The organism is Corallococcus sp. RDP092CA, assembly GCF_041903675.1.
Classification (GTDB): Bacteria; Myxococcota; Myxococcia; order Myxococcales; family Myxococcaceae; genus Corallococcus.
Genome location: NZ_JAYESI010000003.1, coordinates 1 through 112,729 on the forward strand (window position 1 = coordinate 1; position 112,729 = coordinate 112,729).

General features: G+C 71.2%; 100 protein-coding genes, 2 tRNA genes and 1 pseudogene (1 of these 103 cut by a window edge). 60 read left to right on the forward strand and 43 right to left on the reverse strand.

What is annotated here, in order from left to right:
• A pseudogene (locus U8525_RS04280) lies at window positions 1-219 on the forward strand (hypothetical protein); the annotation flags it as partial.
• Window positions 220-298: 79 nt separating this feature from the next.
• Entirely contained in the window at window positions 299-649 is a 351-nt protein-coding gene (locus U8525_RS04285) for a hypothetical protein (protein WP_374261515.1), read from the forward strand.
• 13 nt (window positions 650-662) lie between these two features.
• On the opposite strand, the gene U8525_RS04290 is transcribed toward U8525_RS04285, so the two are convergent.
• From U8525_RS04290 to U8525_RS04315, 6 genes are all read right to left on the reverse strand, one after another.
• Window positions 663-1,973: a di-heme oxidoredictase family protein gene (locus U8525_RS04290; RefSeq protein WP_374261517.1), complete on the reverse strand. Its 1,311-nt coding sequence runs from the start codon at window positions 1,971-1,973 to the stop codon at window positions 663-665.
• 44 nt (window positions 1,974-2,017) lie between these two features.
• A complete protein-coding gene (locus tag U8525_RS04295) occupies window positions 2,018-3,097 on the reverse strand; it encodes an imelysin family protein (protein WP_374261519.1) in 1,080 nt (359 codons plus the stop codon).
• A gap of 54 nt (window positions 3,098-3,151) precedes the next feature.
• On the reverse strand, window positions 3,152-4,537 hold the full coding sequence (locus tag U8525_RS04300) for a hypothetical protein (RefSeq protein WP_374261521.1): 1,386 nt from the start codon (window positions 4,535-4,537) through the stop codon (window positions 3,152-3,154).
• Between the two features lie 133 nt (window positions 4,538-4,670).
• Window positions 4,671-5,639 (reverse strand): DUF3108 domain-containing protein, encoded by a 969-nt coding sequence (locus U8525_RS04305; RefSeq protein WP_374261523.1) that lies wholly within the window; start codon window positions 5,637-5,639, stop codon window positions 4,671-4,673.
• 25 nt (window positions 5,640-5,664) lie between these two features.
• On the reverse strand, window positions 5,665-7,350 hold the full coding sequence (locus U8525_RS04310) for a DUF4091 domain-containing protein (protein WP_374261525.1): 1,686 nt from the start codon (window positions 7,348-7,350) through the stop codon (window positions 5,665-5,667).
• Between the two features lie 34 nt (window positions 7,351-7,384).
• The gene (locus U8525_RS04315; RefSeq protein WP_374261527.1) at window positions 7,385-8,191 is read right to left on the reverse strand and encodes a DUF3108 domain-containing protein; all 807 of its coding nucleotides are present in this window, start codon (window positions 8,189-8,191) and stop codon (window positions 7,385-7,387) included.
• Between the two features lie 294 nt (window positions 8,192-8,485).
• Here U8525_RS04315 and U8525_RS04320 point away from each other — a divergent pair, with 294 nt between their 5' ends.
• On the forward strand, window positions 8,486-8,707 hold the full coding sequence (locus U8525_RS04320) for a hypothetical protein (RefSeq protein ID WP_374261529.1): 222 nt from the start codon (window positions 8,486-8,488) through the stop codon (window positions 8,705-8,707).
• 7 nt (window positions 8,708-8,714) lie between these two features.
• Here U8525_RS04320 and U8525_RS04325 read toward each other — a convergent pair whose 3' ends face one another.
• Entirely contained in the window at window positions 8,715-9,383 is a 669-nt protein-coding gene (locus U8525_RS04325; protein ID WP_374261531.1) for a YggS family pyridoxal phosphate-dependent enzyme, read from the reverse strand.
• Window positions 9,380-9,979, reverse strand: a complete 600-nt coding sequence (locus U8525_RS04330) for a nucleoside triphosphate pyrophosphatase (protein WP_374261533.1) — start codon at window positions 9,977-9,979, stop codon at window positions 9,380-9,382. Before U8525_RS04330 ends, U8525_RS04325 begins: the two co-directional genes overlap by 4 nt.
• Before the next feature lie 64 nt (window positions 9,980-10,043).
• Here U8525_RS04330 and U8525_RS04335 point away from each other — a divergent pair, with 64 nt between their 5' ends.
• Complete coding sequence (locus tag U8525_RS04335; RefSeq protein WP_374261535.1) at window positions 10,044-11,144, forward strand: GGDEF domain-containing protein; 1,101 nt, start codon at window positions 10,044-10,046, stop codon at window positions 11,142-11,144.
• On the opposite strand, the gene U8525_RS04340 is transcribed toward U8525_RS04335, so the two are convergent.
• Window positions 11,145-12,725 carry a SurA N-terminal domain-containing protein gene (locus U8525_RS04340; RefSeq protein ID WP_374261537.1) on the reverse strand — a complete coding sequence of 527 codons (1,581 nt, stop codon included), beginning with the start codon at window positions 12,723-12,725 and terminating at the stop codon, window positions 11,145-11,147.
• A gap of 231 nt (window positions 12,726-12,956) precedes the next feature.
• On the opposite strand from U8525_RS04340, the gene mreC reads away from it, so the two are divergent.
• From mreC to U8525_RS04365, 5 genes are read left to right on the forward strand one after another with little or no spacing between them, the layout of a single operon-like run.
• Complete coding sequence (mreC, locus tag U8525_RS04345) at window positions 12,957-13,823, forward strand: rod shape-determining protein MreC (protein ID WP_374261539.1); 867 nt, start codon at window positions 12,957-12,959, stop codon at window positions 13,821-13,823.
• Entirely contained in the window at window positions 13,820-14,320 is a 501-nt protein-coding gene (locus tag U8525_RS04350; RefSeq protein ID WP_374261540.1) for a hypothetical protein, read from the forward strand. The genes mreC and U8525_RS04350 overlap by 4 nt, the downstream gene beginning before the upstream one ends.
• Window positions 14,317-16,377: a penicillin-binding protein 2 gene (gene mrdA, locus U8525_RS04355; protein WP_374261541.1), complete on the forward strand. Its 2,061-nt coding sequence runs from the start codon at window positions 14,317-14,319 to the stop codon at window positions 16,375-16,377. Before U8525_RS04350 ends, mrdA begins: the two co-directional genes overlap by 4 nt.
• Before the next feature lie 7 nt (window positions 16,378-16,384).
• Window positions 16,385-17,512 carry a rod shape-determining protein RodA gene (rodA, locus tag U8525_RS04360; protein WP_374262271.1) on the forward strand — a complete coding sequence of 376 codons (1,128 nt, stop codon included), beginning with the start codon at window positions 16,385-16,387 and terminating at the stop codon, window positions 17,510-17,512.
• A gap of 17 nt (window positions 17,513-17,529) precedes the next feature.
• Entirely contained in the window at window positions 17,530-18,174 is a 645-nt protein-coding gene (locus tag U8525_RS04365) for a PilZ domain-containing protein (RefSeq protein WP_374261543.1), read from the forward strand.
• 18 nt (window positions 18,175-18,192) lie between these two features.
• Here the strand turns inward: U8525_RS04365 and U8525_RS04370 are convergent, their stop codons facing one another.
• A complete protein-coding gene (locus U8525_RS04370) occupies window positions 18,193-18,534 on the reverse strand; it encodes a hypothetical protein (RefSeq protein WP_374261545.1) in 342 nt (113 codons plus the stop codon).
• Between the two features lie 446 nt (window positions 18,535-18,980).
• Window positions 18,981-19,307 carry a thioredoxin gene (trxA, locus tag U8525_RS04375; protein ID WP_374261547.1) on the reverse strand — a complete coding sequence of 109 codons (327 nt, stop codon included), beginning with the start codon at window positions 19,305-19,307 and terminating at the stop codon, window positions 18,981-18,983.
• A gap of 173 nt (window positions 19,308-19,480) precedes the next feature.
• Here trxA and U8525_RS04380 point away from each other — a divergent pair, with 173 nt between their 5' ends.
• The 7 genes from U8525_RS04380 (at window position 19,481) to U8525_RS04410 (ending at window position 27,428) form a co-directional block, all read left to right on the forward strand.
• Complete coding sequence (locus U8525_RS04380) at window positions 19,481-19,846, forward strand: hypothetical protein (protein ID WP_374261549.1); 366 nt, start codon at window positions 19,481-19,483, stop codon at window positions 19,844-19,846.
• Window positions 19,847-19,891: 45 nt separating this feature from the next.
• Window positions 19,892-20,704 carry an inner membrane protein YpjD gene (locus U8525_RS04385; protein WP_374261551.1) on the forward strand — a complete coding sequence of 271 codons (813 nt, stop codon included), beginning with the start codon at window positions 19,892-19,894 and terminating at the stop codon, window positions 20,702-20,704.
• 2 nt (window positions 20,705-20,706) lie between these two features.
• Window positions 20,707-22,044, forward strand: coding sequence for a glutamyl-tRNA reductase (gene hemA / locus U8525_RS04390; RefSeq protein WP_374261553.1), 1,338 nt, complete (start codon window positions 20,707-20,709; stop codon window positions 22,042-22,044).
• A complete protein-coding gene (hemC, locus tag U8525_RS04395; RefSeq protein WP_374261555.1) occupies window positions 22,041-22,982 on the forward strand; it encodes a hydroxymethylbilane synthase in 942 nt (313 codons plus the stop codon). The genes hemA and hemC overlap by 4 nt, the downstream gene beginning before the upstream one ends.
• Window positions 22,983-22,992: 10 nt before the next feature.
• Window positions 22,993-23,754 (forward strand): uroporphyrinogen-III synthase, encoded by a 762-nt coding sequence (locus U8525_RS04400; RefSeq protein ID WP_374261557.1) that lies wholly within the window; start codon window positions 22,993-22,995, stop codon window positions 23,752-23,754.
• A gap of 72 nt (window positions 23,755-23,826) precedes the next feature.
• The gene (locus U8525_RS04405) at window positions 23,827-25,593 is read left to right on the forward strand and encodes an MYXO-CTERM sorting domain-containing protein (RefSeq protein WP_374261559.1); all 1,767 of its coding nucleotides are present in this window, start codon (window positions 23,827-23,829) and stop codon (window positions 25,591-25,593) included.
• Window positions 25,590-27,428, forward strand: coding sequence for a GspE/PulE family protein (locus U8525_RS04410; protein ID WP_374261561.1), 1,839 nt, complete (start codon window positions 25,590-25,592; stop codon window positions 27,426-27,428). The genes U8525_RS04405 and U8525_RS04410 overlap by 4 nt, the downstream gene beginning before the upstream one ends.
• A 102-nt stretch (window positions 27,429-27,530) precedes the next feature.
• Here the strand turns inward: U8525_RS04410 and U8525_RS04415 are convergent, their stop codons facing one another.
• The 3 genes from U8525_RS04415 to U8525_RS04425 all read right to left on the reverse strand — a co-directional run bounded on the left by U8525_RS04415 (window position 27,531) and on the right by U8525_RS04425 (window position 33,534).
• Window positions 27,531-29,063 carry a hypothetical protein gene (locus U8525_RS04415; RefSeq protein ID WP_374261563.1) on the reverse strand — a complete coding sequence of 511 codons (1,533 nt, stop codon included), beginning with the start codon at window positions 29,061-29,063 and terminating at the stop codon, window positions 27,531-27,533.
• A gap of 95 nt (window positions 29,064-29,158) precedes the next feature.
• Window positions 29,159-31,144, reverse strand: a complete 1,986-nt coding sequence (locus U8525_RS04420; protein WP_374261565.1) for a hypothetical protein — start codon at window positions 31,142-31,144, stop codon at window positions 29,159-29,161.
• Window positions 31,144-33,534, reverse strand: coding sequence for a bifunctional UDP-sugar hydrolase/5'-nucleotidase (locus U8525_RS04425; RefSeq protein ID WP_374261567.1), 2,391 nt, complete (start codon window positions 33,532-33,534; stop codon window positions 31,144-31,146). Before U8525_RS04425 ends, U8525_RS04420 begins: the two co-directional genes overlap by 1 nt.
• 130 nt (window positions 33,535-33,664) lie before the next feature.
• Between U8525_RS04425 and U8525_RS04430 the strand changes: the two genes are divergently transcribed.
• The 7 genes from U8525_RS04430 to U8525_RS04460 all read left to right on the forward strand — a co-directional run bounded on the left by U8525_RS04430 (window position 33,665) and on the right by U8525_RS04460 (window position 42,317).
• Window positions 33,665-34,345, forward strand: a complete 681-nt coding sequence (locus tag U8525_RS04430; RefSeq protein WP_374261569.1) for an NUDIX hydrolase — start codon at window positions 33,665-33,667, stop codon at window positions 34,343-34,345.
• 86 nt (window positions 34,346-34,431) lie between these two features.
• Window positions 34,432-35,901, forward strand: coding sequence for an MFS transporter (locus U8525_RS04435; protein ID WP_374261571.1), 1,470 nt, complete (start codon window positions 34,432-34,434; stop codon window positions 35,899-35,901).
• A gap of 100 nt (window positions 35,902-36,001) precedes the next feature.
• On the forward strand, window positions 36,002-37,573 hold the full coding sequence (locus U8525_RS04440; protein ID WP_374261573.1) for a hypothetical protein: 1,572 nt from the start codon (window positions 36,002-36,004) through the stop codon (window positions 37,571-37,573).
• 45 nt (window positions 37,574-37,618) lie between these two features.
• Entirely contained in the window at window positions 37,619-38,386 is a 768-nt protein-coding gene (locus tag U8525_RS04445; RefSeq protein WP_374261575.1) for a hypothetical protein, read from the forward strand.
• 134 nt (window positions 38,387-38,520) lie between these two features.
• Complete coding sequence (pdhA, locus tag U8525_RS04450) at window positions 38,521-39,648, forward strand: pyruvate dehydrogenase (acetyl-transferring) E1 component subunit alpha (RefSeq protein ID WP_374261577.1); 1,128 nt, start codon at window positions 38,521-38,523, stop codon at window positions 39,646-39,648.
• A gap of 53 nt (window positions 39,649-39,701) precedes the next feature.
• On the forward strand, window positions 39,702-40,688 hold the full coding sequence (locus U8525_RS04455; protein WP_223634674.1) for a pyruvate dehydrogenase complex E1 component subunit beta: 987 nt from the start codon (window positions 39,702-39,704) through the stop codon (window positions 40,686-40,688).
• Between the two features lie 6 nt (window positions 40,689-40,694).
• On the forward strand, window positions 40,695-42,317 hold the full coding sequence (locus U8525_RS04460) for a pyruvate dehydrogenase complex dihydrolipoamide acetyltransferase (RefSeq protein ID WP_374261579.1): 1,623 nt from the start codon (window positions 40,695-40,697) through the stop codon (window positions 42,315-42,317).
• 65 nt (window positions 42,318-42,382) lie between these two features.
• Here the strand turns inward: U8525_RS04460 and U8525_RS04465 are convergent, their stop codons facing one another.
• Window positions 42,383-42,589: a hypothetical protein gene (locus tag U8525_RS04465; RefSeq protein WP_374261581.1), complete on the reverse strand. Its 207-nt coding sequence runs from the start codon at window positions 42,587-42,589 to the stop codon at window positions 42,383-42,385.
• 195 nt (window positions 42,590-42,784) lie between these two features.
• Here U8525_RS04465 and U8525_RS04470 point away from each other — a divergent pair, with 195 nt between their 5' ends.
• Window positions 42,785-43,045, forward strand: a complete 261-nt coding sequence (locus U8525_RS04470; RefSeq protein WP_374261583.1) for a DUF2795 domain-containing protein — start codon at window positions 42,785-42,787, stop codon at window positions 43,043-43,045.
• A 135-nt stretch (window positions 43,046-43,180) separates the two neighbouring features.
• A complete protein-coding gene (locus U8525_RS04475; protein ID WP_374261585.1) occupies window positions 43,181-44,338 on the forward strand; it encodes a sensor histidine kinase in 1,158 nt (385 codons plus the stop codon).
• Here the strand turns inward: U8525_RS04475 and U8525_RS04480 are convergent.
• A complete protein-coding gene (locus U8525_RS04480) occupies window positions 44,316-44,888 on the reverse strand; it encodes a hypothetical protein (RefSeq protein WP_374261587.1) in 573 nt (190 codons plus the stop codon). The genes U8525_RS04475 and U8525_RS04480 overlap by 23 nt on opposite strands.
• A 72-nt stretch (window positions 44,889-44,960) precedes the next feature.
• Between U8525_RS04480 and U8525_RS04485 the strand changes: the two genes are divergently transcribed.
• Complete coding sequence (locus U8525_RS04485; protein ID WP_374261589.1) at window positions 44,961-45,929, forward strand: response regulator; 969 nt, start codon at window positions 44,961-44,963, stop codon at window positions 45,927-45,929.
• A gap of 117 nt (window positions 45,930-46,046) precedes the next feature.
• Here the strand turns inward: U8525_RS04485 and U8525_RS04490 are convergent.
• The 4 genes from U8525_RS04490 to gltX all read right to left on the reverse strand — a co-directional run bounded on the left by U8525_RS04490 (window position 46,047) and on the right by gltX (window position 48,243).
• Window positions 46,047-46,118 (reverse strand) — tRNA-Glu (locus U8525_RS04490).
• An 81-nt stretch (window positions 46,119-46,199) separates the two neighbouring features.
• Window positions 46,200-46,270 (reverse strand) — tRNA-Gln (locus U8525_RS04495).
• 64 nt (window positions 46,271-46,334) lie between these two features.
• Entirely contained in the window at window positions 46,335-46,745 is a 411-nt protein-coding gene (locus U8525_RS04500; RefSeq protein WP_374261591.1) for a hypothetical protein, read from the reverse strand.
• 46 nt (window positions 46,746-46,791) lie between these two features.
• Window positions 46,792-48,243 (reverse strand): glutamate--tRNA ligase, encoded by a 1,452-nt coding sequence (gene gltX / locus U8525_RS04505; RefSeq protein ID WP_374261594.1) that lies wholly within the window; start codon window positions 48,241-48,243, stop codon window positions 46,792-46,794.
• 88 nt (window positions 48,244-48,331) lie between these two features.
• On the opposite strand from gltX, the gene U8525_RS04510 reads away from it, so the two are divergent.
• From U8525_RS04510 to U8525_RS04525, 4 genes are read left to right on the forward strand one after another with little or no spacing between them, the layout of a single operon-like run.
• Entirely contained in the window at window positions 48,332-48,913 is a 582-nt protein-coding gene (locus tag U8525_RS04510) for a hypothetical protein (protein WP_374261596.1), read from the forward strand.
• Window positions 48,913-49,809 (forward strand): myxosortase-dependent metalloprotease, MXAN_2677/MXAN_2678 family, encoded by an 897-nt coding sequence (locus tag U8525_RS04515; RefSeq protein WP_374262274.1) that lies wholly within the window; start codon window positions 48,913-48,915, stop codon window positions 49,807-49,809. The genes U8525_RS04510 and U8525_RS04515 overlap by 1 nt, the downstream gene beginning before the upstream one ends.
• Window positions 49,806-50,771: a myxosortase-dependent metalloprotease, MXAN_2677/MXAN_2678 family gene (locus U8525_RS04520; protein ID WP_374261597.1), complete on the forward strand. Its 966-nt coding sequence runs from the start codon at window positions 49,806-49,808 to the stop codon at window positions 50,769-50,771. The genes U8525_RS04515 and U8525_RS04520 overlap by 4 nt, the downstream gene beginning before the upstream one ends.
• A 9-nt stretch (window positions 50,772-50,780) precedes the next feature.
• Window positions 50,781-51,500 (forward strand): HAD family hydrolase, encoded by a 720-nt coding sequence (locus U8525_RS04525; RefSeq protein WP_374261599.1) that lies wholly within the window; start codon window positions 50,781-50,783, stop codon window positions 51,498-51,500.
• Window positions 51,501-51,531: 31 nt separating this feature from the next.
• On the opposite strand, the gene U8525_RS04530 is transcribed toward U8525_RS04525, so the two are convergent.
• Complete coding sequence (locus tag U8525_RS04530; protein ID WP_374261601.1) at window positions 51,532-53,598, reverse strand: TonB family protein; 2,067 nt, start codon at window positions 53,596-53,598, stop codon at window positions 51,532-51,534.
• 248 nt (window positions 53,599-53,846) lie between these two features.
• On the opposite strand from U8525_RS04530, the gene U8525_RS04535 reads away from it, so the two are divergent.
• The 6 genes from U8525_RS04535 to U8525_RS04560 are packed head-to-tail and all read left to right on the forward strand — an operon-like array spanning window position 53,847 to window position 61,070.
• A complete protein-coding gene (locus U8525_RS04535) occupies window positions 53,847-54,410 on the forward strand; it encodes a chemotaxis protein CheW (RefSeq protein ID WP_374261603.1) in 564 nt (187 codons plus the stop codon).
• Complete coding sequence (locus tag U8525_RS04540) at window positions 54,407-55,858, forward strand: CheR family methyltransferase (protein WP_374261605.1); 1,452 nt, start codon at window positions 54,407-54,409, stop codon at window positions 55,856-55,858. Before U8525_RS04535 ends, U8525_RS04540 begins: the two co-directional genes overlap by 4 nt.
• A gap of 39 nt (window positions 55,859-55,897) precedes the next feature.
• The gene (locus tag U8525_RS04545) at window positions 55,898-57,505 is read left to right on the forward strand and encodes a methyl-accepting chemotaxis protein (RefSeq protein WP_374261607.1); all 1,608 of its coding nucleotides are present in this window, start codon (window positions 55,898-55,900) and stop codon (window positions 57,503-57,505) included.
• Window positions 57,502-57,915, forward strand: a complete 414-nt coding sequence (locus U8525_RS04550) for a two-component system response regulator (protein ID WP_014398150.1) — start codon at window positions 57,502-57,504, stop codon at window positions 57,913-57,915. Before U8525_RS04545 ends, U8525_RS04550 begins: the two co-directional genes overlap by 4 nt.
• A 10-nt stretch (window positions 57,916-57,925) precedes the next feature.
• Window positions 57,926-58,507 (forward strand): chemotaxis protein CheW, encoded by a 582-nt coding sequence (locus U8525_RS04555; protein ID WP_374261610.1) that lies wholly within the window; start codon window positions 57,926-57,928, stop codon window positions 58,505-58,507.
• Between the two features lie 16 nt (window positions 58,508-58,523).
• The gene (locus U8525_RS04560) at window positions 58,524-61,070 is read left to right on the forward strand and encodes a response regulator (RefSeq protein ID WP_374261612.1); all 2,547 of its coding nucleotides are present in this window, start codon (window positions 58,524-58,526) and stop codon (window positions 61,068-61,070) included.
• Window positions 61,071-61,197: 127 nt separating this feature from the next.
• Here the strand turns inward: U8525_RS04560 and U8525_RS04565 are convergent, their stop codons facing one another.
• Complete coding sequence (locus U8525_RS04565; protein WP_374261614.1) at window positions 61,198-62,157, reverse strand: histidine kinase dimerization/phospho-acceptor domain-containing protein; 960 nt, start codon at window positions 62,155-62,157, stop codon at window positions 61,198-61,200.
• A 280-nt stretch (window positions 62,158-62,437) separates the two neighbouring features.
• Between U8525_RS04565 and U8525_RS04570 the strand changes: the two genes are divergently transcribed.
• The 3 genes from U8525_RS04570 to U8525_RS04580 all read left to right on the forward strand — a co-directional run bounded on the left by U8525_RS04570 (window position 62,438) and on the right by U8525_RS04580 (window position 67,744).
• Window positions 62,438-64,513: an alginate lyase family protein gene (locus U8525_RS04570; RefSeq protein ID WP_374261617.1), complete on the forward strand. Its 2,076-nt coding sequence runs from the start codon at window positions 62,438-62,440 to the stop codon at window positions 64,511-64,513.
• A 71-nt stretch (window positions 64,514-64,584) separates the two neighbouring features.
• Window positions 64,585-65,904 carry a nucleotide sugar dehydrogenase gene (locus tag U8525_RS04575; RefSeq protein WP_374262277.1) on the forward strand — a complete coding sequence of 440 codons (1,320 nt, stop codon included), beginning with the start codon at window positions 64,585-64,587 and terminating at the stop codon, window positions 65,902-65,904.
• A gap of 154 nt (window positions 65,905-66,058) precedes the next feature.
• The gene (locus U8525_RS04580) at window positions 66,059-67,744 is read left to right on the forward strand and encodes a TldD/PmbA family protein (RefSeq protein WP_374262280.1); all 1,686 of its coding nucleotides are present in this window, start codon (window positions 66,059-66,061) and stop codon (window positions 67,742-67,744) included.
• On the opposite strand, the gene U8525_RS04585 is transcribed toward U8525_RS04580, so the two are convergent.
• The 3 genes from U8525_RS04585 to U8525_RS04595 are packed head-to-tail and all read right to left on the reverse strand — an operon-like array spanning window position 67,741 to window position 72,783.
• A complete protein-coding gene (locus U8525_RS04585) occupies window positions 67,741-70,833 on the reverse strand; it encodes an alpha amylase C-terminal domain-containing protein (RefSeq protein ID WP_374261619.1) in 3,093 nt (1,030 codons plus the stop codon). The genes U8525_RS04580 and U8525_RS04585 overlap by 4 nt on opposite strands.
• Window positions 70,834-70,870: 37 nt before the next feature.
• The gene (locus U8525_RS04590; protein ID WP_374261621.1) at window positions 70,871-71,836 is read right to left on the reverse strand and encodes a hypothetical protein; all 966 of its coding nucleotides are present in this window, start codon (window positions 71,834-71,836) and stop codon (window positions 70,871-70,873) included.
• Window positions 71,837-71,847: 11 nt separating this feature from the next.
• The gene (locus tag U8525_RS04595; RefSeq protein ID WP_374261622.1) at window positions 71,848-72,783 is read right to left on the reverse strand and encodes a metalloenzyme; all 936 of its coding nucleotides are present in this window, start codon (window positions 72,781-72,783) and stop codon (window positions 71,848-71,850) included.
• Window positions 72,784-72,815: 32 nt separating this feature from the next.
• Here U8525_RS04595 and U8525_RS04600 point away from each other — a divergent pair, with 32 nt between their 5' ends.
• Window positions 72,816-73,901: a DUF4388 domain-containing protein gene (locus tag U8525_RS04600; RefSeq protein ID WP_374261624.1), complete on the forward strand. Its 1,086-nt coding sequence runs from the start codon at window positions 72,816-72,818 to the stop codon at window positions 73,899-73,901.
• 45 nt (window positions 73,902-73,946) lie between these two features.
• On the opposite strand, the gene U8525_RS04605 is transcribed toward U8525_RS04600, so the two are convergent.
• From U8525_RS04605 to U8525_RS04630, 6 genes are all read right to left on the reverse strand, one after another.
• A complete protein-coding gene (locus U8525_RS04605) occupies window positions 73,947-75,074 on the reverse strand; it encodes an ADP-ribosylation factor-like protein (RefSeq protein ID WP_374261626.1) in 1,128 nt (375 codons plus the stop codon).
• Window positions 75,071-76,234 (reverse strand): anhydro-N-acetylmuramic acid kinase, encoded by a 1,164-nt coding sequence (locus U8525_RS04610; RefSeq protein ID WP_374261628.1) that lies wholly within the window; start codon window positions 76,232-76,234, stop codon window positions 75,071-75,073. Before U8525_RS04610 ends, U8525_RS04605 begins: the two co-directional genes overlap by 4 nt.
• A 149-nt stretch (window positions 76,235-76,383) precedes the next feature.
• Window positions 76,384-77,319: an N-acetylmuramic acid 6-phosphate etherase gene (gene murQ, locus U8525_RS04615; protein WP_374261630.1), complete on the reverse strand. Its 936-nt coding sequence runs from the start codon at window positions 77,317-77,319 to the stop codon at window positions 76,384-76,386.
• 23 nt (window positions 77,320-77,342) lie between these two features.
• A complete protein-coding gene (gene rpmB, locus U8525_RS04620; protein ID WP_374261632.1) occupies window positions 77,343-77,534 on the reverse strand; it encodes a 50S ribosomal protein L28 in 192 nt (63 codons plus the stop codon).
• A gap of 104 nt (window positions 77,535-77,638) precedes the next feature.
• The gene (locus U8525_RS04625) at window positions 77,639-79,159 is read right to left on the reverse strand and encodes an NAD(P)-binding protein (protein WP_374261634.1); all 1,521 of its coding nucleotides are present in this window, start codon (window positions 79,157-79,159) and stop codon (window positions 77,639-77,641) included.
• 95 nt (window positions 79,160-79,254) lie between these two features.
• Window positions 79,255-79,944 (reverse strand): HAD family hydrolase, encoded by a 690-nt coding sequence (locus U8525_RS04630; RefSeq protein ID WP_374261636.1) that lies wholly within the window; start codon window positions 79,942-79,944, stop codon window positions 79,255-79,257.
• 82 nt (window positions 79,945-80,026) lie between these two features.
• On the opposite strand from U8525_RS04630, the gene U8525_RS04635 reads away from it, so the two are divergent.
• Window positions 80,027-81,094, forward strand: a complete 1,068-nt coding sequence (locus U8525_RS04635) for an enoyl-CoA hydratase/isomerase family protein (RefSeq protein WP_374261638.1) — start codon at window positions 80,027-80,029, stop codon at window positions 81,092-81,094.
• A 91-nt stretch (window positions 81,095-81,185) separates the two neighbouring features.
• On the opposite strand, the gene U8525_RS04640 is transcribed toward U8525_RS04635, so the two are convergent.
• The 3 genes from U8525_RS04640 to purM are packed head-to-tail and all read right to left on the reverse strand — an operon-like array spanning window position 81,186 to window position 83,565.
• Window positions 81,186-81,869, reverse strand: coding sequence for a DUF523 domain-containing protein (locus tag U8525_RS04640; RefSeq protein WP_374261640.1), 684 nt, complete (start codon window positions 81,867-81,869; stop codon window positions 81,186-81,188).
• Complete coding sequence (gene purN, locus U8525_RS04645; RefSeq protein ID WP_374261642.1) at window positions 81,866-82,531, reverse strand: phosphoribosylglycinamide formyltransferase; 666 nt, start codon at window positions 82,529-82,531, stop codon at window positions 81,866-81,868. Before purN ends, U8525_RS04640 begins: the two co-directional genes overlap by 4 nt.
• Window positions 82,528-83,565: a phosphoribosylformylglycinamidine cyclo-ligase gene (gene purM, locus U8525_RS04650; RefSeq protein WP_374261644.1), complete on the reverse strand. Its 1,038-nt coding sequence runs from the start codon at window positions 83,563-83,565 to the stop codon at window positions 82,528-82,530. The genes purN and purM overlap by 4 nt, the downstream gene beginning before the upstream one ends.
• A 152-nt stretch (window positions 83,566-83,717) precedes the next feature.
• Here purM and U8525_RS04655 point away from each other — a divergent pair, with 152 nt between their 5' ends.
• From U8525_RS04655 to U8525_RS04695, 9 genes are all read left to right on the forward strand, one after another.
• Entirely contained in the window at window positions 83,718-84,368 is a 651-nt protein-coding gene (locus U8525_RS04655; protein WP_223634591.1) for a Crp/Fnr family transcriptional regulator, read from the forward strand.
• Window position 84,369: 1 nt separating this feature from the next.
• Window positions 84,370-85,125, forward strand: coding sequence for an MBL fold metallo-hydrolase (locus U8525_RS04660; RefSeq protein ID WP_374261646.1), 756 nt, complete (start codon window positions 84,370-84,372; stop codon window positions 85,123-85,125).
• A gap of 69 nt (window positions 85,126-85,194) precedes the next feature.
• Window positions 85,195-86,046 carry an acetyl-CoA carboxylase, carboxyltransferase subunit beta gene (gene accD, locus U8525_RS04665; RefSeq protein WP_374261648.1) on the forward strand — a complete coding sequence of 284 codons (852 nt, stop codon included), beginning with the start codon at window positions 85,195-85,197 and terminating at the stop codon, window positions 86,044-86,046.
• Between the two features lie 19 nt (window positions 86,047-86,065).
• Complete coding sequence (locus U8525_RS04670; RefSeq protein WP_374261650.1) at window positions 86,066-87,379, forward strand: folylpolyglutamate synthase/dihydrofolate synthase family protein; 1,314 nt, start codon at window positions 86,066-86,068, stop codon at window positions 87,377-87,379.
• A 9-nt stretch (window positions 87,380-87,388) separates the two neighbouring features.
• Window positions 87,389-88,660 (forward strand): alpha/beta hydrolase, encoded by a 1,272-nt coding sequence (locus U8525_RS04675; RefSeq protein WP_374261652.1) that lies wholly within the window; start codon window positions 87,389-87,391, stop codon window positions 88,658-88,660.
• A gap of 98 nt (window positions 88,661-88,758) precedes the next feature.
• Entirely contained in the window at window positions 88,759-90,249 is a 1,491-nt protein-coding gene (locus tag U8525_RS04680) for an AMIN domain-containing protein (RefSeq protein WP_374261654.1), read from the forward strand.
• Between the two features lie 51 nt (window positions 90,250-90,300).
• A complete protein-coding gene (locus U8525_RS04685) occupies window positions 90,301-92,967 on the forward strand; it encodes an LPS-assembly protein LptD (protein ID WP_374261656.1) in 2,667 nt (888 codons plus the stop codon).
• A 65-nt stretch (window positions 92,968-93,032) separates the two neighbouring features.
• Window positions 93,033-93,383, forward strand: coding sequence for a helix-turn-helix domain-containing protein (locus U8525_RS04690; protein ID WP_014398120.1), 351 nt, complete (start codon window positions 93,033-93,035; stop codon window positions 93,381-93,383).
• Between the two features lie 154 nt (window positions 93,384-93,537).
• A complete protein-coding gene (locus tag U8525_RS04695) occupies window positions 93,538-94,305 on the forward strand; it encodes a TetR/AcrR family transcriptional regulator (RefSeq protein WP_374261659.1) in 768 nt (255 codons plus the stop codon).
• 13 nt (window positions 94,306-94,318) lie between these two features.
• Here U8525_RS04695 and U8525_RS04700 read toward each other — a convergent pair whose 3' ends face one another.
• Window positions 94,319-95,386, reverse strand: coding sequence for a M23 family metallopeptidase (locus U8525_RS04700; protein WP_374261661.1), 1,068 nt, complete (start codon window positions 95,384-95,386; stop codon window positions 94,319-94,321).
• A 316-nt stretch (window positions 95,387-95,702) separates the two neighbouring features.
• On the opposite strand from U8525_RS04700, the gene U8525_RS04705 reads away from it, so the two are divergent.
• From U8525_RS04705 to U8525_RS04740, 8 genes are all read left to right on the forward strand, one after another.
• Window positions 95,703-96,218, forward strand: coding sequence for a hypothetical protein (locus tag U8525_RS04705; RefSeq protein WP_374261663.1), 516 nt, complete (start codon window positions 95,703-95,705; stop codon window positions 96,216-96,218).
• 19 nt (window positions 96,219-96,237) lie between these two features.
• Window positions 96,238-97,002, forward strand: coding sequence for an endonuclease/exonuclease/phosphatase family protein (locus tag U8525_RS04710; protein WP_374261665.1), 765 nt, complete (start codon window positions 96,238-96,240; stop codon window positions 97,000-97,002).
• Window positions 97,003-97,171: 169 nt separating this feature from the next.
• Complete coding sequence (locus tag U8525_RS04715; RefSeq protein WP_374261667.1) at window positions 97,172-97,645, forward strand: phage holin family protein; 474 nt, start codon at window positions 97,172-97,174, stop codon at window positions 97,643-97,645.
• A complete protein-coding gene (locus tag U8525_RS04720; RefSeq protein ID WP_223634561.1) occupies window positions 97,635-97,844 on the forward strand; it encodes a DUF3618 domain-containing protein in 210 nt (69 codons plus the stop codon). Before U8525_RS04715 ends, U8525_RS04720 begins: the two co-directional genes overlap by 11 nt.
• 73 nt (window positions 97,845-97,917) lie before the next feature.
• On the forward strand, window positions 97,918-98,112 hold the full coding sequence (locus U8525_RS04725; RefSeq protein ID WP_374261669.1) for a hypothetical protein: 195 nt from the start codon (window positions 97,918-97,920) through the stop codon (window positions 98,110-98,112).
• A 27-nt stretch (window positions 98,113-98,139) separates the two neighbouring features.
• Window positions 98,140-98,517 (forward strand): hypothetical protein, encoded by a 378-nt coding sequence (locus U8525_RS04730; RefSeq protein ID WP_374261671.1) that lies wholly within the window; start codon window positions 98,140-98,142, stop codon window positions 98,515-98,517.
• A gap of 54 nt (window positions 98,518-98,571) precedes the next feature.
• Complete coding sequence (locus tag U8525_RS04735; RefSeq protein ID WP_374261673.1) at window positions 98,572-98,880, forward strand: hypothetical protein; 309 nt, start codon at window positions 98,572-98,574, stop codon at window positions 98,878-98,880.
• A gap of 180 nt (window positions 98,881-99,060) precedes the next feature.
• Window positions 99,061-99,999, forward strand: coding sequence for a hypothetical protein (locus U8525_RS04740; protein ID WP_374261675.1), 939 nt, complete (start codon window positions 99,061-99,063; stop codon window positions 99,997-99,999).
• A 12-nt stretch (window positions 100,000-100,011) separates the two neighbouring features.
• Here the strand turns inward: U8525_RS04740 and U8525_RS04745 are convergent, their stop codons facing one another.
• Window positions 100,012-100,866 carry a hypothetical protein gene (locus U8525_RS04745; RefSeq protein WP_374261677.1) on the reverse strand — a complete coding sequence of 285 codons (855 nt, stop codon included), beginning with the start codon at window positions 100,864-100,866 and terminating at the stop codon, window positions 100,012-100,014.
• Between the two features lie 99 nt (window positions 100,867-100,965).
• On the opposite strand from U8525_RS04745, the gene U8525_RS04750 reads away from it, so the two are divergent.
• Window positions 100,966-103,572, forward strand: coding sequence for a CHASE2 domain-containing protein (locus U8525_RS04750; RefSeq protein ID WP_374261679.1), 2,607 nt, complete (start codon window positions 100,966-100,968; stop codon window positions 103,570-103,572).
• An 8-nt stretch (window positions 103,573-103,580) separates the two neighbouring features.
• Here the strand turns inward: U8525_RS04750 and U8525_RS04755 are convergent, their stop codons facing one another.
• The 7 genes from U8525_RS04755 to U8525_RS04785 form a co-directional block, all read right to left on the reverse strand.
• Window positions 103,581-104,645: an alpha/beta hydrolase family protein gene (locus U8525_RS04755; protein WP_374261681.1), complete on the reverse strand. Its 1,065-nt coding sequence runs from the start codon at window positions 104,643-104,645 to the stop codon at window positions 103,581-103,583.
• A gap of 17 nt (window positions 104,646-104,662) precedes the next feature.
• Entirely contained in the window at window positions 104,663-105,022 is a 360-nt protein-coding gene (locus U8525_RS04760; protein WP_374261683.1) for a ferredoxin, read from the reverse strand.
• 172 nt (window positions 105,023-105,194) lie between these two features.
• Window positions 105,195-105,947, reverse strand: a complete 753-nt coding sequence (locus U8525_RS04765; protein ID WP_374261685.1) for an NADH-quinone oxidoreductase subunit I — start codon at window positions 105,945-105,947, stop codon at window positions 105,195-105,197.
• 27 nt (window positions 105,948-105,974) lie between these two features.
• A complete protein-coding gene (locus U8525_RS04770) occupies window positions 105,975-107,420 on the reverse strand; it encodes an NADH-quinone oxidoreductase subunit H (RefSeq protein WP_374261687.1) in 1,446 nt (481 codons plus the stop codon).
• A gap of 2 nt (window positions 107,421-107,422) precedes the next feature.
• Window positions 107,423-109,303 (reverse strand): 2Fe-2S iron-sulfur cluster-binding protein, encoded by a 1,881-nt coding sequence (locus tag U8525_RS04775; protein WP_374261689.1) that lies wholly within the window; start codon window positions 109,301-109,303, stop codon window positions 107,423-107,425.
• Window positions 109,300-110,559: an NADH dehydrogenase (quinone) subunit D gene (nuoD, locus tag U8525_RS04780; protein WP_374261691.1), complete on the reverse strand. Its 1,260-nt coding sequence runs from the start codon at window positions 110,557-110,559 to the stop codon at window positions 109,300-109,302. The genes U8525_RS04775 and nuoD overlap by 4 nt, the downstream gene beginning before the upstream one ends.
• A 13-nt stretch (window positions 110,560-110,572) precedes the next feature.
• Window positions 110,573-111,091 carry an NADH-quinone oxidoreductase subunit C gene (locus U8525_RS04785; RefSeq protein WP_374262283.1) on the reverse strand — a complete coding sequence of 173 codons (519 nt, stop codon included), beginning with the start codon at window positions 111,089-111,091 and terminating at the stop codon, window positions 110,573-110,575.
• A gap of 422 nt (window positions 111,092-111,513) precedes the next feature.
• On the opposite strand from U8525_RS04785, the gene U8525_RS04790 reads away from it, so the two are divergent.
• Window positions 111,514-112,729: the 5' portion of a sulfatase-like hydrolase/transferase gene (locus U8525_RS04790; RefSeq protein ID WP_374261693.1), read on the forward strand. 971 nt of this gene lie beyond the right edge of the window; 1,216 of the gene's 2,187 nt are visible here — the first part of the coding sequence; its start codon is at window positions 111,514-111,516; its stop codon lies off the right edge, out of view.

The following is a 112,729-nucleotide window of genomic DNA, read 5'->3' on the forward strand; positions in this document are numbered from 1 at the left end:
CTCGCCACGGCGCCGCCGCTGGCGCAGTCCGCGAGCACGCCGGCGCCGCCCATCCTGGGGACGCCCGCGCCGCTCAACACGGGCACGCCCGCGCCGCTCCTGGGGACGCCCGCGCCGCTCAACGCCTCGCCGAGCACCACGCTGCCCGCCACGCCGGCGCCGGCCAACGCCGCGCCCGCCACCGGGGCCCCCGCGGCCCCGGCCGGGCCCGCGCGCTGAGGTGGGGGAGGGCGCTTCGTCCCGGCGGGTGGGGGACGGGAAAATTGACCGGACGCTACGGGCCTGTAGCGTCCCGGGCATGCCCTCTCCCGTCGCAGCCCTCGCCACCCCCGCGATGTTGCGCCGTGCCGACCCCGTTCGCGGGGCGGTGGAGCGCCTGGCCCGGGCGCTGCCCGCTCGCGCGGACGCCAGCGTCCTCCTGGACTTCGTGGAGGACGACCTCCGCGAGGGCCTGGACGCCCTGGGCGACGTGCAGGCCCACTTCCACGACCTGCTCCTGGCCCTCCACCGCGAGACGCTGACGCCGGTGGCCGTGCTGAACGCGGGGGACGATCTGCACGTGCTCCAGCGCCTGGAGGACCTGCACGAGGTGGTGACGCACCTGCGCCGCCGCCTGTCGCAGGCCGCCGGGATGATCCGCCACGGCTGAGGCCCGCGGGCCGCTACAAGGATTGGAGGAAGCGCACCAGCGCGTCCCGGTCGCTGGCGGACAGCTGGCGGAACCCCTCCCGCGCCCGCTCCGCCTCGCCGCCGTGCCACAGCACGGCCTCCTCCAGCGTCCGGGCCCGCCCGTCGTGCAGGTAGCCCGAGTACGGGAGGATCGTCTGCGTCAGCCCCAGGCCCCACAGGGGCGCCGTGCGCCACTCGGCGCCGGTGGCGTCCCCATCCGGCCGCCCGTCCGCCAGGTCCGCGCCCATGTCGTGCAGCAGCAGGTCCGTGTACGGGTGGATGCGCTGGTGCGACAGCTCCGCCACCGGGTGCTCCCCGGTCTCCAGCGTGTCCCGGTGGCACGTCACGCAGCCCAGGTCCTTGAACTTCACCTCGCCGCGCTTCACCGCCGCGTCACCCAGCGCCGTGCGCGCGGGCACCCCGAGCGACTGCGCGTAGAACACCGCCGCATCCAGCGTGGCCACGGGCAGCTCGGCGCTCCCGTCCGGATCCGGGAAGAGGGGATTCGTGATCCCCATGTCGTTGAAGTAGGCCTCCGCGGACTGCTGCCGCAGGTTCGGGCTGTTCGCCTTCCACCCGAAGCGCCCCGGCGCCAGCGCGAGCTTCTGCACGTCCCACACGGTGTTCAGCCGGCCGGAGATGCCGTCGCCGTCCGCGTCCGTGGGGTCCTCCAGCGCCCGCAGCGTGGCGAGGTCCACCGCCTCCAGCAGCCCCAGGCCCACCACCGGCGGAGGCAGGCGCAGCGACGTGAGCATGTTCGCGGGCGGCGAAGAGCCGTCCGGCAGCGTGATGGTGATGCGCGGTGAGCGCAGGCCATAGGCCGTCCCGTCCGCGTACGCGCCCGCGCGCTCCTCCCACGCGAGCGTCACGGTGGCCTCCGGCGACGCGCCGTAGACGGCCTGGTCTTGAATCTGGAGCCCCAGCCCGGGCACGGGCACCGCGCCGTTCGGGTGCTCCGGCGTGCCGTCCGGGAGGCTCACGCGCACCAGCAGCTGTGTGCGCGTCGGTCCGCCGCCCATCACCGGCATGCCCCGGCCGTTGCGCAGGTGACAGCCGTTGCAGGAGGCGTTGTTGTACGCCGGCCCCAGCCCCGGGTTCACCGGGGCGGGGCCGGGCACGAAGACGGCCGCGAAGGCGGCGTCACCTTCACGGTGCAGCGCGATGTGCTCCTCGCTGAGGTTGGGGGCGGCCTGCGCGAACGCCCGCGACGTGCGGTCGTCGATGGTCGCGTCGCCCCCCGCGCGCGGCGGAGCCTCCGGGGCCTCGGCCTGCGTCCCGCCGCAGCCCATGAGCCACAGCAGCATCCCGAGTCCCCATGCCCGTCGCATCGCGTACCCCCGGTCCAGCATCAGGGCAGGATGACAGCCTTCACGTCCACCTGGAAGGTGTCGTGCAGCTTACGGATGGCCGCCTGCGCGCCCTCGATTTCATCCGCGGAGGCCGGGTCCTTGATGGACACCGGGAACGGCTCCGGCACCTTGCCCAGCGCCGCGATGGCCGCCGCGATCTCCGCCTTCACGCGCGTGTCCAGCGCCGCGTCGCGCTCCTTCACCACGTCCGACATGGACAGGCCCTTGGCCGCGGCCTCCGGGCGGTGGCCCAGGTAGACGTTCTCCACGCTGCGCAGGTTGTTGGTGAAGTCCGACAGCGAGTTGAGCGCGAACTGGCTCTCCACCAGGTTCGCGTCCTTCGCGTCGTACGGGTCGGCGATCTTCCCGTTGGCCACCTCGTCCAGGATGGTCAGGATGCCGCCCAGCATCTCCTGCGCGCCCGACTCCACCGTGGGGTACACCGTGTTGCCGGACTCGCCCGCCTTCGCCAGCGTGTCGCGGTACGCCGGCTGGCCGTCCACGCCCGTGGTCCACGAGGACGCCAGGTTGGCGGACACCGTCTTCAGCTCCGCCGTCAGCGCGAGCAGGTACTCGAACTGGCGCGCGTTGAAGTCCTCCGGCTGCTTCGCCTGGCCCTCCCCGAAGAGCAGGTACTCCGTCGTGTGGTAGCCCTTCTGCGTCTCCTGCAGGCCGCTCACGTACTGCTGGGTCAGCGCGTCATTGTTGTTGAGCACCGCGTCCAGGTCCGTGCGGTTCACCGGCCAGCTGTCCAGCGCCGGGTCCCAGCCGTAGCTGTCCACCGGCCCGAAGAGGAACGCCTCGCTCTGCTCCCACGGCACGCGCGCGGCGAACCACGCGTCCTGCGCCGCCTTCAGCGTCGTCGCGCTGGGGGCGTTCTTCAGCGCCTGCGCGGCCGCGTCCAGCTCGATCATGCGCGTGGCGAGCAGGTTGTAGGTGGGCACCACCACCGAGTCCGCGAAGTTCACGACGAGCTGCTGGTCCAGCGAGTCCAGCTGCGTGTCGTCGTCATCGCCGCAGGCGCCCATCAGGAGCGCGCCACCAACCAGCATGGAGAGTTTCAGGGAACGAGAGATCATGGGATGTGATGCGCCTTTCTTGCAACTGCGTTCGAGACAGTCGGGGAGGTCGGGTCAGTAGACGAAGCCCGTCGACAGCCGGAGCGTGTTCTCCGGCCGGAAGGCGGAGCTGCCCATGCGCCGCTGGCCGAAGTCGAGCTTCACGACCACGAGCCCCGCGAGCGTGTAGCTGGTGCCCACGGTGTAGACCGTGCGCTCGAAGCGGGGGTTGTCGAACAGCTCCGCGCGGGGCTTGAACTGCGAATCCATGTAGTCGATGCGGACGTAGGGCTCCAGCCGGTGGTTCCCGTTGAGCCCCAGCCAGGGCGCGATGTCGTAGCCCAGCTCGCCCCAGGCGGAGAGGGCGTTGTCGGACACCGGCGTGCGCAGCACGTTGAGCAGGTTGGACAGACGCGCGTTGCGCGCGGACACCGCCGCGGCGTTGCCCAGGTGGCCGTACATCACCATCGCGTGCGCGCGCCACCGGTTGCGGTTCACCGACAGGTGCGCGTCCGCGATGAACAGCGGCGCGCTCACGTAGCCGCACGGCGCCACCAGGTTGGGGTTCGCGTCGTCACACTGCTTCACGAGGTCCGGCTTGGGCCGGTTGCGCGTGGTGCCGCCGTAGTAGGCGGACACGCCGAAGTTGAAGCCCTCGAAGCGCCGCACGTCCGCGCGCAGCACCGCCGCCAGGTCCGTCGCGCGCACCAGCTCGAAGCGCTGCTGGAGGCCCGTGGCCACCCACGTCTGGGAGCTGAACCCCGTGGAGTCCAGCCCGTTCACCACCTGCCCGGTGAGCCGCACGCCCACGGGGGTGTCCCAGCGCAGCATCATCCCCATGTCGTTCCACGTGTTGGGGATGATGCGCGTCTCCGCCTCGGAGCGGATGGTGCCCAGGTAGGACGTGGGCAGGTAGTCCGAGAAGAGCGTGCCCACCGCGACGTAGAAGCGGCCCACCGACAGCTCCACGTTCCGGCCCAGCTTCTTGGTCAGGTACAGCTCCTCGACCAGCGCCTCGCCGCCCTTCTCCACGTCGGTGTCGAACTCGCCGAACTCCTCGTACTCCAGCTCCATCGCCGCGCCGGCGCCGCCGTGCTCGAACTCCACCTCGAACTCGGCCTCGAGGCCGTACTCCGGCAGCCCCGCCTCCAGCTCCAGCACCAGGCGCGTCGTGTCGAACACGAGCCGCGAGTCCTTCTGCGAGCCGTTCGCCCGGTTCTGGTTCTCGCCGTAGTTGAAGTACGCGAACTGGAGGTCCGCGTAGGCGTTCACGTCCAGGTCGAGCTTCGGCTTGCTGCCTACCGTGATGACGTCGTCCTTCGTGTCCTCCCCGATGCGGGCTTCATCCAGGAAGCGCGGCCGCCGGTAGCGGAACTCGTCGCCGCTCCGCGGGGCCTGCGCGCGGGCCGCGAGGGGCAGCAGGAACAGGGGGACACACAGCAACGTCAGGAGGGGGTTCAATCGTTGGGGACGCATGGAGCGGCGCGCACCCTACGCCCGGCTTTTTGACTTTGCAAACCACTCTCAAATCGTGGGCGATGAAAAACCCGCGCTCCCAGGAGAAGCGCGGGCCTGGGCGGGGCTCAACCCCGCGTCACCACTTGAGATCTTCCTTGCCCTGCGCCTCCATGGTTTTTTCACCTGGGCGCTTCACGCCGGACAGCGTCAGCCGCACCGCGCCCAGGTCGATGGCGCCCACGGCGGCCAGCGGGAGGCGGCGGTCGTCGTCGGTGATCCACACGTGCACCTCGCGCGTCTGCGACGGCCTGTCCAGGCGCACGGCGGTGCCGGCCAGGTGCCAGGCGTCGAACTCGCCCAGGGGCAGCGACACGTGCTCGCGCTCCACCACGGTGGCCGTCATGCGCCACATGCGGCGGATGCCGTACACGTCGAAGCAGACCGGCAGGTCCTTCTTCATGGGCAGCTGGCGGATGAGGTAGATGGCGCCCGCGACGTCCAGGCCGTCCTTGTCGAAGGCGTAGTCGAAGTGGCCCTTGGGGCGGTCCCCAATCTGGTAGTCCACCTTGACGCTCTTGTCCTGCGCGCCGAAGTCCACGTTCACCTTGCGGCGCTGCTCGTTCTCCACGGCCTCCTCGGTGTAGCGCGAGGGGCGCAGCGTCTTGGGGTGCAGGTAGCTGGTGGCGCTGCCGCGCACCCGGCGCACCTTGGAGAAGAGCGTGTTCGTCTGCGCCTCCACCACCACCGGCAGCGCGCCCTTGGCGGGCCGCTGCACGCGCATGGTGAGCCTGCCCGCCTTGGCGCCCATGGCGTCCATGTCGAACTCGAGCAGCTCCCCCGGCTTGAAGGCCAGCGGCGTGCGCAGCGCGGGCAGGCCCTGATCACACGGCTTCACCGTGACGACAGGCTCGTCGGGGGCGGGCGCGGAGGACGCGTCGCCGGTGTTCTCCGAGGACGTCGCGGGGCCCGCGGACTCCGCCGCCGGGAGCTGCGGCGGCCGCAGGAGGTTCCGGCGGCGGGGCTGTGCCTCCTGGGCCTGACCCGGGTTGGCGCCGAGGGCGCTGAAGACGAGGCAGGCCGCGACGAGGGTGCGCATGGGCTTCATTCTGCTTCCTCCCAGGGGGGAGTGACTACGGGGTTCCCCCGGAGGTCCGACGTCCGGAGCGCTGCGCTTGTTCAGCCGACTGACGCTTCACGATGTGCTCGGTCAGCTCCTTGCGCACCGCTTCCCACTCCGCCGGGTCCCGGGAGATCTCGTACCCGGACTTCGCCAGCCGCTTCGCCGCCGTCCTGGCGAAGGCGCCGTCGCCCAGCGACGTGAGCAGGCGCAGGTATTCGTAGTCCTCCAGGCCGTCGCGGATGTGTTTCAGCCGCAGGGACACCACGGGGTGGTGCTGCGTGCCGCCCAGCTTCGCGGGCGTGCCCGGATAGAAGAGGGTGCCGTCGCCGTTGCCGCCGAACTCGAAGAGGTCCGCCCAGACATCCTTCTTCGTGTTGTAGGCGAAGACGGTGTCGAAATAGAGCTCGCCGTCCACGCCGCTCTCGTAGGCCAGCACGCCCATGGCGCGGTTGAGCGGGGCGGGGTGGTCCACCATGTACGAGGCCCAGTCGCTGTACGCCTTGTCCAGCGCCTTGTCCGCGGGCGGGCCGCCCGTGCAGCCGTGGGACATACAGCTCTGGTACCACCACACCTTCGCGCGAGCGGGCAGCCGCGTGCGCGCGGTCGCGGCGTTGGCCACGGTGTGGCACGTCTGTGGCCCCTCGCGCGGGTAGAAGCAGTTGATGATGGGCGTGAGGATGTCCACCGAGCTCTGGAGCGCGGGGTCCAGCGCCGTGGTGACGAGCACGGGGATGGCGCCGCCCGCGTCGCGCACGCGCTTCGACTGCGCCTTCACCAGCGGGAAGTCCGCGGGCTTGGGCTCGTCCTTGGCGTAGAAGAAGAGCTGGGCCTTCCAGCCCTTGTCCTCGAAGTGCTTCTGGAAGGCGCGGTAGTACGCCGTCTTCTCCGCGTCCGTGGCGGCCTTGCGGTTGTCGCGCACGTCGGCCGTCGTGAAGCGCGCGCCGGAGGGCAGCGCGGTGCCGTCCAGGAAGGGCCCCATCTCCGCGTCGTACGCGGTCCAGTCCAGCACCGCGCGGCCGTCCTGGAACCGCACCGGCGGCGGGTCCATGCCCATGCCGTGCGCGCTCACGCGGTGCTCGAGGAGCGCCTTGCCGTACTCGCGCAGGAGCGCCTTCGCCTCCGGCGAGTCCGCCGGGATGCCGTGCCCCTTCGCGATGCTGTAGAGCGAGATGCCGAAGCTGTTGGGCAGGGACGACGTCGCGGGAAGCTCGAAGGGCTGCACCTGCACGGTGAACGGAACGGCCGGCAGCTCCTTCCCGTCCACCGCCGCGCTCAGGCTGCCCGTATAGGTGCCCGGGGCCTGCTTCCGGGGAACGCAGACCTCCACGTAGACGACCGTGGGATGTCTGGGATTGGCCGGCGCCGACAGCGGCACCAGCGCGTCGGGCCACGGGCCCGGCCTGCCCTCGCCGTTGGAGGGCGTCTTCACGTCCAGGTAGGCCTCGCGCCACGCGTCCACGGTGAGCGGCGCGCCGGGGCCCTTGAGGGCCAACGGCTGCATCGTCACGCGCGTCACGCCCTGTGGGAGCACCAGCTGCGTGCCCTCGCACTCGCCGCGGGCCGCGCTGAGGCGGGCCTCCTTCGCCCCCTTCGGCGTCGCGTCCGGCCGCACCTTCACCAGCGGCGACACCACCTGCACGCCACCCGGCGCGGCGGAAAGCGCCGCCGCCACTGCCCATGCCCAACCCACGCCCATGCCCCCTGCCTTCCCCTGGCTGGCGGACGACGCTTCAGTCGCCCGAGTTGTCCGCCCGGGCCACCGTCACCACGCGGCCCGGTTTGTAGTCCGTGAGCTCCGCCACGACGGTGCCCAGCGCGAAGTCCGCCTCGACGCGCACCGGCACGTGGTGCTCGTCCGCGCTGAGGTACGCGACCATGTCGCGCTTGGCGTCCAGCTTGCCCCCGAAGTCGGTCTGCACGCGCAGGCGGAAGACGTCGCGCGCGCCCGCGGGCGTCGTCACCCTCTCGCGGCCCTCCACCGTCGCGCGCAGGGTGAACTGCTTGCTGCCGGTGAACACCGGGTATGAGTACGAGCGGCCCACCACCAGCTCCTGGCCGCGCAGCGCGAACGTCGCGCCCGCCACGTCCAGGGTGCCCGCGGACAGCGCGTGCTCCGTCTCGTGCGGCGGGTCGCTCTCCTTCTGCTTGATGACCTTCGCGCCGGCGCCATCCGCCGTGAGCTGGATGCGCTGGCGGCGGCGCTTGTGGTTCTCCTCCGAGTGCAGGTCGCTGCCCGTCACCCGTCCGGCGCCCGCGTCCCAGTACGTCACGAAGCGGCTCTTGATGGGGTAGACGCCCACCAGGTCGTCGGACTTCGCCGTGGCCACGATGGGCCACACGCGCTGGCCCCACTGCGTCATGGGCGCGCCCACCGTCACCGTCGCCGAGCCGGCCGTCAGCCCCAGGTACTTCACCCGGTACTGGGCCTGCTCCCCCGGGCCGAACGCCGCGCCGGGGGGCTCCTGGGCATGCGCCATCGTGGACCCCAAGAGGCCCACCACCGCCGCCGTGAACCCCCACCTGGACAGACCGCGCATCGGGTGTGCTCCCTTGCTTGCAAGTTAGGTGGCCGGCCCGTCCAAGCCAACCGTGCCGCGAAACCGCCCCCACCACCGGACATTTCCGGGACGGATGGCCGTGAGCCGGCATTCAATGCCGCCCGGCGGCCCTCCGGCCGGGCCTGGAAACGGCCGGCGGGAGACGGAGATGGCGGTCCGCAGGGGTACACGCCCGCGCCGGGCGCTGACAAATGGCGGACAGTCCCGCGCGCCCGCCTGCATGCCCGGCAAGGCACACACCGGGGCGGCCGCCCGGTGCTAGCGTCCAGGCCCATGTCCAACGACTTCGTGTTCGACGACGACGACTTCGCCAAGGAAGGCGGTGCGGGCAGCGGCAGCCGCGAGTTCGACGAGTTCGACTGCCCGGGCTGCAACGCCAACAACCCCGTGGACGAGAAGTTCACCGACGGGGACGAGGTGCGCTGCAACTACTGCGGCTGTGAGTTCAAGGCGCTCGTCAACCAGGAGGGGAAGCTCCGGTTCCGGGAGCTCTGAGCGGGCCTCAGGCGCGCTCGCCGAAGATGGCGGTGCCCACGCGCACGGCGGTGGCCCCTTCCAGGATGGCCTGCTCGAAGTCGTGCGTCGTGCCCATGGACAGGGCCGCCAGCCCGTGCGCCGCCCCCAGCTCGCGCAGCCGGGCGAAGCCCTCGCGCATCCGCGCCACGTCGTCCGTGGGCGGCGGCAGCGCCATCAGCCCCACCACCTGGAGGTGGGGCAGCTCGCGCACCTTCGCCAGGAAGTCCCCCAGCGCGTCCGGGGTGAGCCCGTGCTTGGTGTCCTCGGCGCCCAGGTTGAGCTCCACGTAGCAGGGCAGGGGCGCCGACCCCGCTCGCCGCTTGGAGAGCTCCATGGCCACGTCCAGCCGCTCCAGCGCGTGGAAGGCGTGCGCGACGCGGGCCACGTACTTCACCTTGTTCGTCTGCAGCGCCCCGATGGCGTGCCAGCGCAGGCCGTCCAGGTCCTTGAGCTCCTCGGCCTTGTCGCGCAGCTCCTGGGCGTAGTTCTCCCCGAAGTCGCGCTGCCCCGCGGCGTACGCCTCGCGGATGAGCGCCGCGGGCTTGAGCTTGGACACGGCCACCAGCGTCACCGAGGACTCCGGCCGCCCCGCGCTCGCGCAGGCCCTCGCCACGCGCTCGCGCACCCGCGCCAGGTTGTCCGCCACGCCGCTCATCGCCGGGCCTCCGTCTCCGTCCACGGCAGCGGCAGGCCCACGCGCTGGAGCAGCGCCAGCGTCTCCGCCAGCGGCAGGCCCACCACGTTGGAGGGGCTGCCGTCGATGCCCTGCACCAGGAAGCCGCCCTTGCCCTGGATGGCGTAGGCCCCCGCCTTGTCCAGCGGCTCGCCGGTGTCCGCGTACCAGGCGATCTCCTCCGCGGAGAGCGCGCGGAAGGTCACCTGCGTGCGCACCACCTGGGAGTCCCGGGCGCGGCCGGCCACGGCGATGCCGGTGAAGACCTCGTGCACCCGGCCGGACAGCCGGCCGAGCATCTCCCGCGCCTCCGCCGCGTCCCGGGGCTTGCCCAGGAGCTCCGACCCCAGGGCCACGGTGGTGTCCGCTGCCAGCACCCAGGCGTCCGGGTGTCGGGTGGCCACCGTGCGCGCCTTCTCCTCGGCCAGCCGGAGCACGTACCTGGACGCAATTTCTCCGGCGATTGGCGTTTCATCGATATCCGCGGCCGCCACCGTGAAACGGAGGCCCAGCTGGGCCAATAAATCCTTGCGCCGGGGCGAGGCGGAGGCGAGAACGAAGCGAGCGGTTGGATCCATGGGCGGGTGCGGGAGGTTTCGCGCTCGCGGGCCTTAGCAGACTTGCGCTCCAGAGGGCACCTCGATGAACCCCGCGGACCTCCTGTCGGCCATGAAGCGGACAGTGGAGCATCTGGCCGCCTACAACGAGATGGCCAAGGCGCTGACCTCCACGCTGGAGCTGCGCGAAGTGCTGGCGCTGGTGATGCAGAAGGTCAGCGCGCTGCTCAAGCCGCGCAACTGGTCCCTCATCCTCCAGGACGAGCGCAGCGGAAAGCTCTACTTCGAGATCGCGGTGGGCGAGGGCGCCGAGGCCCTCAAGGCCCTCCAGCTGAGCCCGGGGGAGGGCATCGCCGGGGCCGTGTTCGCCTCCGGCGTCGCGCGGCTCGTCCACGACGTGGCCGGCGACTCCAGCTTCGCGCCCCGCTTCGACCAGGCCTCCGCCTTCCACACGCGCTCGCTGCTCGCCGTGCCGCTGGTGGCGCGCGAGCGGGTGCTGGGCGTCATCGAGCTGGTCAACGGCCCCACCGAGCCTGGCTTCACGCATGACGACCTCACCGCCCTGTCCGCCATCGCGGACTACGCGGCCATCGCCATCGAGAACGCGCGCAACTTCCGCCGCGTGCAGGAGCTCACCATCACCGACGAGCACACCGGCTGCTTCAACGCGCGGCACCTGCGCGCGCAGCTGGAGCAGGAGGTGAAGCGCTCGGCGCGCTTCCGCCACCCGCTGTCGCTGGTGTTCCTGGACCTGGACTACTTCAAGTCCATCAACGACCGGCACGGGCACCTGGTGGGCAGCGCCACGCTCAAGGAGGTGGGGGACCTGCTCATCAGCCTGGGCCGCCACAACCTGGACGCCGTCTTCCGCTACGGCGGCGACGAGTTCGCGGTGATGTTGATTGAGACGGACACGGAGGGCGCGCAGGTCATCGCCCAGCGCATCTGCGAGGCGTTCCGCGGCCAGCGCTTCCTGCGCGAGCAGGGGCTGGACGTGGCGCTCACCGCGAGCGTGGGGGTGGCCTCGTTTCCGAACCACGCCACCACGGCCACGGACCTCATCCGCGCGGCGGACTTCGCCATGTACGCGGCCAAGGGGCGGGGCCGGGACCGCATCGCGGTCGCCGAGGCCCCTTCGGCGGAGGGGGCCCCTCGCGAGGTCCCCTACGCCCGCTCCGGCGGGTGACTACCCCGCGGAGCCCAACACCGAGTCGATGGCCTCGTTGTTGATGTTGACGTTGCCGTTCTTCTTCAGCGACTTGAGGAAGGACTCCGTCAGCTCGATCTGCTTGGCCTGACGGGCCTGGGTGCGCAGCTCCTCCTTGCGCTTGTCGAAGCCCGCGGTGTCCGGCTTCTCGCGCTCCACCACCTGCGCGACGACGTTCGCGTCGCCCACGGTGAAGACCTCGTCCAGCACCGCCGGGCCGCTGGCCTCGAAGGTGGCCTTCACCAGCGCCGGCGCCGGGCCCAGGTGCGGCACGGAGTCACCCTGCGCGGTGAAGCTGTCCGTCTCCACGGCCTCCGGCTTGGTCTCCGCCTCGAAGCGCAGCAGCGCGGGCTGCTGGCCGGCGGGCACCGGGAACTGCTCCTTCAGGGACTTGCCGGCCTTCGCCGCCGCCAGCGCCTTCTCCGCCTCCGCCTTCGCCAGGCCCTTGGCCTGCTCCTGCTTGAAGAGCGTGGTGGCGATCTCGCCCTTCACGTCCTCCAGCTTCTTGGCCTGGGCGTCCTTCTTCTCCTCCACCTTCACCAGGTGCACGCCCAGCGCGGACTCCACCGGCTGCGTCACCTCCCCGGCCTTCAGGGCGAACGCCGCGTCCGCCAGCGCCGGGTCCCACGTGGTGCGCTCCACCCAGCCCAGCTCGCCGCCCTTCGCCTTGGTGGCGGTGTCGTCGCTGGTCTCCTTCGCCAGCGCGGCGAAGTCCTTGCCGCCGTCGAGCTGCTTGCGCAGCTCCTCCGCCCGGGCCTTCGCCTGGGCCTTCTGCTCGGGCGTGGCGTCCGGGGCGACCTTCACGAGGATCTGACGGGCGCGGATCCGCTCCGGCACGTTGTAGACGAAGCTGTTGGCCGAGTAGTAGTCGGCGATCTCCTTCTCGTGAGACTTCTGGAACGCCGCGAGCTGCGCGGCCGTGGGCGCGGGGACCTTGTCCGCGAACATCGTGGGCAGGAAGCGGGCGAACACCAGCTTCGCCTGGTTGCCTTCCTTCTCGTAGCGGGCGCGGACCTCGTCGTCCGACACCACGGCGCCCGTGCGCACCACGTCCAGCATCTTCTGGGCGGCCAGCTGGTGGCGCAGCTCCTGCTCGTACTCCTGCGGCGTGCGGCGGTAGTAGTCGCGCAGCACCTGCTGGTAGCGGGCGAAGTCGAACGCGCCCTCCTTGGAGTGGAAGTCGGTGTTCTCGTGGATGATCTTCCGCAGCTCCTCATCCGACGGCGCGATGCCGTGGCGCTCCGCCGACTGGGCGAGCAGCTCCGCGTTCACCAGCCGGTCGAGCACCTGCTTGTCCAGGCCGAACTGGCGGGCGACCGACTCCGGGATGGGCTGGCCCTGCGAGCGCAGGAAGTTCATCTGCCGCGACCAGGCCATGCTGAAGTCGCGCAGGGGGATCTCCTTGCCATTCACCGTCGCGACCGCGCCGGCGCCGGGCGCCTGGCCGCCGCCGCTCGAGCCGAACCCGTTGCTGCCAGGGCCGAACTGGAGCGTGAACACCACGGCGATGCCGATGATGAACAGGAGGGAGAAGACCTTCCGGGGATTCAAACCGTCCATTGTCGTCACTTCACGGTCGGAAGCGCCCGCGAAGCACCTTGCGGAAGGTCTCGCGGCGCCGTGTTGTTGGTAGCCCGGCCGGTGGGGATGCTTGGGTGTCAACACCCCCTCATCCGGGCCTTGACTGCGTAGGACAACAGACCGGAAAATGCAAGCGATTCAGCCAGCTTAGCCCGACCCTCTCCCCCCTTCCACCCGCGTCTTCCGCCCACCCCGGGAAAGCCCCCGTCCGTGCTGTCTCTCCTCAAGCGGTACCGCCGCTTCCTCCTCGTGGCCGCCCTCCTGTTGTACCCGCTCGGCGCCTTCCTGCTGGGCGGGCGGCGGGGCCGCGACCCGAACTTCGTCGACCGGGGCGTCATCGCGCTCACGGCCCCCGTGCAGCAGGGGCTCACCGCCGGCATCGACGGCGCCGTGGCCGCGGTGCGCAACTACCTGGACCTGCGCGGCGTTCGTCAGGACAATGACGCGCTGCGGCTGGAGAACATGCAGCTGAGGGCGACGGTGCAGGCGCTGGGGGAGACGCGCTCGGAGAACGGGCGGCTGCGGAAGCTCCTGGCGTACGCGGAGGCCGTGCCCGGGCCGGAGATTCCGGCGCGGGTGGTGGGCGTCAACCCGGTGGCGAAGCTGCTGTCGGTGCGGATCAGCAGCGGGGAGAAGGACGGGGTGTTCCGGGGCATGTCGGTGGTCACGCCGGACGGCATCGTCGGGCAGGTCATCCGGTCCACGGGCGGCTACGCGGACGTGGCGCTGGTGACGGACCCGCAGAGCCGGGTGGCGGTGCGGGTGCAGCGCTCCCGGGCGCGGGGCACGGCGGCGGGCGCGGGCAACGGCCCCCTGACGCTGGAGAACATGCTGCGCACGGAGGACGTGGAGGACGGCGACCTCATCATCACCTCCGGCACGGACGGCATCTATCCTCCGGGGCTGGTGGTGGGGCGGGTGACGCAGCTGGAGAAGAAGGAGCACGGCATGTTCCAGGGCGCGGACATCACGCCCGCGGTGGACACCAGCCGGCTGGAGGAGGTCCTGGTGGTGGGCAGTCCGTACAGTGAGATGACCGCCACCGGCGGGGCCGCCGCGGAGGGCACGCAGAAATGAAGTTCCTGGTGACCGTCATCCTGGCGCTGGTGCTCCTCACGCTGGAGTCCGTGTTCGTCCAGCAGGCGGGGCTGGTGCTGGGCCGCGTGGACGTCACGGTGGTGCTGGTGGCCTTCCTCGCGCTCCGGGCGAGCCTCACGGAAGGGGCGTGCTCGGCCTTCGCGGTGGGCTACCTGCTGGACCTGATGAGCGGCCAGCCCACGGGCCTGTTCACCTTCCTCGCGGTGTTCACCTTCCTGGTGGGCCGGCTGGTGGCGTCGTTCGTGGACGTGCGCGGGCCGGTGGCCTTCGCGCTGTTCGCCATGGGCGCGGACCTGGGCCACGGCCTGTTGTCCACGTTCTTCACCTGGCTCACGGTGAAGGACGGCTCCACCGCGCCGCTGCTCTCCGGCATGCCGGTGCAGCTGGCGCTCACGGGCGCGGCGGCGCTGCTCCTCTTCCCCCTGTTCAAGCGGTTCGAGGTGGCGCAGGAGCGCCCGGCGGGGTTGCTCCGTTGACGCCTCCGACCATTGGCAACACCACGCCGGGCCGGGACCTGAAGCGCCGCTTCCTGTGGCTGGGCCTGGCCATGTCGCTGGGCCTGGTGGCGCTGGCCATCCAGCTCTACCGGCTCCAGCTCATCCGCCATGAGGAGTACGCCGCCAAGAGCGTGGCGAACTTCGTGAAGGAGGTGCGCCTGCGCGCCGACCGCGGCGTCATCAAGGACGCGCGCGGCACCATCCTGGTGGACAGCCGCCCCTCCTTCGACGCCTTCGTCACGCCGGCCTTCTGCACGGACTGCTTCGAGCAGGTCATCCCGCGCCTGGCGGAGCTGCTCCAGTGGGACGCGGAGCAGCGCAAGAAGATTGAAGACCTCATCCGCGCCAGCCGCCGCAACGCGCCCTTCCAGCCGGTGCCGGTGCGCGTGGACCTGACCCGGGATGAGTACGACCGGCTCAACGCCCGGCGCGACATCCTGGACGGCGTGGAGGTGGTGCCCGTGCCGCACCGCAACTACCGCGCGGAGACGGTGCTGTCGCACGTGCTGGGCTACATGAACGAGATCACCCAGGAGGAGCTGGAGCGCCTCAACGCGGATGGCGCGAAGTACGCCCTGGGGGACTACATCGGCCGGCGTGGCCTGGAGCGCTACTTCGAGTCCAAGCTGCGCGGTCGGGACGGCGTGCGCAAGGAGGTGGTGAACGCGCGCGGCCAGACGATTGAGGAGCTCAACGTCATGCTGGGGGAGAACGCGGTCATCCCCCCCACGGCCGGCAGCAACGTGGTGCTCTCCATCGACATGCGCCTGCAGGAGGAGGCGGAGCGCGCGTTCCCGGGCGTGACGGGCGCGGTGGTGGCCATCGACGTGAACACCGGCTTCATCAAGGCGCTGGTGTCCCGCCCCGGCTTCGACCCCAACCTGCTCACCGGCCGCGTGACGCCGGCGCAGATGGCCACGCTGGCGCGCGACCCCCTCCACCCGATGATCAACCGCGTGGCCGCGGAGCACTACAGCCCGGGCTCCACCTTCAAGGTGGTCTCGCAGCTTGCCGCCTTCAAGTCCGGCCTGTTCCGGCCGGAGACGGTGGTGAACTGCACCGGCGGCTACCGGCTGGGCGCGCGCGTGTGGCGCTGTCACAAGGAGAGCGGCCACGGGCCCCTGGACGCCAAGGGCGCCATGAAGGCGTCGTGCGACTCATGGTTCTACAAGGTGGCGGACACCATCGGCCTGGACCCCATCGCGGAGATGGGCAAGTCGCTGGGCCTGGGGCGCCCCACCGGCATCGGCGTGGTGGCGGAGGTGCCGGGCATCATGCCGTCCACCGCGTACCACGACAAAGCCTCGCCGGGTGGCTACACCAAGGGCATGGCGCTCAACAGCGCCATGGGGCAGGGCGACGTCAACGTGACGCCGCTGCAACTGGCGCTGGTGTACGCGGCCGTGGCCAACGGCGGGAAGCTCTACAAGCCGCAGCTGGTGCAGCGGCTGGAGAACCTGGATGGCCAGGTGATGGAGGAGTTCAAGCCGGAGGTGGTGTCCAAGGTGGACATCAACCCCACGCACCTGAAGACCATCGTGGAGGGCCTGGAGGCGGTGGCGCAGGAGCCCGGGGGCACCGCGTACCGCGCGAAGCTCAAGTCGGGCCTGCCCCCGGACTTCCTGGTGGCGGCCAAGACAGGCACCGCGCAGGTGACGCGCATCGGCGCGGTGCGCCTGAAGACGCACCAGATGAGCTACTTCGAGCGCGACCACGCCTGGTTCGCCGGCTTCGCGCCCGCGGACAAGCCGGAGCTGGCCGTGATCGTGCTCAACGAGCACGGCGGCCACGGCGGCGTGGACGCGGCGCCCACGGCGCTGGCCGTGATGAAGAAGTACTTCGAGCTGAAGGCGCAGGACGCCACGTCGCCGCCGCCCCGCGCCAACCAGCCCTACACGCCGTCGCTGCCGCCGGCGCCCAGCCTGGATGCGGCGGCGCTCACCCGCGCCGTGGTGCCGCCCCCCAGGGTGAACCTGCCGGGAGAGCCCATCCAGCCGCCCTCGGAGACCGGAGACGACAGTGCAACTGCGGATTGAGCGCCGGATGATGCCCCACGTGCCGTGGGGGCTCATCGTGTGCGTGCTGGGGGTGTGCTTCCTGGGCCTCTGGAACCTGGCGTCCGCCGCCCGGCCCCCCATGGCGCCCGTGTGGACCAGCCAGGCGCTCTACGTGGCCGTGGGCATTGGCGCCGTGCTGATGGTGTGTCTGGTGGACTACCGCTGGATCCAGCGGATGGCCCTCCCCATCTACGTGCTCAACATCCTGTCGCTCTTGGCGCTGCGCGTGGTGGGGCACACCGCCAAGGGCGCGGAGAGCTGGTTCGTCATCGGCCCGTTCCGCCTGCAGCCCGCGGAGTTCATGAAGATTGGCGTCGTGCTGATGCTGGCCAAGGTCTACCACGACGACTTCCAGCCCAATCAGCCGTCCTACGGCCTCGTGCGCCTGTGGAAGCCGGTGCTGGTGGTGATGGTGCCCTTCGTGCTGGTGCTGGTGCAGCCGGACCTGGGCACCGCGCTGATGATCTTCCTGTCCTCCGGCACCGTCATCCTCTTCGGCAAGGTGCGCTGGTACCTGGCCGCCACGCTGGTGGCGGGCCTGCTGGTGGGCGGCCTCATCATCTGGAACGACTACGTCCGGGAGATGCCCGAGCCGCGCACCACCCTGGTGCGCCACTTCCTCAAGAAACATCAGAGCCAGCGCATCTCCGGCTGGTTGGACCCCGAAGCAGACCTGCGCGGCAGCGGCTATCACGCCGCGCAATCCAAGATCGCCGTGGGCTCCGGCGGTCTCACCGGCAAGGGCTGGCGCGAGGGAACCCAGACAGGCCTGCGCTTCCTGCCGGAGCAGCACACGGATTTCATCTTCTCCGTGTGGGCCGAGGAGCACGGCTTCTTCTCCTGTCTCCTGTTGCTCCTGTTCTACGGCGGCATCTTCATTCTCGGGCTGGGCGTGGGCTTCAACGCGCGAGACCGTTTTGGAGCGTTCGTCGCGGTGGGGGTGGTGGCCACACTTTTCTGGCAGGTGTTCGAAAACATCGGCATGGTCATCGGCCTGTTGCCGGTGACGGGCATCACGCTGCCCCTCATGAGCTACGGCGGCTCCTCGATGCTGTCGGTGATGTTGTGCATCGGGCTGCTGGTGAACATCAGCATGCGCCGTCACATGTTCTGACGGCCGCGGAGGCTCCGATGGTGGTCCAGAGGAAGGGTGCGACGACGGTGAAGGCGGCCGCGGCGGTTCGCGGGCAGGAGCGCGCGCAGGCGGCCCGGCCGTACGCTCCACCCGTGGGCACGACGCGCACCGCCGCGCCCGTGCCCGGGGGCGCGCCCCGCATCGAGATGAACCAGGGGGAGCCGGAGCACCGGCACTTCCCTCGCGCGCAGCTGGCCACGCACTTCGACCTCTGGGTGGAGGACGACGCGGGCGGCCGGCGCTTCTCCGCCGGGCTCACGTCCGTGAACGTGAGCGTCAGCGGCGCCTTCCTCGCGAGCACCTTCTTCCTGCCCATGGGCACGGTGGTGCGCACGCGCTTCGCGCTGGAGGCGGGGGCCTCCCCCGTGGAGGCCCGCGCGGAGATCGTCCGGGAGGAGCGCGGCCCGGAGGACGAGGGCCGCAGCGGGTTCGCCCTGCGCTTCCTGGAGTTCTCCGGTCAGACGGAGGTGGCGCTCGCGAGGCTCTTCCTGGGCATGCGCCTCAGGGCCTTCACCGAGGAGTACCTCCAGTCCCAGCGCGCCCGCTCCCTGCCCAATGAGCTGGAGCGGGTCATCGACGTGATGGCGGCCTGGGAGCTGCTCAAGGCCACCACGCCCGGAGACCCCTGGCGCGGCGAGTAGGGGCCCGGCGCGGGGACTTCAGGCGGGCTTGCCGGAGGCAATCTGCCTGCGGCGCTCGGCCTGGTAGTGCGCGGAACACAGGCCCTTGGAGCGCTGCTCGCGGGTGCAGCCATTGACCGTGCAGCGGCGGTCCATGGGCACCGGCCCGCCCGCCACCGTCTTCGGGGGACGGCCGCGGCGGCGCCCCGCCATCACCGCGCCGTTGCCCGGTGACGCCGCGATGGCGCCCATGCCCGGCATCCCCGTGTTCAGCGCGCGCAGCATGCCGCGGCCGATCGCATCACCCAGCGCCTCCGCCCACGACGTCAGGGCAGGGGTCAGTGGTGCTTGCGTGGTCAATTCTTTGCGAAGGCGTGCCATGAAAAACTCCCGTAGAAACTCGCCAATCAAGACAGGCGTGTATCCATGTCTTGTGTCTGGTGTGGCGAACTCTGTCAACAAGACAAGTTGGGGTCGTGTTTGACTCGTAATGCAATTTCAATGTCTGTTGAACAAAACATGACGGGAGGATCGTCCAGTCGTCCCAAGCGGTGACTTGTCTCAAGCGCAGAGAATTGTCTGCGTCAGGGGGTGCCCAGCACCCGGTAAGTGAAAGCCCTTACCGTCGCGGCCGTTGTCTTTCTACAGACATATCGAACCGGGAGCCGTGTCGCGCCCGGGTGTCTGGTTGGTGGCCCAGACGCGACGTCCCCTCTCACCGGGCGGGGAGTCCTGGCGGTGGGGGCCAGGCGCGCCGTGGGCGGGAGGGGACGTGCGGGAGACGGGGCGCGCGAGCAGGGCGCGCCCGTCGCCGGGAACAACCGGGCTCAGAGATTCTTCCGGACCACGTCCTCGATGCGCGACTTCGGCACCGCGCCGACGATCTGCTCCACGACCTTGCCGCCCTTGAAGAGCAGCAGGGTGGGGATGGAGCGGATGCCATACTTCTGGGGCGTGTCCTGGTTCGCGTCGATGTCCATCTTCGCGAACTTCACCTGGCCCTTGTACTGGGCGGACAGCGCCTCGACGGAGGGCGCGATGGCGCGGCAGGGCGCGCACCAGGTGGCCCAGAAGTCCACGAGCACGGGTTGTTGCGAGTCCAGGACCTGCGTCTGGAAGTCCGAGTCACCGATGTTGATCACGTCGCCAGCCATGTCGTCTCCTCGTGTCTACGGCTTGAGTAGGGTGCTTCCTGAACGTCGGGTCCGGCGGGTGCCTGAAGGGGCGGGAATGCCGGGCTGCCTCGGTGGAACGGATGCCGCATCTTGCCGGGGGTTGCACCCCATTTCCGGCCCGTCCGGCGAGGCGGTGGTGTAGGCTGGGGGACGTGACGAAGCTCTTCCTGTCCCAGGCCCAGCTTGAGGAGTGGGCGCTGGCGGACAAAGCAGACCTGCGCGAGGGCCGCCTGGTGGTCGCCGCCGAGGGAGGGAGCGACTGGCCGCTCACGCCCGCCGTCCACGTGGTGCAGCTGGTGTCCGGGGAGGACACCCACCAGCTCGTCTCCCGGGTGAAGACCGAGGAGCAGCTGGGCCGCCTGGGCGCCGAGCAGATGGCCGACTCCATCCTGGTGGGGGACTCCGCCTATGAAGTGGTTCCGGGCTATGTGGCGGAGGTGGGCGCGCCCGCGCCCGAACGCAAGCCCAATTCGGAGACCGACCTCCTGGCGGCCTTCATTCTCAATAAAATGGGCTGAGGCCGGACTGAATGTCTCCTCGGCCGGGGTTATGAGCCTGCCGCCATGAGCCATACGCTCGTCTCGCTCGCCTGCCACGCCTACGGTCTGGCCGCGCTCGTCTACCTCGCCTTCCTGGTCCGTCAATCCCAGGTGCTCGCCGTCACCGGCCGGGTGCTGGTGGGGACCGGGCTTTTGATGCATTGCGTCGCCCTCATTGAGATGCTGGGGGCGCAGGGAGGGCGGCTGATGGGGCCCGCGCAGGGCATGTCCACCTTCGCCTTCCTGCTGCTGGCGCTGTTCCTGGCGCTGGACATGCGCTACCGCAAGCCCGTCATCGGCGCGTTCCTCACGCCGCTGGCGGTGGCGGTGCTGCTCATCGGCATGTTGCTGCACGGCGGGTCCACGGTGCTGCCGGACGCCGTGCGCCAGCCGCTGCTGCCGGTGCATGTCGTCATCGCGCTGCTGGGCATGACGGCGTTCGGCGTGGCGGCGGGGGTGGGCGTCATGTACCTGCTGATGGAGCGGGAGGTGAAGGCCAAGCACTTCGGGCTGCTCTTCTCGCGGCTGCCGTCCCTGGAGTTCCTGGACACGCTCAACCGGCGGCTCGTGGTGTGGGGCTTCATCGCGCTGTCGCTGACGCTGGCGACGGGCGCGCTGTTCACCACCACGTTGCGGGGGCTCACCTGGGCCCTGGAAGCCAAGCACGTGGCGACCTTCGTCGCCTGGGGCATGTTCGCCGCGCTCGTCAACGCGCGCATCTTCGCGGGCTGGAGAGGCCGGCGGGTGGCGCTGCTCACCATGGCCGGCTTCTGTCTGGTGCTGGTCTCCTTCCTGTCGTCCTACGACCTGTCCGCCGCTGGCCCGGGGATGCCGTAGTCATGGATTTCATCTGCATTGGCGTGTCACACCGCACCGCGCCCCTGGGGGTCCGTGAGCGGCTGGCATTGCCGGAAGCCCGGCAGACGGAGGTGTTGCAGCGGCTGGCCCAGGCGCCCGTGGAGGCGCTCTGGGTGTCCACGTGCAACCGCGTCGAGGTGTATCTGGCGGCCCCCAACATGGACCAGGCGCGCGAGCGCGTGCGGGAGACGCTGCAATCGCTGGGCGGCGCGGAGGCGCTGGAGCACCTGTATGAACACCAGGGCGAGGCGGCGCTCGTGCACCTGTTCCGCGTGGCGTCCAGCCTGGACTCCATGGTGCTGGGCGAGGCGCAGATCCTGGGCCAGGTGAAGGACGCCTTCGAGCGCGGCCAGGGCGCGGGCGCGGTGCGCGGGGAGCTGACGCGCGCGTGCGCGGCGGCGTTCGGCTGCGCCAAGCGCGTGCGCACGGAGACGGCGGTGGGCCGCGCGGCGACGTCCATGGCGTCCGCGGCCGTGCAGCTGGCCAGCAAGGTGTTCGACGGGCTCAAGGACAAGACCGTGCTGGTGGTGGGCGCGGGGGAGATGGGGGAGCTGGCGGCGCGGCACCTGAAGAACGCGGGCGCCGGGAAGCTCCTCGTCACCAACCGCACGCTCGCGCGCGCGGAGGCGCTGGCGGCGGAGGTGGGCGGCGTGGCGAAGCCCTTCGAGGAGCTCCTCACGTGGCTCGCCGCCGCGGACGTGGTGGTGACGAGCACCGCGTCGCAGGTGCCCCTCTTCACGCGCGACAACGTGGGCGCGCTGGGCAAGGCCCGCAAGGGGCGGCCGCTGTTCATGGTGGACCTGGCGGTGCCGCGAGACATCGACCCGGCGGTGGGCACCCTAGACTGGGTGCACGCGTACGACGTGGACGACATCCAGAAGTTCGTCGCGGACAACGCCGCCGCGCGCGCGGAAGAGGCGCACAAGGCGGGCGGGCTGGTGGCGCAGGAGGTGGCGCGCTTCGCCCGGGAGCGCGCGCTGCGCGACGGCATGCCGGTGCTGGCGCGCCTGCGGCAGCGCGCGGAGGCCATCGCCCGCGCGGAGGTGGAGCGCACGCTGCTGGGGCTGGGCGACGGGCTCACCGACAAGCAGAAGAAGAGCATCGAGGCCATGGGACGCGCCATCGTGAACAAGCTACTGCATGAGCCCACCGCGCGCCTGCGCGCCGTGGGGCCCCAGGGCGAGGGCAACCGGCTGGCGGGCGCCGCCGCGGAGCTGTTCGGCCTCACGGAGGCGGAGGCCGCCGCCATCGCGCCGGAAGAGGCCGCGGCCCCGGTGGACGCGCGCAACACGGTGGTGGCCACCGGGAGCCGGCGATGAGGACGGTGCGGATCGCGACGCGGGAGAGCCCGCTGGCGCTGTGGCAGGCGAATCACGTGGCCTCGCTGCTCACCCAGCGCAACCCCGGCCTGGAGGTCACCCTGGTGAAGATGACCACCGAGGGCGACCGCTTCCTCTCCGCGCCCCTGTCCGCGGTGGGCGGCAAGGGCCTGTTCGTGAAGGAGATCGAGCAGGCGCTGCTCGACGACCGCGCGGACGTGGCGGTGCACAGCCTGAAGGACATGACTTCGGTGTTCCCGGAGGGGCTCATCCTGGCGGCGGTGCCCACGCGCGAGGATCCGCGCGACGCGTTCTGCAGCCCGGAGGGGCACACGCTGGCCCTGCTGCCCGCGGGCGCGAAGGTGGGCACGTCGTCGCTGCGGCGCAGCTGCATCCTGCGCGCGCGCCGCCCGGACCTGGAGATCGTCTCCCTGCGCGGCAACGTGCAGACGCGGCTGCAGAAGACGCGCGAGCTGGGGCTCGCGGGCGCCATGCTCGCGGCGGCGGGGCTCAAGCGCCTGGGCCTGGACCACCACATCACCCAGGTGGTGCCGGTGGCGGAGAGCCTGCCGGCGGTGGGGCAGGGCGTGCTGGCCATCCAGTGCCGCGAGTCGGACGCGGACGTGCGCGCGCTGCTTCAGCCCCTGGAGGACCTCGCCACGCGCAACGCGGTGCGGGCCGAGCGCGCCTTCCTGGCGAAGCTGGAGGGAGGCTGCACCGTGCCGCTGGCTGGCCACGCCACGGTGGAGGACGGCCAGGTGTACCTGCGCGGCCTGGTGGGCCGGCCGGACGGTTCGCGGGTGGTGCGGGGCGAGGTGAAGGGCCCCGTACCGGAAGCGGAGCGGCTGGGCGAGGCGCTCGCGGAGGAGCTCCTGTCGCGCGGGGCCGGGGACATCCTGCGCGATTTCGGCCGCCGCGAAGGCGCGTCCCGCGCCTAGAGTGCCGCCCGTGGATCGGCGACTGGATGGCATCCGAGTCTTGGTGACGCGCCCCCGTGAGCGGGCCGAGGAGCTGTGCTTCCTCCTGGAGGACGAGGGCGCGGACGTCGTCAGCCTGCCGCTCCTGGAGCTGCACCCGCCGGAGGATCCGCGCCCGCTCGCGTCCGCGGCCGAGCACGTGCAGCGCTACCACTGGGTGGTGTTCGCCAGCCCCTCCGCCGTGGAGGCCTTCGTGGACGCCCTGCGGCTCGCGGGCACGCTGGACCGGCTGTCCCGCGTGAAGCTGGCCGCCGTGGGGCCGCGCACCGCGAGGGCCGTGGAGGGCTACGGCCTGAAGGTGGAGGCCGAGCCCGACGAGGGCACCGGCGCGGCGCTCTTCACCGCGCTGCGGGACATGCTGGGGCCGGACGACGACGTGCTCCTGCCGGCGGCCGAGGAGGGGCGGCGGGAGCTGGAGGACGGCCTGCGCGACCTGGGCGTGCGCGTCACGCGCGTGACGGCCTACCGCAGCGCTCCGGCCGCCGTCGAACCGGAGGCGCTGGCCCAACTGGCCGGGGCGCCGCCCCAGGTGGTGCTCTTCGCCTCGCCGCGCACCGCGGAGGCCTTCGTGGAGGGCGTGGGCCGCGAGCCGCTGGCGTCCGCGAAGGTGGTGGCCATCGGCCCGACCACGGCGACGGCGCTGACACAGCTGGGCATCCCCGTGGCCGCCGTCGCGGAGCGCCCCACGCCCGAGGCGCTGGTGGATGCCACCGTTCGCGCCGTTCACGGATAGACTGTCCGCCCGGTGACGTCCGGGCGCCAGTCAGGCGCCCCCGTGCGGACGTGACGCGATGAGGTGCGGGTGATGATTCGTGGGTCGAAGCAGAGTGTCTTCTTCCTTGGACTGCTGGCGCTGGCCGCGACCGCGCACGCCCAGTCGCAGGAGGACTACCAGTTCCTGGATCACTGGGTGCTCAACAGCAGCCAGGACCCGTTCCCCTACTACCTGGACGCGCGCAACAACAGCCCGGCGGGCAATGACCTGTCCCTGGTGGAAGACGCGGTGAAGAAGGCCTTCCAGGCCTGGCAGGACGTGGACTGTGCCTGGCCCGCCTTCACGTACAAGGGCCGCTCCGCCATCGTCCCCATCCCGGACGTGAACGACCGCCTGGACGGCTTCAGCGTCGCCGCCATCTGGGTCACCGACCCCAACAGCACCGAATTCAAGGACGTGCTCAACGCTGGCGACAGCGTGGCGGCCGCGGTGCCGCTGCGCCACAGCGGCTATGTCTACCAGTGCGACATCTTCCTCAACGCCGTGAGTTACAAGTTCACCACGCTGTCCCCCACGCCGGCGGGCTTCGTCGACATCCAGACGGCGGTGATGCGCGAGGTGGGCCACTGCCTGGGCCTGGGCAGCACGTACTTCTACACGGACGCGGTGATGTACTTCTCGCTGGACCCGGGCATCCAGCGGCGCGCCCTGACGTCCTACGACAAGGGCGCGCTCTGCAAGCACTACCCCCAGACGGGCGCGGTGGGCTCGCCGTGTGACTCCACCGCGTGCGGCGCGGGCCTCACCTGCGTCACCACCTCCTCCACCACCAGCGGCGCGACCCTGAAGATCTGCACCAAGGCGTGCCCGTCCGGGACGCCGGGCTTCTGCCCCGCGCCGTATCAGTGCCTCGCGTCAACCCTCGTCTCCGGCTCGCAGTACGCGTGCCTGCCGGAGCCCTTCGGTACGGGCACCAAGGTGGGCAATCCCTGCACCAACGCCTCCACGTGCGGCGCGGCGGACTCGCGCTGCCTCACGGACGCGGACAGCACCACCGCCTTCCCGGCGTGGAAGGACGGCTACTGCACGGAGTCCTGCATCGCCACCGCGGACTGCCCCACCGGCTCCACGTGCGCCACCGTGGGCTCCGTGGGCAAGCGCTGCCTGAAGGACTGCCGCCCGGGCAAGGGTGACTGTCGCGAGGGCTATACCTGCAACACGCTGCCCGACAACGGCGGCACCGTGTGCGTCGCGGACTGCGCCACCAACAGCGACTGCGGCAGCAACTACGCCTGCAGCTCCTGCGACCACACCTGCATCCAGCAGAAGACGGGCCCGCGCGTCGAGGGCGACCCGTGCCTCCAGGACTCGGAGTGCGGCACCAACCTGCAGTGCCTGAAGCTCAACGGGAACCCGCAGGGCGTCTGTTCGCAGCCCTGCTCGGTGTCCACCTGCACGTGCGCCGCCGGCAGCACCTGCCGCCCGGCGGGCACGGGCGAGGACCGCTTCTGCTTCAAGGACTGCGCCGCCGGCACCTGCGCCTCGCCGCTCCAGTGCGTGCCGTTCGCGGAAGGGTCCGCCTGCATCGCCGCCTGCCGCTCCAACCAGGACTGCCCCAACGGCCTGTACTGCGGCAACGGCGGTCAGTGCTACGACCCCTACGCGCAGACGGACGGCGGCACCTGCACGCTGTGCAGCGACGGCGGCACGCCGCCTCCTCCCCCGGTGGACGGCGGCACGGACGCCCCCAACCACAGCCCCGGCGGCTGCGGCTGCCAGAGCGCGCCCAGCTCGGCGGCATTCCTGGTGGGGCTCGGGGTGTTGTTCCTGGCCACCCGCAGAAAGAGGAACGTGTGACCCAGGCGGCCCCCCCCGGAAGCAGCGGCCCCTCGCGCGGCGCCACGGACTTCACCCTGGGCTTCCTCCTGGAAGCCCTGGTGTCCCAGCGCCTGCTGTCCCCGCAACAGGCGCAGGAGGTGCTGGCGAGGGAGCCCAGCGCGCGCGCCCGCGTCCTCAAGGCGCAGGGCGGCACGGGCAAGGACGCGGCCCGCTATGACGTGTCGCCCGTGGAGCTGGTGGCGGCGTTCCAGATTCCCGCGCCGGGCGGGCGGGGCGTGCTGGACGAGGACCGCGTCACGGAGGCGGCCGCGCACGCCGCGGGGCTGCCCTACCGGAAGCTGGATCCGCTGAAGATGGACATGGCGCTGGCCACCCGCACGGTGTCCCGGCCCTACGCGCAGAAGCACGTGCTGCTGCCCCTGGAGCGCACCGAACAGGGGCGGCTGCGCGTGGCGGTGGCCAACCCCTTCGACCGCGAGCTCTTCGAGTCCTTCCACCGCCTCACCGGCGTGCCGGTGGAGCCCGTGCTGTCCGCGAAGACGGACATCCTGCGCTCCATCGCGGACATCTACGGCTTCAAGAAGACGCTGGCCAGGGCCGCGGACGACTTCGGCGACGCGCAGTCGCAGATCGCCAACTTCGAGCAGCTGGTGTCGCTCAGCGGCACCCAGGAGCTGGAGGCGTCGGACCGGCCGGTGGTGCAGGCGGTGGACTACCTCCTGCGCTACGCGTTTGACAACCGCGCGTCGGACATCCACATCGAGCCCAAGCGGGCCACCGCCGTGGTGCGGCTGCGCATCGACGGTGTGCTGCACCCGGTCTACACGCTGCCCGCGCCGGTGCACCCGCCCATCGTGTCGCGAGTGAAGATGCTGGCGCGCATCGACATCTCCGAGAAGCGCCGCCCCCAGGACGGCCGCATCAAGACGGAGCGCGACGGCCGCGAGGTGGAGCTGCGCGTCTCCACGCTGCCCACCGCCTTCGGCGAGAAGGTCGTCATCCGCATCTTCGACCCGGAGACGCTGGTGCAGGACATCGCCCAGCTGGGCTTCGAGCCGGACGAGAAGTCCCACTTCGAGTCCTGGATTGACCAGCCCCACGGCCTCATCCTGGTGACGGGCCCCACGGGCAGCGGCAAGACGACGACGCTCTACTCCGCGCTGAAGGCGGTGGCGGGGCCGGACGTCAACGTCACCACCATTGAAGACCCCATCGAGATGGTGTGGGACACCTTCAATCAGGTGCAGGTGCAGCCCAAGGTGGGCCTGGACTTCGCGGGGGCCCTGCGCCACATCCTGCGCCAGGACCCGGACGTCATCATGGTGGGCGAGATCCGCGACGCGGAGACGGCGGAGAACGCCCTCCAGGCCGCGCTCACCGGCCACCTGGTGCTCTCCACGCTGCACACCAACGACGCGCTGGGCGCGGTGGCGCGCATGAAGGACCTGGGCGTGCCGGCCTTCCTCCTGGCGCAGAGCCTCCTGGGCGTCATGGCCCAGCGCCTCCTGCGCCGCGTTTGCGTGCACTGCGCGGAGGAGGCGGTGCTGACGCCGGACGAGCTGCTGGCCCTCCAGGCGCCCCTGCCGCTCCTGCCCGGCGGCGTGAAGCTGTCCAGGGGCGCGGGGTGCGTGCGCTGCCGGGGCACCGGCTTCTCCGGCCGCACCGGCGTCTTCGAGATCGTCTCCACCACCCGCGAGGTGCGTGAGCTCATCGCCCGCGAGGCGCCCTACGAGCAGCTGGCGCAGGCCGCGCGCCGCGGTGGCATGCGCACCCTGCGCGAGGCCGCCGTGCGCAAGCTGGCGCAGGGCCTCACCGCCTTCGACGAGGTGGTGCGCATGACGTCCGCCTTCTAGCGGGCCTCTCGCTGGAGGCCCGGAGGCGGAGGAACACGAAGGGCCCGCCGTGCTTCACGGCGGGCCCCACGGTGAAACAGGGAAGGGCGCGGGCGGCCTAGCCTAGAAGCGCGCCTGGAGCAGCGTGTTGAAGCCCAGCGCGTGCGGCTTCTCGAAGTTCGGCTGCGCGATGCCCGTCACGTCGTCCTCGAACGTGGTCCGGTTGGTGTCGTAGGTGTAATAGACCTCGCCCACCGCCGCGACCGTCTCCGACAGGTCCCACCGGAAGGTGGCCTTGGCGGACCAGATGAGCTCCGCCTCGCAGGCGCCGGAGCCGCCGCAGGTGCTGGGCAGGATGCTCAGCTGGTTCGCGTCACGCACCACCACGGTGCGCGTGCCCGTGAGGGCGGGGGGCGGGTTGCTGCCGCCCATGAGCGGGACCGGGCTGCGGAAGGACGCCGGCTGCTGCGCGCCGATGATGAAGCCCGGCGTCAGGTGCAGGCCCGCGATGTTGTAGTCCACCCCCAGCGCGCCGAAGACTTCCGGCTTCAGCACGGTGCCCGTGGGGAAGTCCTGGAACGGCGGGAAGCCCGGCACGTCGAACTGGATGAAGGACAGGCTGCGCACGAGCGCCAGCGCGTTGAAGCGGAACCGGTTCCACTTCGCGCGGCCCTGGAAGGCCAGCGCCGTGGCCCCCTGGTACTTGGTGGCGCCGAACTTGTCCGGGTCCTGGAGGGTCTGCGTGAGGTAGCTGCCCTCCAGCGAGACGGAGTACGACAGGCCGCCCGGGTACTGCTCCGGCGCGAAGAAGCGCTGGTAGATTTCCGGGTCGTTCTTGTAGAGCCGGAAGTCCACGCTCGTGCCCACCGGCACGCCCACGTGGTAGACGACCTGGGCGGACGCGCCGTAGGAGTTGACGGGCGCCTCGATGGACTGGTTCGCCAGGCCCGGGACGATGCCCTTCTGGAAGTAGCCGCCGCCGGCCTCCACGCGCAGCGTGTCCAGGATGTCCCAGCCCGCGCCCGCCATCACGCCGTAGAGCGTCTCCTGCTCCAGGATGAGGTCGTTGAGCACCAGCGCCGTCTTGCCGCCCAGGTACGCGTACCAGCGGTCGCGCGTGAGCTGCAGCTTGGCGCCCGGCACGCCCGCCGCCGTGGCGCGGTTGGTGAAGATGGAGCTGCCGCCCCAGGAGATGCGGTACGCGTAGCCCAGCCGGAAGCGGTCCGCGGACACCGGGAAGCCGGTGAGCGAGATGCCTTCCTTCTCACCCCAGCCCGGCGGCTGGTAGTTCAGGCGCACATAGCTGGAGTTGTCCAGGATGTCGACGCCGCCCGACGGCCGCTCCAGCACCAGCAGCGTGAGGGCCGCCTCCGTGGTGAGGCCCTCGAAGAACGCCGGCATGCGCTTGTAGAGCACGACGTTCGACAGCGACTCGAAGCCGGAGAACTTGGTGTTGAAGTTGTCGTAGAACTGCGTGTTCTGGTTGCCCGCGCCAAACCGCGCGTTGGGGCTGTTGGGAGTGGTCTCTCCCGCGCCCGCGAGCACGTTGTCGTCCGCGAAGACGAACGACAGACGGGTGTCCACGAAGTCTCCGGCCCAAGCGGGCGCGGAAAGGGTTGTCAGGCCCGCCAGGGCCAGGGTCTGCAACGTTTTCAATGTCCCTCCAGGAAGCGGTCCGGGGGAGACCGCTCCTCCCTGCGCCCCGGCGGTGAGCCGGGGCGCGAATGCGACTGCTCAAAGGTGGTGGATGACTACGGGCACGGCTTGATGGGCTTCGGGCACTCCATCCCGGGCCCGGGGTAGCAGCACATGTCGTCCTGGTCTCGCGGCAGGACGTTCCAGCGCGGACGCGCGGGACCCACGTGCTTCAGGTGGCCCACGACGTCGAAGGTGGCCGCCCGCAGCTGCTTGCACTGGAGCGCCTTCGCGGCGTCGGCGTCGTTCTCGTTGCAGTCCGGATTGAGGTCCGGCACCGCGTCCTTGATCTGCAGGCTGATGCGCGAGCGCGTGTCCGGCGCCACCTTGCAGCTGGCGTTGGCCGTGGCGGCGGCGTCGCGCACCAGCGCGACCGTCACCTCGGAGCCCTTCAGGGTGTACTCGTAGAGGCTGTTCGCCGGGATGAGCGTGCCCGTCTGGTCCACGGTGACGCTGTCCGTGCCGAAGCGCGCGCGCACCGGCTGGTCGCAGAGGATGTTCAGGCGGTAGCCCTGGGGCAGCGTCTTCGACGGCTTGACGGACGTGGTGCCCACCGTGACGCCCATGATGCGGTTGGGGACGGACTCGTCCATGCCCAGGGCCGCGGGGCCCAGGGGGTTCATCTCCACCACGAACTGACCGTAGTTCGTGAAGGTCGTCTTCTCCGCGCAGATGGTGCCCTCGTACTCGCCGATGCCCAGCGTGCAGTCGATGACGCACTGGCGCTCCGGCAGGTCCGGATCATCCGGCGGCTCCTCGAAGCAGTTCTGCCAGCTGCGCGACGTGCCGCTGCCCACCGGGCAGAACATGGGCATCTCGTTGTTGCCGTTGGCGTCGCAGTTGCGGAACACCTTGGGGAACTTCACCCGGCGCAGCTTCACCAGCGACGACTCCAGGCTCTCCATCTTGTAGTTCTTGTAGCTGTAGCCGCACAGGATGTCGTCCAGGTACGGCGACGCGCTGTAGCCACACAGCCGGCCGTTGACCTCCACGGGCGGCACCTGGTCCAGGTACTTGTTCCACTGGTCCTGCGGCAGCAGGCGCACGTTCTCCCGCAGCGTCCACGCGGGGAAGCTCATCTGCGTGGTGTTGGTGAACTCGGCCACCGTGCCGGACAGCGTCCAGAGCAGGTCGCCGGAGTCCAGGCCCTCCGGGAAGGAGTAGTTGTAGATGTAGATGCTGTTGAAGCGGCCAGGGTTGTAGCCGTCCGGCTCCGCGGTCTGGATGTTGGCGCCGGGGACGCTCTTCTCCAGCACGCGGCAGGCCGTCATGTCCGTGACGTAGAAGCCGCTGGAGTCCGTGCCCGTCACCAGCAGCATCATCTGCTTGCCGTTGTTGGGGTCGGACGGGTCGCTGCAGTTCTGCGTCAGCGGCTCGCCGGCCTCCGGGTTGCGGCCCACGCGCATGAACTGCTTGATGAAGACGCTCGTCTCCGAGCCGCCCTCCGGCGTGTTGATGGTCGCCAGGGAGGGCTCCTCGAACCGGATGGTAGGGGACAGGCCCGTCGCGTAGGTGCGCGTGGCCGGCTGCTGCGGCAGCTGGGACAGGTCGCCCACGACGCCGCCGTCCGCGTAGTCCAGCTCCAGGTCCTGGTCCTGCACCCAGACGTGCGTCTCGCCGTACAGGTGGGCCACGCGCACGCTGCCGGTGCCCTTGCCGTTGGTGAGCTGCGCCCAGCGCATGCTGTAGTCACCGGTGAGGTCGCCCGGGATGACCCGGAAGGACACCGGCCCGTTGAAGGACGTCATCTCCCCGCCCGTGCTGTCCAGCGCGGTGATGGACAGGGTGATGTCCACGTCCGTGCGGGGCAGGGTGTAGGGGCAGTCCGCCGTGCCGCGCAGCTCCGGCGGCACCGCCGCCTGGTCGTTGCCGTACTTCGCGGCGCACGCGTTCACGACCGGCAGCGGCGCCGCGCTGGAGTCGCCGGTGGTGATGCCGGTCACCTCCACGCGGAACGAGGTGAGGCCGGTGGGGGCCTCGGACTCCTTCGTGTAACAGCCGGCCGCCAGGGCCAGCGTGGACAGCAGGAAGAGCCGCTTCATCACTTCACCCTCCGCCCGATGCGGCCATCCTCGATGGCGTTCGCGATGGGCATGGCCGTGGGTCTCTCACAGAACGTCCGCAGCTGGCTCGTCACCGTTCCGCAGGTGGGGTTGCCGCCCGTCAGCAGGTCGCGGCAGGTGCAGCGGCCGGTGGACGGGCCCTGCGGCAGCGCGCACTGCGCGAGGGCCGCCTCCTTCGTCGTGTCCGGCAGGCCGCACTGCGCCATGGCCTGCTGCTGCTTGGCGGCGTCCGCGGGCACGTTGAGGATGTCCAGGCAGGAGCAGCTGCCCACCTGGTTGTTGAGCGCGTCCTCGAAGGCCTTGGACACCTTGCAGGAGTTCAGCGTCTTCTCATCCACCGTCCACTTGCCGTTGACCAGCGACCCGCAGCGCGTGCCGTTGCTGGAGGTCTCGCGGCCGTTGAGCATGTCGTCGCAGGTGCAGAAGCCCTGCATGTAGCCGATGAGCGAGTCGCGCAGGCTGATGTTCGTCTCGATGCGCGTGGTGTTGCGCTTGAGCACCGTGAAGCCGGACCCGCCCTTGGCGATGTAGTCGTTCACCGCGATCTTGTACGTGCCGTTGGTGTCCAGCGGCTTGCCGTTGATCTCGATGTCGACGCCCGGGTGCGCCCAGCAGCGCGAACCGCTGGTGTCCTCCAGGCACTGCCACTGCGCGTGGCCCTCGCGGTTCTCCTGGGGGCAGTCCTGCTGCACCGTGGCCGGGGTGCACGCGATGCGCAGGTCGTTGAGCTGCACCTGGGCGCAGTCCATGGTGAAGCGCGCGCCGGAGATCTGCGCCTGGCTCACGCACCCGCGCTCCGCGGAGCGCTCGGTGACGAAGTCGAACATCTCCTGCATCTCCACGCCGGACAGGTACATGATGTTGATGGTGTTCTCGAACGGGAACACGTTGAACATCGACTCCTGCGTGACGACGCCCGCGTAGAGGTTGTCGCGGATGCCCAGGCTGTTGGTGAGCGCCATCTCCGCCTCCACGCGGTTGCGCTTGCGCATGGAGTCCGCGGCGATGTTGCCCAGCGGCGAGTCACCGCCGCTGGAGTTGTTGCGCCGCTGCACGTCCACCGGGGCGTAGGAGAAGATGGAGGTGAGCTGCAGCTTCACGTCCATGCCCAGCAGGTACGGGATGAGCAGGTCCGTGGTCTGCGCGTCCTCCTGGCGGCCGCACTCGGCGATGGCCTCGCGCACGCCCGGCGCGTTGATGAACTCGCCCGGGTCCCAGAAGATGTCGTCGTCGAAGCGGTACTTGCGCATCGCCTCGTTGCACCAGAGGCCGTCCACCGGGAACGCGTGGTAGTCCTGGCTGATGACCTCGGCGCCCTCGCCCTCGCCCAGGTGCTGCGGCATCTTCACGACCAGCTCCAGGCGGCCCACGTACTTGGCGAACGCGCCCGAGTGCGACAGCACGACCTTGCGGCCGCTGGGGTCCGTGACGAGCTGCGGCGGGTTGAGCACCACGTGCAGGTGGCCGCCCAGCACCACGTCCATGCCGCTGACGCCCGCGATGTGCACGCGCACCACCGACTTGTCGTTGCCCTCGGGGCCGAACCACTCCAGCACCTTCCAGGCGTCGTGCTCGCGCTCGATGAAGGGCCGGGCGCGGCCATACTCGTAATAGGCCTCGTAGCCCTGGATGAGATCCTGGTCCTCGGTGAGGCCCAGGTGGCTGACGATGACGATCAGGTCCGTCACCGGGCGCAGCAGCTCCACGTAGGAGCGCGCGGCCTCGTTCTGCTCCAGCGGCGTCACCTGCATGCTGTTGCCGCCCTCCACGATGGAGTTGAGCGACGAGATGTTCGCCATGCCGATGACGCCCACCCGCAGGCCCTTCACCGTCTTGATGGTGTAGGGGTTGGTCACCTTGGCGGTGCCGTTGGTGCCCGTCGTCTTCGGGTCGTCCCAGTAGTAGTTGGCGGCCAGGAGCGGGAAGTTGGCGAAGTCGCGCGCCTTCTGGGTGAAGTTGAGCGCGCCGGCGTCGAACTCGTGGTTGCCCACCACGGCGGCGTCCAGGTGCTGCTCGGAGAGGAAGCGGAACTCCGCCTCGCCCGTGTTCACGTTGAAGATGGGCGCGCCCTGGAAGCAGTCACCGGAGTCCAGGTGCAGGATGCGGTCGCCCTTCTTGCGCTCGCGCTTGAGGATGGACGCGATGCGCGTGGCGCCACCGAAGGGACCGGCCTCCGGGATGAGCTCCAGGTCCTGGTCCGTCTTCAGCGGGGTGAAGTCGTACGGGATGAGGCGCGAGTGGATGTCAGAGGTATGGAGCAGGGTAAGCCGCACCTCCTGACCCTCGAGGTGGTAGTCCTGTCCTTCCAGCACAGGCATGCACGAGGCGAGGGCCAGGGCACAGAAGAGGCCGAGCAGTGCGCGACACATTCGTGGGAGATCCGTGATTCGTGGGGAGTGACGACTTGAAGACGGCGCAACCTACGGGATCGAGGGGGCACGGGCAAGCAACGCCACCATGGCACCTCCACCTACCAGGGCATCAGGAGAGCGGGCAGACATGCGTCCCAGCAGTTCCAATGTGACTGACATCGAGATCATCGAGGATTTCTCCGCCACGGCGCGTTGCGACGAGGGCTTTCTCCGGGTGCGCCGGCTGCGCTGCCGCAACCGTCGCGCGGATGGCTCCTCCTCGCCGGTGTACCGGGTGGACGTGGTGGACCGGCCCCGGCTGGATGCCGTGTCGGTCCTCATCTACCGCCGCGCGCAGGACGGAACCGTGGAAGTCCTGACACGCATGAATCTGCGGCCCGCGGCGTACTTCCGCCGCGAGCAGACCGCGTCCATGACCGTGCCTGACACGGTGAGCTATCTGCGCGTGGAGGAGATCGTCGCGGGCCTGCTGGAGCCGTCGGACAAGGGGGAGGACGGGCTTCGCCGCCGCGCGGCGGAGGAGGTGAAGGAGGAGGCGGGCTACACGGTGCGGCCGGAGGACATCCAGCTGTTGGGCGGCGCGTTCTTCCTCGCGCCGGGCATCCTGTCGGAGAAGGTCTTCCCGGCCGCGGTGGACGTCACCGGCGTGGCGCAGGGGGCGGTGGAGGGGGACGGCTCTCCATTGGAGGAGGGCGTCCACCTTCAGTGGCGGCCGCTGCACGCGGTGTTGGAGGCGTGCCGGAGGGGTGACATCGCGGACGCGAAGACGGAGGTGTCCCTCACGCGGCTGCTCGCCCGGCTCTCCTGAGGCACTGGGAGTTTCCGGGGTGGGGACGGACGGGGTAGGGTGCTGCCCCGTTCCGCTTTCCTTCTCACGCTGGCGAGGTTCGTCGCATGTCGTCGCTGCCCCCGTGGCTGGCCCAGCTGCTCCCCATCGTCATCCTGCTCGGGGCCATTGGCCTGGTGCTCTCCCGGCTTCCAAAGGTGGAGCTGGGGCACAGCGATGCGTTCCGCCGCCGCCGCTTCTTCAACTGGTTCCCGCTGGGCCTGACGTACGCGTTCCTCTACATGGGGCGCTACAACCTCAACGTGGCGACGAGCGCCATGAGCGGGCAGACGTCCAACGCGGACTTCGCCAACATCTTCTTCTGGGGCACGCTGACCTACGGCGTGGCCTTCCTGCTCAACGGCCCGCTGACGGACAAGCTGGGCGGCCGCTTCACCATCCTGCTGTCCGCGGGCGGGAGCGCGGCGGCGAACATCGCCATGGGCGTCCTGGTGTACGCGGTGCTGCAGAACGGCTGGGTCCCGCCAGGCGGCGTGGTGGTGTGGCTCGCGGTCCTCTACAGCGTGAACATGTACTTCCAGAGCTTCGGCGCGGTCTCCATCGTCAAGGTGAACGCGTCGTGGTTCCACGTGCGCGAGCGCGGCCAGCTGGGCGGCGTGTTCGGCATCCTCATCTCGCTGGGCCTGTACTTCGCGTTCGACTGGTGCCGCTTCATCGCGGACGCGGCGCCGGTGTGGTGGGTGTTCTTCGTGCCCGCGGCGCTGCTCGGGGGCTTCCTGGTGCTGGACGCGTTCGTCATCCGCGACACGCCGTCCCAGACGGGCCACCCGGACTTCGACGTGGCGGACGCGTCCAGCGGGGAGACGGGCCCGGCGCTGAGCGTGCCGCAGCTCTTCGCCAAGGTGCTGAGCAACCGCGTCATCCTCATCATCCTGGGCGTGGAGTTCTGCAGCGGCTTCTTGCGCAACGCGGTGATGCAGTGGTTCCCCAAGTACGCCAAGGCGGTGGGCGAGGGCGGCGGCTTCGTGGCCTCCAACTGGGGCATGCTGTCGTGCGTGGCCGGCATCCTGGGCGGCATGTTCGCGGGCGTCATCAGCGACCGCATCTTCGACTCGCGCCGCGGCCCCGTGTCCGCGGTGCTCTACGCGGGCCTGCTCCTGGGCGCGGTGGGCGCGGTGTTCCTCCTGGGCACGGCGGGCGCCGGCTGGTCCGTGGTCTTCATGTCCCTGTGCGTCATCGGCGTGCACGGCATGCTGTCCGGCACGGCCACCATGGACTTCGGCGGCAAGAAGAACGCGGGCATCGTCGTGGGCATCATCGACGGCGCGGTGTACGCGGGCACGGCCATCCACGCGCTCATCTACGGGAAGATCCTGCCCACCGGCGACGCGATGAAGGACCCGGCCAACTGGAAGCCCTGGCCCCTGGCCATGCTGCCCCTGGCCGTCGTGGGCCTGGTGCTGGCCTCGCGGGTGTGGAACGCGAAGCCCCAGCCGAAGACGGCGCCCCTGCCGGTGGGCGACGTCGTCCCGGGCGCCGTGCCGGGCACGCCGCCTCGTACGGGCACCAACGGTTGAGGCCCCAGGCGCGCGCTCCGGGAGTGTCACCCCGGACGCTCGCCTGTCCCGGAGTCTGGGCTCCTCCCGTGTGACAGGCCTGTGACATAGACTGGGGGGCGTGTCCCAGGCCCCCGAAGCACTCCACAGCCGGTTCGACGTCCACGACCGCAAGCAGTTCGAGATCAAGCTCGAGTACCAGCCCACGGGCGTGGACGAGACGCGCTACCTGGTGGAGGCCTACCTCTTCCTGCCGTCGAGCCTGAACATCGACGCGGAGACGTACCCGCGCGCGGACTTCTACGCGGACATCCACAACTACGTGCGCTTCAAGACGCCGGTGATGGAGCTGGGGGAGCTGCTGTCGTCGGAGGGATCTCCGCTGGTGAAGCTGGAGGCGTGGCAGCGCACGGGCGCGGCGCCGGAGGCGGACGTCGTCTACCAGGCGAAGCTCTTCTCCTGCGTGCTGCGGGGCGCGCTGCGCAGGTTCGCCATGACGGTGGAGACGCGCTGTGACGCCAAGGCGGGCGATGCGGGGCGCACGGACCTGGAGTCGGTGGTGCGCTCGGCGGGGGACTCCGTGCCCGCGGTGCTGGAGCGCTTCCGCGCGTGGCTGCGCGCCACCGGCGAGGCGAAGCTCCAGGAGAAGACGCGCGCGTCGCTGCGGCTGGTGGACGAGTACGTGAGCCTGCTGGTGGAGCAGTTCTTCCGCCGCGCGGTGGCGGACATGGACGCGCTGCCGCGCTCGGGGCCGTGGCTGTCCCTGCGCAAGGGGCTGATGGAGGCGGTGCTGCGGGAGGAGGCCTACCGCAAGGAGCACCGGCTGCGCTCCGTGTTGAGCCCCACGGGGGACAACGAGGAGTACATGCAGCGGCTGGGCTTCCTGAAGAAGTTCTGCATGAACGTGCTCTTCCTGGCCTCGCGCCGGCGTCAGCGGCGGCAGGGCTGGGAGGAGGTGCTGTTCGCCATCGCGGCGGGCGTGGCCATGGCGTTCGCCACGTCGGTGGCGCTCTGGGCGCAGGTCCGCTTCACGCAGGTGAGCCTCAACTTCTTCCTGGTGGCCGTGGTCGGCTACATGATGAAGGACCGCATCAAGGAAGGGCTGCGGCGCATGTTCAGCCGCGTGGCCGCCACGCACCTGTACGACCGCACCACGGACCTGGTGGACCCCGTCACGGCGCGCGCCATCGGCACGTGCGAGGAGCGCGTGGACTACGGCGCGGCGGTGAAGGTGCCCCCGGCGGTGTCCTCCCTGCGGCATCAGGACGACTTCCTCACCGTGTCGCAGGGCGAGCTGTCCGAGGCGGTCATCCGCTACCAGAAGCGCATCGTGCTGGACGCGCGGCTGCTGCCCCGCTCCGAGCGCGGCCTCACCGGCGTCACGGACATCCTGCGGCTGAACGTGGGGCGCTTCCTGCGCGACATGGACGAGCCGGAGTTCGCGCTGGAGTACGTGGACCTGGGGGACTTCTCCGTGGGCCACATCCGTGGCGCGAAGCGCTATCCGGTGGACCTGGTGTTCCGCTTCACGGTCATGGAGGACGGCGTGCGCCACGAGTCCGCGCAGCTGGTGCGCCTGGTGCTGGATCGCAACGGCATCCAGCGCATGCAGCACCTCGCCCGGGGCCAGGAGGGCGCGGAGGCCGTGGGGCCGCTGCCCTTCCAGCCGGCCGTGTGGCGCCAGGGCGCGTGATTTGATGGCCAGCCCCGCGCCGGGGGCATGTATCTTCCGGCGGTCATGGCTTTTGAGAATCTCAAGCAACGCGTGCGGCCGGACTGGCGCGACACGCTCCGCGGCATCCTGGAGAAGGCCCGCGCGCTCGGCCCCCAGGCGGCCCTGGCGTTCGACCTGGACTCCACCCTCTTCGACAACCGGCCCCGCCAGGCGCGCATCCTGCGCGAGTACGGTGACGCCAGGTCCCTGCGCCTGCTCTCCGCGTGCGAGCCGCGCCACTGGGACACGGGCTGGGACATGCGCGCCGCCATGCGCGCGTGCGGCATGGAGGCCGCGGAGGTGGAGCAGCGCTACGCGGACGCGCGCGCCTTCTGGCAGGAGCGCTTCTTCACCAGCGCCTACTGCGTCTCCGACGAGGCGATTGAAGGCGCGGCGGCCTTCACCCAGGCGGTGGCCGCCACGGGCGCGCAGGTCGTCTACCTCACCGGCCGCCACGAGGCGATGCGCGAGGGCACCGTCGCGTGCCTGGCGCGCTGCGGGATGGTGACGCCCCCCGGAGACGACGGGCGCATCCACCTCATCATGAAGCCCACGCTCGCGGAGAGCGACGACGCCTTCAAGCGCGAGGCGCACGCGCGGCTGGGGCGCATGGGCACCGTGGTGGCGGCGTTCGACAATGAACCCACCCATGCCAATGACTACCGTCAGCGCTTCCCGGAGGCGACGGTCATCCACCTGGCCACGGACCACTCGGGACGTGCCGTGGAGCTGATGGACGGCATCGTGTCGGTGCCGCATTTCTCGCTGGAGGACGTGACGCACCGCGCCTGAAAGAATGGCGGGATGGACGACGGTTTCTGAAAGGCTTTGGAAGTCCCATGGCCGCGCGCTAAGAGGCGCACGGCGTTCGCCGCCCTTTTCCCCCTCGGGTCTTCAAGGGGCGGCCCAGACGGAGGCATGCCGCGGTGGCCAGCGCGTACTCGAAGGACCTGTTGTTGACGATGTACCGGAAGATGTACCTCCTGCGCCGCTTCGAGGAGCGGGCCGGCCAGCAGTACACGCTGGGGAAGATCGCCGGCTTCTGTCACCTCTACATCGGCCAGGAGGCCGTGGCGGTGGGTTGCAACGAGGCCATCCGCCCGGATGACTACATGCTGTCCGCCTACCGCGACCACGGTCAGCCGCTGGCGCGCGGCAGCGACGCCGGGATGATCATGGCGGAGCTGTTCGGCCGGGGCACCGGCTACAGCAAGGGCAAGGGCGGCTCGATGCACATCTTCGACATCGAGCACCACTTCTACGGCGGCTACGGCATCGTCGGCGGGCAGATCCCGCTCGCGGCGGGCATGGCCTTCGCCAGCCGCTACCGCAACGAAGACCGCGTCACGGTGTGCTACTTCGGCGACGCGGCCGCCAACCAGGGCTCGTTCCACGAGACCTTCAACATGGCGCAGAAGTGGAAGCTGCCGGTCATCTACATCTGCGAGAACAACCGCTACGGCATGGGCACGGCCATCGCGCGCACGTCCGCGGTGCCGGAGATCCACAAGCGCGCCGCCGCGTACGGCATGCGCGGCGAGGCGGTGGACGGCATGGACGTCCTCAAGATGTACGAGGCGGTGAAGGACGCCGCGGCGTACTGCCGCGCGGGCAAGGGCCCCGTGCTGCTGGAGGCGAACACCTACCGCTTCCGCGGTCACTCCATGGCGGACCCGGCGAACTACCGCACCAAGCAGGAGGTGGAGGACGAGCGCAAGGGCGACCCCATCCCGAAGCTGCGCGAGTTCGCGATGAAGCAGGGCTACGGGCTCACCGACGCGGACTTCGAGGCCATCGAGGAAGAGGAGAAGCGCACGGTGGACGCGGCGGTGAAGTTCGCCGACGAGTCGCCCGAGCCCAGCGTGGACGAGCTGTGGCGCGACACCATCGTGGAGCCGGGCGAGGAGGACGTGCGCCCGCGCGAGCGCGTGCTGGGCGTGAAGGTGACGAACTGGCCGAAGTACCCGTCGGGCCAGGAGCTGAAGGTCACCTGGGATCTGGAGCCCCGCGCCGAGGCCGAGCAGGCGGACAAGAAGGCGGGCCTGAGCCGCTAGCGCTCACGCTCCGTCAGCCACAACCCTTTCGAGATTCGAGTTCGGAGCCGACGATGCCCGAGTTGATGTATCGCGAAGCGTTGAACCAGGCGCTCGCCGAGGAGATGGAGCGCGACGCCAATGTGTTCCTCATTGGCGAGGAAGTGGGCCGCTACAACGGCGCGTTCAAGGTGTCCCAGGGGCTGCTGGACAGGTTCGGCAGCGCGCGCATCATCGACGCGCCCATCAGCGAGCTGGGCTTCACGGGCCTCTCCGTGGGCGCGGCGGCGGTGGGCCTGCGTCCGGTGGTGGAGATGATGACCTGGAACTTCGCCATCCTGGCGATGGACCAGATCGTCAACAACGCGGCCAAGCTGCGCCACATGAGCGGCGGCCAGCTGCGCTGCCCCATCGTGTTCCGCGGTCCGGGGGGCGCGGGCGGCCGGCTCTCCAGCCAGCACAGCCAGGCGCTGGAGGCCAACTACGCGCACTTCCCCGGCCTGAAGGTGATTGCCCCGGCGACCCCGGCGGACGCCAAGGGCATGCTCAAGAGCGCCATCCGGGACGAGAACCCGGTGGTCATGTTCGAGGGCGAGCGCCTCTACGCCATCAAGGGCGAGGTGCCGGAAGGCGAGCACCTCGTTCCCCTGGGCAAGGCGGACGTGAAGCGTGAGGGCACGGATGTCACGCTGATCACCTGGAGCCGGATGTACTACTTCTGCATGGAGGCCGCGGAGGCCCTGGCGAAGGAGGGCATCAGCGTGGAGGTGCTGGATCTGCGCACCCTGCGCCCCCTGGACGAGGAGGCCATCCTCGCGAGCGTGCGCAAGACGAACCGCGTGGTCATCTGTGAGGAGGGCTGGGCGCTGGCCGGTGTCGGCGCGTCCGTGGTGGACCTCATCCAGTCCCAGGCGTTCGACGACCTGGACGCGCCCATCGTGCGCGTCACCGGGTTGGATGTGAACATGTCCTATGCGGCGAACCTGGAGAACGCGACCCAGCCGGACGCGCCCAAGATCATCGCCGCCATCAAGAAGGTCCTGTACCGCGAGGGAGCCTGAACGCGTATGGCGACGCCCATCCAGATGCCCAGCCTTTCCCCGACGATGAAGGAGGGGAAGATCGTCAAGTGGCTGAAGAAGGTGGGAGACAAGATCTCCTCCGGAGACGCCATCGCCGAGGTGGAGACGGACAAGTCCAACCTCGAGGTGGAAGCCTTCGACGACGGCTACCTCATCCAAATCGCCGTGCCCGAGGGCGAGGTCGCCACGGTGGGTGCGCCCATCGGCTACCTCGGCGCGAAGGGTGAGAAGGTCACCGGGGGGGCGCCCGCGGCTCCGGCGCCCCAGAAGACGGAGGCCCCCCAGGCCGCCGCGCCCAGGCCTCCCGAGCAGGCCCCGGCCCCCGCCGCCAGCGGCGCGGGCGAGGGGATTGCCATCCTGATGCCCAGCCTTTCCCCGACGATGACGGAGGGGAAGATCGTCAAGTGGCTGAAGAAGGAGGGGGACAAGGTCTCCTCCGGGGACGCCATCGCCGAGGTGGAGACGGACAAGTCCAACCTCGAGGTGGAGGCGTACGACGACGGCACGCTCGCGCGCATCACCGTGCAGGCGGGTGACATGGCCAAGGTCGGCGCGCCCATCGCGTTCCTCGCGCCCAAGGGCGCCAGGGCGGGGACCTCCGCCCCGGCGGCCGCGCCCCAGGCTCCGGCCGCTCCGAAGGCTCCCGCCGCCGCGGCTCCGTCCGCGCCCGCCGGGGGCCAGGTCGTTCCGCTGCGCCGCGAGGCTCCTGCATCCGGCGGTGGTGGCCGGCTGCGCGCGAGCCCCCTGGCGAAGCGCATGGCCCAGGAGCGCGGGCTGGACCTGGGCCAGGTGCGCGGCACCGGCCCGCTGGGCCGCGTGGTGAAGCGCGACGTGGAGCAGGCGCTGGGCCAGGGCCTGGCGAAGGCCCCCGCGCAGGCGCCGGCGGCGAAGAAGGCCGCGCAGCCGGAGGTTCGCGCCTTCGGCACGCGTCCGGAGCCGCAGGCGGTGCCCATGTCCTCCATGCGCAAGGTCATTGGCCAGCGCATGACGGAGGTGAAGCCCGGCGTGCCGCACTTCTACCTCACGGTGGAGGTGGAGATGGACGCCGCGGTGAAGATCCGCGAGGAGGCCAAGGCGCTGGACCTCAAGGTGTCCGTCAACGACATCATCGTGAAGGCGGCGGCCATCGCGCTGCGCCGTTCACCGAAGATGAACGTGTCGCTCCAGGGCGACCAGGTGCTGCACTACGGCACCGTGGACGTGGGCATCGCCGTCGCCATCGAGGACGGGCTGATCACCCCCATCATCCGCGACGCGGACCTCAAGGGCCTGCAGGCCATCTCCGCCGAGTCCCGCGACATGGCGGAGCGCGCCCGCAAGCGCGCCCTGAAGCCGGCGGAGTACACGGGCGGCTCGCTCACGGTGAGCAACCTGGGCATGTACGGCATCGACCAGTTCATCGCCGTCATCAACCCGCCCCAGTCCGCCATCATCGCGGTGGGCGCCGTGGCGGAGAAGGCCGTGGTGCGTGACGGCCAGCTGGCGGTGCGCAAGATGATGACGGTGACGCTGTCGGGTGACCACCGCGTCATCGACGGGGCCACCGGCGCGGAGTACCTCCGCGAGCTGAAGGGGCTCCTGGAGCACCCCTCGCGGCTGCTGTTCTAGCGGTCGAGCGGCCCGCCGCCTCCGCCCCCGTGTGACACGCGCGGGGGCGGGGCGCGGCCTTCAGGCTACTCCCGCGTCGGCTCGTCCGACTCGACGTCCTTCTCCAGCTTGCGCTGGGCCTCCGTCACCTCCGCCTGGTCCGCGCGGCGCGTGCCCGTCTCCAGCTCCTCCTCGTGCTCCTGGCTGCGGCCCTGGATGCCGGGCCACGGCTCCGGGCGCGTGGCCTCCACGTGCTTCACGGGCTTCACGTCCTCGTCCTTCTTGTTCGCCATGGTGCGTCACTCCTCCCCGGAGTCCGGGGTGTTTGTCTGCGCTCCGTGGCGGTACGGTGGGATGCCCACGCTGGCGAGGCCACCCGGTGGGATGGAGGGGCAGAGCGCCTGTCTGCCTGACTCCCTTCGGACGGCGAAAAAAGGTCGGCAGCCGAAGCGGTTCGCTGCTTAACTTCTCACTCAATGAACGACGACATGACTCGCGAGCGCCTGGGACTTGGACTGCGGGAGGTGGAGCCTTCGCCGGCGCCGCTGACTCCGACGGTGTCCCTGGCGCACTCGCTGCAGCAGGCGCTGCGCGGCGCGGTGTACCCGCTCACCGCGGAGCAGCTGGTCTGGGTGGCGCGGGAGAACGAGGCGCCCTCGCACGTGGTGTCGCTGCTGGGCTCGCTGCCCCGGGGGCGTTTCCCCTCGGTGGACACGGTGGCCCTCGCGCTTGGGAACGCCTCCCTCTGAGAAGGAGTGCTCTGTGCGACGTTCGATTCCGGCCTGGGTACAAGGTACCCCCAGGCGCGCGGTCGGACGTGCGCGTTATGTTCGGCGCGACCAGCCTGTCTTCCGGATGAGGAAGCCATGGTCTGGAGGAGCTCCATGAACGCCTCGGACCTGCCCGCCGTGCTGTACGTGGACGACGACGCCCTCAACCTGAGGGTGTTCGACGCCAACTTCGGGCAGCGGTTTCGCATCTTCCGGTGCTCGTCCCCCAACGAGGCCCTGGCGCTGCTGGAGCAGCGGCGCGGGGAGATTGGCGTGGTGCTGTCGGACCAGCGCATGCCGGGGATGACGGGCGTGGAGCTGTTGGAGCGCGCCCGCACCATCGCGCCGGACGCCAAGCGCATGCTGGTGACGGCGTACGCGGACATGCAGGCCGTCATCGACGCGGTGAACCGCGGCCAGGTGACGCGCTACTTCGTCAAGCCGTGGGACCGCGCGGAGCTGCTGGCGGCGCTCGAGGACGCGCTCAAGATCGCCCGGCTGGAGCTGCGCATCCGCGAGGTGGAGGGCCGGATGATGAAGTCCGAGCGCCTGGCCACGCTGGGGCAGGTGACGGCGGGCATCGCGCACGAGCTGATGGGGCCGGTGGGCTACCTCACGCAGAACGTGTCATCGCTCCAGCGCGACATGGAGCGGGTGGTGCAGTACGTGTCGCGGCACCTCGCCACGGATCCGGACGCGGAGGTCTCCGCCACCATCGAGGACCTGCCGTCGCTCATCAAGGACCTGTCCGAGGGCGCCAGCCACCTGCGCGGGGTGGCGCTGGGCCTGCGCGCGCAGGCGCGCGGCGAGGACATGGAGGCCACCGCGGACGTGGCGGAGGTCGTCTCCTTCGCGGTGAAGCTGGCGCGGGCGGAGGTGCGCGACCGGGCGCGGCTCAGCAGCAGCGGCGAGCCCATCCGCATCGTCTTCGGGCCTGTGAAGCTGTGCCAGGTGCTGCTCAACCTCATCGTCAACGCGGCGCAGGCCATGGAGGGCACCGGCCGTCCGGGCCGCATCGACGTGCGGTGGGAGGCGCGCGACGAGGACGTGGTGCTGTCCGTAGTGGACAACGGGTGCGGCATCCCCGTGGCGCTCCAGGAGCGCGTGTTCCAGCCGCTGTTCACCACGAAGCCCGTGGGCATCGGCACGGGGCTGGGCCTGTCCATCTGCCGCGAGCTGGTGACGCAGTTCGGCGGTCAGCTCCGCCTGTCGTCCACGCCGGGCGAGGGCACGGAGATCGAGCTCACCTTCAAGCGAGCCCCGCTCCCTTGAGCCCGAACGCGTTGTGCAGGAGCCGCCACACCCGGTAGAGGGTGTCGCTCTCCTGCGGCCGCACGTTCCGCACCAGGAGTGCGCGCCGGGGTGCGGCCTCCGGGCCGTATTCCACCACGAGTGCGTATCCGCCCTTCGGCGGCTGGACGATGTGCACCGCGCGCACGTCGTCGAAGGGGAAGACCTCCGTGCGCGCCGCGCCCGGGGCCCACGCGAGCGTCTCCAGCCGCAGGGACTCCGTCTTGAAGTGCAGCACGAAGCGGCGCCGCCGGAGCCGCGCCTCCGTCACCAGCGCGGCGCCCACCAGGCCCCCCGCCAGCACGAGCATGAGGGACGCCGGGCCCGGCGTCCGGGCCGCGTCCAGGATGAGCAGCAGCAGGCCCCCCCCCGTGCACACGGCGGCCAGGGCCACGAACAGCGTGGGCAACAGGCGCAGCGTCCAGGCCGGGGGGAGGGACTCCCCCACCAGCCGGCCCCCGTCGTAGAAGAGCCGCACGTCGCCCAGCCGCGGCGGGACCCGGTTCTCCCGGAGCGCGTCTTCGAAGCTCACTGCGCGAGCATAGTGGGAGTGACTGTTTCCCACCCTCGAAGTTGTCCGTGAGCTGTGCGATCCTCCCAATTCATGGATCTCCCGTTTGAGACCGGTGAAGGTGAAGGGGAAGGGCGGGGGACGCTCGCCTCGAAGGTGCTGCTGGTGGATGACGAGCCGGTGGTGCTCGACATCTGCGTGCGCCTGTTGGGGCGGGAGGCGGACCTCATCGTCTCTCCCGTGGGCAGCGCCGAGGAGGCGCTCACCCTCCTGAAGGACCAGCGCTTCGACGTGCTGGTGACGGACAAGAACCTGCCCGGCATGGGCGGGGTGGAGCTCATCGCGGAGGCGCGGCGGATGCAACCCGCGCTGGAGGCGGTGATGATCACCGCGTACGCCAGCTCCGAGTCCGTCATCGCCGCGTTCGCCGCGGGTGCCAGCGACTACATCGTGAAGCCCTTCGACGACCTGCGGGTGCTGCGCGCCAAGGTGCGCGCAGCCCTGGAGCGCCGCTCGGAGCGCGTGCGCACGCGCGACGGCGCCCGGGAGATGGCCCGGCAGGCCGCCGCGCTGCTGGACGCGGGCCGGGACGCTCCGGAGCCCGCGCATGAAGCGCTGGAGATGGAGCTGCGCAACTACGAGCAGGCGGTGCGCATGGGCCACGGCGGCAGCGTCGCGGTGGTGGGCAGCGCCGAGGCCGTGAAGGTGCTGCGCGACGCGGCCTTCGAGGTGGTGGAGCTGCCGCCGTACTCGCCCCAGCTGGAGAACGCGGACGTGGTGGTGGTGGAGACGGGGGACCCGCAGTGGCACACGCTGGCGGAGCGCCTCCAGGGCCGCTCCCCGGACGTGGTGCTGCTGGCCGGCGCGGACGCGGACCTGAGCGACCTGCTGGAGGCCATCACCCTGCGCATGGACCTGGTGGGCTACGGCCAGTCGAACGCCGCCCGCGTGCTGCCGGAGAAGGTCCGCATGCTGCTGATGCGCCGGGGCATCCAGCGCGCCCAGCAGCGGCTCACCGCCGCCCTGGACACCTTCCGCCAGAGCATCTCGGCCGTGTCCTGAGACGGGAACGCGCCTGGCGCGGGGGCGGCCGCCGGGCCGCGTCCATGTCCAAGCGCGGGTGCTCAAGCCCGCAAAGCGAAACGCCCACCTTCGTTTCCGAAGGTGGGCGTCTCAGTGTGACCCTGCCGGGATTCGAACCCGAGTTTGAGCCGTGAGAGGGCTCCGTCCTAACCACTAGACGACAGGGCCGGCTTGTTTCCCTACAACCGCGTCGTTTCTGCTCCTGCTTCCTACATTCTCCGTTTTGCTTCGTCAACCGGAGATTTTCAGCTGGGGAACTAGGATTCGAACCTAGATAAGCAGAGTCAGAGTCTGCTGTCCTGCCGTTAGACGATTCCCCAAGGTGCTGCTTGCTGCTGCGGTGTTGCGGGCGCTTCTACTACCGACTTCTGCTGCCGACTTCAACTACTTCGTTTTCCTGACCGGCCTGGCGTCGTTCTTCTTCGCCGGCTTCGCCGCCCCCTGTAGCGGGACGACGTAGATGCGAACCTCATCGTTCGCTTCGTAAATATTCAGCCCCTCGAAGTTCTTCCCGGAGGGGTTGGAGATGTGCACGGCCTTGACGCCCGGCTGGTTGACGATCGACCGCCTCGGGTAGCTCGAGGTGGGGTAGACGTTCTTGTAGTAATCGAGCGTCGCGTCGAAGTCTCGCGAAGCCCGGTACCTGTTTTCGCCCACCTTCTGGGCACCATCCGGAATCTGGGCGCCGTTCACCAGCTCGGCGCCCGAGGCCGTTGCCCAGAGGGCCAGCAGCACCGCCCCGAGCGGGCGCGCCTTATAGAAATGGGGTCGCAGGCTGTCAAGCGGTCGCGTCATCGCCGGCCAAGATAGGGCCCGGCGATGCCCGCGTCCACCGTCAATCTCACGCCCCGCGAGCGAGCGCCGCGTCGATGCGCCGCAGGGCCTCGTCGCGCCCCACGAGCAGCAGCGTCTCGCCGATGCCGGGGCTGGTGGTGTTGCCGGTGATGGCCACGCGGATGGGCTGGGCCACCTTGCCCATGCCCACCTGGGCGGCCTCGCTCACCGTCTTCACCACGCCGTCCAGCGGCTCCACCGTCCAGGAGGGCAGGGCGGCCAGCTTCTCGCGGGCCTGGCGCAGCAGGTTCAGCGAGTCCCCGCCCAGGTGCTTGGCGGCGGCCTTCTCATCCAGGGTGACGCCGCTCTGGAAGTAGATGGTCGCGGTGTTCGCCATCTCCTCCAGGGTGCGCGAGCGCTCGCGCAGCGCGAGCACCAGCGGCTCCAGGCGCGCGTCGCCCTTCGCCTGGAAGCCGCGGGCCTCCAGGAAGGGGACGAGCCGCTCCGCGACCACGGCCGGGGGCAGCAGCTTGAACCACTGCTGGTTGAGCCACTGGAGCTTCTCCGGGTTCCACACGCCGGAGGTGCTGCCCACGCCGTCGAAGTCGAACCACGCCACCATCTGCTCGCGGTTGATGACCTCGTCGTTGCCGTGGCTCCAGCCCAGGCGGATGACGAAGTTGAGCAGGGCCTCCGGCATGATGCCCGTGCGCTTGTGCAGCATCACGTCCGCCTCCGGATGCTTGCGCTTGGAGAGCTTCTCGCGGTCCGGCCCGAGGATGAGCGGCAGGTGCGCGAACGCCGGCGGCGTCCACCCCAGCGCCTGGTAGAGCATCAGCTGGGGGAAGGTGGAGTTGATGTGCTCCTGGCCGCGCGCCACCAGGGTGATGTCCATCAGGTGGTCGTCGATGACGCAGCCGTAGTTGTAGAGCGGGATGCCGTCCGCCCGCATCATCACCCAGTCATCCAGGTCCGAGTACGGCTTGGTGATGGTGCCCAGCACCTTGTCGTCGAAGGACACGGTGCCCTCACCGGAGGGCATGCGGAAGCGGATGACGGCGTCCTCCCGCTTCTTGCCGGGCGGCGGGGCCTTCAGGTCGCGGCAGGTGCCCTCGTACTTGTATGACCCCGGACCCTTCTCCTTTTCCACGGCCTCGCGGCGCCGGGCGATCTCCTCGCGGGTGCAGTAGCACCGGAAGGCCTTGCCGGCCGCGATGAGCTGCTCCGCGTGCGCGCGATAGGTGTCCAGGCGCTGGGTCTGGAAGTAGGGCCCGTACTTCGGGTCCTCCTTGCCGGGGCCCTCGTCCCAGTCCAGGCCCAGCCAGTTCAGTCCGTCGAGGATGGCCTGGACCGACTGCGGCGTGGACCGCTCCTGGTCCGTATCTTCCATGCGCAGGACGAAGGTTCCGCCGTAGCGCTTCGCGTAGAGGTAGTTGAAGAGCGCGGTACGGGCGCCTCCGATGTGGAGGTATCCAGTAGGTGACGGAGCGAAGCGGACGCGGGGTTTTGACGGAGCCATGAGCAGGCGCGCGATAGCAGGACGGGTGCACGAGGGTCAACGCAAGCCGCCCGCTTGGGGTTAGGCTGCGCGGGCAAGGAGACTTTCCATGTCGATTCGACACGCGGTTCGCATGGTGGTGCTGGCCACCCTGCTCGGAGGGCTGCCGGTGGGGGCCACCACGATGTTGAGGGTGGACGTGTCGCAGATGGCGCAGACGTCCGACGCCGTGGTGCAGGGGGTCGTCCGGCGCGTGCAGAGCCGCTGGAGCGGGGACAGGCGCCGCATCGTCACCGACGTGGAGATCCAGGTGACGGAGGCCCTCAAGGGGCAGGCCGGCGGCACGGTGCTCGTCACCCAGCCGGGCGGCCGGGTGGGGGACATCGGCCAGGTGGTGAGCGGCCTGGCGTCCTTCTCCGAGGGCGAGGAGGTCGTCGTCTTCCTGGAGAAGCGCGGCGCGGCCGCGTTCCAGCTGTCCGGCATGGCGCAGGGCAAGTACCAGGTGCAGCGCGCCGGCCCGGGCGCCATGGCGGTGCCGGCGTCCACCGGGGACGCGGTGCTGATTGATCCGAAGACGCGCCAGGAGACGGTGTCCGACGCGAAGACGGTGACGCTGGAGGAGCTGAAGGCCGCCGTGCGCGCGGCGGTCCAGGCGCAGCAGGCGGCGCCCGCGAAGAAGGGGACGAAGTGATGGGGGCGCTCGCGTCGTGGGTGGTGCTGGCGGCGGTGATGGGGCAGAGCTCCGCGCCCTACGTGCGCAGCCGGGTGACGCCGGGGGATGAGAGCACGCAGTGCCTGTACTGGACGCAGTCGAGCATCACCTGGCAGCAGAGCACCGTGGGCAACCCGAAGGTGACGAACCACACGGAGTTCGACGCCATCACCCGCTCGTTCCAGAGCTGGGAGGACATCTTCGCCGGCTGCGGCAACCTGACCCTGAAGGAGGGCGCGCGCGTGAACTCCCGGGCGGTGGGCTACAACCGCTCCGGCGACAACATCAACCTCATCCTCTTCCGGGGCCGCGCCTGCCGCGACGTCGTGGACGCCAACGACGCCTGCTTCACCCAGGACACGTGCGCGAACACGTATGACTGCTGGGATGACAGCACCGGCACCATCGCCATCACGCTGACCACCTATGATCAGCGCACGGGCGTCATCTACGACTCGGACATCTCCTTCAACGCCGCGCAATTCAACTTCACCACCGGCAACGGCGGGCCTTGCGGCATCGTGGCCACGCCGGACTGCGTGGACACGGACGTGCAGAACACGGCCACCCACGAGGTGGGCCACTTCGTCGGCCTGGACCACACGCTGGCGACGGGCTCCACCATGAACCCCAGCGCGCCTCCGGGCGAGACGTCCAAGCGGGTCATCGACTCCGGCTCGCGCGACTTCGTGTGCACCGCGTACCCCAAGGGCCTCGCCAGCCAGCCCTGCTTCCCGGTGCCGGACAGCGGGAACGGCAACGGCAATGGTGACGGCGACGACGATGGCTGCAGCGCCGCCGCGGGAGGGCTGGCGGTGCTGCCGCTGCTGGCCGCCGCCTCGCTGCTGGCGCGCCGCAGGCGGAGCATGAGGTGAGCGGTCGCCTGCTGCTCCTGGGGATGCTGTTGTGCGCGGGAGCGGCGGGCGCGCAGCAGGACTACAAGCGCACGCTCGTGCCGGGCCGGCCGCTGTGCCTGGTGTGGCCGGGGCGTGACTACGTCTACCACCTGGACGCGGCCGGCAGCGCGCGCACGCCCGGGGACACGGAGGTCGCCGCCATCGAGGCGGCCTTCGACGCGTGGCGGGCGCTGTCCGCGACGTGCAGCGACTTCCGCTTCATCCGGGGCGAGGATTGGACGCGCTCCGTCGAGGTCGGCTACGACGAGGCGCACCCCTTCGACAACTACAACGTCGTCACCTTCCGCGAGCGCAACTGCCAGGACGTCGCCCCGCCCGACGACGCGTGCTGGGGAGAGGAGACGTGCGGCAACGTCTACCAGTGCTGGGCGCACGGGGGCGCCACCATCGGGCTCACCACGTCCTCGTTCAGCTTCAGGGACGGCGCCGTGGTGGACTCGGACATCGAGCTCAACGCGGCGGAGACGGACTACGGCCCCAGCTTCCTCTTCACCACCGTGAACGGCCCGCCGTGCACCGGAACGCTGTCCACCGACTGCGTGGCCACGGACGTGCAGAACACGATGACGCATGAGCTTGGCCACGTCGTCGGGTTGGATCACGTCTTCTCCGCGGGCTCCACCATGGAGGCCACCGCCTCGCAGGGTGAGACGTCCAAGCGGGTCATCGACGCGGGCTCCGCGGCCGGCTTCTGCTCCACGTATCCGCGCGGCCTGCCGCCCGCGCAGTGCCGCGCCCCGGAGGATCCGGGCGTGAAGCGGGTGGCGGACGGGAAGGGCACGGGCTGCGGCGCCGCCGCGGGCGGTCCGGGTGTGGCCGTCGTGCTGCTCTGGAGCGTGGCGCTGCTTCGCGGGAGCAGGCGCCCGAGGGCATCGTCGTCCGGCCTCCCAGGCACTGCCCGGGGGGCGATGCGCGGTTAGATTCCAGACGTGGCTGTCGCCTTCTTCGACCTGGACAGGACGCTGCTCGCCGCGAACTCCGCGTCGCTCTGGGTGCGCCGCGAGTTGGCCCTGGGCCACATCTCCCGGTGGGAGGCCCTGCGCGCCAGCCTGCTGCTCGCCCGCTACCACCTGGGCTTCGTGGCCATGCGGGACGTGCTCGTGCGCGCCACCTCGCTGCTCACGGGCCTGGAGGTCAGCGACCTGGAGGCGCGCTCCGCGGACTTCTACGCGGACGCCGTGCGCGGCCAGTACCGCCCCGGCGCGCTGGCCGCGCTGGAGGCCCACCGCGCGGCAGGAGACCGGCTGGTGCTGCTGACGTCGTCCTCGGGCTACCTGTCCGACCTGGTGGCGCGCGAGCTGCGCCTGGACGGCGTGCTGTGCAACCGCTTCGAGGTGGACGCGGCGGGGCTGCACACGGGGCGCCCGCTGGGCGAGGTCTGCTTCGGCGAGGGCAAGCGCTTCTACGCGGAGGCCGCCGCGAAGGAGGCCGGCGTGCCGCTGTCCGCGTGCGCCTTCTACACGGACTCGTACGCGGACCTGCCGGTGCTGGAGGTGGTGGGGCGCCCGGTGGTGGTGAACCCGGACCGCCGCCTGCGCCGCGAGGCCCGGCGGCGGGGCTGGCCGGTGGTGGACTGGGGCGTGCCCGCCGGAGGCGCCGCCCCGTCCGTCCCACCAGCGCCGCCGCTCGTGCCCTCCACCGGCCCCTGAGGGGCGCGGCGGAGCGGCCCTCGACGCCCGCTCAGCGGCGCGGGGACACGAGCCGCATGGTGAAGGTGTAGTCCACGTTCACCGGACGGCCCTGGTACTGGATGGGCTTGTAGACGCGCGACTGGAGCGCGTCGAGCACCGCCTTGTCCATGTGCGGCACCATCTTCAGGATGCGGCAGTTCTCCACGCGCCCCTTGGTGGTGATGGTGCAGCGCACCGCCACGAGCCCCTCCGCCTTGATGGCGAGCGCCTCGCGCGTGTAGGCGATGTCCCGGCCCTCCTCCACCAGCACCGGGCGCTCCATGGCGTCGTTGAAGGGGATGACGGCGTTCGGGTTGACGGGCGCGAGCGCTCCGGTCGTCAGCGACGGCACCGCGAGGCTGCCCGCCGCGCTCACCGGCGCCGCGGCCGACGCGCCCACCTCGCCGAGGGCCTTCTCCGACGTGGTGGCGGGGACGGCCGCCGCCGTGGCGGGGGCCGGGCTCGCCTGCAGCATCACCGGCGCGGCCAGTCCACCCGGCGTCGCCGGGGCCACGTTCTCGAAGTCCTCGGGAGTGGAGGCGGTGGCCAGGTCCACGCGGCTCGGGCGCTCACCGCCGCCCCGGCGCCTGGTCAGCTTCTGGGACAGCACCACCTCGCCGGAGCCGCCGGTGATGATGGTCTCCGTCTGGTAGCCCTCCAGCGCGAAGGTCAGCTCCGCGGTGATGCTGCCCTCGCTGCCCAGCGGCAGCTCCATCACGAAGGGGGTGACGCCCTTCTCCTTGCCCTTGTAGTAGACGCGCGCGCCGGACGGCTGGCTCATCAGCCGGAAGCGCACCTTGCCGGGCACGGGCGCCGCCGCGGGGGCCTCCGGCGCCGGGGCCTGCGCCGTGGGGGCCGCGGCCTGGGGCACCGGCTGCGCGGGCTTCTCCTCCGGGCCGCCGCCGCGCAGGAAGAACAGCGTGATGCCCACCAGCCCCGCGACCATCACGCCGCCGAGCGCGCCCATCATGAGCGTGCGCTGGCGGGCGCGCTGCACGTCCGCCGGGACCTCCACGCTGATGTCCACCGCGAGCCCGCCGTCCGCGGGCTCCGCGTTGCCCACGTTGGCGAACAGCGGGGACGCGTAGGGGCCCGTCGTGGGCGGTGAGGGATAGGGCCCCGTCGTCGTGGCGCCGCCCAGCCGGCGGAACACGCCGCTGTTGCCGCCCGCGGCCATGTGCGCCTCGCGCAGGCCCTCCAGCAACTCGTCCATCGTCTGGAAGCGCCTCGCCGGATCCTTCTCCAGGCAGCGGCGCACCACCATCTCGATCTCCGGCGGCACCGGGAGGTCCGGGCGCACGGACTGGAAGGTGGGGGGCGGCTCCTTGTAGTGGGCGAAGATGAGCTCGATGTGGTCGCGCGCGATGAAGGGCGGCCGACCCATCAGCATCTGGAACATCATGATGCCCAGCGAGTACACGTCGCTGCGCGCGTCCGCCACGTTGCGCGCCTGCTCCGGCGCCATGTACTGCGGCGAGCCCAGGAACGTGCCGTTCTGGGTGATCTCGGGGCTGACCGGCCCCTCCTGCTGCGGCGCCACGGACTTCACGAGGCCGAAGTCCAGGACCTTCACCAGGTCCTGATCCGCCTCGTTGAGGATCATGATGTTCGCGGGCTTCAGGTCGCGGTGGATGATGCCCAGCGCGTGCGCCTCGCGCAGCGAGCGGCACACCTGCTGCGCCACCGACACCGCGCGCGCCCAGGGCAGCGGCCCGGCCTGGCCCAGCACCTGCGCGAGCGTGCGGCCCTCCAGGTACTCCATCGCGATGTAGTAGATGCCGTCGTCCGTCTGCCCGTAGTCGATGACGGTGACGGTGTTCGGGTGCCGCAGCTTCGACGTCAGCGACGCCTCGCGCAGGAAGCGCTTCTGGAAGCCGGGGTCGCGGGCGCTTGGGAAGTTGGGGTTGAGCACCTTGAGCGCGACCACGCGCTCCAGCGGCTTCTGCAGGGCGCGGTACACCTTCCCCATTCCACCTACGCCCAGGGGCTCCAGAATGCTGAAGCGGCCGTTCAACGTCCGGCCGATGAGCGGATCCGTTCCCGGGGCCTCAGGGCTCGGGGAATCGCTCTTGATCATTCGTATCCCCTCGAAGCTGCGTGCAGCATGGTTTCTCCGGCAATGGCAGCGCACCCGCATCCAACCACAACTCACCGGTGGGGCGCATCCGGAGGGGGTCCGGAATCCACCACGTCGGGGCAAGCGCGACCCCGGTCGCAGGGGGGGATGTGAGTCGCGACCTTCGGGCAAGCCCGCATTGCTTTGGGCGGGGCTCCCGGATTACGGTTTTTCTCCCTGCCTGCCATTCGGTGGGCGGAGTTCTTCAGATGGCCGAAACCCCCAGAGTCCCCGTTCCCACGCAGGTGCGCCGGGTCTCCGTACAACAGCGGTTGAGCGCGCTCGAGGCCGAGCAGAACCAGCTGCGCCAGGAGCTCGCCTCCTTGCAGGGCGAGGTCCGGCTGCCCGGCCTCTACCTGACCGTGGAGGCGGGCAACACGGCCGCGCTCGTGCCCGCGAAGCTGGTGCAGGAGGTGGTGCGGCTGGTGGCGATGGATCCGCTGCCAGGCGCGCCGGTGCACGTGCCCGGCTCGTTCGTGTACCGGGGCACGCCGGCCGTGGTGGTGGACCTGGCGCGGCTGCTGGGCGTGAAGCGGACGCCGGACCTGGACTCGCTGCTGGTGGTGCTGGACGTGGGCCGGCTGGTGGCGCTGCTGGTGGACCGGGTGCGGGACCTGGTGGAGGCGCCGGCGCTGGTGGATGGCTCGCAGGGCGGCGAGGAGAAGATGCCCTGGGACGGCACGGGGCTGATGGCCGGGCTGTGCCGCACGCCGGAGGGGCTGCGTCCGCTCCTGCGCACGAGCGTGCTCCTGAGCGGGACGGAGGGCCTGTGAGCGACGGGCTTCTCGACGACGCCACGCTTGCGAAGGTCGAGGAGGTGCTCCAGGGCGCCTGCGGCCTGACGCTCGCGAGCAGCCTGCGTCGCTCGCTGGAGCCCGCGGTGTCGCGCGCGGCGCTGTCGCGCCAGATGTCCGAGCCCGCCTTCCTGCGCCAGCTGCTCCTGCGCGAGCCCACGGCGGTGGAGGCGTTCATCGAGCACGCCGTCATCGGCGAGACCTACTTCTTCCGCCACCCGGAGCACCTGCGCGCGCTGGCGACGCGGGCCCGGCAGCACCAGGGCGGCCCGTTCCAGGTCTGGAGCGCGGGCTGCGCGAGCGGCGAGGAGCCCTACAGCATCGCCATGGCCCTGATGGCCGCGGGGCTGGGCAACGGCGGGCGCTTCCGCGTGCTGGCGACGGACGTGTCCGGCCGGGCGCTGCAGCGCGCGAGGGCCGCCGCGTACAGCCCGTGGTCGCTGCGGCGCATCGAGCCGGAGCTGGAGAAGCGCTTCCTCGTGCCGCACCCGGGCGCGTCCGGGTCGGACTCGCAGCACACCGTGGCCCCGGAGGTCGTGCGCACGGTGGACTTCCGCCGCCACAACCTGGCCACGGACGCGGTGCCGTTCCTGGGCTTCCACGCCATCTTCTGCCGCAACGTCCTCATCTACTTCACGCCGGAGCTGGTGCGCGCGGTGCTGAGCCGGCTGGTGGGCGCGCTCGCGCCTGGCGGCCTGCTGTTCGTGTCGCCCGCGGAGGTGCCGCTCACCAACGGCATGGGGCTGGAGACGCTGGACGTGGAGGGCACCCCCGTCCTGCGCCTTCCCCTGGAGCAGCCGTGGAGCGCGGGCGAGGCCGCGTCCTCGCGTCGCGACGCGCCGGGGGCCTTCGCCGCCGCCTCGCTCCGCCAGGACACGCCGGTGCCGGGCAGCCTGCGGCTGGAGCCCCGCCATCCCACGCCCGTGCCCCTGTCGGTCGCCGTGGCGCGGGCGTCCCGGCCGGCGCCGGTGACGGAGGCCCCCAAGGCGCGGGCCTCCACGCCGGCCGCGCGCGCGGCGCAGGACGCGGGCCTGCTGACGCAGGCGCTGGAGGCGGCGCACGCGGGGCACTTCGAGCAGGCGGAGGCGCTGGCGCGCGAGGCGGCGCGGGCCCTGTCTCCAGAGGCGTACCTGCTGCTGGCGATGGTGGCCGAGTCGCGCGGCGACCTGGACGCGGCGGTGGAGGCGGTGCGCAAGGCGCTGTACCTGGAGCCGCAGCTGGCCCTGGGACACGCGACGCTGGTGGCGCTCTACAGCCGCCTGGACCGGCGCGAGGACGCGGAGCGCGCGCGGCAGAACGCGCTGCGCGCGCTGGATGGATTGGATGACGAGCACCCGCTGCGAGGCGTGGAGACGATGACGGCGGGGGGCCTGCGGCAGGCGCTGACCCCCCGCTCTTCGCAGATGGGCTGGCAGGGCGCGCGCTGAGAGCGCAGGGCGTGCCGGTACACGTGAGGTGGGGACAACGTGGAAGCGAAAGGTTTGAAGGTGGCGTCGCCTGAAGGGTCGGATTCGACCAGGCTCAGCCTGCGGACGAAGATCCTCGGAGGCACGGGCATCTTCGGCGTCGTGCTGGTCGGCATCCTGACCTTCGCGTTCTGGATGCAGATGAGCGACGGGCTGCTGGACGAGCTCACCAAGCGCTCGCGCGCGGTGGGCATCGGCATGGCGTTCAGCGTGGCCGCGTCCGCGGCGGCGAGCGACGCGGCCATGCTCCAGCTGGGCACGGACGCGGCCCTGAAGAGCGTGCCGGACATCGCGTACATCGTCGTGCGCGACGCGAGCGGCAAGGTGCTGGCGCGCTCCGCGGACGAGCGCTTCTCCACCGCCGCCGCCGTGGAGCCCGCGGACGGCGACTCGGTGGTGGACCGCCTGCTGACCGTGGGCACGCTGCCCGTGGTGGAGACGACGGCGCCCATCGTCTTCGGCCCGCCGGGCGGCGCGCTCAAGCGCGTGGGCACCGTGCAGCTTGCGCTGGACCGCGAGGCGCTGGCGGAGGCGCTGTCCTCGAGCACCTGGCGCACCGCCGGCCTGGGCCTGCTGGTGCTGGTGCTGGGCCTGCTGGCGGCGGCCGGCATGGCCAGCCTCTTCATCGTGCCCCTGGAGCGGCTGGCCCGCGCGGCGGTGGGCATCGCCGCGGGGGACCTGCGCCAGCAGATCGACACCACCGGCACGGACGAGATCGGCGAGCTGGCGCGCAGCTTCGCCACCATGGCGGACGCGCTGGTGCACCTGCTGCACGACCTGCGCGGCGCGGCCACGGACCTGGAGCACGAGGCCGCGGGCGTGCTGGCCACGTCCACGCAGCAGTCCGCGATGGCGCACCAGCAGGCGTCCGCCATCAACGAGACGAGCACCACGGTGGCGGAGATCGCCCAGACCTCCAAGCAGGCCACGTCCTACGCGGACGCGGTCATCGCGCAGACGCAGAAGTCGGAGTCCCTCAGCACGCAGGGGCAGAAGGTCGTCGCGGAGAGCGTGGAGGGCATGGAGAAGCTGGGCGAGCAGGTGCGGGCCATCGCCCTGGCCATCACCGACCTGAACGAGCGCACGCTGCAGATCAGCGACATCATCGGGCAGGTGAAGGACGTGGCGGAGCAGTCCAACCTCCTGGCCCTCAACGCCTCCATCGAGGCGGCGAAGGCGGGCGAGCACGGGCGCGGCTTCGCGGTGGTGGCCACGGAGATGCGCACGCTGGCGGAGCAGTCCCGCATGGCGGCGGAGCAGGTGCGCGTGCTGCTGGGCGAGGTGCAGAAGGGCACGCGCGTGGCCGTCACCACGACGGACGAGGGCAGCCGGCGCGCGCAGGCGGCCATGGACCTGGCGCGGGCCGCGGGCTCCACCATCATGGGCCTGTCGGAGGTCATCCGCGAGTCGTCGGGGGCGGCGCGGCAGATCGCGGGCAACACGCGGCAGCAGACCATTGGCGTGGAGCAGATCGCCACGGCGATGGGAGAGTTGACGTCCGCCATGAGTGATTCGGTGGAGGGCACGCGGCGCATCGAGCAGGTGGCCGGCAACCTCTCCATCTTGTCGAAGCGCTTCTCTGAACTTGTAGGCAGGTACCAGCTATGAACAGCAACGTGACGGGTGGGGCACGTAAGGCGGCGAAGGTGCTCATCGTGGAGGACACGAAGACCATCACCAACCTCCTGCAGGTCTACCTGATGGGGTGGGGGCTGGACTTCCTGGACGCGCCCAACGGCGCGGTGGGGCTCAAGCGGGCGCGGGAGCAGAAGCCGGACCTCATCATCTCCGACGTGCAGATGCCGGAGATGGACGGCTTCGCGCTGTGCGCGGCCATCCGGGGCGACCCGAAGCTGCACGACACGCCCTTCATGCTGCTCACGTCGCTGAAGGACGACGCGAGCCGCCAGAAGGGGAAGCTGGTGGGCGCGAGCGCGTTCCTCAACAAGCCGGTGTCCGTGGACGACCTGCGCTCCAAGGTGCGGGACATCCTCAAGCTGCCGGCCACGAAGTACTGAGCCGCCGCCCATGTCTACCGAAGACCGCAAGCTCTTGCCCATCGACTTCGAGGAGCTGAAGGCCTCGCTCGACGCGGCCCAGATGCTCCTGGAGGGCGCCACGGTGGTGAGCGCCCACAAGCGGCGCGAGGTGCTGCACCAGCGCGCGGTGGCGCTGGCCAACTCGCGCCACGAGGCGCGCCAGGAGGTCGTCACGGTGCTCGCCTTCCACGTGGGCGGCGAGCGCTACGCGGTGAAGATCGACTTCGTGGACCACGTGCTGGAGGCTCGCGGGATGTGCTCGCTGCCGGGGGCGCCGCGCCACGTGCTGGGGGCGCTGTTGTCGCGCTCGCGCATCGTGCCGGTGCTGGACCTGCGGCAGCTGCTGGGGCTGGAGGGCGGGGGCATGTCCGACCTGAGCAAGGTCGTGGTGGTGGAGGTGGAGGAGGAGGCGTTCGGGTTGGCGGCGGAGGTCGTGGACGGACGGCTGGAGTTGCCGCGCGCGGAGCTGTCCCAGCCGCCGCCGGGCCCGTTCCTGTTCCTGACGACGGATCGACTCACGGTGCTGGACCTCACACAGCTGGGCAACCCGGCGGCCGCGCGGCGCGGCTAGAGGGGACTGGGGTTTCATGGATCCGCAGTTGCTGCGCAGCATCTGGCCGGTGTTCGCCGCGGAGACGCGCGAGCAGATCCAGGCCATCGGGTCGAAGGTGCTGGGGCTGGAGCAGCCTGCCAGCGCCCGGGAGCCGGACCTGCTGCCGTCGCTCAAGCGCGTGGTGCACAGCCTCAAGGGCTCCGCGGCGAGCCTGGGGCTGGACGACATCGAACGCATCGTCCACGCCATCGAGGACGGGCTGTCCCAGGTGAACGCGGACCAGCCCATCTCGCGCGGCGCCGTGGAGGCGATGCTGCGGGGCCTGTCCGCCATCGAGAGCGCCCTCAACCGGGGCGACGCGGGCGAGCAGCCCGCGGTGGACGGCGTGGCCGCGCTGCTCAAGGCCCTGGGCCACGAGGAGCCGGCCGTCTCCGCGTCCGACGCCGCCGCGAGCAACGGTCCGCTGGGCGAGGACGGGCTGAAGGCGCTGGAGGCGCTGGAGGCGGCGCTGGGCACGCTGGTGTCCCCGAAGGTGGAGGACCGGGCGGGCGCGGTGCGCGCGGCGGTGGACCAGGCGCACGCCCTGCGCCAGAGCGCGGAGGCCGTCCAGGCGGAGCAGGTGGCCGCGCTGGCGGAGGCCGCGGCGCTGGGCTTCACGCGCATGGAGGAGGGCGGGGACGCGGCGGGACAGGCGGCGTCGGAGGTGGCGGGCGCGCTGGTGGACCTGCGCACGGCGCTGAGCGTGGCGGAGGAGGCCGCGCCGGCCCCCGCGCCCACGCCCGTGAAGTCCACGTCAGGCCCCTCGGCGAAGCCCGCGGCGCGCGCTGCGGCCGCGGCGCCAGAGGGGCGCGGCGGGGCGGTGGACCGCGCGGTGCGCGTGTCGGTGAAGACGCTGGACTCGCTGGCGCTCCAGGTGGAGCACCTGGTGTCCGGGCGGTCGCAGCAGGGGCGGCGCTCGGAGGGCTTCCGGTCGCTGACGGATCAGGCGCACGAGGTGCTGCTGCACCTGGAGCGCGCCGCGTCGCAGCTGGCCATGTCCGGCGGCGGGTCCGCGCTGGAGCCGCTGCGCACGGGCCTGGGCCTGATGCGCACGATGCAGAAGCGGCTCCTGGAGCACGCGAAGGAGGCGCACCGCGACGGCGAGCAGCAGGCGCTGGTGGCCCAGGTCATCCGCGACGACCTGCGCGACCTGCGCATGGTGCCGGCCTCGCAGGTGCTGGAGCCCCTGCGCCGCACGGTGCGCGAGACGGCGTCCCGCCTGGACAAGGAGGTGGCGCTGGAGCTGGGCGGCACGGACGTGCGGCTGGACCGGCGCATCGTGGACGCGCTGAAGGATCCGCTCGTGCACCTGGTGCGCAACGCCATCGACCACGGGCTGGAGTCGCCCGAGGCGCGCAAGGCGGCGGGCAAGTCGGAGACGGGCCGGCTGGTGGTGCGCGTGGAGGCGCGGGGCACGCGCGTGGGCGTCATCGTGGAGGACGACGGCGCGGGCCTGGACCCCGTGCGCGTGCGCGCCACGGCGGTGCGCCGGGGCCTGATGAACCAGGAGGCGGCGGACAAGCTGTCGGACGCGCAGGCCGCGCGGCTCATCTTCCAGCCGGGCTTCTCCACGCGCGACGAGGTGACGTCCACCTCGGGCCGCGGCGTGGGCCTGGACGTGGTGCTGGCCACCGCGCAGCGGCTTCAGGGCAGCGCGGACGTGGAGTTCACCCCCGGCAAGGGCACGCGCTTCATCGTGGACCTGCCGCTCACGCTCGCGGCGGCGCTGGGCCTGCTGGTGCGCACCGGCACCATGGTCACCGCCATCCCCTCCGACGCCGTGAAGCGCGTGCTGCGGCTGGACGCGGACGACGTGGGCACGGTGGCCGGGCGCGTGGTGGCGCGGCTGGACGGCGAGCAGCTCACGTTCCTGTCGCTCGCGGAGGCCATCGGCCTGCCGCGCATGCCGCTCGCGCTGGATTCGGGGCGGCGGCAGACGGCGGTGCTCCTGACCCTGGGCGAGGAGCGCGTGCTGTACGCCATCGACGAGGTGGTGGGGCAGCAGGAGCTGGTGGTGCGCTCGCTGGGCAAGCACCTGCGGGACGTCACGCACCTGGCGGGCGCGGCGGTGCTGGACGACGGCCGCGTGGTGCCGGTGCTCAACGCGCCGGAGCTCTTGCGCGCGGCCAAGCCGGACACGCGCACCTCCACGGGCGAGTCCAAGCTGCCGCGCATCCTGGTGTGCGACGACTCGCTCACCACGCGCTTCGCGATGAAGTCCCTGCTGGAGATCGCCGGCTACCCGGTGGTGACGGCGTCGGACGGCGAGGAGGCGTGGCAGGTGCTGGAGCGCGTGCACTGCCACCTGGTGGTCAGCGACTGGCAGATGCCCCGGCTGGACGGCGTGGGCCTGGCGCGGCGGATCAAGGGCCACCCCATGTTCCGGCGCACGCCCATCATCCTGGTGACGTCGCTGGACAGCAACGAGGACCGCGCGGCCGGCCTGGAGGCGGGCGCGGACGGCTACCTCGTCAAACGCGAGGTGGAGCGCGGCAAGCTCCTGGAGCTCGTGCGCCAGCTGCTGCCCAGCTCCGCCGCCTGAGGCGGGGCAGGGAAGGGCAGGCGGGAGCCCACGACGCCCCGGCCTTCGCCTGCTGCGAGGAGCGGGGTGGACCCGGGGGAAGACCCCTGCGTGCCTTCCGCCCGGCGTCTCCTGCCTGCTCGGGCCCTCAGCGGTGGGCGGGGGCGGGAAGGGCCTCATCCCCGGGCACCCGCAGGGTGAGCTCCAGGCGGGGCTCCACGGCCACGGCCAGCGTGCCTCCCAGGCGGCCCGCCAGCTGCCGCAGCACCGCCTCCGCGCGCGCCGGCAGGGCCGCGCCAGGGCACGTCCGGACGCGCAGGAGCCAGTGGGAGGACTCCAGGGCCGGGCCCAGGTGGACGTCCACGGCCACGGCGCCCGCGGTGCCTCGGGCCAGGGTGCGCGCCAGGAGCTCCCAGTCCGCGCGGGTGCCTCGCACGGGCACGGTCCGCTCCCCGGGCAGGCTCAGGGATGAAGTGGCGCGGCCTCGCATGGGCGCGAACGCCTTCGTCAGCACGGGGCGCAGGTCGTCCAGGCCCGGCGCGGGGGGCGACAGGCGCCGGTCGATGAGCTCCTTCTGGTCCGCGGCGACCTTGGCGATCCGCTCCAGGTAGCGCTGTGCCTGCGCGCTCAGCGGTCCGCCGGTGCCCTTGAGCAGCATGTCCACGTAGCCCTTCATGACCATGAGGGGCGTGCGCAGGTCGTGCGCCGCGCGCGAGCGCCGCCTGTCCAGCGCCTTCACGGTGCGCTCCAGGCGCAGCTTCGCTTCCAGCAGGCGGGCCTGCCGCGCGCCCTGGGCCACCTCGCGCGCGTGCGCCGCGAGCAGCGCCGGAGCGAACGCGCTGAAGCGCGCCACCACGTTCCGCTGCGACGTCGCCAGGGGCGCCGGCCAGACCTCCAAGACGGAGGGCCGCTTCGTGGTGCCCGTGTCCCTGGCTTCCGCGCGACGGGCGGGGACGTTGCCCACCTTCATCACGCACACGCGTCCTTCATAGAGGGCCGCGCCGGTCGCGCCGGTCAGCCGCATGGACGCCTTCAGGAGCGCCTCCAGGCCCGCTCGCGTTCCTCCGCGCAGCGCCTGCTCGGCCACCGCCGTCAGCGTCGTTTCCATCCTTGCATCGAGGTCGTCCTCGATGCGCCGCCCCATCCAAGCCCCAGCCCGCACGTGCCAAGGAATGGCCATGCCCCGCGAGAGGCGCAACGGCTCCATCGGGGAGCACTTCCGTTCCGCACCGGGCAGCAATCCTTTACCCACGGCGGGTGGATCAGGCGGACATTTTTACCGCCGTACGGGCAGGGCCCGCGCGCCAACCCCTTGCTCTTGCTGGGAAAAGGTTTTGGCCAGCCGCTTGCTATCACCTGCCCCCGTGAGGCTGGGCGGGAAGGGGCGGATGGGGACTCTCGATTACTACGCGGCGATGGCTCGCATGGCGCCGGGGGCGCTCGCGAAGAGCGCGGTGCGCCGGGTCCAGGGCGTCGCACGGCAGGCGCTGTACCGCCGCCGGGAGCAGGTGGACGAGGCGCAGCTGCTGGCGTCCTTCGGCGCCACCCGCGCCGAGGACCTGGTGACGCTCGCGCTGGATCACCGCACGTCGCGCGCCTGGTGCGAGCTGTCGCAGCGCGAGTCCGCCCGCGCCGCCATCGAGAGGCTCCCGGGCGCGAAGGCGCGCACGCTCGAGCGCGCCGCGCGGGCGCTCCGTCAGGAGTGGGACGTCTTCGGCACCCGGGTGTCCTTCGGCGAGGGCAGGGCGGTGGACTGGTCCCTGGAGCCGGTGAGCGGCCGGCGCTATCCGGTGGCCCCCGTGGAGCGCATGCCGCTGCACGTGACGGGCATGGATCCGAAGTACCCGTGGGTGATGGGCCGGCTGGACAGCGCGCTGGCCCTGGCCCAGGGCGCGTGGGTCGCGGGCTCGCAATCCGACCGCTCGCGCCTCGCCGCCGCCTTCGTCTCGCAGACGCTGGACTTCCTGCAGGCGAACCCCGTGGGCATGGGCGTCCACTGGACGTGCCCCATGGAGGTCGGCTTGCGCGCGGCGAACCTCGCGCAGGCGCTGGCGATGTTCGCGGACGCGCCGGAGGTGCGCCGTCCGGAGTTCCTGGTGCCCGTGCTGGGCGCGCTCGCGGAGCACTGCGCGTGGGTGGAGGCCCACCTGGAGGACACCGGCGCGGTGCCCAACAACCACCTCGTCTCCAACCACGTGGGGTTGGCGGTGGTGGGGCTGCTCTTCCCGGAGCTGCCCGGCGCGCCCCGGCAGGTGGCGCTCGCGGCCCACGGCCTGCGCGCGCAGATGGAGGCGCAGGTCCACCCCGAGGGCACGTCCTTCGAAGGCTCCATTCCCTACCACCGCCTGTCGGTGGAGCTGTTCACGCTGGCCTTCCTCGTCGCGCGCGGCGCGGGCGTGTCGCTGGGCCCCGCGTATGAGGCGCGGCTGCGGTTGATGTTCGTCGCGACGCGCGCGTGGTCCTCGGAGGCCGGCCTGGCGCCGCAGATTGGCGACAACGACAGCGGCCGGGTGTTCCCGTTCCAGGACCGGGAGGACCGCGACCACGGCTACCTCGCGGGGCTGGGCGCGGCGCTCTTCAACGACGCGGGCCTGGGCGGCGGCGTGTTCCCGGACGAGGCGGCGTGGCTCCTGGGCGAAGCGGGCCTGGCGCGCTTCAACGCGCTGCCCGCGGCCCCTGCGCCCACGTCGGTGAGCTACGCGGAAGGCGGCTTCCACATCTTGCGCGGTGAGGGGGTCGTGCTCACCGTCTCGGCCGGAAAACAGGGGCAGCGGGGCGTCGGAGGACACAGCCACAACGACAAGCTTTCCTTCGAGCTCCACCTCGAGGGCCGTCCCGTCATCGTCGACCCCGGCACGGGCTCGTACACGCGGGATCCGGCCCTGCGCAACGCGATGCGGAGCACCGCGGCGCACAACACGCTTCAGGTGGATGGGGCGGAGCAGGCCCCGATGGATCCGGCGCGGCTGTTCGCGCTGCCGGAGGACGCCCGGGCGCGCGTCGTGGCCTTCCAGCCCGGCGCGAAGCACGACCGGCTGGTGGTGCGCCACGACGGCTACCGCCACCTGCCGGCCCCGGTGGGAATCGAGAGGACCTTCTTCCTCGACCGGCACGTGCGCGCGCTGGCCGTGGGGGACCGGCTCGTCGGAACGGGCCGTCATGAGGTGGTGGGACGTCTGCACCTGCCGGATGCGCAGGCGCGGTGGTGCGAGCCCGCGACGGAGGTGCTGGCGCGGGCGGGGCGCGTGCAGGAGGGCCCGGAGGCCTTCGAGGCGCGGGCCCTGGAGATTGGACCGGCGGATGCACCCGCGGGCTGGGTGCTCTTCGGGCGGGGGTTGGAGACCTCGCTCGTTCCGTCGCGCTACTCGCCCGGATATGGGCGCGTGGTGCCGGCGGTGTCGGTGGAGCTCCGGAGGCAGCTGACGCCTCCGGCATGGTTGGGGTGGGTGTTCGTCTTCAGGTGATTGGTGTGGGTCGGGACGTGTGAGCCGCCGAGGCCGCACGTCAACTGCTGGGAGTAACGACAATGCGCGTGATGGTTGGCAACCCGTTGCTGGGTCGGATTCAGAATCGGGAAGCGAAGGTGGGCGTGGTGGGGCTCGGGTACGTCGGTCTTCCGCTGGGCATGGCGTTCGCGGAAGCAGGCTTCCCGGTCACGGGGCTGGACGTCGACCAGCGCAAGATTGAGAAGATTGGCAAGGGTGAGAGCTACATCAAGCACATCCCCAGCGCGCCGCTGGCGCAGCTCACCACCGCGGGCAAGCTCAAGGCGACCAGCGACTTCGCCAGGGCCCGCGAGCTGGACTGCGTCGTCATCTGCGTGCCCACGCCGCTGACCGCGTCGCGTGAGCCGGACATGACCTTCATCATCCAGACGGGCGAGGCCCTGGCGCCGCACGTGCGCCCCGGCCAGCTCTTCATCCTGGAGTCCACCACCTACCCGGGCACGACCGAGGAGGTGCTGAAGCCCCTGCTGGAGAAGAACGGCCTCAAGGCGGGCGTGGACTTCTTCCTGGCCTTCAGCCCGGAGCGCGAGGACCCGGGCAACAAGGGCTTCAACACCAAGACGATCCCGAAGGTCGTGGGCGGCTACTCGCCCGCGTGCCTGGAGGTCGCCACCGCCCTCTACGGCAGCGCGCTGAAGGAAGTGGTGCCGGTGTCGTCCACGCGCGTGGCGGAGCTGGCCAAGCTGCTGGAGAACATCTACCGCTGCGTGAACATCGCCATGGTCAACGAGATGAAGATGCTCTGCGACCGCATGAACGTGGACGTGTGGGAGGTCATCCAGGCCGCCAGCACCAAGCCCTTCGGCTTCCAGCCGTTCTACCCGGGCCCCGGCCTGGGCGGGCACTGCATCCCCATCGACCCGTTCTACCTGACGTGGAAGGCGCGCGAGTTCGAGTTCCACACCAAGTTCATCGAGCTGGCCGGTGAGGTGAACTGGCAGATGCCCTACTACGTGGTGCAGCGCACGATGGAGGCGCTCAACAAGAACAAGAAGGTGCTCAACGGCGCGAAGGTCCTCTGCATCGGCGCGGCGTACAAGAAGGACATCGACGACTTCCGCGAGTCCCCGTCGCTGCGCGTGATGACGCTCCTCAAGGAGAAGGGCGCGGACATCGCCTACCACGACCCGTTCGTGAAGGAGCTGCACAAGGGGCACGGCTTCAACATGGAGATGAAGTCCGTCCCGCTCGACCCGGAGACGCTCAAGCAGTACGACGCGGTGATGATCCTCACGGACCACTCGCACATCGACTACAACGACCTGGTCCAGCGCTCGAACATCGTCGTCGACACGCGCAACGCCACCAAGAACGTCACCCAGGGCCGCGAGAAGATCGTCAAGGCTTGAGCCTGTCGCCCACGGGCCATGCGGGCAGGAGGGTCCTCGCTTCACGCCAGGCCGCGTGAGGGGAGGGCCCTCGCCGTTTTTCTGGCTACAGTGCGCGGCCGTGCCCGGCTCCTCCCGTCCCCTGCTCCCCCTGTTCCTGGCCGCGTCCCTGCTGATGGGCGCGGCGCCCGCTCCGGACCCTCGCGCGCCCTTGCTGGACGCGATGAGCGCGGAGCTTCAGCGCAACCAGCAGCAGCTCCGGGTGAATGGCCATGAGGCGCCGTACTTCCTGAGCTACGGCGTGAAGGACTACGAGTCGCGGCTGATCCTCGCGCGCTACGGGGCGCTCTTTCAGGACGACGACTACCGCGAGCGCAAGCTGGGCGTGGACGTGCGCGTGGGCAGCTACGACTACGACAGCTCCGTGGCGGACTCGCTCGACTTCGGCTTCAGCACCAGCAAGGGCTCCAGCTTCACCGCGCGCAAGGACGGGCCGCTGGATGACTCGCCGCTGGCGCTGCGCACGGCGCTGTGGCTCGTCACGGACGAGAAGTACAAGGCCGCGCTCTTCCAGTACCTGAAGAAGAAGGGCGAGGACGTCTACACGGTGGAGGACCCCCAGCGCCCGGCGTCCTTCTCCAGGGAGAAGCCGGCCACCTTCGTGCAGCCGCCGGTGCCGTTCCCGTTCGACCGGGAGAAGTGGCGCCGCGTGGCGCGCGAGGTGTCCGCGCGCTTCAACGCGCACCCGGAGCTGTTCGACTCGGAGGTGCGCGTCACCGCGGACAAGGTCACGCGGCTGTTCGTGTCCTCGGAGGGCACGCGCCTCATCACGGAGGACACGCTGTACGCGTTCCACGTCTCCGCGGTGACGCGCGCGCCGGACGGGCAGCTCCTGGACGACTCGCGCAGCTTCTACCTGCCCACCGAGGCGGGCATGCCGAGCGAGGCGCAGGTGCACGAGGCCGCGCGGAGGGTCATCGACGAGCTGCTGGCGCTGCGGCGGGCGCCGGCCATCACCCCCTACGCGGGCCCCGCCATCCTGGCGCCGGAGGCCGCGGGCGTGCTCTTCCACGAGACGCTGGGCCACCGGCTGGAGGCGGACCGGCAGGACGGCGACACCGACGGCAAGACGTTCAAGGGCCAGGAGGGGAAGCAGATCCTCCCGCCGTTCCTGTCGCTGCGGGATGACCCGTCCCGGCGCGAGGTCAACGGCGAGCCGCTCAACGGCTACTACCTCTACGACGAGGAGGGCGTGAAGGGGCAGCCGGTGACGCTGGTGGAGAAGGGCGTGCTCAGGGGCTACCTGATGAGCCGCCACCCGGTGGAGGGCTTCCCCCAGTCCAACGGCCACGGCCGCGGGCAGGGCACGCTCCAGCCGGTGGCGCGCATGGCCAACCTGCTGGTGGACAGCACGAAGCAGGTGAGCGACGCGGAGCTGAAGAGGCTGCTCATCGCGGAGGCGAAGCGGCAGGGCAAGCCCTATGGGCTCATCATCCGCGACATCACCGGCGGCAACACCAACACGTCCAGCTACGGCTACCAGGCCTTCAAGGGCGTGCCGCGCATGGTGTACCGGGTGGACGTGAAGACCGGCGAGGAGACGCTGGTGCGCGGGGTGGAGATCGTCGGCACGCCGCTGTCGTCCGTGAACCGCATCCTCGCCACGGGCCAGCGCCTGGGCGTCTTCAACGGCTTCTGCGGCGCGGAGAGCGGCAACGTGCCCGTGTCCACCGTGGCGCCCGCGGTGCTGCTCCAGGAGCTGGAGCTGCAGCGCACCCAGGAGGGCAAGGACCGGCCGCCGCTGCTCCCCAGCCCGGCCGCCCCGTCAAAGCAGGCGGCCGGAGCGGACGCGAAGCGCTAGCCGACCTTCTTCAGCACCACGTAGCCGGCGGCGGGGATGTTCACCGGGGTGTTCCCGCCGTTCAGCGTGGCGCCGTAGTTGCCGAAGTTGGAGCCGCCGTACACCGCGGCGTCGCTGTTCAGCACCTCCTTCCACTGGCCCGGGGGCAGCGGCAGCGAGTAGCCCTCCAGGTTCTGCTTGTTGAGGCTGCCCACCACGAGGAACTCGTCGTTGCCCGACTTGCGCGTGAAGGCCATCACGCTGTCGTCGTTGTGGGTGTAGACGCGCCTGACCTCCGCCGCCGCGCTGAAGGCGTCGCTGCTGTTCCGCAGGCCGATGGCGTCCTTGTAGAACGTGAAGGACTGCCGGCGGGTGATGTCCAGCATCGCGTCCTTGCGCTCGGCGGCGGGCAGGGCGGCCACCTCCGCGAACAGCTTCTTGTCGTCCGCGGAGAAGGCCTTGTACGCGCTGTCCCGGGTGCGCGCGTCCGGGGACAGGCTGAAGAGGCGCTCGTAGTCGGCCTTGGTGGTGTCGTTGAACGTCACCTTGCTGAAGTCCACGCCCTTGCCGACGTCCTGCCAGCTCCAGTCGCTGTCCCAGGTGGACGGGTTGCCCCAGCGGAAGTCGTTCTGGGCGCCGAACTCGTCACCCTGGAAGAACATGGGGATGCCCGGGCCCGCCATGCCGATGCCGGCGGTGAAGCGGGCGGCGGCGCGCGACCACTGGTCCGGGAAGTCGGTGGCGTCGGCGCCCTCCGCGGTGTTCATGGTGCGCTGCGCGTTCCCCACCTCGTCGTGGTTGGAGATGATGGACAGCGCGTGCTTCCAGTCGTCCAGGCCGCGCGGTGACGTCATCATGTCCATGAAGGCGTCCACGTCCGTCTTCATCCCGCGCGAGGCGGCCTGCACCAGGCCCGGCTTGTTGTTGTCGTTCACCAGCCGGTGCTGGAACTCCGTGTACCACTGGGCGTCGAAGCCGCCGCCCGTGCCGTCCGCCTGCGCGGGGCGCGAGATGTTGGGGTCGTAGTCGAACTGCTCCGCCACGGTCCACGCGTCCGGGTTGATGAAGTGCACCTGGCGGTTGATCTCCCGGAGCATGTCCCAGCCCGCCTTGCCGCCCACGCCCTTGATGGGCTCCGTGAAGTCGAAGCGCAGGCCGTCGAACTTCAGCTCCGCCACCTGCTGCACGGCGTGGTCCACGAAGAGCTGCTTCACCTGCGGCGTGTCGTACGCGGGCACGGAGCCCCACGGCGTGTCGCGCTGCTCGAACTGGCCGGGCTCCTTGGACCAGTTGAAGTAGGGGTTGCTGGGGCCGCCCACGTTCCACAGGCCGTTGTAGTCGCCGAAGACGTGGTTGTAGACGACGTCCGACACCACGTTGAGGCCCTTGCCGTGGGCCGCGTCGATGAAGCGCTTGAGGGCCTCGTCGCCCTCCACCCACTGGCCGTCGTCGTCCTCGAAGCCGAAGGAGCTCTCCGTGGCCAGGCTGTTGACGCCCAGGTAGCCCCAGTTGCGCGGGCCCTCCACCTCGTTGGTGGGCAGCAGCTCCAGCGTGGTGACGCCCAGCTCCTTGAAGTAATCCAGCTTCTTGATCAGGTCCTCCATGGTGGAGCGGTTGGAGTTGCCCGCCTCGCCCAGGAAGCTGCCCACGTGCAGCTGGTACACCACCCACTTCGACGGGTCCTTCTCACGCGGGACGTCGTCGTTCTTGAACTCGAACTTCGTCGGGTCGGTGAGGATGGAGCCGCGGAAGGACACGCCGCTGCTCGTGGTGATGAGGTCGCTCCAGGGGTCGTTCTCCGACGACGCCAGGCGCTCCGTGTCGGAGAGCTTGCCGTCGTCGTTCACGTCGTCGCGCAGGTGCAGCTTGCCCTGCGCGTCCTTGTCGAACACCTGGAACTCGTAGCGCAGGCCGGCCAGCTTCTCCGGGTCGTTGACGAGCGTGGTCCACGCGCCGCCCTCGTTCGTCATCTTGATGCGGCCGTCGTCGGTGACGTTGCGCGACCAGAAGTCGTTGAACTTTCCGCCGCGCAGCTTGTCGATGAGCGTGTCGTCGAACTGGCCCAGGCGCTCCTGGAGCTGCTGCTTGTCGAGCGGGTTGCCGTCGCCGTCCTTGAGGACCAGGTACGCGCTGTCCGCGTCCTCCGCGTCGTCGATGTCGAAGCGCATCAGGCCGGTGGCGCCGGTGAAGTAGCGGTCCACCTCCTTGCCGCGGGTGGGGTCCAGGTACAGCCGGTCGATGCCGCGCTGCTCGCCCATCATCCGGCGCGCGTAGGGGTCCGGCCGGTCGCTGGTGGCGCCCGTGGAGTCCACCACCTCGTAGACGTAGGCCTTGCCCTCCAGCTGGTCCCACGCGCCCTTGGCCTGCGCGGTCCAGTTGCCGCCCTCGTCGCGCGTCATGGGGATGCGCTGCTCGCGGCCCTGCTTGTCCGTCACCTTCACCTGCACGGCCCGCGCGTCCGGCGCCCAGAACTTGAAGCTCACGTCCTGGCCGGAGCGCTGCGCGCCCATGGAGTGGTACGTCGTGGGCGCGTACGACGCGGTGGACTTGGACAGGTCCAGCTTGAGGTTGCCCTCGCCCATCACCGCCCACTGGTCCTTGCCGGACGGGCCGTCCACGGTGACGCCCCACTCCCAGTTGTACGGCAGGCCGTCGTCCGCCACCTTCACCGTGGCCTCGTACTTGCCGTTGCCCAGCGGCTTCATGGGGATGCCGCCGGAGGACCACTGCGCGCTGAAGCGGCCGTCCGCGTCCCAGCTGCCCTTGAGCTTCGGGTGGGTGAGCGCCGCGTGCGGGCCCGCGTCGTAGGTGAACGTGATGGTGCGCAGGGTGGGGTTCGCCACCGTCGCGCTGTTCTTCACCGCGGACGTGGGCGCGGCGCCCAGGAGCGCGCTCGCGTTGGCGGAGCGGGCCAGCGCGCCGGTGCCGGCCACGGAGCCGCGGGGGCCGGAGGCCGGCGTGGACTCGAAGCCGGACTGGTTGCGCCTCGTGGCGGCGGCCTTCGCGGCGGCGGCCCTCTGCCGCTCGGCCAGCGTGGCGGCATCCACGGTGCTGCTTCCCGTGGCGGACGACGAGGCGCGGCTCGGGCGGTTGATTTTCGAATCAGTCACGGGGCAATCCTCCGGCGGCCACGCATGGCGGGCTTGCTCAACTTGTCGGACTTGGCGCCCCTGGAGTTGTCTCCAAAGGCGTGGAAGTGGGCGAATGTGTGGTGGTTGGCGGCGTGAACTGGGGAATCCCAGGAATCCCGCGCCTTTCCGGGCGGGGCGGGGCTGGAGGTGGGGTCACCCGGCCCCCCTTGAAGCCGCGCAGGAATACGTAGCGGCGGAAGTCGCGGAGGAAGGCGTCCACGGGCAGGCCGATGGCCTCCAGGAAGCCGCCGGGGAAGTCCTGGCCGCGGCGCATGGCTGCGAGGATGCCGCGCACGCGCGCCTCGCCGTAGCGCTCCATGAGGAAGGTGAAGGCGTGGTGGGCGGCGCCGTAGACGGTGGCGTTCTGCGTCTCGTAGAGGGCCTCGGCGCGGGCGAGCGGATCCGCCTGGGGGGAGTCGTGGAGGAAGCGGGACAGGTCCTCCAGGCTGGGGACGCGGTAGCCCTGGCCGGCGGTGTACGAGGCCATGCCCTCGCTGAACCACAGGGGGATGCCCTTCCTCGTCCAGTCCGACGCGGTGGCGGAGGTCTGCCACATGAGGCTGTGGGTGAGCTCGTGCAGGAGCAGCTCGTCCACCTGCTTCTGGGTGGCGCCGGCGCGGGTCCACGTGCGGGGGCTCTGGACCTCCACCTGCTCGTAGCGGGCCCAGGCTCGCAGGAAGTCGTAGCCGGAGCGGTGGGCGGCGCGCTCCAGGGCGGCGTGGTTGGGGTGGATGACCAGGGTGACGGGCTCCTGGAAGGAGCCCCAGCGGGCCAGGCGGGGCCCGGCGTGCTCCACCGCGAGGCGGACCATGGCCGCGGCGGGGGCGTCCTTCGCGGAGTGCTCGAAGCGGAACTCGCCGAGGGGCAGCGCCAGCGTGTCCGAGGGGGCGTCGGCCTTGCGGGGCGCGGCGGCGCACGCGGACAGGAGCGCCGCCAGGGCGAGCAGCAGCAGGCTCCTTCGTCCGGTACCGCCCACCCGCATCCCACGTCCCTCTAGTTGGCCCCGAGCCAGCGGATCACCGCGCGGCCCACGTCCGCGACGGTGGAGAACGACGCTAGCTCCGGAGCGGAGGGGCCGAAGTAGAGCATGGGGACGGCGTGGACGGTGTGTCCTCGAACCGACAGGTCCTCCACGTTGCCGTGGTCGCTGCACACCAGCACGCGCGCGTCGTCGGGCTGGCGGGCCACCACCGCGCGCAGGAAGGCGTCGAAGGTGTCGAGCGCCAGGCGGGCGGCCTCGAAGTCCCGCGCGTGGCCGGCCTCGTCCGCGAGGTAGTGCTCGAAGAAGGTGAAGTCCGCCTGGCCCGCGATGCGCCAGAAGAGGGCCGCGGCCTCCTCGGGCGTGCGGTGGGGCACGTCCAGGCCGTGCGCGCGCGCGGCGGCGCCGGTGATGTCGTGGGTGAGGCCGTCGTCCGCGCGAGCGTCGTCCAGCGTGCGCAGCGGCTCGCCTCCCGCGGCGAAGGCGAGCTTCGCGGCGGAGGGGCGCACCTTGCGCGCGACGCGCTCGGACAGGGTGAACTCCGGCGGGGACGTGGAGGGGCGGCGGGGGACGCCGAGCGCGTCCAGGTACGGCGCGGGGTACGCGTTGGCGAAGGTGGCGGTGCGGCCCGAGGCCTTCAGGCGCCGCACGATGGAGCGCTCCGCGAGCAGCGCTCGCAGGGCGGTGTTGGGGTAGCCCAGCACGTGGCCGCCCACGAGGACGGGGGCGGGGTCTCCGGTGAGGATGGCCGTCTGGTTGGAGGCGGACTGGGGCCGGCCGGGCACGCCGAAGGTGGGGTCCACCGCGAGCCCCACGCCGCCGTGGGGCAGGAGGGGCGCGGGGGCGTCCTGGAACCAGGCCAGGAGGTGGTCCCGGTCCGACAGCGGGTTCACGGCCGGGTCCTTCCGCCCGATGCCCACCCCGTCGATGAACAGGACCGCGACGCGCACGGCCCGGGACTGTATCCTCGAAACCGACACGCATGGCCATCCACGGCGACCTCTTCAGCTACCCGCTCCCCGAGTTCCTTCAATGGCTCGACAGCTCCCGCAAGACGGGGACGCTGCAGCTGTCGTGGGAGGCGGGCGAGCGCAAGTTGTTCCTCCTGTCCGGCCAGGTGGGCGCCACCGCGAGCGAAGGGCTTCGCGGCCGGGTGGCCCGCCTGCTGTCGCTGCCGAAGCTGGCGACGGGCACGCGCGTGCTGGCGGCGTTCGACGAGCTGGCGCGCACGCCGGACGTGGACGCGGCCTTCGACGCGCACGGGGTGCAGGCGAGGTGGGTGCGGGACCTGGGCCGCGAGGAGCTGTTCGCGGCGATGACGGACCTGACCATCGCGGGGCAGGGCACCTTCCACTGGACGGAGGACGCGGACCGCACCGGTGAGGACTGGGTGCCGTCCGACATGAGCATCCGCGAGCTGCTCTTCGAGTCCCTGCGCTGGGTGGACGAGCAGGGGGACGTGGACAAGGCGCTGCCCATCGACGCGCTGAGCGTGAAGGCGCTCGCGCCGCCCAGCCCCAGCCAGCCGCTGATGCACCGGATCATCCTCGCGCTGACGACGACGCCCCAGAACCTGGGGCGGCTGCGGCTGTCCATGGGCGTGTCGCGCTCCTCGGTGACGCGCCGGGTGCACGAGCTCCTGCGCGCGAAGCTGGTGGAGGTGGATGGCGCGCCGCAGGTGGAAGCGGATCCGGTGGCGGAGATGCTGGAGAAGGGCGCGGTGCTGATGCGCGAGGGCCAGTACGACGCGGCCGGCATCGTGTGCGCGTCGCTGCTGGCCAGCGACCCCGCGGACCGGCGCGTGCGCGAGTTCGCGCGCCTGGTGCAGCGCGAGCACGTGGCCTCGCTCTACGCGGACCTGCCGCCGCTGGTGGTGCCGCAGCTGATCCAGGCCCCGCAGACCATGGTGATGCTCAAGCCGGAGGAGCGGCAGATCGCCGGGCTCATCAGCGGGACGTGGGACGTGTCCACGCTGGTGCTGGCCAGCCCCGCGCGCGAGCTGGAGACGCTCAAGACGCTGGCGAAGCTGCACCGCATGGGGCTGTTGCAGCTCACGCTCCCGCGCTGAGGCGGGGCCTCGGGGGGGCGGCCCGCGAGCCGTGCCCCGCGCGCCTCACCCGGCGGTCGGGAGCCCCACGGCGTTGAGTCGCACGAAGACCTGCATGAGGACGTAGAGCGCGAAGGCCGCGTCATCCACGCGCAGCTGCGGCAGGGTGGACAGGCCCTGGAGGCGCAGCAGGTCCGAGCCGTCCACGTGGAGCAGGAAGGCCTGCTGGGCCAGGGTGCCTTCGCCCGCGAACGCCATGGCGCGACGGACGGCGTCGGTGCAGGCGGTGACGCAGGTGGTGTAGTCCCCGGCGGTGAAGGCGGCCTCCGCGGCCCGCGCGTGGTCGAAGAGGTCGCCCGGCGCCAGCGCGCTCGTGGGGCCCAGGAGCTTGCTGCCGGTGCTCGGCGCCGCCACGGGCACGGCGGCGGGCTCCACGCGGGGCGGGGCGGGCGCGGTCAGCGTGCGCGGCACGGGCGTGGCGGAGATGGTGGCGGCGGGCGGCGTCGCGGCCTGGAGCTGGCGGTGGCTCAGGTGCTGCGAGAGCTGCGCCTCCAGGCCCGCGGGGGCGCTGCCGGGGGGCGGCGGGGCGGGGCGGGGCGGGGGCACGATGCGCTTGGCGCGCAGGTCCTTGATGACCAGCCGGGTGATGGTCTTGAGCGCGTCCATCACGCCGCGGCCGTTGGTGGCGGCCGTCTCGAAGTCGGGGACGCCGCGCGGGTTGAGCTCCCGGCGCAGCTCCTCCACGGAGAGGACGTGGTCCAGGTCCCGCTTGTTCCACTGCATCACCAGCGGGAAGCGGTCCAGGCGGATGCCGTTCTCCAGGAGGTTCTCCTCCAGGTTGGAGAGCGACTCGCGGTTGGCGTCCATGGCCTCCGCCTGCGAGTCCGCCACGAACACGACGCCGTCGGCGCCCTGGAGCACCAGCTTGCGGGTGGCGTTGTAGAAGACCTGACCGGGCACGGTGTAGAGCGCCAGTCGCACGGAGCAGTCGCCCACGCGCTCCACCTTCACCGGCAGGAAGTCGAAGAAGAGCGTCCGGTCGCCCTCGGTGGCGATGGACATCATCTCGCCGCGGTGGGCCGGGCGAACGGTCTCGTAGACCTTTCGCAGGGTCGTCGTCTTCCCCGACAGGCCGGGGCCGTAGAAGACGATCTTCGCGGCCACTTCGCGGGCCATCAGGTTCACGCTGCTCACGGTGTCAGCTTACCTAGAACGACTCGGCGCCCGGCGCCAGTTGCGGGGCGAACATTCGCGGGCGTCCCGGCCCGGTGCTCGGCCGCGAGGAGGGCGAAGAGGGCCGCCTCCTTCGCCTCCTCGGGGAAGCCCAGCACGTCCAGCCGCTCCAGCGGCACGGGGGCGAGCCGCGCCCGCAGGTCCGCCATGAGCGCCGGGTTCCGCGTCCCACCGCCAGAGGCATACACCGCCTCCAGCCGGGGGAAGCGGGGCCGGATCCATGTATCGAAGGCGCGCGCGGTGGCCTCCACGGTGAACGCCCGCGCGGTGGCCATCAGGTCATGGGGCCGGTCCGGGGCCGCCGCCCAGAGCCGGTCCACCAGCGGCTCGCCGAAGCCCTCACGGCCCGCGCTGCGCGGAGGAGGCCGCGCGAGGAACGGATGCCCGAGCAGCTCCTCCAGGAGCGCCGGAATCACCTGGCCCCGGGAGGACAGGCCGCCGTCCCGGTCGCACGCGAGCCGCCCCTTCGTCACCCGGCGCGCCAGGCCGTCCAGCACCATGTTCGCGGGCCCGGTGTCGAACGCGAGCGTGTCGTCCACGTCCTGGCCCACGACGCTGATGTTGGCGATGCCGCCCAGGTTGAGGAACGCGCGCGCGACGTCCGGACGCTCGCGGTTCCGGAAGACGGCCCAGTCCAGGTACGGCACGAGCGGCGCGCCCTGGCCGCCCACCGCCATGTCGCGGGTGCGGAAGTCGCTGACGACGGGCAGGCCGGTGCGTTCGGCGATGACGGCCGCTTCGCCAATCTGGAGCGTGGAGGCGATGGGGGACAGGTCCGAGGGCAGGTGGGCCATCGTCTGGCCGTGCGAGCCCACGACGTGGACGTCCCCGGGCCGCACGCCCGCGCGCGCGATGACGGCGAGGACCGCGTCGGCGAAGCGCTCCCCCAACTCGAAGTTGAGCGCGCAGAGGCTGCGGGCGTCCTGGGGCGCCAGCACCCGCGCGACGAGGTCCGGCGTGAAGGGGTGGGAGACATGCGCGAGCAGGTGGAGCTTCACGTCCGCGCCGGTGCCCTCCACGCGGCAGAGGGCCGCGTCCGCCGCGTCCACGCTGGTGCCGGACAGCACGCCCACGCACAGCCGGGGCGGCAGGGAGGGCGCGGATGGCGTGGCGGGGCGCATGCCCCAAGTCTAAGGGCCTGTCCTGACGCCCGCCGGGCCCTGTCCCGGAGGGCACCGCCGCTGTCGAGGAATGGCACCCGGGCGGGGGGCTCGTGTTCAGCGGATGGAAGACGGCCTGTTGGATTCCGGAGGGCGCCCGGCCGTCCCCGTCAGCGGCCGGTCCGCCGCCGTGGGGCCGGATGGGAGGCCAGCGGGCGCTCGAGCCCTCGCAGGCCCGCGTCCTTCAGCCTGCGCCGCGCCTGGGCCGCCGGGAGCCCCGTGAAGTGCATGGCGAGCGCCAGCTTCACGTGGTCCCCCGCGGCGTCGAGCAGCGCCTCCGCCTTCGCGGGAGGCAGGTCCGTCAGCTCCGCCACCATCCGCGCCGCGCGGGCCCGCAGCTTCGCGTTCGTCGGGCGCACGTCCACCATGCGCCCCCGGTACACGTGGCCCAGGGACACGAAGGCCGCGGTGGTGATGGCGTTGAGCACCAGCTTCGTCGCCGTGCCCGCCTTGAGCCGCGTGGAGCCCGCCACCACCTCCGGCCCCGTGCGCGCCAGCACCACCGTGTCCGCGCGCATGCCCGGCCCGGGCGGGTTGCAGCACACCAGCACCGTGCGCGCGTGGCGCGCGCGGGCCGCGTCCAGCGCGCCCCGGACGTAGGGCGTGGAGGCCGACGCGGAGATGCCGCACACCACGTCCCGCGCCGTCGCCCGGAACGCCCGCACCGCCCGGGCCCCCGCGGCGACGTCGTCCTCGGCGCCCTCCACGGCGCGCGTCAGGGCCCGCCGGCCACCGGCGATGGCCGCCTGGACCCGCGTCGCCGGGACACCGAAGGTGGGGGGACACTCGCTCGCGTCGAGCACGCCGAGCCGGCCGCTGGTGCCCGCGCCCACGTAGAGCAGCCGGCCGCCAGCGCGCAGTGCTTCCGCCACGGCCCGGGCCGCCGCCGCGATGGACGGCAACGCCTCACGGACCGCGCGAAGCGCGATCAGGTCTTCTTGATGCAGCCGTCGGACGACCGCCTCGACAGGGAGGAGGTCCAGGTCGTCCGCGCGGGGATGGAGCCGTTCGGTGGGCGGAAGCGCGGACTTTCGAGCGCGCGTCATGCCCACCGGATGGCTCCCGGACTTCAGGCGGCCTTGACCACCTTGCCCGCCTTGATGCAGCGGGTGCAGGCCAGGACGCGCTCGATGCTGCCGTTCACGTTCGCCCGCAGCTTCTGCAGGTTCGGGAGGGTCCGCTTCTTGGTCTTGTTGTTCGCGTGGCTGACGTTGTTACCCACCAGCGGACGCTTCCCACAGAGGTCGCACTTCCACGCCATGACTGCTAACTCCTTGAAAACTGGGGCGTTCGACAGCAGCCCATAAAAGAGCGGCGGACCCTACCAGAAACAGGCTGGAAATCCAGCCGGATCCGATCCGGGACCTATCCCTTGAGCGGATCCTTCTTCTTCAACATGTCCTGCACCAGCCGCGCGGCCCGCATTCCCGCCAGCAGCTCGCCCTCCAGGCCCAGGCCGGGCAGGACCTCGCGGCCCGCCAGGATCACGTTCTTCGCCGGGGTGCGCTGCTTCAGCCCCGTCACGCCCAGGAAGGCCTCCGTCTCGAAGCTGTAGAGGGGGTGGGGCATGAGCCGGCTGCCGCGCACTCCGCCGGCGTCCAGGTAGGGGACCGAGCGCAGCGCGCGGTGCTGCTTCGTGAAGGGCATCAGCCGGTCCAGGTGCTCGTCGATGCGGCTCGCCAGCGCCCGGAGGTGCTCCTCGCCCTCTTCGCGCGCGGAGGCGGGGACGAAGACGCCCGCGCACACCACGCGCACGCCCTCCATGTCCTTGCTCCCGGTGGCCCCGGCGGTGCGCGCCGGGTGCTGCTGCACGAGCAGCGGGCCCAGCTCCGCGTCCTGCGTGTCCACGAGCACCAGCTCGCCCATGCCGCGCGGGAGCGCCGCCTCCGGCACCACCCAGTTCACGCTGAAGAGCAGCGACTTGATGTTGGATTGATCCAGGTGCTCCAGGAGGCCGCGGTGGTGCTTCTTGTCCGTCACCAGCCGGCGCAGCGCCCCGGAGTCCGTGGCCGTCACCAGGCACGACGCGCGGTAGAGCGTGTCCGAGCGCACCAGCTTCACGCCGGAGAACTTGCTGCCGTCGAACGCGAGCTCCTCCACGATGAAGCCGGCCGGGTTGTCGCGGCCCAGCACGTCGCCGCCCAGCTCCGTCAGCCGGCGGGTGAGCACGTCGCGCAGGGCGTCCAGGCCGCCGGGGTAGGTGGACGGCGCGGTGAGCACCTGGGACAGGGCCCGCGTCTGGGCCAGGGGCGCGCCAGGCTTCTCCAGGTGGACGAGGAAGGGCAGCAGGCCGCGCACCAGCGACAGCGCCGGATCCTCCCCCGCGAGCCGGGGCGCGGCGTCCAGGGCCGGGTGATCCTTGATCTTCCCCTTGAGCTTCCAGCCCTCGAAGAAGCCGTCGGGTGGCAGGGGGGGGCCTTCCTTGAAGAAGGCGTCGGAGGCCTCGTGCTGCGCGGCGCTGCCGCTGAGCGCGCCCTGGATGCCCTCGCCGGCCTCGCCGAACTCGCGCGTCAGCTCCGCGCGGCGGCGAGCGGCGTCCCCGGTCAGGTCCACCCGGTTCCGGGGCAGCACCAGCTGGAGCTCCGGGGCGTGCGGGCGCAGCGCGCGGCCGATGGCGGTGGACAGGCCGAGCTCGTTGAGGGCCTCGTCCACCGCGGGCATCGCCTTGAGGGGCGGCGCGACGAAGGGGGCGTAGGGCAGCACGAAGCCGTCGTGCTCGTAGCCGGGCCCCATGCCGTCGTGCTCCACCAGCAACACCCGGTGGTTGCGCTTCGCCAGGAGCGCGGCGGCGAGCGCGCCTCCGACCTGGCTGCCCAGCACGATGACGTCGTAGACGTGCCGGGACGGGCCCGAGGGGAGCTTGAGTTTGGCGGAGGACGTCGACATGGCCGCCGAACACTACACAACGCCACCGCGTCTGGCGCCCTTTTGGCGCCCCGGTTCTCCGAGGTGGCCGGACCCGGGGTGGGGCGCGCGGGCCCTCAGGCCCGGGACTTGAAGAGGCGCGCGAGCAGCTCCGGCGGCAGCGAGTCGAAGTCCGGGGCCGTGTAGTGGGCCCCCGCGTTCTTCAGCGCCTCGGCGGTCGTGGTGGTGGTGATGCCCACGGTGACCATGCCGGCGGCGCGCGCGGACCGCACGCCGTTGATGGCGTCCTCGAAGGCCAGGCACGACTCCGGGGGCACCTGGAGCGCCTTCGCCGCGGCGAGGAAGATGTCCGGCGCGGGCTTGCCGCGCTCCACCTGCTCGGCGCCGACGACGCAGGCGAAGAGCGGACGCACCGCGAGCCCATCCAGCACCAGCTCGCGGTTGCCGTGCGGCGCGGCGGTGGCCACGGCCAGGGGCAGGTGCGCGTCGCGCAGGCGGTGCAGGAAGCCCTCCGCGCCCCGGTGCAGCGCCAGGTACGGCCGGTAGATGGCGCGGTAGTGCGACTCCTTCTCCTCGGCGAGCGCATCCAGCTCCGCGACGGAGAGGGCGCGGCCCAACAGCTGCGGGAGGATCTCCTCGTTCTTCTTCCCGGCGAACTCGTTCTGGAAACGTTCCGCGGTCAGGCCATCCAGTCCGAGCTTCCGGGCGAGCGACACCCAGGCGCGGTTATGGAAGTCCATGTTGTCGACGAGCGTGCCATCCATGTCGAAGACGGCGGCGAGCAGGGGGGCGGCTGCGGGAGTCATGTTTCTCCCAATACCGATTTCTGCCGCCATGTCACCCCCGAATCTCCCATGCGAGCCCCTTCCGGGCTGATATCCCCACGGCATGAGCGAGGACGTGCTGCTGGAGACACAAGACGCGGTGGGGCGGGTCACCCTCAACCGACCGAAGGCCCTCAACGCGCTCTCGCTGGAGATGTGCCGGGTGCTGCATCCCCGACTGGACGCCTGGGCGGCGGATCCGTCCGTGAAGGCGGTGGTGATCCGCGGCGCGGGAGGCCGGGCCTTCTGCGCGGGAGGGGACGTGCGCGCGGTGGCCAGTTCGGTCGCACGGTCGGATCCGTCGCTGTCGCGTGAGTTCTTCCTCGCCGAGTACGCGCTCAACCATCGGATCCACCACTTCCCGAAGCCGTTCATCGCGCTGGTGGACGGCATCTGCATGGGCGGCGGGTTGGGGCTGTCCATGCACGGGGCCTTCCGGGTGGTGACGGAGAAGCTGGTGCTCGCGATGCCGGAGACGGCCATCGGCATCTTCCCGGACGTGGGCGGCGGCTGGTTCCTGCCGCGCTTCCCCGGCGAGTCGGGGACGTACCTGGGGCTCACCGGCGCGCGGTGTGACGCGGCGGACGCGCGGTGGCTGGGGTACGCGACCCACCGGGTGGAGTCCTCGCGGCTGGAGGACGTGGTGCGGGCGCTGGGGGCCGCGGACTGGAGCGGACCGGGGCGCGAGGTGGCGGCGCGCGTGCTCCAGGGCTTCCATCAGGACGCGGGTGCCCCAGGGCTCGCCGCGCGGGCGGACGTCATCGACCGGTGCTTCCAGGGCGACCGCGTGGAGGACATCCTCGCGGCGCTGGAGCGCGAGGGGACGGCGTGGGCGGAGGAGACTCGCGCGACGCTTCTGCGCATGTCGCCCACGAGCCTGCGGGTGACGCTGCGGCAGCTGCGCATCGGGCGCGGACAGGACTACGACGCGACGGCGCGCATGGAGTACCGGTTGAGCCAGGCGCTGACGCGGCGGCCGGACTTCCAGGAGGGGATCCGCGCGGTGCTGGTGGACAAGGATCAGAAGCCGCGCTGGAGCCCGGCCTCGCTCGCGGAGGTGACGGACGCGGAGGTGGAGGCCTGCTTCGCGCCACGGCCTGGAGACGAACTGGAGCTGCCCGCGCGAGGATGATCCACGCGCGTCGCGATGGACGCGCTCCCGGCCCGAAGGCGATGCGCGGTGCGCGGTGCGCGTCATGAGCCGGGGACCGCGCGCCCGCTGACTACAGGTCCTCGTCGCTCACGACGGTGCGCCCGTCCTCGCGCAGGAGCGCGGTGGTGATGCCTTCACCGGGGCGCAGCACGCCCGCCTCGTAGACGCGCTGGCTGCCGCACGAGGGGCTCTTCTCCTTCAGGAGCGCCACCGTGGCGTCGAACCGCCGCGCGGCCCCCAGGGCCAGCCTGGCGCCTTCCTGGAACGCGGCGGTGCGGTCCTCGCGCGTCTCTCGCGTGAGGGCCCGCGCGCGGCCGGCCCAGACGTCCACGCCCGTGCCTCCCGAGAGATCCACGGGGGGCCTCGGAATGCCCAGGCCCGCGGCGGCTTCCGGGCAGATGGGGATGACAGCCTTGCCCTCCAGCGCCGCGAGCACTCGCTCCGAACGCTGGGAGCGCCCGTCGTAGCGGCACGCCTCGCCCAGCAGACACGCGCTGACCAGCACCGTGGGCGCCGCGCGCAGGGCCTCGCGTCGGGCATCGCGAGCCGATGCCCCATCTCCGCTGGAGGGGGCGTGCGCCGCGTGACGCGAATGTTCGGGCTCGGCATGAGCCGGCGTCGCGGCCCTGGGGACTCCGGGCGCGGCCTGCGATGGTGCCTCCGCCGTCATCGCGTCGCGCGGCGCATGCGAGGGCACCGCCGCCGTCGCCTCTTCGGCTGCCGCCGGAGGCAACGGCTCCACGACCTTCGTCACTTCGGGGCACCCGGGCTGCGAAGCGCCATGCCATCTCCGGTCACCCGCGCGTCCACCTTCGTGCGCGTCCCCTCCAGCGTCACCGCGCCCGTCACCGCCAGGTGCACGGCCAGGGGATACAGCCGGTGCTCCTCCGCGAGGATGCGCGCGCTCAGGCTCGCCTCGTCATCGTCCGGCAGCACGGGCACCGCCGCCTGCGCGATGATGGGGCCCGTGTCCGTGCCCGCGTCCACGTAGTGCACCGTGCACCCGGCCACCTTCACGCCGCGCTCCAGCGCCTGCTTTTGCGCGTGCAGGCCCGGGAACGCGGGCAGCAGGGAAGGGTGGATGTTCAGCACGCGCCCCGGGAAGCGCTTCAGGAAGTCCGCGCTCACCAGCCGCATGAAGCCCGCCAGGCACACCCACTCGACGCGCGCGTCCGCCAGCACGCCGAGCACCGCCGCCTCGAAGTCCGCCTTCGACCCGAAGCCCTTGTGGTCCACCACCTCCGCGCGCACGCCCGCCTTCCGGGCGCGCTCCAGCGCGAACGCCGTGGGCACGTTGGACAGCACGCACGCCACCTCGGCCGGGTAGTCCGCCCGCGCGGCCGCGTCGAGCAGCGCCTGCAGGTTGCTCCCGCTGCCGCTGACGAGCACCCCCAGCCGCGCCCGCCGCGCGCTCATGGCTCGATGACCGCCGTGGCCTCGCCCTGGCCCGCCTCCACCCGGCCCACCTCGGACGCCTCCACGCCCCGGGCGCGCAGCACCTCCAGCGCCTTCGCCACGTCCTCCTTCGCCACCACCACGATGAGGCCCAGGCCCATGTTGAACGTGCTGAACATCTCGTCGCGCGCCACGCCGCCCGTCTTCGCGATGAGGTCGAAGATGGCCGGCTTCTTCCACGCGGACTCGCTCAGCACCGCGCGCGTCCCGTCCGGCAGGCACCGGGGCAGGTTGCCCGGGATGCCGCTGCCGGTGATGTGCGCCATGCCCTTCACCTTCACCGCCTGGCACAGCGCGAGCGCGTCCTTCACGTAGATGCGCGTGGGCTCCAGGAGCGCGTCCCCCAGCGGCCGGTCCAGCCCCGGCGGTGCCACGTCCAGGGGCAGCTTCGCGTCGTCCAGCAGCACCTTGCGCGCCAGCGAGTAGCCGTTGCTGTGCAGCCCCGACGACGTCAGGCCGATGAGCGCGTCCCCCGGCTTCACCGCCTTGCCGTCGATGATGGCCGAGCGCTCCACCACGCCCACGCAGAAGCCCGCGACGTCGTACTCGCCCCGCGCGTAGAAGCCGGGCATCTCCGCCGTCTCCCCGCCCAGGAGCGCGCACCCCGCCTGCTCGCAGCCCCGCGCGATGCCCTTCACCACCTCCGCCGCGGCGTCCACCTCCAGCTTCCCCGTGGCGAAGTAGTCCAGGAAGAACAGCGGCTCCGCGCCACAGGTGAGGATGTCGTTCACCGACATGGCCACCAGGTCGATGCCCACCGTGTCGTGCCGCCCCGCCTGGAAGGCCACCTTCAGCTTGGTGCCCACCCCGTCCGTGCCCGCCACCAGCACCGGCGCCTGGTACTTGCCGGGCGGCAGGGCGAACAGGCCCCCGAACCCGCCCACCCCGCCCAGGACCTCGGGGCGCGTGGTGCGCGCGGCATGGGGCTTGATCTTCTCGACGAACGCGTCGCCGGCCTCGATGTCTACTCCGGACTGCTTGTAGGTCGTTCCCACGGGCCGGCCTTGTATCCCTCCGCAGGGCCCCTGTCTCGGGCCTCGGAATGGACGTGTCGGGTTTGTGGCGGCCTGTCGCCCCCGGGCGCCCGCGCGATATCGGTCTGGGATATTTGACCGGTGGGGTGGGGGCTGATTGACTCGCGGGCCAGATGGGCGCCGAGGAAACCCTCTTTCAACGTTTTGGCAAGGAGTTCCCCAAGGGCACCGAGCTCTTCCGCGAGGGAGAGATCGGCAAGGAGATGTTCGTCATCCAGTCCGGGAAGATCGCCATCTCCAAGCGCGTGCGCGACGTGGAGAAGACGCTCGCGGTGCTGGGCCCGGGCGAATTCTTCGGCGAGATGGCCATCATCTCCAACAAGCCCCGGAACGCCTCCGCCGTGGTGCATGACGACGCGAAGCTGCTCGTCATCGACCCGAAGACCTTCGAGGCGATGATCCGCGGCAACGCGGAGATCGCCGTCCGGATGATCAAGAAGCTGGCCGAGCGCCTCTCCGAGGCGGACGCCCAGATCGAAAACCTGCTCCACGGCGACCCCGCCAGCCGCGTCGTGCATCAGATCCTCCAGGCCTGCCAGACGCGCGGTCGTCCGCTGGAGGAGGGCGTGGAGGTGGACTTCGCCATCCGGGAGATGCCCCGGCAGATCGGCGTGGGCGAGCCCGCCGTGCGCAGCATGCTGGAGCGCCTGGAGCGCGCGGGCCTCATCGAGCGCAGCGGTGACCGGGTGACCGTGTACGACACGGGCCGGCTGCATGACTTCCTCAACTACCTCGAGATGAAGTGGAAGTTCGGAGACCTCTAGCGTGAAGCTGCAAGTCCTCGGGTGCCACGGCGGCGAGCTTCCCACGTGCAGGAGCACGTGCTTCCTCGTGGACGACGTGCTCGCGCTCGACGCGGGCGCCCTCACCGGCACGCTCTCGCTGGAGCAGCTCTGCAAGGTGGACGACATCCTCGTCGGCCACAGCCACTTCGACCACGTGAAGGACCTGCCGCTGCTCGCCGACCTGGTCATCGGCCGCAGGGACAAGCCCGTCACCATCCATGCCTCCCGCGAGTGCGCCAAGGCGCTGCGCGAGAACATGTTCAACAACGCGCTGTGGCCGGACTTCACGCGCATCCCCACGCGCCACAAGCCCGTCCTCGCCATCAAGACCTTCCGCGCCGGCAGCACCTTCCAGGTGGGCCCCTACACCGTGAAGAGCGTCCCGGTGAGCCACCCCGTGGAGTCGTGCGCCTTCATCGTCAGCGACGGCAAGTCCGCGCTCGCCATGAGCGGCGACACCGGCCCCACGGACAAGCTGTGGAAGGCCCTCAACGCCACCCGGAACCTGAAGGCGCTGCTGCTGGAGGCCAGCTTCCCCAACAGCCTCCAGGCCCTGGCGGACATCTCCGGCCACCTGACGCCCGCCACCGTGGGCTCGGAGCTGCGCAAGTTCGACCGCAACGGCGCCCAGGTGATGCTCTACCACCTGAAGCCCGCCTTCGTGACCCAGCTCAAGAAGGAGCTGGCCGCGCTGCCCGTGAACGTCCTGGAGCTGGGCGAGACGTTCCAGTTCTAGGGGACGCGCCGCGCCGCGCCGTACGCGGGTATTGACGGCCCGCGGCCGCCGGATTAACCCCCGGGCCTCATGGCCTGGTTCTCCAAGAAGCCCCGCATCGCCGTCGACGCAGAGAAAGCCGCCGAGCCCCAGCCCTCCCGCATGCAGGGCCTCTGGGCCAAGTGCGAGCAGTGCGACGAGATCATCTACCGTCAGGAGCTGGAGAAGAACTGGATGGTGTGTCCGCACTGCGAGCACCACCACGCCTGGACGGCCCGCGCGCGGCTGGCGGCCACGCTGGATCCGGACTCCTTCGAGGAGTTCGACAAGGAGCTGGAGCCCCAGGACCCGCTCAGCTTCACCGACTCCAAGAAGTACAAGGACCGGCTCAAGTCCACGCGCAAGAACCTGGAGGAGAACGACGCGTTCATCTCCGGCGTGGGCCGCATCGAGGGCCGCCCCGTCTCCATCGGCTGCTTCGTCTTCGAGTTCATGGGCGGCTCCATGGGCTCCGTGGTGGGTGAGAAGGTCACGCGCGTCTTCGAGCGCGCCTTCGAGCTCAAGTGCCCCGCGGTGGTGTTCTCCGCCTCCGGCGGCGCGCGCATGCAGGAGGGCATCTTCTCCCTGATGCAGATGGCGAAGACGTCCGCGGCCATCGCGCGCTTCCGCACCAGCGGCAAGCCGTACATCTCCGTGATGCTCAACCCCACCACGGGCGGCGTGGCCGCGTCCTTCTCCTGGCTGGGCGACATCATCCTCGCGGAGCCCAGGGCCCTCATCGGCTTCGCCGGCCCGCGCGTCATCGAGCAGACCATCCGCCAGAAGCTGCCGGAGGGCTTCCAGCGCTCGGAGTTCCTGCTGGACCACGGGATGATCGACGCCATCGTCCACCGCAAGGACCTGCGCGGGAAGCTGGGCCAGCTCATCGGCATGCTGGGGTAGGGCGGCGGGCCTCCACGTCATGGACGCGCCGCGCACTCCCGAGGAGGCCCTGCGCTTCTTCCAGGCGCTCAACCCCTCCGGCATCAAGCTGGGGCTGGAGCGGGTGAAGGACGCGCTCGCCGCGTTGGAGCACCCGGAGCGCGACTACCCGGCGCTGCACGTCGCCGGCACCAACGGCAAGGGCAGCACCTGCGCCTTCGTGGCGCGCGCGCTGGAGGCCGCCGGGCACCGCGTGGGGCTCTACACGTCCCCGCACCTGGTGCGCGTCAACGAGCGGATCCGCGTGTCCGGCGCGGACATCCCGGACGCCGCCTTCGGGCAGCGCATCCTGGAGGTGCTGGAGCGCTACCCCTCCGCGCTGTCGGAGCCGATGACGTACTTCGAGTTCGGCACCGTGGTCGCGCTCTGGCACTTCTCCCGCGAGCGCGTGGACGTGGCCGTGCTGGAGACGGGCCTGGGCGGCCGGCTGGACGCCACCACCGCCGCGAACCCCGTCGTGACGTGCGTCACCCCCGTGTCCTTCGACCACATGGAGTACCTGGGCCACACGCTCCGGGAGATCGCCTGGGAGAAGGCCGGCATCTTCAAGCCCGGCGTGCCGGTGGTCCTGGCCGGGCAGGAGCCGGAGGCCCTGGAGTCGCTCCTGCGCCGCGCGGAGCAGCTGGCCGCGCCCGTCCAACAGGAGGGCCGCGACTTCCGCGTCGTCCCCGGCCCCGAGGGGACGCTCTCGTACCGGGGAGGTGCCTGGTCGCTCGACGGCCTCACGCTCGCGCTGCGGGGGCCGTACCAGCGCCAGAACGCGGCGGTGGCCCTCGCCTGCCTGGAGGCCCTCCAGGCCCGGGGCGTGGCGGTGACGCCGGAGGCCGCGCGCGAGGGACTGGCCACCGCGCGCTGGCCGGGGCGGCTGGAGGAGGTGGCCCAGGGGCCGACGGTGGTGGTGGACGGGGCCCACAACCCCGCGGGCGTGGCGGTGCTGCTGGAGGCCCTGCGCGCGCTCTACGCCGGGCGGCCGTTGCACCTGGTGTTCGGGGTGGTGGCGGACAAGGACCGGGGGCCGATGATGCGGGCCCTGTTCCCGCTGGCGGCCTCGGTGCACCTCACGCCCCTGGACACCCCGCGCTCGCTCGCCCCTGGGCGGTACCTCGATGAGGCAGGGACCTTGTGTTCACGGGTCATCGCGCACTCCTCCTTGGAGGAGGCCCTTGCCGGGGCGAAGGCCGATGCAGCGGGGCGCCCGGACGGCCTGGTGTTGGCGACGGGTTCATTGTTCCTGGTAGGCGCCGTGAAGCGATGGGTCGAACGGAGCCTTGGCGCGGTGCGACAGCAGCAGTAAATTTGAGACATGCGCCTGCCGGACTGGAGATCAGCGCTTCCGGGACCTCCGATGCCCACCGTCGATGAGGTCGATTTCCGGGCGCTGTACTCCAAGACGAACTACGTGGTGGAGACGGCGGATGGTTGGTCGCTCGTCATCACGCGCTACCGGCCGGTGAAACAGGCGTTCGCGCAGCCGCTGTTCGGTGAGCCGCTGCTGCTGGTGCACGGTTTCTCGCAGAACCGGCACACGTGGACGAGCGGCCAGTTCGTCAAGAACCTGCTCTTCTTCGGCGTGGACATCCACATCCTGGAGCTGCGCGGGCACGGCAAGAGCTCCATCGCCTTCCAGAAGGAGCGCGCGGAGCGCTTCAAGCGCCCGCTGCCGCAGGACCTGGACTACGGCTGGGACCTGGACAGCTACTTCCTCTATGACCTGCCGGCGGCCGTCTCCGGCGTCAAGCGCATCACCCGGCGCGAGCGCGTCTTCTACTGCGGCCACTCCATGGGCGGCATGCTGGGCTACGGCTACGCCGGCATCCACGACGACTTCGAGGGGCTCATCACCATCGGGTCGCCCGCGGACCTGGGGCGCGGCTTCATGCTGCTGCGCATGCTGGCGCACGGCGCGCCGATGCTCGCGGGCGCGGTGGACCTGACGCTGGGCGGGCTGAACCTCAACCGGCGGGCGTCCGCGCTCACCCGCTCGCTGCTGGCGAAGGGCGTGGGCGCCTTCAGCCCCGCCCTCCAGAAGCGGCTGGAGCCGGACGCGTCCAAGGCGCTCGTGTTCAACGCGGTGCCGGTGGACGTGGTGCTCAAGTGGGTGGAGCGCCAGCTGGCCCACGCGGACGAGTCCGCGCTGTATCAGCGGTTCACGCGCAAGCTGAACCGGCTGGTCAACACCGAGCGCGTCAGCCGCGACGACATCCGGTGGCTGCTGCGCGAGGGCGGCGAGCGCGAGCCCCGCAAGGTGATTGAACAGTTCGCCCGGTGGATCCGCCGCGGCGAGATGGTCTGCTACCGCACGGACTACGACTTCAAGCGCGGCTTCGGGAAGATTGAAATCCCCATGGCCATCATCTTCGGGGACATGGATCCGCTGGCGTCCGTGGAGTCCACGCGCAGCGTGTACCGCGCCGCGAAGAGCGAGTACCTGCTGTGGCGGCCGGTGAAGGGCAACAGCCACGTCGAGCTCACCATGGGGCACGACATCCGGCAGATCTGCTACGACATCAAGAACCTCATCGAGTACGCCCGCACGCACCGCACGCGCTCGCCGGCCCTGCCGCGGTTGCGTTGAAGCGCGGACGTTCCGGTCAGGCTGAAAAGTTGGGGCCTCCCGGCTGCGTGATAATTTCGCGCCCGTCTGTCTTCTGACGCATGTCACGGGAGTGGTCGATGAAGGGCTTCGCGGTGTCGCTGCTCGGATTGTGGCTCGTGCCGCTGGTGGCGCTGGCGCAGCAGCCGGCGGACCTCAACACCATCACGGCCATCTCCGTGAGCGGCGGGACGGTGGAGATCACCGGCAGCAAGAAGGCGGACTTCAACAGCTTCACCATGACGGATCCGCCCCGGCTCGTCATCGACGTGTCCGGCGCCGTCTTCCAGGGCGTGGCGGAGGAGCAGCCCGTGGGCAACGGCACCATCACGGGCATCCGCACCGCCACCTACGGCACGGAGTCCGCGTCCATCGCGCGCATCCTCATCGGCTATGAGCGCGAGGTGGAGACGGACATCCAGACCTCCGGCACGCAGCTGGTGGTGAAGGTCCTGGGCAGCGGGGGCGGCGCGGCCGTCGCGCAGGTGACGCCCGCGGAAGGGCAGGGGACCGCGCAGCAGGGGACCGCCGCCGCCAACCCCCAGCCGGGCGCCAACGCGCAGGACGCGGCCCGCGCCGCCGCGTCGGACCAGGAGTCCCAGGAGAAGGCAGCGAAGGCCGCCGCGGACGCCGCCCGGGCCGAGCGCGAGGCCCAGGAGAAGGCCGCCGCCGAGGCCGCCGCCCGCGCCAAGGCGGACGCGGACGCGGAGAAGAAGCGCCAGGAGGAGGCCCAGGCCGCCGCCAGGCGCCAGCAGGAGGAGGAGCGCCGCGCCTCGGAGCAGGCCGCCGCCGCGGAGAAGAAGCGCCAGGAGGAGGAGGCCCAGGCCGCCGCGAAGCGCGCCGAGGACGAGCGCCGCGCCACCGCCCAGGCCGCCGCCGAGCAGAAGCGCCAGCGCGAGGAGGAGGCGAAGGCCGCCGCCGAGGAGAAGCGGGCCCAGGCCCAGGCCGCCGCCGAGGAGCGCATGGCCGCGGCGAAGACGGCCGCGGAGAGGAAGCGCGCCGCCGCCGAGGCCGCCGCCGAACGCAAGGCCCAGCAGGAGGAGGAGCGCCGCGCCGCGGCTCAGGCACGCCGCGAGGAGCAGCAGGCCGCCCGCGAGGCCGCCGCCGAGCAGAAGCGCCAGCGGGCGGCGGAGGCCCGCGAGCGCCGACAGCAGGCCGTGGCGGCCCGCGAGTCGCGCGCCAGCGCCAGCCAGGGCAGCGCCGCCGCGGAGTCGCGCGAGAGCGGCGGGGGCGCGGTGTCGTCGCGCCGCAAGACGATGACGCAGATCGGCTTCCAGCAGCGGCCGGACAGCTCGCGCGTCTTCGTGCGCACCAACGAGCCGGTGCGCTACACGGTGAGCGGCTCCGGCAACCAGGTGGTGCTGGAGCTGGAGAACACGCGGGTGGTGGAGTCCAACAACACGCTGCCCCTGGACACGCACTTCTTCCCGTCGGCCGTGTCGCGCGTGGAGGCCTTCTCCGGCGCGGGCCAGACGGTGCGCGTCGTCATCCAGCTGAAGCAGGGGGTTCGCTATGAGACACGCCAGGACGGCGGCCTCATCACCCTCGACTTCCCGCGCCCGGGCCGGTAGGACGGGGCGGGCGCCGTTGCCGGCACGGCGCCCTCCGCCCACGCCTCCCGCATGTCCTTCCTTGCCCCGGTCGTCCTGACGCTCTGGGTGTCGGCCCAGATTCCGCTGGCCACGCAGGTGGAGCTGCCCACCGGCGAAGTCGTGGAGCTGGCGGCCGACTACGTCGTCTACGAGAACGACGTCCTCACCGCCCGGGGCCACTGCGAGCTGCGCAGCGGCCCCAACGTGCTGCGCGCGGACGAGGTGACCTACAGCGAGGCCACGCAGGTGGCCACCGCCACGGGCAACGTGATGTTCGTCAGCGGCCTGATGGCCGCCATCGCGGACGACGTGCGCGTGGACCTGCGCTCCAACGAGGCCAACGTGAAGGGCGGCCTCTTCATGCAGAAGAAGGGCGTCACCCCCGAGGCGCTCCAGGCCGCGAGGACGCCGGACGAGCTGCGCAAGCTGGGCGAGACGCCCGTCCTGATGAGCGGCACGCGCATCCGCCGCACCGGGGAGACGGCCTTCTCCGTGGACGGCCTGGCCTTCACCCCGTGCCAGTGCGGCCCCGGCGAGCCCGGCTGGCGCGTGGAGGCGAAGGAGGCCAACGTGAAGATGGGCGAGCGCGCCATCCTCACCTGGCCCGTGGTGTACGTGCGCTCGGTGCCGGTGTTCGCGCTGCCGTGGCTGTACCTGCCCCTGGCCGAGCGCCGCTCGGGCCTGCTCATCCCCCGCCCGTCCAACTCCGGCCTCAACGGCTTCGCGCTGGACGTGCCCGTCTTCGTCACGCTGGGGGAGAGCTACGACCTCACCTTCACCCCGGGCTTCTACACGGGCGGCGGCGACATCGAGGGGCTCCACAAGGACGCGGAGGGCAAGCCCGTCCTCGAGCCCCGCCCCAACGGCGTGAAGGGGCCCCGGCTGCTCACCGAGTTCCGCTACGTCCCCAGCGAGCGCACGCGGGGCCGGGCCACGCTGGGCCTCCTCTATGACCTGCGGCCCCGGCTCAACCCGACGACCTCCAACTTCCTCCGCGAAGGGGGCCAGGACACCGGCGCCATCGTCGAGGAGAAGCGCGGGCTGCGCGGCGAGGCGTCCTGGCAGCACACGCAGGACCTGGGCGACGGCTGGCACGACCGCGTGGACGCGTACTTCGTGTCGGACGGCTTCTACACGCGCGACCTCACCGCCGACCTGCTGGTGCAGAACTACAACTACCTGCGCAGCACCGCCGTCGTGTACCAGCGCCGCGACGAGCGCTACCTGGGCCTGGACGTGTCGCTGCGCCAGGACCTGCGCTACCCCTTCCGCTTCTTCCAGCCGAACCCCATCCCCGCGGTGGCCTCCCCGACGGGCGTCGCCATCGACCCGCACGGCCCCACGACGTTCCAGCGCCTGCCGGGCATCACCTTCGCCCTGCCGCAGCGGCCCCTCCTGGGCGGGCGCGTGATGGGCGGGATGCAGGTGGAGTACAGCCGGCTGGCGCCCCTTCGCGGCGGCGGCTTCGCGGACGACGGCTCCGACGGGCTCTTCTCGCTCAACGGCCAGTGGCGCCCCGAGGGCACGCCGCTCGATGCCCCGACCCTGCCCACCGACGCGCTGGAGGGCAACGGCCGCTTCGACCCCACCGAGCGCGAGGGCCGCGACCGCGTGTCGCTGGCCTCGCGCCTGTCCACGTCCCACGGGCTGGGCACGTGGGGCCGCCTGACGCCCTCGTTGGGGCTGCGCCAGGACGTGTCCGTGGGCGAGGTCTCCGGCCGCGCCGCCGCGCGGGGCTACGCGCTGGCGGACCTGGTGCTGGACTCGCAGCTGGCGCGCACCTTCGCGGACCGGGACACGCTCTACCGGCACACGCTGTCCCCGTCGGTGACCCTGCGCTACGTGCCCGGCGGCTGGGGCCACGGCCTCACCGCCTTGAACGGAAGTGGCACCGGCACGGTGCCGCTCGTCTACGACGAGTGGGACTCCGCGGTGCCGCTCCAGTCCGACGGCAGCGTGCGCGGCTTCCTCCACGCCGTGGTCGCCGTGGACCAGACGCTGCGCGTGCGCAAGGGGCCCACCACCCGCGAGCCGCTGCGCCTGCGCATCGGCCAGGGCTTCGACCTGTCGCGCATCGCGCCCGTCGCGGGCCGCGACACGGCGCAGGGCAGCGTGCTGCGCGACACCTTCGCGCGCCTGTCCGCCAGCGCCGGCGTCGTCACCGCGGGCGGGCTCGTGCGCATGGACCCGACCACGCGCGACATCACCCAGCTGTCCGCCGACGTCACCATCGACAACGGCAAGGGCAACGCCCTGTACGCCCGCTACGACGACCTGCTGGCCGTGAAACAATTGTCAATTGATCGTGGGTTGGATCCTCTGGCACAAGGACCCGACTTCGCGCGTCGCGGCGTGGACATGCTGGTGGGAGACGCACCTCGTCCCCTCCCGTCCCACAGCGACCAGGTCGACCCCTCTCCGACCGAGCGGGCGCAGGCTCTCACTGTCGGTACGCGAATCAAGCTCGGATTCGGGCTCGGGTTGCGATACGAAGCATTGGTGCAACCGCTTTATAAGGATCTGAATACCCAGGAAAGTCAGCCTCTTGCGCAACAGACCTTCGGCGTGTCGTATGGACCCGCCTGTGACTGTTGGCGCATCGAGGGCGTGATGATCCTGCGGCGCAATCAGACGCCGGAATTCGCCGGCGTGAACCTGAGTGTGGCCGGGTTCGGATCCTTTGGGTCGGGAGGCTAGGAATCACCCGCTGTACGCGAGCGTTGCACTCACCTCGAAACATCCCCCCAGAGGAGAAGTACTTCGTGTCGGATCTCGGAAAAAGAATTGGCCAGCGCATTCGCGAGCTTCGCACGCAGCGCCCGGAGCGTTGGACGCAGGAGGAGCTCGCGGAGCGTGCGCAGATCAGCGTGTCCTTCCTGTCCATGATCGAGCGCGGCGAGCGTGTGCCGCACGTGGAGACGCTGGCGGCGCTCTCCAACGCCCTCAGCGTCAGCCTCGGTGAGCTCTTCACGGGCACCGAGCAGACGCCTGCCCAGACGGAGGATCTGCTGCGTCCCCTGTCGGACTTCGCTCGCGCGCGCGGCCTCAATGCGCGCGACGTGGACCGGCTGCTCGGCGTGGCGCGTGTGATGTTCAACGGCTCGGCGGCCTGAGCCCCCTGCCGGGGAGGGGCCTTCCCCGCGCGTGACCCTTCCGCCCGCCACCCCCCTCGGCGCGGCGGAGGGCCCCACGTAAGGATTGACCCCGGGGCCCCGCGTCCGTAGCGTGGCTGGCTGATTCTCGAATCAACCAGCCGCGGGAGGACGCGTGGGCCAGCAGAAGACGGCGCCGGAGAACGGGACGCGGGAGAGCGAGCGTCGCCGCACCATCCTGCGGGCCGCCATCGACGTGTTCGCCCGCAAGGGCTACCACGGCTGCCGCATCGCGGACGTCGCCAAGGAGGCGGGCGTCGCGTACGGGCTCGTCTACCACTACTTCAAGAACAAGGATGAGCTGCTGGAGACCGTCTTCGAGACGGGCTGGAGCGGCTTCATCGCCCGCGCGCGCGCCGTCGCCGAGAGCGAGGGCTCGCTGGTGGAGAAGGTCCGCCGCATCGCGGACGTGGCCTTCGAGGCCTACCGCGTGGACCCCCGCGCGGTGAAGGTGCTCATCCTGGAGATTGCCCGCTCACCGGCGGGCGCCCGCATCAACCGGCAGACGGCCTTCGTGGACGTCATCCGCCTGAGCGCGCAGATGTTCACCCACGCGAAGGAGACGGGGGAGCTGCGGCCGGACGTGGATCCGCTGCTCGCGTCCGCGCTGCTCTTCGGCTCCATCGAGATGGGGCTCACCGCCTTCGTCGTGGGGCTGGCGGACGCGCGCGACACGGCGATGCTCGAGCGCGCCAAGGCGCAGATCGCCGACTCCTTCCTCCACGGCGTGCTGGTGAACGGCGCGGCCTCCCGGACCGAGGCCGCGAAGCCCGAGGCGGCGCGGCGCGAGCCGGAGCTTCCACCGGGAGAGGCCTCGCCGGCCCCGGCTCCGCTGAAGCGGGAGAGGGCCGCGTCCAAGGCGCGGGCCCCCAAGCGCGGCTGAGGGCTTCGGCGGGCTACGGCGTGCCCATGCCTGGGGCGTTGGCGGCCACGCCCGGCGTCTCCGGGGCGCCGGTGAAGTCCAGCTTGAGCAGCGTCTGGCCGTCCACCCAGCGGTCATCCGTCTTCACGCCCCAGTGGAGGTGCGGGCCGGTGACGCGGCCGGTGCTGCCCACCCGGCCCAGCGGGTCGCCCTGCTTCACCTTCGCGCCGTTCTTCACGTCGATGCGGGACAGGTGGAAGTACGCGGTGTAGAGCCCCGCGCCGTGGTGCAGGAGCACGGTGTTGCCGGACGCGTAGTTGTCGCGCGCCATCACCACCGTGCCGTCGTTGGCGGCGACCACCGGCGCGCCCGTGGCGCCGTCCAGGTCCACGCCGAAGTGCTGGGACTGCAGCTTGCCGTTGAACGAGCGGCGGTCGCCGAAGGGCGCCGTCACCGTGGCCTCGCGCGGCCAGGCGAAGTTCTGGCTGAACAGCGGCGCCTGGAAGGGCTGCGCGAACGCCGCGGCGAACGCCTTGCGGTCCGCCTCCATGCGCGCCTTCACCGCCTTGGGCGGAGACACGTACTTGCTGGCCACGCGCAGCTCGCGCTCGCGGAAGCCCGGCGCGCCCACGTCGAGCACGCCGGACAGGAGCACCGGCAGGCCGCGGCCGGGGGCCGTGATGTCCACCGGCACGGTGCCCGCCGGCTGCTCCACCGGGAGGCTGGTGAGGGCCGCGTAGCCGTTGTTCCACGCGAAGAAGCGCAGGGGCCGGCCCGCGAGCGTGCCCGAGGGCAGCGCGGACGCGCCGCTCACCGTCACCAGCACCGGATCCCCCGACTTGGGGTTGGCTGGCTGGAGCGTCAGGCGCGGCCCGTCCTGGGGCGCCACCTTCAGCGGCGCGAGCTCCCCCTGCGCCATGACGCCCGGCGTGGGCGCCCCCGGGGCTCGGCGCCCCGGCTCTGCGGCAGGGCCTGGGGAGGCCGGCGCGCCGTCCGCCATCGCGTTGGCGGAAGCGGCGGGCGTGGCGGCGAGCGCCGGAGCCGCGGAGGCGAGCAGGGAGAGGACGAGGACGCGAGCGGCGGCAGGGTTCCGGGCGGGCATGGGCTGTTCTTTACACCACGTGCGCGCGGATCCTTCCCGGACCGGCGTCGCGCGTGTCGGTTGCCTGCTCCTCTGTCCGGAAGGGCTCGGCGGGATGCCCGCTGGTGGACGTCTGGCCGCCCGCGCCGGGGCAGGCACCGGACGCGTGCCTTTCTCGGCACTTGGGCGCCCCGGGAGGCGAAGCAGTGTTCCTGGCTGGACGCGCGGCAGGCAGCCGGGCCAGTTCTCCCCGCGTCAAGGCGTTACGGACGGCGAGGGGCTCCCTAGCTTTCCCCATCAACGCATCGCATTGACTTCTCGAAAGGAGAGCGCACGCATGCCCCGCTCCTACAGCTTCGACCACTTCCAGGTGCCCAAGACGCTGCCGCCCCAGAAGCGCAGCCTGCGTCAGCGCGACAAGGCGCACCTCGCCCAGTCCTCGCGAGCGCCGGTGGAGGACTCCGAGGGCCTCCACTACGGCAAGAGCCACGCGCAGACGGAGGAGATCCTCGCCGCCCGCAAGATGGAGCTCCAGTTGGAGGAGCTGTCCCGCCCGGAGGCGGACGCCAAGTTCTCGCACGGGCCGGTGTCGAAGGTGAGCGGGGCCGCGCGGCGGCAGCGCAAGGCGGCCGCGTCGCCCATCATCGGGACCACCTCGCCCATCGGGGCGCTGCCGCCCACCCAGGAGCGGCCGCTGGCGCAGGGCCGTCTGCCGGACCTCATCGAGGAGGCGCGCCGGCAGCTCAAGGCCATCCAGTCCGGCGTGGGTGACGTGGCGTCCGCGATGCAGCGGCTGGCGCTGCTGCCCTTCGAGGCGGTGCGTCTGGCGGCCCGCCGCATCCGTCCGGCTTGAAGGGGCGGGTGAGCGACGCGTGGAGCTGACCCTGGTCTCCTACAACATCCACTCCGGCATCGGCGTGGACGGGGCCTTCGACCTGGAGCGCGTGGGCGAGGTGCTCCGTGAGGTGAACGCGGACATCATCGCCCTGCAGGAGGTGGGGGACTTCCGGGGCAAGACGCCCCGGGAGGATCAGCCCGAGCACCTGGCCGAGATGCTCGGGCTGCACATGGCCTTTGGCCCCAACGTGGTCCGCAACGGCCGGCGCTATGGCAACGCCATCCTCAGCCGGCTGCCGGTGCTCAAGTCGAAGAACTACGACCTGAGCGTGCCGCGCCGCGAGCCCCGGGGCGCGTTGCGGTGCGACCTGGACCTGGGAGGAGGGCAGCAACTGCACGTGTTCTGCCTCCACCTGGGCCTGTCCGTGAGCGAGCGGCGGCGGCAGGAGGCGCTGCTCCTGTCCGCCGACCTGCTCCGCGACGCGGCCCGCAAGGACCCCATGGTGGTGTGCGGGGACTTCAACTCCTGGGGCAACGGGCCGGTGTCCTCGCTCGTGCGCGAGGCCATCCACGACGCCGCGTTCGAGCTGGGCGCCGCCGCGCGCACCTACCCCACGCGGCTGCCCCTGTTCCGGTTGGATCGCATCTACGTCGACTCCGGGGTGAGGCCGGTGTCGGTGACGCCGCACCGCTCGCCGTTGAGCCGGGTGGCGTCGGACCACCTGCCGCTGGTGATGCGCTTCGAGGCGCCCATCTCCGTGCAGCCGCCCGTCGCGCCGCCGGTGCAGCTGATCGGCTAGGAGGGTGGGCTTGCGGTAGGCTCGCGCCTGGGTCCGGCGGTTTCTCGCGTTGAGTGGCCGACGCTGGCGAACGCCGGACAGTTTCCTCGCGCCGTGGTTGTCGCGGGGAGGTGAGGTGCCTAGGTTGGCGCCCACGCGCACAGGGACGTGAGCGTCGGCCGGAGAGCGCATGCACGTGGGCAGTGAACAGACGGAACGCGGCGTGGCCGCGCTCGTCGGGCGCATGGCGGACGGCTTCAGTCGGTTGGTGACGCAGCACCTCCAGTTGGCGCGCGTGGAGCTGGCGGAGGACGCGAAGGCCATGGGCCTGGACCTGGCGAGCATCGCCGTGTTCGTGCCCTTCCTGCTGGTGGGCTACGCCTTCGTCTGCGGAGCGCTGGCGGCCGTGCTCGCTCCCTGGACGGGGTGGGCGGGGGCGCTGGCCCTGGTGGGCGCGGTGAACCTGGTGGGCGGCGGCCTGGGCATCCTGCGCGCGGTGAAGCGCATGAAGTCGCGCCAGATGTTGGATGACAGCGTGAGCGAGCTGTCGCGCAGCATGGCGGTGCTCACCACGCAGCCACCCCAGGTGTCGGCGGCACCTGGGGTGAACACGCTGAGGGACACGACGGGAATGGCTTTCAAGGAGCCGCGGGATGGCCGCTAGCAATGGACACCTGCCGCGCACCAGCGCGGCGCTTCGCGAGGAAATCGAGCGCACCCGGGCCGACCTGGCCTCGTCGGTGAGCGCGCTCCGGGTGGAGGTTTCGGAGGTCACGGACTGGCGTCAGTGGGTGCGCAAGCATCCCTATGCCTGCGTGGGGACCGCCTTCCTCGTTGGTTACCTGGTGGGCTCGCGGCGCTGACCGGGCGCGGGCGGGCCCGGATGCAGAAGCTTCAAGACGCAATCGGACAACGAACGCACAGCAGAGGGCTTCCATGGAAATCAATCCGCAGCAGATGGCAGACCGGGCGAGGCAGCTCCAGGAGCAGCTGCCGAACATGGACGAGGCGCGCCAGAACCTGGTGGACCTGAACCGTCAGGTCGTCGGCTTCATCAAGGAGAACCCGGGCACGTGCCTCCTGGGGGCGCTGGCGGTGGGCTTCATCGTGGGCCGCATCGCGTCTCGCTGACCCGGGGCCTGGAAAGGGAGCACGGACATGACGAACTATTCGGGCACGACGGGCAACGGCGCGGAGCACGGCGGGGACGCGGGCTTCGGCCAGCGCGTGGACCAGCTGGGGTCGGACGCGCAGCAGTTCATCGACAACGCGCGCAGCGCGGTGGCGGACCTGGGGCAGGCCCTGGACTTGAAGGGGCGCGTGGAGCGCAACCCCTATGGCACGCTGGCCATCGCGGTGGGCGTGGGCTACGTGCTGGGAGGCGGTCTCTTCACGCCGCTGACCGGGCGCATCCTGAAGCTGGGGGTGCGGCTGGCCGCGCTGCCCTTCGTGAAGGATGAGCTCCTGGGCATGGCGGAGTCCGCCTTCCAGGGCTATCAGACGGGCCGGGGCACGCCGCCCTCGGGCAGCGTCTAGGAATCGCGAAGCACCTCACGTCTTTCCCCCGAAGTCATTTCCCCGGAGTCGGACATGTTGAGCCTGAAGGACTTGAAGAAGCTGGACAGGGACGATGTGCTGGAGCTCATCGGTCTGGAGACGCGCCGCTCGACGGCGGAGACGGCGCTGCCGGCGCTGGGCATCTTCGCTGCGGGCGTGCTGGTGGGCGTGGGCGTGGGCCTGCTCATCGCGGACAAGCCGGGCAATCAGCTGCGCGGTGACCTGCGCCAGCGCCTCCAGGGCGGCCAGGACAAGCTGGCCACGGCCATCAACAACGCGCGCGGGACGGAAGGCCAGCAGGGCGCCGGCTCCACGGTGCCGCCGGGTCAGCGCACGACCTGATTCCAGGGCCTCCCTGGGATGGACACTCGGGCCTCTTCCCGCGGGATGCGGGGAGGGGCCTTCGTGTTTGCAGGGAAGGGGATGGCGAATGGCTTAGGATGCGAGGCGATGACGAAGAGGCCGCGGACATCCGGTATGAAAACGCGCGGGGCGACACCGCCACCGAGGAACGACACTCCCGTGGATGTTCCCGCCGTGGCCGAGTCCCCGGCGCTGCCCGTGCGAAACACAGACACGCCGTGGACCGGGCTCGCCTCCGGGCCCGACGGCGCGCTCGGACAGCTGCGCGCGCTGGAGACCCTGGAGTCCGCCTACGATGCCTGGGCGGAGCTCAAGCGCGGTCACGCGGCCTCCGTCATCCAGTTCCGCGAGGAACAGTCTCGACTCACACAGCAGGGCTCGTTCCTCCTGGGCGCCGTGCGCGCCGCGGGCATGGACGCCGGCTCAGCGACCCCGGGCCTCCAGCAGCAGGGCGCCGCCGGCGACTTCCTGCGCGACGCCGAAGCCAAGCTGGCCAGGGCCCGTGAGGCCGTCTCCCAGCGCGAAGCCGAGAGCGAAGCCCGCTACCAGGCCGCGTTCACCGAGGTCCGCGCCACGCTCCTGGACCGCGTGAAGCGCTACCTCCAACGCAGCCAGCCCCACCTCACGCTGCTCCTGCGCCGCGTGGGCGCGGAGCGCTCCATCCTCCACGTCTCGCGCGTGCAGCCGGATGAGGCCGTCCTGCTCTGCTACCTGCTCACGCAGCGGGTGCCCTCCCGCTACGGCTTCCTCTTCGACGACTCCACCGAGGACCTGGCCCTCCCGCCCGCCCCCCTCTACGCCGAGGAGTCCGTCGCCTCCGACGCCGTGCGCCCGGATGCCCCGGGCCTGCTCCACGTCATCGATGCGAGCACGGACGTCGTCCCGCTCAAGGGGTTCCTCCCCGTGCGCGTACCCAGGCGCGGGGGAGGGGAGGACTTCTTCCGCCTCCTCCAGCGCGGCGCCGTGATGGAGGTGGAGATCGCGGACGGCCCCGCCTTCCGCAGCATCCTCACCCGCGAAGAGTCGGAGCGCTTCGCGGGCCACCTCCTGCGCCTCAAGCTGGAGGGTCGCATCGGCCTGGACATCGAGGCGGGGTAGCCCGCCCCGCGCTCAGTTCGTCCGAACGACGCCCACTTCCGCCGTGCCCGCCAGGACGACGCTGCCCAGGAAGAGGTTGTCGGACTCCGGGCCGCCCATGCGCACGGCCTGGAAGATGACCAGGTACGTCTGCCTCGGGTTCGGGAACGCCGTGGCCGGAATCGTCACGCGCGCCTCCCGGAACAGCGCCGGGGTCGCCGCCAGCTGGAGGAACTCCACCGGCGTCGTCGGCACGTTCGAATAGGTGGACTGCCCCTTCTCCCCGTTCGACCCCAGCGGGACCACCGTCACGAAGCCCAGCGTCCGGTCCTGGTTCGCCGGAGGCGCCGGCCGGTCGAACGCGAACGCCGTGTTGGCGTCGAGCCGCACGAAGCCCTCCTCGGGGTGGAACGCCGGGATGGCCTCCTTCGTCGGCGAGTCCTCCACCTGCGCCTCGTACTTCGCCCCGTCCTGCTCCACGAAGAACGAATACGTGGCGCCGGACGCGTACTTCAGGTCGTCCGTGGAGTCGCTCGTCACGCCGTAGCTGCCGCCGCCCTGGCTGTTCAGCGGGACGCCCGCCGCGCTCCCGGCGCGCAGCGTCACCGTGGCCCCGCCCAGGCCCTGCGGCTGCGAGTTCTCCCCCGACTTCGTGCCGAAGAACACGAACGCCGCCGTCTGCCCGGGGAACGTCACCACGTCCCCTCCATGGGTCCCTCCGTCGAAGCCCGCCATCGCGGCCGCGGAGACCTCCACCTGCGGCGTCGCGAGCAGCGTGCCCACCATCACGTGGTCCGCCTTGAGCTGGTTCGTCGTCTTCTCCAGGTCACAGGCGAGCGGCGACAGCAGCGACACGGCGGCCAGGGCGGACAGCAACAGGCGTCTCATGGGCACTCTCTTGTACGGGGCACGGGTGACGGCGGCCAACCATACCCCGCGTGTTGCCCATGGGCGCGAGCCTCCGGCGCGGTATCCTGGACGCCGCTCGTGCAACGCCTCCGCATCCACTCCTCCGGCCGCCGGTTCCTCCACCGCCTCGGCTTCTCGCTCGTCATGGCGGCCCTGTTCGGCTGCTTGCTGGGCCTGCTCGTCTCCCAGCGCGTCACGCGCCCCATTCGGCCGGATGACACGCCCGCCCCCCTGCTCTCACCGTCCGGGCTCTTCGAGGCGCTCTCCCACGCGCTCGACGGCGGCGAGCGCGCCTTCTACGACTGGCGCATCCGCCAGCTGGGCGAGGCCTCCGAGCGCTCCGACCGCGTCGTGCTCGTCTCCATCGACGACGACACGCTCGCCGAGGCCCAGCAGGGGCCCCGCGCGGACATCGCCGCGTACCCGTGGCCGCGCCAGGTCATGGGCGGCATGGTGCACCGCCTGGTGGAGGAGGGCGCCTCCGTGGTGATGTTGGACTTCGCCTACCCGGAGCTCAGCCCCCGCGCCTGCGTCACCCCCACGCGCACCGGCCGCGGCGCCCTGTCCCAGGACGACGACGCGTTCCGCGCCCTCCTGGACCAGGACCCCGGCCGCTCCGTGCTCGCCTTCCGCTGGGGCGCCGAGGGCACCCGCACGCTGCCCCCCACCGGCCGCCTGTGGCCCTACCGCGTCCGCCTGGGCAGCTACCCCGGCGTCACCGAGGCCCGCGTCCGCGCCCAGTCCGTCCTCGCCCTCCAGCGCCCCGCGTTCCTCATCCCCGCCGGCAAGGACCTGGAGGTCTGGGCCGGCGTCGCGGACGAGGGCGAGGGCCGCAGCCTGGGCGAACAGCTGGGCGCCGCCTCCGCCTCCATCCAGGAGCGCCGCGCCGCGGACGATGCCTTCCGCGTCGCGCCGTCGGACCTGTTCCTCGCCCTGGCCTCCGTGCAGGTGCAGGGGTTGGATCCGGAGAAGCTCCTGGAGGTGAAGCAGCTCCAGTACCCGGTGACGCCGCTGCTCAGCCCCTCCAGCGCCTACGGCGCCACCACGCTCCCCGCGGACTCCGACGGCGTGGTGCGCGGCGTGCCCCACCTCGTCGCGTACAGCCCGCGCGGCGGCGAGCGCTACGTCCTGCCCTCGCTGCCCCTGGCCACCGCCATGCGGCTCGCGGGCACGCAGAAGCTGCGGTACGCGGACGGCCGGCTCTCCATCGGCGACAAGTACTCCGTGCCCATGGACGCGTCCGGCTACAGCCTCCTGCGCTGGGAGGCGCCGGCCGCCACTCGGGGCGCGCGCGGCCCGCTGGCCCGCTCCATCCGCGCGTGGAACGTGCTGCTCAACCTCTTCGACACGCAGGAGGCGCGGCCCGCCCGCTTCGACCACGACCTGGACGGCCGCGCCGTCATCCTCACCAACACCAGCAGCTACGCCCCCGAGCGCCGGGTGACGCCCATCGGCCCGGGCATCGCCAACGGCGCCGTGCTGGGCCAGGCGCTCGCCAACATCCTCGCGTCGGACGGCATCACCCGCGCGCCGCCCAAGGTGGACATGCTCGCCACCATGGCGCTGGCGTTCATCGGCGCGTTCCTGGCGCTGTCCTTCAGCTGGCTGCTGCGCTCCGTGGGCGGCGCCTTCCTCTTCGTCTGCGTGGCGGTGGCGGCCGGCGCGGGCTACGTGGGCGCCGCGGGCTACGTCTTCGTCCATGATCAGCTGTGGATCGCCGTGGCCGGCCCGCTGTGGTCCGGCGGGCTCGCGTTCCTGGTGACGACCCTCTACGCCTTCCGCACGGAGCAGGACGTGCGCGAGTTCGTCCACAGCGCGCTGGGCCGCTACGTGAGCCCGGAGGTGGCGCGGCTGGTGGCGCGCGACGTGAGCCTGATGAAGCCGGAGCGCCGGCAGATGACGGTGTACCTCTGCGACATCGAGGGCTTCACGCGCCTGTCCCAGGCCCTGCCGCCGGAGCAGCTGGTGCCGCTGCTCAACACCTTCCTCACGGAGATGACCGCCGTGGTGCGCGCCACGGCGGGGCAGGTGGACAAGTATATCGGGGACTCGGTGATGGCCTTCTGGGGCGCGCCCGTGCGCACGGACCGCCACGCGCACCTGGCCTGTGAGGCCGCGCTGAAGCTCCAGGCGGCGCTCGCGCAGAAGCAGCCCCTCTGGGAGAAGCAGTTCGGTCACCGGCTGTCGGTGCGTGCCGGCATCGACACGGGCGACCTGCTGGTGGGCGACATGGGCAGCGAGCTCAAGTCCCACTACACCGTCATGGGCGAGGCGGTGGCCATGGCCGGCCGGCTGGAGGCGGCCAACAAGGAGTACGGCACCCAGGTGCTGGTGGGCCACGCCACCGCGCAGCTCGCCAGCGACGCCTACGTCTTCCGCGAGGTGGACCGCGTGCTCCCGAGAGACCGGCCCCAGCCCGTGCGCCTGCACGAGCTCCTGGGCCGCCGGGGTGAGTTCTCCCAGGAGAAGCAGGCCGGCATCGCCCTCTACGAGAAGGCCCTCACCGCCTACTACGGGCGGGACTTCATCCTGGCCCAGGAGCTGTTCCGCCGCTGCACCGTGGAGCACGGCGACCCGGTGGCCCGCGTCTACGTCCAGCGCTGCCAGCACCTCATCCTCGCGCCGCCGCCCGCTGACTGGGACGGCGTCATCCGCTGGGGCCGCCGCAGCACCGACGTCCGCTAGGCCGGCCGTCAGGGCCGCATGTCGACCCGCAGGGGCACGCCGAAGCGCGCGGTGAAGAACTGGAGGAGGTGGGCGTGCTCGAAGGCGATCTCCTCCGGGCGCTCCGTGAGGTGCGCGTGCTCGGGGACGATCATCAGCGACGCGTCCTGGCCCCGGGCCTGGAGCGCGCGCACGAAGACGTCCGCGTCCGACAGCGACACCTTGGGGTCCCTCGCCCCCAGCTTCAGGGCGATGGGGGCCTCCACCCGGTCCACCCAGGTGATGGGCGAGATGGCGCGGAGCCGCTCCGCGTCCCGCTCCGGATCGCCGTACTCGACAGCCTTGGCCCGGCGCAGCTCCGGCGAGAGCCGCGAGAGGAAGGAGGCCAGGTCCGTCTTGGCGGCCAGGGCGAAGCCCGCGTCGTAGCTGCCCGCGAAGCGCGTCATGCCCACCAGCGTCTGGTTGCCGCCGTAGCTCCACCCGAAGATGCCCACCTGGGGGACCTCCCCGTCGCGGGTGAAGCGCTGGCGCAGGCAGCGGCTGGCGGCCTCCAGGTCCGTGGCCGCCGCCACGCGCAGCGGACCGTTGTCCGCGCGGGCCCAGGCCTCGCCGCAGGCGGTGCCCCGCACCGCGGGCTCCGCGTAGATGAAGCCCGCGCGGAGGAAGAACTCTGGACGCCAGTGGTAGGCCGGCTCCGGGCAGCCCGTCGAGTAGAAGGCGAGCACCGGACACCCGCGCTCCCGGCACGCGGGCGGCGTGCGCACCTGGATCCGGAAGCGGACGTCGCCGTTGTCACACGTGAGGTCCTCCACGGGCGCGGCGCTCCAGCGCAGGTGCTGCCCGCCGTCCGCGAGGATCGCCGTCAGGGTGGCCGTCAGCGCCGCATCGGGCTCGACCCGGGGATGGCGCGCCAGGAGCTCGTCCAGGGAGTCCCCCTCCGTGAGGAGCGCGGCCCCCACGACGCGCGGGCTGTCCGCGTCCGCGTGCACGCCGAGCACCCGATGGGGAAGGGGCGCCACGGGCCGCGAGCACGCGCCGAGCATCAGCAGGCCCACGAGGCCCGGGAGCAGGCAAGGGGCGGGAGCTCGAAGCACGGTCTGCCTCCCAGTCGTCAGTCGTCGCCGGAGTCCGGCTGCCCGAAGAGCTCGCGCACCGGCGCGTCGTCCTGGATGTGCTCGGCCACCACCCGGCGCATCTTCTCCGGCGTCATTCCGGAGTAGTAGACCTCTCCGGGCCACCCCATGAGCTGATAGTCCTCCGGGGACAGCGGGTCGCGCTTGCGGCCCGTGTCCTCGCGCACCACCACGTTGGGCCCCATGTGGCAGAAGCCGTAGCAGCCGCCCCGGTACAGCTCACAGCGCGACTGCAACCCCTGCTCCGCCAGCAGCTCGCGCGCCGTCGCGTGCACCGCGTCCGAGCCGCCCGCGCGGCAGCTGCTGCCCTTGCACACCGACATCCGGTAGCGCTTCACGGCGGGCCTCCCCGTGCCAGCCCGGCACCATGTGCATTGAAGAGCTGCAGCGTCACCACATGCCCCCTGAAAAGGCTCCGGCCCGCCCTTTCCCTGAGGGCGGGAAGGAGGCGGGCCGGGCTGCGAGCGACGGGGCGGCGGAAGGCCCGCCCCTCGCGGTGCTCGACGCGGACTACTTGAGGAACTTCGTCACCTGGATGGGCCCCTGCTGCGTCACCACCGCGTGCCCGGCGGCGGCCTTGCCGTGGCCGTGCCCCGCGCCCAGCTGCTTCGCGTGGCCGTGGTCCGCGTGCCCCTCGCCGATGCGCGTGTGCGCCTCCTTGTGGACGTGGGGCGGCTCCGTGGAGCTGTCGCGCTTGTTCCAGGGGTCGGACGGGTGCGACACGGCCGGGCCCTTGAGCAGCTTTGGGATGTCGTAGACGAAGTTCTGCCGGTTGTACTCGGACGGCGTGTGCATGTACGTGTCCATGCGGATGGCGTCCTTCGGGCACGCCTCCACGCACAGGCCGCACACGATGCAGCGCAGCTCGTCGATGACGAACTGGGTGGGGTACTTCTCGATGACCGCCGACTCGCTGTCGGTGGCCTCGCGCTCGTACTCACCCGCCTCGATGTAGATGCACTGCGCGGGGCAGATGGTCGCGCACATGTAGCAGGCCACGCAGCGCGGCTTGCCGTCCTCGCGCGGCACCAGCCGGTGCAGGCCACGGTAGCCCTCCGGATAGATGGGCTTCTCTTCCGGGTACTCCACCGTGGTCATCAGGCTCGTGCCCGTGCGGTCCACCACCTGGGGGTTGGGGTCGCGCGTGCCGAACATGTTGCGGAAGAAGTGCTTGGTCGTGATGGCCAGACCGCGCAGCAGCTCCGGGATGTACATCCGCTCGCGGAGGTCCGTGCGCGGATCCTGGGAGGCATTGAACGCCATGGTCTTGAGTCTCGCTTCCGGACCGCGCTAGTGCGCGCCCGCCGGGGAATGGGAGTGGGAGTCCGCGTGCGCCTGGAGGGCGTGCGCGTCGTGTCCGTGGCCATGCGCGTCGTGCCCGTGGCTGTGCGCCGCGTCGTGCACCTCCGCCGGCCGGGTACCCGACGACAGCGTCAGCGCCAGCACGAAGCCGATCTCCAGCAGGCCCACCACGCCCAGCGCCTGGAGGGACGGATCCCACAGCACCAGCGCGCCGCTGATGAACACGTTGGCCAGGCCCACGGGCAGGAGGATCTTCCAGCCCAGGTTCTGGATCTGGTCGTAGCGGAAGCGCGGGAAGGTCCAGCGGATCACCAGCTGCACCCAGATGAGCAGGATGACCTTGATCCAGAACACCGTGCCCAGCAGCGTGCCGTACACCCAGCCGTGCTCCTGCATGAAGGGCTGCGCCGCCAGCCACTCGCCTCCGAAGGGCAGGTGGTGCCCGCCGAAGAAGAGCGACGTCGTCACGCCGGCCAGCACCACGACCTCCACGAACTCGGAGATCATGAACATGCCGAACTTCATGCCGGAGTACTCCACGAAGTAGCCGATGATCTCGGACTCGCCTTCCGGCGCGTCGAACGGGGCGCGCTTGGTCTCCGCGAAGGACGCCACGAAGAAGCCGATGAAGCCCAGGGGCTGGATGAAGATGCCCCACGCCGGCAGGCCCAGGTCGAAGCCGCCGTCGGTGCGCCACAGGTACCGGGCCTGGCCGGTGCCGGAGACGAGCGCGTTGCCCACGTCCCCCACCAGCGTGGGCAGCTGCACGGAGGAGAAGGCCAGGAACAGGCCCACCAGCGACAGGCCCAGCGCCACCTCGTAGCTGATCATCTGCGCGGAGGCGCGCACGCCGCCCAGCAGCGCGAACTTGTTGTTGGAGGACCAGCCGGCCAGCGACGTGCCGTACACGGCGAGCGACGCGATGGCCAGCAGGTACAGCATGCCGAAGTCCGGCGTGGCGACCACCATGTCCACCGTCTTGCCGAACACGTTCACCGTGGGGCCGGCCGGCACCACCGCGAACAGCGCGAACACCGGCGCGAAGGCGAGGATGGGGCCCAGGTTGAACAGGAAGCGGTTGGCCTGGCCAGGGACGAAGTCCTCCTTGGTCAGCATCTTCAGCACGTCGGTGATGATGTGCGGGATGCCGCCCAGGGAGCGGTTGCCCAGGCCCGGGATGGCGGACAGGCGCGCGCGGTTGGGGCCCACGCGGTCCTGCATGAACGCGCTCCACTTGCGCTCCGCGAGCGTGAGCAGCGTCGCGGTGATCATCACGAAGACGAGGATCAGGAAGATGATGTTCGTCAGGCGGCTGGCGCCCTCGAAGAGGTACTCCTCCGCCAGGTAGCCCACCAGATACGCCGAGGCCACTCCGCCGGCGACGGCGAAGACGATGAAGGCCATGGCGAACAGCATGTTCAGGATGCGGCTCATGGTCAGATGCCCCTCACGCGCGGCGCGCCGAACTCGCGGTAGCCCGGCGGACGGCCGTCGGCACTCGACGGCAGCGGATTGATGCCCGGCTTCTCCCGGTCCGGCGGAGAGGCCTTGTCCCAGTTGAACTCGGCGAACTCGGCCACCTGGCTGGAGAGCGCCCGCCACACGTCGCGCGCGGAGGCCGCGGCGGCCTCGCCGCCCAGCTCGCGCGTCAGCTCCGTGGCCCACTTCCAGTGCGGCACCGCGTCACCCTTGGAGGGGTACGCCTTGCGGAAGCGCTGGGTGATGCCGTCCTGCTGGGTGAACGTGCCCTCGTCCTCGATGTGCGCGGAGGCGGGCAGCAGCACCGTGGCCTGCGCCGTCACCGGGGACTCGTTCTGCGCCTGGGCGACGAACACCTCCAGCGACGCGAGCACCTCCGCGAACGCGGCCGCGTCCGTGGGGACCTCCGTGCCCAGCGCGTAGAGCGCCTTCACCTGGCCCGCCCGGATGGCCGGGGTGAGCTCGTCGAAGCCCTTGAGCGACAGCCCCAGGCCCTTGGCGATGAGCGCCAGGCCCTGGCGGTTGGGGTTCTTGTCCGCCGTCATCAGGTAGTGGTCCGCCTTGCCCTGCGGACGGCCCCCCACGAACACGGACGTCACGCCCAGCACCGTCTTGGCGAAGGTCAGGCCCGCGAGCAGGTCCTCGTTGGACGCGAGCGGCGAGGCCAGCACGGCCAGCTGCTTGGAGCCCACGAGCGGCTTGAGCGCCTTGACCGCGCCGAGGGCGGCGTCCTTGCGCGTGAGCGCCGGCTGCACCGTGCCGGGGGCCTGGAGGCCGCGGCCCACGCGGGCGGCCAGCACGCGGCCCACGTTCAGGTCCTTGTACGACAGGCGGCCCTGGTCGCACATCCAGCTCTTGTTGATGGCCTCGTTCTCGCGCGGGCGGTAGCGGTAGGTGTCCTGGGACATCCAGTCCGCGGAGATGCTGCAGCCGCGCGAGCAGCCCGTGCAGACGGACGGCGTGGCGGACAGGAACCAGGCGCGCGCCTTGAAGCGGAAGTCGCGCGAGAGCAGCGCGCCCACCGGGCACACGTCCACGGTGTTCAGCGAGTAGTTGCTGTCCAGCTCGTTGCCCGGGAAGACGTCGATGCGCTCGTGGCTGCCGCGGCCGAAGACGCCCAGCTGCGGCTCCTTCGGGATCTCGTTCATGAAGCGGACGCAGCGCGTGCAGATGATGCAGCGCTCCTGGTCCAGCACGACGCGGGGCCCCAGCACCTTGCGCTTGTGCTTGAGGGCCTTGGTGCCCTCCAGCCGCGAGGGCTTGTAGTCGTACTTCATGTAGTAGTCCTGCAGCTTGCACTCACCGGCCTGGTCGCAGATGGAGCAGTCGACCGGGTGGTTCAGGAGCAGGAACTCCATCACCGCGCGCTGCTGCTCCTTGACCTTGGGGGTCGTGGTCTTGATGACCTGACCCTCGGCCAGGGGCGTCTGGCAGGCGGGGACGAGCTTGGGCGCGTTGGACGCCTCGATGAGGCAGATGCGGCAGTTGGCCGCGATGGAGAGGCGCGGGTGGTAGCAGTAGTAGGGGATCTCCGAGCCGACCGTCTTGGCCGCCTCGATCATGTTGGTCCCCGGCTTCACCACGACTTCCCTGCCGTCGATGACCGCCGTCACGAAGCCCGGGTTCTTGGGCTGCGGCTTGGGCGGGGGGCCACCGGCCGGCTTGGGCGGAGGCGTGCCGGTGGGGCCGCTGGCGGCCGCGGGCGGCGAGTCCAGCTTCGCGCCGGCGGGCGGGTTGGTCGGCTCCGGGCCGACCTTGGCCGCGGGCGTGTCGGTGGGCGCGCCCTTGGGGGGCGTCTGCGCGTCTCCGGTGGGCTTCTTCGTGTCGTTGTCGCTCACTGCTCGACCTCGCCGCCGATCATGTTGATGGTGTCAAAGGTGGGAACGAGGTCCGCGATCATCTTGCCCTGGATGATGTGCGGCAGCGCCGACAGCACCGGGAAGCCCGGGGCACGCACGTGGACCTTGTACGGACGGCCGCGGCCGTCGCTCACCAGGTACCAGCCCAGCTCGCCGTTGGACGCCTCCGTGGCGTCGTAGACCTCGCCGGGGGGCACCTGGATGCCCTCCATCACCAGCTTGAAGTGCGCCATCACGCCCTCGATGGTGCCGTACACCTCCGGCTTGGGCGGCAGCGCGATGCGCCAGTCATCCACGATGATGGGGCCCGCGGGGATGGTGTCGAGGGCCTGGCGGATGATCTTGATGGACTGCCGCATCTCCTCCAGGCGCACGAGGTAGCGGTCGTAGTTGTCGCCGTGCTCGCCGACCACGGCCTCGAAGTCGAAGCGGTCGTAGACCCAGTACGGCTGCACCTTGCGCAGGTCGTGGTCCACGCCGCAGGCGCGCAGCGCGGGGCCCGTCCACCCGTAGTCGATGGCGTCCTCGGCGCTGATGACGCCGGTCCCCTTGGTGCGGTCCACGAAGATGCGGTTGCGCGTGAGCAGCCCGTCCATCTCCACGAGCAGCTCTTCGGTGCGGTCCAGCGTCTTCCGGACCTTCTCCGCCCAGCCCTCCGGCAGGTCGCGGTTGAGCCCGCCCACGCGGCCGAAGCTGGTGGTGAGGCGCGCGCCGGTGAGCTCCGTGACGCGGTCCTGGATGAGCTCGCGGGCCTCCATGCCGTAGAGGAACGGCGCGAAGCCGCCCATCTCCAGGCCGGTGGCGCCCACGCATGTCAGGTGGTCGGTGAGGCGGTGCAGCTCGCTGCCGATGACGCGGATGTACTGGGCGCGCTCCGGGATCTCCAGGCCGATGAGCTTCTCCACGGCGTTGAGGAACCCGAAGTTGTTCATCATCGCGGACAGGTAGTTGAGCCGGTCCGTGTACGGCAGGCACTGCGTCCAGGTGACGTTCTCGCAGCTCTTCTGGAAGCCGCGGTGGAGGAAGCCGATCTCCGGGTCGATCTTGACGATGGTCTCGCCCTCGAGCTCCACCTTCAGCCGCACGGTGCCGTGCGTGGCCGGGTGGGAGGGGCCCATGTTGATGACCATGTTCTTCGTCTGGAGGTGGGACTCCAGCTCCGACTCCTCGTGGGCGAACCCATCGGTGTCGGGGTTGTGCGGCTTCTGCGCGTCGATGTTGTGGCTGTCGGCCATGGTGAGGTCTCGATCAGGCGATGCCGCTGGTGCCGGGGCCGCGGAAGATGTCCTTGATGGGGCGCTCGGGGATCAGCGGCTGGCGGTCGCGCAGCGCGTAGTCCTTGCGCAGGGGGTGACCCTGGAACTCCTCGTACAGGAGGATGCGGCGCAGGTCCGGGTGGTCCGTGAAGCGGATGCCGTAGAAGTCGAACACCAGCCGCTCCCACCAGTTGGCGCCGCGGTACAGCGGCGTGAGGGAAGGCACCTCCGGCCGGGTCTCCGTGACGCGCACCTTCAGGCGCACGTGCTCCTTCCGCTTGAGCGAATAGAGGAAGTAGACGACCTCGAAGCGCGGATCACTCTCCGCCAGGTGCAGGCGATCCACGGCGTCCGCGGAGCCGAACAGCTTGAAGTCCAGCTCGGGGTCCATCTTCAGGAAGGTGGCGACCTTCGGAAGCCACTCGGCATGAATGACGGCCCAGGCTCCGCCAGCGCGGTCGACATAGCGCTCCGCGACCGCCTCGGGGAACTGGGCGGCGACCCGGTCCAACGCGAAAATGCTCAAGGGGGGCCTCGATCTACGACAGAGGAAACCGCGGCTTTATAAGGACCGTTCGCGTGAGGCGTCAACGTAAACCCTCAACCGTGTAGGCCACTTAGGTGGTCCAGGAGCCCGCGTCGCGATCCACCCCCTGCCTGCCTGGGCACGGCCGGTGGAGGGGCTCGGGCGGCCACGTCCGGACCCGCCTCCGGGGCGTGCCTGGCGGGCCCGGGGACGAAGGTCACCACCGGTGGGTGCTCGTCGGGGATGCGCGTGGCGGGGGCCCGGCGGAGCGCGCCTCCTACCGGCTTGCGGGGCGCCTCTGGGGGTGGCACGGACGGTGCGCGCCGCGCGCGTCGGGGGCTCCCGGGGAAGCCCGGTAGAACACAGAGTTGGCGCTGAAACGCCCGGACGGAGTAGAGGCTCAAGGCATGTCCGTGCGGCCCGTCGCCTCCTTCCTCCGTGCCACTCCGGGGCGCCTGGCCCTGGGCGCCCTGCTGGGCCTGCTGCTCTTCGCCGCCGAGACGGTCTGGCTGCTCAAGGCCGGGGTGGTGGGCGTGGACATCCCGCTGGACGGCCCCTACGCGGCGCTGGCGGCGGCGGTCCGGCCCTTGTTGCCCGGCGTCATCCTGCGCGTGGCCGCCGTCTATGTCGTGGCGGGCGGGCTGCTGGGGCTCGCCGCGGCGGTGCTGGCCTCCGCGTGGACTCGCCGGGGCGGGTGGGTGGCGCTGGCGGCGATGGTGCCGCACTGGCTGGCCCTGCTGCTGTTCTGGGCGTGGGACCGGGCCCTGGCGCGGCCCGCCCTCTTCGATGACCTGCCGGCGGTGCGGCCGGCGCTGGCGTGGCTGGTGGATCACGGAGAGCCCTGGCAGGCGCGCGCGGCGGCCGGGGCGTGGGTGGCGGTCCACCTGGGGGTGCTGGGGGTGCGCGGGGCCCGGGCGCTGCGGCGGCTCGGGGCCTCCGGTGGCCCGGAGGCCCGGCGGGCGGAGCGCGTCGCGTGGGCGGTGGTGGTGGGCGTCGTCGTGGCGGTGGCGGTGGCGGTGACGGTGCGCCGCGCGGGCCCTGCCGCGCGGCAGCCGCTGGTGGTGCTCATCGGCATCGACGCGTTCCGGCCGGACCGGCTGGGCGCGACGGGGCACCACGGGGTCGCGCCCCACGTGGAGCGCTTCCTCCAGGACGCCACGCTCTTCACCCAGGCGTACACGCCGGTGGCGCAGACGGAGCCCGCGTGGCGCTCGCTGCTCACCGCGCGCTGGCCGTTCCGCACGGGCGTGCGCTACCCGCTGACGCCCGACGCGCGGCTCGTGCTGGCGCCCACCTTCGCGCAGCGCTTCGCGGAGGCCGGGTGGCGCACGGTGTTCGCCACGGACTGCTCGCGCTTCCACTTCGAGGGTCCGGCCTCCGGCTTCGCCACGCGCTGGCAGCCTCCGCGCGGCGCGCTCAACTTCGCGCTGGAGAAGCTGCGCTACCGGGCGCTGGGCCTCTTCGCGGACAACGCGGTCGGCGCCGCGTGGGTGCCCGAGTTCATCGACAACCGCGCGCTGGCCGGCATCCATGATCCGCTGGGCTATGCCCGGCGGCTGTCGGCAGGGCTGCTCGCGGAGGCGGGGGAGGGGCCGCTGCTCTTCGCCTTCCACGCCACGGCGG

What these genes read in the sequence shown, in the direction of transcription:
- U8525_RS04730 (WP_374261671.1), top strand. Translation starts at nt 98,140, where the DNA reads ATGACGAACTATTCGGGCACGACGGGCAACGGCGCGGAGCACGGCGGG.
- U8525_RS04455 (WP_223634674.1), top strand. Translation starts at nt 39,702, where the DNA reads ATGCCCGAGTTGATGTATCGCGAAGCGTTGAACCAGGCGCTCGCCGAG.
- U8525_RS04425 (WP_374261567.1), bottom strand. Translation starts at nt 33,534, where the DNA reads ATGTGTCGCGCACTGCTCGGCCTCTTCTGTGCCCTGGCCCTCGCCTCG.
- U8525_RS04290 (WP_374261517.1), bottom strand. Translation starts at nt 1,973, where the DNA reads ATGCTGCTGTGGCTCATGGGCTGCGGCGGGACGCAGGCCGAGGCCCCG.
- U8525_RS04335 (WP_374261535.1), top strand. Translation starts at nt 10,044, where the DNA reads ATGAACCCCGCGGACCTCCTGTCGGCCATGAAGCGGACAGTGGAGCAT.
- U8525_RS04430 (WP_374261569.1), top strand. Translation starts at nt 33,665, where the DNA reads ATGCGTCCCAGCAGTTCCAATGTGACTGACATCGAGATCATCGAGGAT.
- U8525_RS04555 (WP_374261610.1), top strand. Translation starts at nt 57,926, where the DNA reads ATGTCTACCGAAGACCGCAAGCTCTTGCCCATCGACTTCGAGGAGCTG.
- U8525_RS04765 (WP_374261685.1), bottom strand. Translation starts at nt 105,947, where the DNA reads ATGGCGTTCAATGCCTCCCAGGATCCGCGCACGGACCTCCGCGAGCGG.
- U8525_RS04560 (WP_374261612.1), top strand. Translation starts at nt 58,524, where the DNA reads ATGGATCCGCAGTTGCTGCGCAGCATCTGGCCGGTGTTCGCCGCGGAG.
- U8525_RS04580 (WP_374262280.1), top strand. Translation starts at nt 66,059, where the DNA reads ATGGGCGCGGCGCCCGCTCCGGACCCTCGCGCGCCCTTGCTGGACGCG.
- U8525_RS04510 (WP_374261596.1), top strand. Translation starts at nt 48,332, where the DNA reads ATGTCGATTCGACACGCGGTTCGCATGGTGGTGCTGGCCACCCTGCTC.
- hemC (WP_374261555.1), top strand. Translation starts at nt 22,041, where the DNA reads ATGAGGACGGTGCGGATCGCGACGCGGGAGAGCCCGCTGGCGCTGTGG.
- U8525_RS04325 (WP_374261531.1), bottom strand. Translation starts at nt 9,383, where the DNA reads ATGAGCGGCGTGGCGGACAACCTGGCGCGGGTGCGCGAGCGCGTGGCG.
- U8525_RS04685 (WP_374261656.1), top strand. Translation starts at nt 90,301, where the DNA reads ATGTCCTTCCTTGCCCCGGTCGTCCTGACGCTCTGGGTGTCGGCCCAG.
- U8525_RS04515 (WP_374262274.1), top strand. Translation starts at nt 48,913, where the DNA reads ATGGGGGCGCTCGCGTCGTGGGTGGTGCTGGCGGCGGTGATGGGGCAG.
- U8525_RS04530 (WP_374261601.1), bottom strand. Translation starts at nt 53,598, where the DNA reads ATGATCAAGAGCGATTCCCCGAGCCCTGAGGCCCCGGGAACGGATCCG.
- U8525_RS04420 (WP_374261565.1), bottom strand. Translation starts at nt 31,144, where the DNA reads ATGAAGCGGCTCTTCCTGCTGTCCACGCTGGCCCTGGCGGCCGGCTGT.
- U8525_RS04635 (WP_374261638.1), top strand. Translation starts at nt 80,027, where the DNA reads ATGAGCGAGGACGTGCTGCTGGAGACACAAGACGCGGTGGGGCGGGTC.
- U8525_RS04715 (WP_374261667.1), top strand. Translation starts at nt 97,172, where the DNA reads ATGCACGTGGGCAGTGAACAGACGGAACGCGGCGTGGCCGCGCTCGTC.
- trxA (WP_374261547.1), bottom strand. Translation starts at nt 19,307, where the DNA reads ATGGCTGGCGACGTGATCAACATCGGTGACTCGGACTTCCAGACGCAG.
- U8525_RS04590 (WP_374261621.1), bottom strand. Translation starts at nt 71,836, where the DNA reads ATGCGGGTGGGCGGTACCGGACGAAGGAGCCTGCTGCTGCTCGCCCTG.
- U8525_RS04285 (WP_374261515.1), top strand. Translation starts at nt 299, where the DNA reads ATGCCCTCTCCCGTCGCAGCCCTCGCCACCCCCGCGATGTTGCGCCGT.
- rodA (WP_374262271.1), top strand. Translation starts at nt 16,385, where the DNA reads ATGATGCCCCACGTGCCGTGGGGGCTCATCGTGTGCGTGCTGGGGGTG.
- U8525_RS04475 (WP_374261585.1), top strand. Translation starts at nt 43,181, where the DNA reads ATGAACGCCTCGGACCTGCCCGCCGTGCTGTACGTGGACGACGACGCC.
- U8525_RS04405 (WP_374261559.1), top strand. Translation starts at nt 23,827, where the DNA reads ATGATTCGTGGGTCGAAGCAGAGTGTCTTCTTCCTTGGACTGCTGGCG.
- U8525_RS04465 (WP_374261581.1), bottom strand. Translation starts at nt 42,589, where the DNA reads ATGGCGAACAAGAAGGACGAGGACGTGAAGCCCGTGAAGCACGTGGAG.
- U8525_RS04445 (WP_374261575.1), top strand. Translation starts at nt 37,619, where the DNA reads ATGGCTTTTGAGAATCTCAAGCAACGCGTGCGGCCGGACTGGCGCGAC.
- U8525_RS04340 (WP_374261537.1), bottom strand. Translation starts at nt 12,725, where the DNA reads ATGGACGGTTTGAATCCCCGGAAGGTCTTCTCCCTCCTGTTCATCATC.
- U8525_RS04385 (WP_374261551.1), top strand. Translation starts at nt 19,892, where the DNA reads ATGAGCCATACGCTCGTCTCGCTCGCCTGCCACGCCTACGGTCTGGCC.
- U8525_RS04600 (WP_374261624.1), top strand. Translation starts at nt 72,816, where the DNA reads ATGGCCATCCACGGCGACCTCTTCAGCTACCCGCTCCCCGAGTTCCTT.
- U8525_RS04565 (WP_374261614.1), bottom strand. Translation starts at nt 62,157, where the DNA reads ATGGAAACGACGCTGACGGCGGTGGCCGAGCAGGCGCTGCGCGGAGGA.
- hemA (WP_374261553.1), top strand. Translation starts at nt 20,707, where the DNA reads ATGGATTTCATCTGCATTGGCGTGTCACACCGCACCGCGCCCCTGGGG.
- U8525_RS04575 (WP_374262277.1), top strand. Translation starts at nt 64,585, where the DNA reads ATGGTTGGCAACCCGTTGCTGGGTCGGATTCAGAATCGGGAAGCGAAG.
- U8525_RS04675 (WP_374261652.1), top strand. Translation starts at nt 87,389, where the DNA reads ATGCGCCTGCCGGACTGGAGATCAGCGCTTCCGGGACCTCCGATGCCC.
- U8525_RS04320 (WP_374261529.1), top strand. Translation starts at nt 8,486, where the DNA reads ATGTCCAACGACTTCGTGTTCGACGACGACGACTTCGCCAAGGAAGGC.
- U8525_RS04305 (WP_374261523.1), bottom strand. Translation starts at nt 5,639, where the DNA reads ATGAAGCCCATGCGCACCCTCGTCGCGGCCTGCCTCGTCTTCAGCGCC.
- U8525_RS04745 (WP_374261677.1), bottom strand. Translation starts at nt 100,866, where the DNA reads ATGAGACGCCTGTTGCTGTCCGCCCTGGCCGCCGTGTCGCTGCTGTCG.
- U8525_RS04315 (WP_374261527.1), bottom strand. Translation starts at nt 8,191, where the DNA reads ATGCGCGGTCTGTCCAGGTGGGGGTTCACGGCGGCGGTGGTGGGCCTC.
- U8525_RS04435 (WP_374261571.1), top strand. Translation starts at nt 34,432, where the DNA reads ATGTCGTCGCTGCCCCCGTGGCTGGCCCAGCTGCTCCCCATCGTCATC.
- accD (WP_374261648.1), top strand. Translation starts at nt 85,195, where the DNA reads ATGGCCTGGTTCTCCAAGAAGCCCCGCATCGCCGTCGACGCAGAGAAA.
- purN (WP_374261642.1), bottom strand. Translation starts at nt 82,531, where the DNA reads ATGAGCGCGCGGCGGGCGCGGCTGGGGGTGCTCGTCAGCGGCAGCGGG.
- U8525_RS04310 (WP_374261525.1), bottom strand. Translation starts at nt 7,350, where the DNA reads ATGGGCGTGGGTTGGGCATGGGCAGTGGCGGCGGCGCTTTCCGCCGCG.
- U8525_RS04770 (WP_374261687.1), bottom strand. Translation starts at nt 107,420, where the DNA reads ATGAGCCGCATCCTGAACATGCTGTTCGCCATGGCCTTCATCGTCTTC.
- nuoD (WP_374261691.1), bottom strand. Translation starts at nt 110,559, where the DNA reads ATGGCCGACAGCCACAACATCGACGCGCAGAAGCCGCACAACCCCGAC.
- U8525_RS04570 (WP_374261617.1), top strand. Translation starts at nt 62,438, where the DNA reads ATGGGGACTCTCGATTACTACGCGGCGATGGCTCGCATGGCGCCGGGG.
- U8525_RS04330 (WP_374261533.1), bottom strand. Translation starts at nt 9,979, where the DNA reads ATGGATCCAACCGCTCGCTTCGTTCTCGCCTCCGCCTCGCCCCGGCGC.
- murQ (WP_374261630.1), bottom strand. Translation starts at nt 77,319, where the DNA reads ATGACGCGCGCTCGAAAGTCCGCGCTTCCGCCCACCGAACGGCTCCAT.
- U8525_RS04460 (WP_374261579.1), top strand. Translation starts at nt 40,695, where the DNA reads ATGGCGACGCCCATCCAGATGCCCAGCCTTTCCCCGACGATGAAGGAG.
- U8525_RS04720 (WP_223634561.1), top strand. Translation starts at nt 97,635, where the DNA reads ATGGCCGCTAGCAATGGACACCTGCCGCGCACCAGCGCGGCGCTTCGC.
- U8525_RS04655 (WP_223634591.1), top strand. Translation starts at nt 83,718, where the DNA reads ATGGGCGCCGAGGAAACCCTCTTTCAACGTTTTGGCAAGGAGTTCCCC.
- U8525_RS04485 (WP_374261589.1), top strand. Translation starts at nt 44,961, where the DNA reads ATGGATCTCCCGTTTGAGACCGGTGAAGGTGAAGGGGAAGGGCGGGGG.
- U8525_RS04500 (WP_374261591.1), bottom strand. Translation starts at nt 46,745, where the DNA reads ATGACGCGACCGCTTGACAGCCTGCGACCCCATTTCTATAAGGCGCGC.
- U8525_RS04365 (WP_374261543.1), top strand. Translation starts at nt 17,530, where the DNA reads ATGGTGGTCCAGAGGAAGGGTGCGACGACGGTGAAGGCGGCCGCGGCG.
- U8525_RS04630 (WP_374261636.1), bottom strand. Translation starts at nt 79,944, where the DNA reads ATGACTCCCGCAGCCGCCCCCCTGCTCGCCGCCGTCTTCGACATGGAT.
- U8525_RS04610 (WP_374261628.1), bottom strand. Translation starts at nt 76,234, where the DNA reads ATGCGCCCCGCCACGCCATCCGCGCCCTCCCTGCCGCCCCGGCTGTGC.
- U8525_RS04700 (WP_374261661.1), bottom strand. Translation starts at nt 95,386, where the DNA reads ATGCCCGCCCGGAACCCTGCCGCCGCTCGCGTCCTCGTCCTCTCCCTG.
- U8525_RS04535 (WP_374261603.1), top strand. Translation starts at nt 53,847, where the DNA reads ATGGCCGAAACCCCCAGAGTCCCCGTTCCCACGCAGGTGCGCCGGGTC.
- U8525_RS04735 (WP_374261673.1), top strand. Translation starts at nt 98,572, where the DNA reads ATGTTGAGCCTGAAGGACTTGAAGAAGCTGGACAGGGACGATGTGCTG.
- rpmB (WP_374261632.1), bottom strand. Translation starts at nt 77,534, where the DNA reads ATGGCGTGGAAGTGCGACCTCTGTGGGAAGCGTCCGCTGGTGGGTAAC.
- U8525_RS04680 (WP_374261654.1), top strand. Translation starts at nt 88,759, where the DNA reads ATGAAGGGCTTCGCGGTGTCGCTGCTCGGATTGTGGCTCGTGCCGCTG.
- U8525_RS04550 (WP_014398150.1), top strand. Translation starts at nt 57,502, where the DNA reads ATGAACAGCAACGTGACGGGTGGGGCACGTAAGGCGGCGAAGGTGCTC.
- U8525_RS04470 (WP_374261583.1), top strand. Translation starts at nt 42,785, where the DNA reads ATGACTCGCGAGCGCCTGGGACTTGGACTGCGGGAGGTGGAGCCTTCG.
- U8525_RS04350 (WP_374261540.1), top strand. Translation starts at nt 13,820, where the DNA reads ATGAAGTTCCTGGTGACCGTCATCCTGGCGCTGGTGCTCCTCACGCTG.
- U8525_RS04705 (WP_374261663.1), top strand. Translation starts at nt 95,703, where the DNA reads ATGCCCCGCTCCTACAGCTTCGACCACTTCCAGGTGCCCAAGACGCTG.
- U8525_RS04370 (WP_374261545.1), bottom strand. Translation starts at nt 18,534, where the DNA reads ATGGCACGCCTTCGCAAAGAATTGACCACGCAAGCACCACTGACCCCT.
- U8525_RS04670 (WP_374261650.1), top strand. Translation starts at nt 86,066, where the DNA reads ATGGACGCGCCGCGCACTCCCGAGGAGGCCCTGCGCTTCTTCCAGGCG.
- gltX (WP_374261594.1), bottom strand. Translation starts at nt 48,243, where the DNA reads ATGGCTCCGTCAAAACCCCGCGTCCGCTTCGCTCCGTCACCTACTGGA.
- U8525_RS04725 (WP_374261669.1), top strand. Translation starts at nt 97,918, where the DNA reads ATGGAAATCAATCCGCAGCAGATGGCAGACCGGGCGAGGCAGCTCCAG.
- U8525_RS04295 (WP_374261519.1), bottom strand. Translation starts at nt 3,097, where the DNA reads ATGATCTCTCGTTCCCTGAAACTCTCCATGCTGGTTGGTGGCGCGCTC.
- U8525_RS04625 (WP_374261634.1), bottom strand. Translation starts at nt 79,159, where the DNA reads ATGTCGACGTCCTCCGCCAAACTCAAGCTCCCCTCGGGCCCGTCCCGG.